This window comes from Oceanobacillus bengalensis (assembly GCF_003628445.1).
Lineage (GTDB): Bacteria > Bacillota > Bacilli > Bacillales > Amphibacillaceae > Oceanobacillus > Oceanobacillus bengalensis.
This window is the reverse complement of sequence record NZ_RBZO01000001.1, coordinates 1-115,343: the sequence shown is the minus strand read 5'-3', so window position 1 is coordinate 115,343 and position 115,343 is coordinate 1. Positions and strand designations below refer to the sequence as shown.

Annotated in this window: 104 protein-coding genes, 1 pseudogene and 5 riboswitches (1 of these 110 running past the window's edge); of the genes and pseudogenes, 32 read left to right on the top strand and 73 right to left on the bottom strand. The window is 37.4% G+C overall.

All coding sequences use genetic code 11. The features are described from left to right. Window positions 1–426: the 3' portion of a Maf family protein gene (locus D8M05_RS00520; protein WP_121127605.1), read on the top strand. 150 nt of this gene lie to the left of the window's left edge; only the last 426 of its 576 coding nucleotides appear in the window; the start codon falls outside the window, past its left edge; it ends in the stop codon at window positions 424–426. A 712-nt stretch (window positions 427–1,138) separates the two neighbouring features. Here D8M05_RS00520 and D8M05_RS00510 read toward each other — a convergent pair. The 5 genes from D8M05_RS00510 to D8M05_RS00490 all read right to left on the bottom strand — a co-directional run bounded on the left by D8M05_RS00510 (window position 1,139) and on the right by D8M05_RS00490 (window position 5,924). After that, the gene (locus tag D8M05_RS00510; protein WP_121127603.1) at window positions 1,139–1,528 is read right to left on the bottom strand and encodes an RDD family protein; all 390 of its coding nucleotides are present in this window, start codon (window positions 1,526–1,528) and stop codon (window positions 1,139–1,141) included. A 120-nt stretch (window positions 1,529–1,648) separates the two neighbouring features. Then, complete coding sequence (locus tag D8M05_RS00505; RefSeq protein ID WP_121127602.1) at window positions 1,649–2,086, bottom strand: flavodoxin domain-containing protein; 438 nt, start codon at window positions 2,084–2,086, stop codon at window positions 1,649–1,651. A gap of 9 nt (window positions 2,087–2,095) precedes the next feature. Further along, window positions 2,096–3,133 (bottom strand): ribonucleotide-diphosphate reductase subunit beta, encoded by a 1,038-nt coding sequence (locus D8M05_RS00500; RefSeq protein ID WP_121127601.1) that lies wholly within the window; start codon window positions 3,131–3,133, stop codon window positions 2,096–2,098. Between the two features lie 12 nt (window positions 3,134–3,145). Then, on the bottom strand, window positions 3,146–5,428 hold the full coding sequence (locus D8M05_RS00495; RefSeq protein ID WP_379543555.1) for a ribonucleoside-diphosphate reductase subunit alpha: 2,283 nt from the start codon (window positions 5,426–5,428) through the stop codon (window positions 3,146–3,148). 13 nt (window positions 5,429–5,441) lie between these two features. After that, window positions 5,442–5,924 carry an acyl-CoA thioesterase gene (locus tag D8M05_RS00490; protein WP_121127599.1) on the bottom strand — a complete coding sequence of 161 codons (483 nt, stop codon included), beginning with the start codon at window positions 5,922–5,924 and terminating at the stop codon, window positions 5,442–5,444. 194 nt (window positions 5,925–6,118) lie between these two features. Continuing rightward, window positions 6,119–6,306: riboswitch (cobalamin riboswitch) on the bottom strand. Window positions 6,307–6,462: 156 nt separating this feature from the next. Here D8M05_RS00490 and D8M05_RS00485 point away from each other — a divergent pair. Continuing rightward, entirely contained in the window at window positions 6,463–6,921 is a 459-nt protein-coding gene (locus D8M05_RS00485) for a DinB family protein (RefSeq protein WP_121127598.1), read from the top strand. 139 nt (window positions 6,922–7,060) lie between these two features. Here D8M05_RS00485 and D8M05_RS00480 read toward each other — a convergent pair whose 3' ends face one another. After that, window positions 7,061–7,615, bottom strand: a complete 555-nt coding sequence (locus D8M05_RS00480) for a TetR/AcrR family transcriptional regulator (RefSeq protein ID WP_121128002.1) — start codon at window positions 7,613–7,615, stop codon at window positions 7,061–7,063. 199 nt (window positions 7,616–7,814) lie between these two features. On the opposite strand from D8M05_RS00480, the gene D8M05_RS00475 reads away from it, so the two are divergent. Then, window positions 7,815–9,863, top strand: coding sequence for an efflux RND transporter permease subunit (locus tag D8M05_RS00475; protein ID WP_121127597.1), 2,049 nt, complete (start codon window positions 7,815–7,817; stop codon window positions 9,861–9,863). Window positions 9,864–9,865: 2 nt separating this feature from the next. Beyond that, window positions 9,866–11,689: a YhgE/Pip domain-containing protein gene (locus D8M05_RS00470; protein ID WP_121127596.1), complete on the top strand. Its 1,824-nt coding sequence runs from the start codon at window positions 9,866–9,868 to the stop codon at window positions 11,687–11,689. Between the two features lie 76 nt (window positions 11,690–11,765). Here D8M05_RS00470 and D8M05_RS00465 read toward each other — a convergent pair whose 3' ends face one another. Beyond that, a complete protein-coding gene (locus D8M05_RS00465; protein WP_245985092.1) occupies window positions 11,766–11,966 on the bottom strand; it encodes a twin-arginine translocase TatA/TatE family subunit in 201 nt (66 codons plus the stop codon). Between the two features lie 270 nt (window positions 11,967–12,236). Between D8M05_RS00465 and D8M05_RS00460 the strand changes: the two genes are divergently transcribed. The 4 genes from D8M05_RS00460 (at window position 12,237) to D8M05_RS00445 (ending at window position 16,894) form a co-directional block, all read left to right on the top strand. Continuing rightward, window positions 12,237–13,001, top strand: a complete 765-nt coding sequence (locus tag D8M05_RS00460; protein WP_121127594.1) for a gluconate 2-dehydrogenase subunit 3 family protein — start codon at window positions 12,237–12,239, stop codon at window positions 12,999–13,001. 36 nt (window positions 13,002–13,037) lie between these two features. After that, on the top strand, window positions 13,038–14,753 hold the full coding sequence (locus D8M05_RS00455; RefSeq protein WP_121127593.1) for a GMC family oxidoreductase: 1,716 nt from the start codon (window positions 13,038–13,040) through the stop codon (window positions 14,751–14,753). Between the two features lie 138 nt (window positions 14,754–14,891). Continuing rightward, on the top strand, window positions 14,892–15,188 hold the full coding sequence (locus D8M05_RS00450) for a hypothetical protein (protein ID WP_147405150.1): 297 nt from the start codon (window positions 14,892–14,894) through the stop codon (window positions 15,186–15,188). Between the two features lie 214 nt (window positions 15,189–15,402). Beyond that, a riboswitch (Lysine riboswitch) is annotated at window positions 15,403–15,581 on the top strand. Window positions 15,582–15,691: 110 nt separating this feature from the next. Beyond that, a complete protein-coding gene (locus tag D8M05_RS00445; RefSeq protein ID WP_121127591.1) occupies window positions 15,692–16,894 on the top strand; it encodes an aspartate kinase in 1,203 nt (400 codons plus the stop codon). Between the two features lie 43 nt (window positions 16,895–16,937). Here the strand turns inward: D8M05_RS00445 and D8M05_RS00440 are convergent, their stop codons facing one another. The 10 genes from D8M05_RS00440 to D8M05_RS00395 all read right to left on the bottom strand — a co-directional run bounded on the left by D8M05_RS00440 (window position 16,938) and on the right by D8M05_RS00395 (window position 27,419). Further along, window positions 16,938–17,435, bottom strand: coding sequence for a hypothetical protein (locus D8M05_RS00440; RefSeq protein WP_121127590.1), 498 nt, complete (start codon window positions 17,433–17,435; stop codon window positions 16,938–16,940). 184 nt (window positions 17,436–17,619) lie between these two features. Then, window positions 17,620–18,216 (bottom strand): class I SAM-dependent DNA methyltransferase, encoded by a 597-nt coding sequence (locus D8M05_RS00435; RefSeq protein WP_121127589.1) that lies wholly within the window; start codon window positions 18,214–18,216, stop codon window positions 17,620–17,622. Between the two features lie 225 nt (window positions 18,217–18,441). Then, the gene (locus tag D8M05_RS00430; protein WP_121127588.1) at window positions 18,442–19,656 is read right to left on the bottom strand and encodes a dicarboxylate/amino acid:cation symporter; all 1,215 of its coding nucleotides are present in this window, start codon (window positions 19,654–19,656) and stop codon (window positions 18,442–18,444) included. Window positions 19,657–20,134: 478 nt separating this feature from the next. Beyond that, window positions 20,135–20,563, bottom strand: a complete 429-nt coding sequence (locus tag D8M05_RS00425) for a hypothetical protein (protein WP_121127587.1) — start codon at window positions 20,561–20,563, stop codon at window positions 20,135–20,137. A gap of 26 nt (window positions 20,564–20,589) precedes the next feature. After that, the gene (locus D8M05_RS00420) at window positions 20,590–21,594 is read right to left on the bottom strand and encodes an ABC transporter ATP-binding protein (protein WP_121127586.1); all 1,005 of its coding nucleotides are present in this window, start codon (window positions 21,592–21,594) and stop codon (window positions 20,590–20,592) included. Further along, a complete protein-coding gene (locus D8M05_RS00415; RefSeq protein WP_121127585.1) occupies window positions 21,594–22,622 on the bottom strand; it encodes an ABC transporter ATP-binding protein in 1,029 nt (342 codons plus the stop codon). The genes D8M05_RS00420 and D8M05_RS00415 overlap by 1 nt, the downstream gene beginning before the upstream one ends. Before the next feature lie 29 nt (window positions 22,623–22,651). Further along, on the bottom strand, window positions 22,652–23,506 hold the full coding sequence (locus D8M05_RS00410) for an ABC transporter permease (RefSeq protein WP_121127584.1): 855 nt from the start codon (window positions 23,504–23,506) through the stop codon (window positions 22,652–22,654). 32 nt (window positions 23,507–23,538) lie between these two features. Next, window positions 23,539–24,483 carry an ABC transporter permease gene (locus D8M05_RS00405; RefSeq protein WP_121127583.1) on the bottom strand — a complete coding sequence of 315 codons (945 nt, stop codon included), beginning with the start codon at window positions 24,481–24,483 and terminating at the stop codon, window positions 23,539–23,541. 96 nt (window positions 24,484–24,579) lie between these two features. After that, on the bottom strand, window positions 24,580–26,193 hold the full coding sequence (locus D8M05_RS00400) for an ABC transporter substrate-binding protein (RefSeq protein ID WP_121127582.1): 1,614 nt from the start codon (window positions 26,191–26,193) through the stop codon (window positions 24,580–24,582). 38 nt (window positions 26,194–26,231) lie between these two features. Then, window positions 26,232–27,419, bottom strand: a complete 1,188-nt coding sequence (locus D8M05_RS00395) for a M20 metallopeptidase family protein (RefSeq protein WP_379543500.1) — start codon at window positions 27,417–27,419, stop codon at window positions 26,232–26,234. 116 nt (window positions 27,420–27,535) lie between these two features. Beyond that, a riboswitch (SAM riboswitch) is annotated at window positions 27,536–27,646 on the bottom strand. Between the two features lie 166 nt (window positions 27,647–27,812). Between D8M05_RS00395 and D8M05_RS00390 the strand changes: the two genes are divergently transcribed. The 5 genes from D8M05_RS00390 (at window position 27,813) to D8M05_RS00370 (ending at window position 30,880) form a co-directional block, all read left to right on the top strand. Then, complete coding sequence (locus D8M05_RS00390; protein WP_121127580.1) at window positions 27,813–28,568, top strand: SDR family NAD(P)-dependent oxidoreductase; 756 nt, start codon at window positions 27,813–27,815, stop codon at window positions 28,566–28,568. 26 nt (window positions 28,569–28,594) lie between these two features. Beyond that, a complete protein-coding gene (locus tag D8M05_RS00385) occupies window positions 28,595–29,038 on the top strand; it encodes a MarR family winged helix-turn-helix transcriptional regulator (protein WP_121127579.1) in 444 nt (147 codons plus the stop codon). A 35-nt stretch (window positions 29,039–29,073) separates the two neighbouring features. Beyond that, complete coding sequence (locus D8M05_RS00380; RefSeq protein WP_121127578.1) at window positions 29,074–29,808, top strand: glucose 1-dehydrogenase; 735 nt, start codon at window positions 29,074–29,076, stop codon at window positions 29,806–29,808. A 124-nt stretch (window positions 29,809–29,932) separates the two neighbouring features. Then, window positions 29,933–30,448 carry a hypothetical protein gene (locus tag D8M05_RS00375; protein ID WP_121127577.1) on the top strand — a complete coding sequence of 172 codons (516 nt, stop codon included), beginning with the start codon at window positions 29,933–29,935 and terminating at the stop codon, window positions 30,446–30,448. Window positions 30,449–30,547: 99 nt separating this feature from the next. Next, entirely contained in the window at window positions 30,548–30,880 is a 333-nt protein-coding gene (locus tag D8M05_RS00370) for a hypothetical protein (RefSeq protein WP_121127576.1), read from the top strand. A gap of 69 nt (window positions 30,881–30,949) precedes the next feature. Here D8M05_RS00370 and D8M05_RS00365 read toward each other — a convergent pair whose 3' ends face one another. The 5 genes from D8M05_RS00365 to D8M05_RS00345 form a co-directional block, all read right to left on the bottom strand. Beyond that, the gene (locus D8M05_RS00365; RefSeq protein WP_121127575.1) at window positions 30,950–32,038 is read right to left on the bottom strand and encodes a 5-methyltetrahydropteroyltriglutamate--homocysteine S-methyltransferase; all 1,089 of its coding nucleotides are present in this window, start codon (window positions 32,036–32,038) and stop codon (window positions 30,950–30,952) included. A 179-nt stretch (window positions 32,039–32,217) separates the two neighbouring features. Further along, a complete protein-coding gene (locus D8M05_RS00360; protein ID WP_121127574.1) occupies window positions 32,218–33,720 on the bottom strand; it encodes a malate:quinone oxidoreductase in 1,503 nt (500 codons plus the stop codon). Window positions 33,721–34,608: 888 nt separating this feature from the next. Further along, window positions 34,609–35,943: an FAD-dependent oxidoreductase gene (locus D8M05_RS00355; protein ID WP_121127573.1), complete on the bottom strand. Its 1,335-nt coding sequence runs from the start codon at window positions 35,941–35,943 to the stop codon at window positions 34,609–34,611. Window positions 35,944–36,102: 159 nt separating this feature from the next. Beyond that, complete coding sequence (locus tag D8M05_RS00350; protein ID WP_121127572.1) at window positions 36,103–36,600, bottom strand: hypothetical protein; 498 nt, start codon at window positions 36,598–36,600, stop codon at window positions 36,103–36,105. A gap of 267 nt (window positions 36,601–36,867) precedes the next feature. After that, the gene (locus D8M05_RS00345) at window positions 36,868–37,605 is read right to left on the bottom strand and encodes an SDR family NAD(P)-dependent oxidoreductase (RefSeq protein WP_121127571.1); all 738 of its coding nucleotides are present in this window, start codon (window positions 37,603–37,605) and stop codon (window positions 36,868–36,870) included. A gap of 183 nt (window positions 37,606–37,788) precedes the next feature. Here D8M05_RS00345 and D8M05_RS00340 point away from each other — a divergent pair, with 183 nt between their 5' ends. Beyond that, the gene (locus tag D8M05_RS00340) at window positions 37,789–38,385 is read left to right on the top strand and encodes a TetR/AcrR family transcriptional regulator (protein WP_121127570.1); all 597 of its coding nucleotides are present in this window, start codon (window positions 37,789–37,791) and stop codon (window positions 38,383–38,385) included. Window positions 38,386–38,459: 74 nt separating this feature from the next. On the opposite strand, the gene gnd is transcribed toward D8M05_RS00340, so the two are convergent. The 9 genes and pseudogenes from gnd to glcT form a co-directional block, all read right to left on the bottom strand. Next, window positions 38,460–39,860: a decarboxylating NADP(+)-dependent phosphogluconate dehydrogenase gene (gnd, locus tag D8M05_RS00335; protein WP_121127569.1), complete on the bottom strand. Its 1,401-nt coding sequence runs from the start codon at window positions 39,858–39,860 to the stop codon at window positions 38,460–38,462. Window positions 39,861–39,877: 17 nt separating this feature from the next. Further along, a complete protein-coding gene (locus D8M05_RS00330) occupies window positions 39,878–41,236 on the bottom strand; it encodes a gluconate:H+ symporter (RefSeq protein WP_121127568.1) in 1,359 nt (452 codons plus the stop codon). A 33-nt stretch (window positions 41,237–41,269) separates the two neighbouring features. Beyond that, window positions 41,270–42,799 (bottom strand): gluconokinase, encoded by a 1,530-nt coding sequence (gene gntK / locus D8M05_RS00325; RefSeq protein WP_121128000.1) that lies wholly within the window; start codon window positions 42,797–42,799, stop codon window positions 41,270–41,272. A gap of 4 nt (window positions 42,800–42,803) precedes the next feature. Then, window positions 42,804–43,535 carry a GntR family transcriptional regulator gene (locus D8M05_RS00320; protein WP_245985091.1) on the bottom strand — a complete coding sequence of 244 codons (732 nt, stop codon included), beginning with the start codon at window positions 43,533–43,535 and terminating at the stop codon, window positions 42,804–42,806. Window positions 43,536–43,995: 460 nt separating this feature from the next. Further along, window positions 43,996–44,304 (bottom strand): annotated as a pseudogene (locus tag D8M05_RS00315) (O-methyltransferase); the annotation flags it as partial. Window positions 44,305–44,531: 227 nt separating this feature from the next. Continuing rightward, window positions 44,532–46,247 carry a phosphoenolpyruvate--protein phosphotransferase gene (gene ptsP, locus D8M05_RS00310; protein WP_121127566.1) on the bottom strand — a complete coding sequence of 572 codons (1,716 nt, stop codon included), beginning with the start codon at window positions 46,245–46,247 and terminating at the stop codon, window positions 44,532–44,534. Next, a complete protein-coding gene (locus D8M05_RS00305) occupies window positions 46,244–46,510 on the bottom strand; it encodes a phosphocarrier protein HPr (RefSeq protein WP_121127565.1) in 267 nt (88 codons plus the stop codon). Before D8M05_RS00305 ends, ptsP begins: the two co-directional genes overlap by 4 nt. A 63-nt stretch (window positions 46,511–46,573) precedes the next feature. Further along, a complete protein-coding gene (gene ptsG, locus D8M05_RS00300) occupies window positions 46,574–48,592 on the bottom strand; it encodes a glucose-specific PTS transporter subunit IIBC (RefSeq protein WP_121127564.1) in 2,019 nt (672 codons plus the stop codon). Between the two features lie 157 nt (window positions 48,593–48,749). Continuing rightward, on the bottom strand, window positions 48,750–49,589 hold the full coding sequence (gene glcT / locus D8M05_RS00295; RefSeq protein WP_121127563.1) for a glucose PTS transporter transcription antiterminator GlcT: 840 nt from the start codon (window positions 49,587–49,589) through the stop codon (window positions 48,750–48,752). Window positions 49,590–50,156: 567 nt separating this feature from the next. On the opposite strand from glcT, the gene D8M05_RS00290 reads away from it, so the two are divergent. From D8M05_RS00290 to D8M05_RS00270, 5 genes are all read left to right on the top strand, one after another. Further along, window positions 50,157–51,143 carry a diaminopimelate dehydrogenase gene (locus tag D8M05_RS00290; RefSeq protein ID WP_121127562.1) on the top strand — a complete coding sequence of 329 codons (987 nt, stop codon included), beginning with the start codon at window positions 50,157–50,159 and terminating at the stop codon, window positions 51,141–51,143. A gap of 220 nt (window positions 51,144–51,363) precedes the next feature. After that, window positions 51,364–52,398 carry an ABC transporter permease gene (locus D8M05_RS00285; RefSeq protein WP_121127561.1) on the top strand — a complete coding sequence of 345 codons (1,035 nt, stop codon included), beginning with the start codon at window positions 51,364–51,366 and terminating at the stop codon, window positions 52,396–52,398. A gap of 1 nt (window position 52,399) precedes the next feature. Continuing rightward, window positions 52,400–53,086 (top strand): ABC transporter ATP-binding protein, encoded by a 687-nt coding sequence (locus tag D8M05_RS00280; RefSeq protein ID WP_121127560.1) that lies wholly within the window; start codon window positions 52,400–52,402, stop codon window positions 53,084–53,086. A 29-nt stretch (window positions 53,087–53,115) separates the two neighbouring features. Continuing rightward, the gene (locus D8M05_RS00275; RefSeq protein WP_121127559.1) at window positions 53,116–53,796 is read left to right on the top strand and encodes a response regulator transcription factor; all 681 of its coding nucleotides are present in this window, start codon (window positions 53,116–53,118) and stop codon (window positions 53,794–53,796) included. Continuing rightward, window positions 53,793–55,172, top strand: a complete 1,380-nt coding sequence (locus D8M05_RS00270; protein WP_121127558.1) for a sensor histidine kinase — start codon at window positions 53,793–53,795, stop codon at window positions 55,170–55,172. Before D8M05_RS00275 ends, D8M05_RS00270 begins: the two co-directional genes overlap by 4 nt. Window positions 55,173–55,240: 68 nt before the next feature. Here the strand turns inward: D8M05_RS00270 and D8M05_RS00265 are convergent, their stop codons facing one another. From D8M05_RS00265 to D8M05_RS00230, 8 genes are all read right to left on the bottom strand, one after another. Beyond that, entirely contained in the window at window positions 55,241–56,968 is a 1,728-nt protein-coding gene (locus tag D8M05_RS00265; protein WP_121127557.1) for a sulfate adenylyltransferase, read from the bottom strand. 71 nt (window positions 56,969–57,039) lie between these two features. After that, complete coding sequence (locus tag D8M05_RS00260) at window positions 57,040–58,575, bottom strand: solute symporter family protein (protein ID WP_121127556.1); 1,536 nt, start codon at window positions 58,573–58,575, stop codon at window positions 57,040–57,042. Next, window positions 58,575–58,922, bottom strand: coding sequence for a DUF485 domain-containing protein (locus D8M05_RS00255; protein ID WP_121127555.1), 348 nt, complete (start codon window positions 58,920–58,922; stop codon window positions 58,575–58,577). The genes D8M05_RS00260 and D8M05_RS00255 overlap by 1 nt, the downstream gene beginning before the upstream one ends. 743 nt (window positions 58,923–59,665) lie before the next feature. Continuing rightward, entirely contained in the window at window positions 59,666–60,412 is a 747-nt protein-coding gene (locus D8M05_RS00250) for a LytR/AlgR family response regulator transcription factor (protein ID WP_121127554.1), read from the bottom strand. After that, a complete protein-coding gene (locus tag D8M05_RS00245; protein WP_121127553.1) occupies window positions 60,409–62,178 on the bottom strand; it encodes a LytS/YhcK type 5TM receptor domain-containing protein in 1,770 nt (589 codons plus the stop codon). Before D8M05_RS00245 ends, D8M05_RS00250 begins: the two co-directional genes overlap by 4 nt. Beyond that, window positions 62,166–63,698: a solute symporter family protein gene (locus tag D8M05_RS00240; RefSeq protein WP_121127552.1), complete on the bottom strand. Its 1,533-nt coding sequence runs from the start codon at window positions 63,696–63,698 to the stop codon at window positions 62,166–62,168. Before D8M05_RS00240 ends, D8M05_RS00245 begins: the two co-directional genes overlap by 13 nt. Further along, entirely contained in the window at window positions 63,695–63,970 is a 276-nt protein-coding gene (locus tag D8M05_RS00235; protein WP_121127551.1) for a DUF485 domain-containing protein, read from the bottom strand. The genes D8M05_RS00240 and D8M05_RS00235 overlap by 4 nt, the downstream gene beginning before the upstream one ends. Window positions 63,971–64,342: 372 nt before the next feature. Continuing rightward, window positions 64,343–65,017: a serine/threonine protein kinase gene (locus D8M05_RS00230; protein WP_121127550.1), complete on the bottom strand. Its 675-nt coding sequence runs from the start codon at window positions 65,015–65,017 to the stop codon at window positions 64,343–64,345. Window positions 65,018–65,277: 260 nt separating this feature from the next. Between D8M05_RS00230 and D8M05_RS00225 the strand changes: the two genes are divergently transcribed. Beyond that, window positions 65,278–66,210: an aldo/keto reductase gene (locus D8M05_RS00225; RefSeq protein WP_121127549.1), complete on the top strand. Its 933-nt coding sequence runs from the start codon at window positions 65,278–65,280 to the stop codon at window positions 66,208–66,210. Between the two features lie 380 nt (window positions 66,211–66,590). Here D8M05_RS00225 and D8M05_RS00220 read toward each other — a convergent pair whose 3' ends face one another. After that, on the bottom strand, window positions 66,591–67,346 hold the full coding sequence (locus D8M05_RS00220; RefSeq protein ID WP_121127548.1) for a uracil-DNA glycosylase family protein: 756 nt from the start codon (window positions 67,344–67,346) through the stop codon (window positions 66,591–66,593). Between the two features lie 230 nt (window positions 67,347–67,576). Next, window positions 67,577–68,218 carry a TetR/AcrR family transcriptional regulator gene (locus tag D8M05_RS00215; RefSeq protein WP_121127547.1) on the bottom strand — a complete coding sequence of 214 codons (642 nt, stop codon included), beginning with the start codon at window positions 68,216–68,218 and terminating at the stop codon, window positions 67,577–67,579. A 172-nt stretch (window positions 68,219–68,390) separates the two neighbouring features. Between D8M05_RS00215 and D8M05_RS00210 the strand changes: the two genes are divergently transcribed. Beyond that, window positions 68,391–69,164 (top strand): SDR family NAD(P)-dependent oxidoreductase, encoded by a 774-nt coding sequence (locus D8M05_RS00210; RefSeq protein ID WP_121127546.1) that lies wholly within the window; start codon window positions 68,391–68,393, stop codon window positions 69,162–69,164. A gap of 239 nt (window positions 69,165–69,403) precedes the next feature. Here D8M05_RS00210 and D8M05_RS00205 read toward each other — a convergent pair whose 3' ends face one another. Together D8M05_RS00205 and D8M05_RS00200 are read right to left on the bottom strand one after the other, a co-directional pair. Beyond that, on the bottom strand, window positions 69,404–70,258 hold the full coding sequence (locus D8M05_RS00205; protein ID WP_121127545.1) for a malate synthase: 855 nt from the start codon (window positions 70,256–70,258) through the stop codon (window positions 69,404–69,406). 440 nt (window positions 70,259–70,698) lie between these two features. After that, window positions 70,699–71,106, bottom strand: a complete 408-nt coding sequence (locus tag D8M05_RS00200; RefSeq protein WP_121127544.1) for a YugN family protein — start codon at window positions 71,104–71,106, stop codon at window positions 70,699–70,701. A gap of 99 nt (window positions 71,107–71,205) precedes the next feature. On the opposite strand from D8M05_RS00200, the gene D8M05_RS00195 reads away from it, so the two are divergent. From D8M05_RS00195 to D8M05_RS00180, 4 genes are all read left to right on the top strand, one after another. Then, on the top strand, window positions 71,206–71,508 hold the full coding sequence (locus tag D8M05_RS00195) for a hypothetical protein (RefSeq protein ID WP_183072658.1): 303 nt from the start codon (window positions 71,206–71,208) through the stop codon (window positions 71,506–71,508). Window positions 71,509–71,548: 40 nt separating this feature from the next. Then, window positions 71,549–71,833, top strand: a complete 285-nt coding sequence (locus tag D8M05_RS00190; RefSeq protein ID WP_245985117.1) for a transposase — start codon at window positions 71,549–71,551, stop codon at window positions 71,831–71,833. A 20-nt stretch (window positions 71,834–71,853) separates the two neighbouring features. Beyond that, window positions 71,854–72,510 carry a hypothetical protein gene (locus D8M05_RS00185; RefSeq protein WP_121127541.1) on the top strand — a complete coding sequence of 219 codons (657 nt, stop codon included), beginning with the start codon at window positions 71,854–71,856 and terminating at the stop codon, window positions 72,508–72,510. Window positions 72,511–72,604: 94 nt separating this feature from the next. Beyond that, a riboswitch (TPP riboswitch) is annotated at window positions 72,605–72,711 on the top strand. A 108-nt stretch (window positions 72,712–72,819) separates the two neighbouring features. Next, on the top strand, window positions 72,820–73,434 hold the full coding sequence (locus D8M05_RS00180) for a YkoF family thiamine/hydroxymethylpyrimidine-binding protein (RefSeq protein ID WP_121127540.1): 615 nt from the start codon (window positions 72,820–72,822) through the stop codon (window positions 73,432–73,434). A 229-nt stretch (window positions 73,435–73,663) separates the two neighbouring features. Here D8M05_RS00180 and D8M05_RS00175 read toward each other — a convergent pair whose 3' ends face one another. The 21 genes from D8M05_RS00175 to D8M05_RS00075 form a co-directional block, all read right to left on the bottom strand. Further along, the gene (locus D8M05_RS00175; RefSeq protein ID WP_121127539.1) at window positions 73,664–74,173 is read right to left on the bottom strand and encodes a YfiT family bacillithiol transferase; all 510 of its coding nucleotides are present in this window, start codon (window positions 74,171–74,173) and stop codon (window positions 73,664–73,666) included. Between the two features lie 306 nt (window positions 74,174–74,479). Further along, entirely contained in the window at window positions 74,480–74,620 is a 141-nt protein-coding gene (locus D8M05_RS20850; protein WP_121127999.1) for a DnaB-like helicase C-terminal domain-containing protein, read from the bottom strand. 162 nt (window positions 74,621–74,782) lie between these two features. Beyond that, window positions 74,783–75,895 (bottom strand): DUF4145 domain-containing protein, encoded by a 1,113-nt coding sequence (locus D8M05_RS00165; protein WP_121127538.1) that lies wholly within the window; start codon window positions 75,893–75,895, stop codon window positions 74,783–74,785. A 413-nt stretch (window positions 75,896–76,308) separates the two neighbouring features. Next, the gene (locus D8M05_RS00160; RefSeq protein ID WP_121127537.1) at window positions 76,309–76,851 is read right to left on the bottom strand and encodes a DUF6609 family protein; all 543 of its coding nucleotides are present in this window, start codon (window positions 76,849–76,851) and stop codon (window positions 76,309–76,311) included. Between the two features lie 1,301 nt (window positions 76,852–78,152). Further along, window positions 78,153–79,559 carry an APC family permease gene (locus tag D8M05_RS00155; RefSeq protein ID WP_121127536.1) on the bottom strand — a complete coding sequence of 469 codons (1,407 nt, stop codon included), beginning with the start codon at window positions 79,557–79,559 and terminating at the stop codon, window positions 78,153–78,155. 21 nt (window positions 79,560–79,580) lie between these two features. After that, complete coding sequence (locus D8M05_RS00150) at window positions 79,581–80,930, bottom strand: aminotransferase family protein (protein WP_121127535.1); 1,350 nt, start codon at window positions 80,928–80,930, stop codon at window positions 79,581–79,583. A gap of 325 nt (window positions 80,931–81,255) precedes the next feature. Continuing rightward, a complete protein-coding gene (locus tag D8M05_RS00145; RefSeq protein WP_121127534.1) occupies window positions 81,256–82,287 on the bottom strand; it encodes a Gfo/Idh/MocA family protein in 1,032 nt (343 codons plus the stop codon). A gap of 1 nt (window position 82,288) precedes the next feature. Next, on the bottom strand, window positions 82,289–83,077 hold the full coding sequence (locus D8M05_RS00140; protein WP_121127533.1) for a sugar phosphate isomerase/epimerase family protein: 789 nt from the start codon (window positions 83,075–83,077) through the stop codon (window positions 82,289–82,291). Window positions 83,078–83,134: 57 nt separating this feature from the next. Continuing rightward, the gene (locus D8M05_RS00135) at window positions 83,135–83,728 is read right to left on the bottom strand and encodes a YesL family protein (protein WP_121127532.1); all 594 of its coding nucleotides are present in this window, start codon (window positions 83,726–83,728) and stop codon (window positions 83,135–83,137) included. Between the two features lie 5 nt (window positions 83,729–83,733). Continuing rightward, complete coding sequence (locus tag D8M05_RS00130) at window positions 83,734–84,765, bottom strand: LacI family DNA-binding transcriptional regulator (RefSeq protein WP_121127531.1); 1,032 nt, start codon at window positions 84,763–84,765, stop codon at window positions 83,734–83,736. Between the two features lie 25 nt (window positions 84,766–84,790). Then, a complete protein-coding gene (locus D8M05_RS00125; protein ID WP_121127530.1) occupies window positions 84,791–85,636 on the bottom strand; it encodes a carbohydrate ABC transporter permease in 846 nt (281 codons plus the stop codon). Window positions 85,637–85,649: 13 nt separating this feature from the next. Then, on the bottom strand, window positions 85,650–86,624 hold the full coding sequence (locus D8M05_RS00120) for a carbohydrate ABC transporter permease (RefSeq protein WP_121127529.1): 975 nt from the start codon (window positions 86,622–86,624) through the stop codon (window positions 85,650–85,652). A 92-nt stretch (window positions 86,625–86,716) separates the two neighbouring features. Next, the gene (locus D8M05_RS00115) at window positions 86,717–87,979 is read right to left on the bottom strand and encodes an ABC transporter substrate-binding protein (RefSeq protein ID WP_121127528.1); all 1,263 of its coding nucleotides are present in this window, start codon (window positions 87,977–87,979) and stop codon (window positions 86,717–86,719) included. A gap of 245 nt (window positions 87,980–88,224) precedes the next feature. Next, complete coding sequence (locus D8M05_RS00110) at window positions 88,225–89,223, bottom strand: Gfo/Idh/MocA family protein (protein ID WP_121127527.1); 999 nt, start codon at window positions 89,221–89,223, stop codon at window positions 88,225–88,227. 16 nt (window positions 89,224–89,239) lie between these two features. Then, on the bottom strand, window positions 89,240–90,583 hold the full coding sequence (locus D8M05_RS00105; RefSeq protein ID WP_121127997.1) for a GH1 family beta-glucosidase: 1,344 nt from the start codon (window positions 90,581–90,583) through the stop codon (window positions 89,240–89,242). Window positions 90,584–90,920: 337 nt separating this feature from the next. Next, window positions 90,921–91,445 (bottom strand): type 1 glutamine amidotransferase domain-containing protein, encoded by a 525-nt coding sequence (locus D8M05_RS00100; protein WP_121127526.1) that lies wholly within the window; start codon window positions 91,443–91,445, stop codon window positions 90,921–90,923. A gap of 1,175 nt (window positions 91,446–92,620) precedes the next feature. After that, window positions 92,621–93,217, bottom strand: a complete 597-nt coding sequence (locus tag D8M05_RS00095; RefSeq protein ID WP_245985085.1) for an RNA polymerase sigma factor — start codon at window positions 93,215–93,217, stop codon at window positions 92,621–92,623. After that, window positions 93,218–95,467, bottom strand: coding sequence for an MFS domain-containing histidine kinase (locus tag D8M05_RS00090; RefSeq protein WP_121127525.1), 2,250 nt, complete (start codon window positions 95,465–95,467; stop codon window positions 93,218–93,220). Beyond that, a complete protein-coding gene (locus D8M05_RS00085) occupies window positions 95,445–96,137 on the bottom strand; it encodes a response regulator transcription factor (RefSeq protein WP_121127524.1) in 693 nt (230 codons plus the stop codon). Before D8M05_RS00085 ends, D8M05_RS00090 begins: the two co-directional genes overlap by 23 nt. 581 nt (window positions 96,138–96,718) lie before the next feature. After that, window positions 96,719–97,891 (bottom strand): macrolide family glycosyltransferase, encoded by a 1,173-nt coding sequence (locus tag D8M05_RS00080; protein WP_121127523.1) that lies wholly within the window; start codon window positions 97,889–97,891, stop codon window positions 96,719–96,721. Window positions 97,892–97,893: 2 nt separating this feature from the next. Then, a complete protein-coding gene (locus tag D8M05_RS00075) occupies window positions 97,894–98,334 on the bottom strand; it encodes a helix-turn-helix domain-containing protein (RefSeq protein WP_121127522.1) in 441 nt (146 codons plus the stop codon). 218 nt (window positions 98,335–98,552) lie between these two features. Beyond that, window positions 98,553–98,678, top strand: a riboswitch (SAM riboswitch). Window positions 98,679–98,772: 94 nt separating this feature from the next. On the opposite strand from D8M05_RS00075, the gene D8M05_RS00070 reads away from it, so the two are divergent. Together D8M05_RS00070 and D8M05_RS00065 are read left to right on the top strand one after the other, a co-directional pair. Then, complete coding sequence (locus D8M05_RS00070) at window positions 98,773–99,228, top strand: OsmC family protein (RefSeq protein ID WP_121127521.1); 456 nt, start codon at window positions 98,773–98,775, stop codon at window positions 99,226–99,228. A gap of 208 nt (window positions 99,229–99,436) precedes the next feature. Then, window positions 99,437–99,664, top strand: a complete 228-nt coding sequence (locus tag D8M05_RS00065) for a heavy-metal-associated domain-containing protein (RefSeq protein ID WP_121127520.1) — start codon at window positions 99,437–99,439, stop codon at window positions 99,662–99,664. A gap of 20 nt (window positions 99,665–99,684) precedes the next feature. On the opposite strand, the gene D8M05_RS00060 is transcribed toward D8M05_RS00065, so the two are convergent. The 6 genes from D8M05_RS00060 to D8M05_RS00040 all read right to left on the bottom strand — a co-directional run bounded on the left by D8M05_RS00060 (window position 99,685) and on the right by D8M05_RS00040 (window position 105,250). Next, the gene (locus D8M05_RS00060) at window positions 99,685–101,199 is read right to left on the bottom strand and encodes a PH domain-containing protein (protein ID WP_121127519.1); all 1,515 of its coding nucleotides are present in this window, start codon (window positions 101,197–101,199) and stop codon (window positions 99,685–99,687) included. Further along, window positions 101,196–101,531, bottom strand: a complete 336-nt coding sequence (locus D8M05_RS00055; RefSeq protein ID WP_245985081.1) for a PH domain-containing protein — start codon at window positions 101,529–101,531, stop codon at window positions 101,196–101,198. The genes D8M05_RS00060 and D8M05_RS00055 overlap by 4 nt, the downstream gene beginning before the upstream one ends. Continuing rightward, the gene (locus D8M05_RS20465; protein ID WP_245985077.1) at window positions 101,528–101,686 is read right to left on the bottom strand and encodes a hypothetical protein; all 159 of its coding nucleotides are present in this window, start codon (window positions 101,684–101,686) and stop codon (window positions 101,528–101,530) included. The genes D8M05_RS00055 and D8M05_RS20465 overlap by 4 nt, the downstream gene beginning before the upstream one ends. 170 nt (window positions 101,687–101,856) lie before the next feature. Further along, complete coding sequence (locus D8M05_RS00050) at window positions 101,857–103,218, bottom strand: MATE family efflux transporter (RefSeq protein ID WP_121127518.1); 1,362 nt, start codon at window positions 103,216–103,218, stop codon at window positions 101,857–101,859. 191 nt (window positions 103,219–103,409) lie between these two features. Further along, window positions 103,410–104,180 (bottom strand): SDR family NAD(P)-dependent oxidoreductase, encoded by a 771-nt coding sequence (locus D8M05_RS00045; protein ID WP_121127517.1) that lies wholly within the window; start codon window positions 104,178–104,180, stop codon window positions 103,410–103,412. 26 nt (window positions 104,181–104,206) lie between these two features. Further along, a complete protein-coding gene (locus tag D8M05_RS00040; RefSeq protein ID WP_121127516.1) occupies window positions 104,207–105,250 on the bottom strand; it encodes a 2,3-butanediol dehydrogenase in 1,044 nt (347 codons plus the stop codon). Window positions 105,251–105,357: 107 nt separating this feature from the next. On the opposite strand from D8M05_RS00040, the gene D8M05_RS00035 reads away from it, so the two are divergent. Then, complete coding sequence (locus D8M05_RS00035) at window positions 105,358–106,257, top strand: LysR family transcriptional regulator (protein ID WP_121127515.1); 900 nt, start codon at window positions 105,358–105,360, stop codon at window positions 106,255–106,257. Window positions 106,258–106,490: 233 nt separating this feature from the next. On the opposite strand, the gene D8M05_RS00030 is transcribed toward D8M05_RS00035, so the two are convergent. Further along, window positions 106,491–108,164 carry an FAD-dependent oxidoreductase gene (locus D8M05_RS00030; RefSeq protein ID WP_183072657.1) on the bottom strand — a complete coding sequence of 558 codons (1,674 nt, stop codon included), beginning with the start codon at window positions 108,162–108,164 and terminating at the stop codon, window positions 106,491–106,493. Window positions 108,165–108,373: 209 nt separating this feature from the next. Between D8M05_RS00030 and D8M05_RS00025 the strand changes: the two genes are divergently transcribed. Continuing rightward, on the top strand, window positions 108,374–108,934 hold the full coding sequence (locus tag D8M05_RS00025) for a TetR/AcrR family transcriptional regulator (protein WP_121127513.1): 561 nt from the start codon (window positions 108,374–108,376) through the stop codon (window positions 108,932–108,934). Between the two features lie 52 nt (window positions 108,935–108,986). Here the strand turns inward: D8M05_RS00025 and D8M05_RS00020 are convergent, their stop codons facing one another. Further along, window positions 108,987–109,814 carry an SDR family oxidoreductase gene (locus D8M05_RS00020; RefSeq protein WP_121127512.1) on the bottom strand — a complete coding sequence of 276 codons (828 nt, stop codon included), beginning with the start codon at window positions 109,812–109,814 and terminating at the stop codon, window positions 108,987–108,989. Window positions 109,815–109,921: 107 nt separating this feature from the next. Here D8M05_RS00020 and D8M05_RS00015 point away from each other — a divergent pair, with 107 nt between their 5' ends. Together D8M05_RS00015 and D8M05_RS20035 are read left to right on the top strand one after the other, a co-directional pair. Continuing rightward, window positions 109,922–110,464 (top strand): TetR/AcrR family transcriptional regulator, encoded by a 543-nt coding sequence (locus D8M05_RS00015; protein WP_121127511.1) that lies wholly within the window; start codon window positions 109,922–109,924, stop codon window positions 110,462–110,464. Between the two features lie 105 nt (window positions 110,465–110,569). Further along, the gene (locus tag D8M05_RS20035) at window positions 110,570–110,737 is read left to right on the top strand and encodes a hypothetical protein (protein WP_183072656.1); all 168 of its coding nucleotides are present in this window, start codon (window positions 110,570–110,572) and stop codon (window positions 110,735–110,737) included. 186 nt (window positions 110,738–110,923) lie between these two features. On the opposite strand, the gene D8M05_RS00010 is transcribed toward D8M05_RS20035, so the two are convergent. Next, window positions 110,924–111,430 carry a DoxX family protein gene (locus D8M05_RS00010; protein WP_121127510.1) on the bottom strand — a complete coding sequence of 169 codons (507 nt, stop codon included), beginning with the start codon at window positions 111,428–111,430 and terminating at the stop codon, window positions 110,924–110,926. Window positions 111,431–111,770: 340 nt separating this feature from the next. On the opposite strand from D8M05_RS00010, the gene D8M05_RS00005 reads away from it, so the two are divergent. Continuing rightward, a complete protein-coding gene (locus D8M05_RS00005) occupies window positions 111,771–114,836 on the top strand; it encodes a sensor histidine kinase (protein WP_121127509.1) in 3,066 nt (1,021 codons plus the stop codon). The last annotated feature ends 507 nt before the right edge of the window (window positions 114,837–115,343 follow it).

Below are 115,343 nucleotides of genomic sequence, written 5' to 3'. Positions count from 1 at the left end.
ATACGAAAAGGTCATAACCTTCAACTTGAGAACAAAGATGAAGTATTGTTGTCTAGTGACACCGTTGTATCGTATAAAAAAGATATTTTTGAAAAACCAAAAAATAAAGAAGAGGCTTATCAAATGATTTCTACCCTAAGCGGCAACATCCATGAGGTATTTACCGCTGTGATGATTCGTTCCTCAGATGATGAGTTTATATTTGTAGAAAGCACGAACGTTGAATTTTGGCCTCTACGTGAAGAAGAAATAAATTGGTATATTTCCACAAATGAGCCTTACGATAAGGCAGGCGCGTACGGCATTCAACAGACTGGAGCTATGTTTGTAAAACAAGTTATTGGTGATTACTACAACGTCGTTGGGCTACCAATCTCCCGTGTGGTTAGAGAGCTTCGTAGGTTTTCAGTGTACCCAGAAGCATGATTGAACGACTATAAATAATGCATAATGAGACTGGGACAAAAGTAATTTATTATTGAAAAACCCGAAAAATGCTTCAAATTCCTGCATTATAATTCAATTTTTGTATAGACTTCGGATCTATTTAATTCAGTATTGTGCAAAACACATCGTTCCGGAAACACACTTCGCTTTCCACGGGCGGCTGGTGAGCCTTCTTCGTGCTAACGCACTACGTAGTCTCACCTAGGCCTATCCTCCCATAGGAGTCTCCGTGTGTTTCCTCCACTGAGTTTAAGTTACTAACCATTATCTCCTGCGATATGGAAAGTCAAAAGCATTGTACTACCTCACCAGTCCGGGAGAGTGGAGGGCGGTGACTCCTGCGGGAATAGCACGTGTCCGAAGACCCCGCAGCGGCGTTTTTTCCGCGAGGAGGGCTGAGGCCGTGCCCGCGGAAAGCATCCGCCCGGAGCGATCCCCGGACGGCGAGACTTGCTCCGATTTAAGATATTCTGAATTAAATTAGTCCGAAGTTTACATCAAACTCTGAATTAAAATTTGGTTATAGAAAGTAGAAAGTTAATATTCTAAGCTTCCTATCCTTTAATTGCTCTTCTTTAAGTGGAAGGTTATAGTTATTATTTCCCAGCCTCATTACGGTTAAAGATATTAAATGTAAATACGCTTCCCGATATTCGCCAATATTCCCCAGGAAATGATAATTACCATCCCGTTATACTTCCTTTACCACTGTCCCTGCATAGCGGTCGTGCGGAAATTCCGCCCCATCCTCACCTTCAAATCCTTCTCGATCTTTCATAAAATCAAACGTAGCAACTGTATCCCGATAAGCCATTCGTTTTAGGATTTGATTACATGTTAATTCGGAGCCTTCCTCGCTCTCAAGAGCTATTCCCATTGTTTTATAACCTATCGTTTGTCCACTTTTACGTAACTGCGCATATTCAAGTGACCACATCACTACTGTTGGGGTTACCAAAGCATGAAACGCCTCATTTTTTATTTTCTTTCTTAATAGACATTCAACTCCAGCAGTAACAGCTGTTGAGATTGCTAGATCAATAAAAAATGCCTTCGTACGTTTTTTCGAAATGGATTTCATTAAAACTCCTCCTTTTTATGTAACCTATCTGACAATACGATTTTCATATAGGATTGGTTTCAAATGTAAAATAATATTTTTTGCTAAATCAACGATTAGCCCATCCCTTAACTCAGTTAATTAACTGGAGCGAACCCCAACACACTTTTCAACAAACGTAACACATTTCTTTTTATCTTGCGCTTGCGGGAATAATTCTACCTTTAATGTAACAGCTAATCTAGTATTTTGATAAAGGACATCTCTAAATTTATCTACTGCAGCACAAAAGTGTGAGAAAAAGCGATCACCAGTACCAAACACCCCTGTTACGAGATGCGGCTGTTCATGTTTCTTCATCCATTCAAAGAGTAAATGCATTTCTTTAGGTATATCAGCTTTTCCCCAAGTATATGTGCCAATAACGAAAACATCATAATGATGAATCCACTGAAATGAAAATTCTTCCACTGGATAGACAAAAACCTCACAGTCCTGTCGCTTAAATTGTTCTTCTAATAGTTTTGCCACCCCTTCCGTATTCCCAGTAACGGACGTATAAACAATTCCAACTCTCATAGGAACAACCTACAATTCGTCAAAGCCATTATCTTGAGATACCTTCGTATAGGTTCGTGATTTCTGTTCAAAGAAATCAGATTTCGTTTCATTAATCATTTCATCACTGAACACTCTAATCCAAGGTAGTGGGTTTTCTCGCTCAGGGAATAAATTCTCTAACCCCAATTGACGGAAACGCTTATTTGCTAGATATTCCAGATATTCCTCAAATTCCTTAAGATCAATGCCTTCTATATCCTTTAATATAAAATGTGCCCATTCACTCTCTAATTGTACAGCTTGCTGGATGGTATCATAGACGTACTGAATATTCTCATCCGTATTCAAATGTGGGTTCTCCGTTAACATGATTCGGATAAATTGCGTAATAAAATAACAATGTTGCATTTCATCCCTTTGAATATAGCTAATCATTGTGCTCGTTTTTAACATTTTTTGCTGCCGTGCCAAATTATAAAAGAAAGCAAATCCAGCATAAAAGAAAATTCCTTCTAAATTAATCGATTGAACTCCTAACTCAAACAAGCTTTGAGATGTAGGTTCCTTCCTGAATTTCTCATACTTTTCTAAAATTAATTGATTACGTTTCCTTACAATTGGGTCATCTTTCGCTTCGTTAAAGCGTTCTATTTGTTCACTTACGGGTATTAAGGAACTCAATATATAAGAATAGGATTCATTATGGACAGCCTCTTGTTGAGAAATAACCGCAAAAATTGCTTTAAAGCTCGGATCTGTAACATAATCCATTACTTGTGTCATCGTCGGTGTTTGTAAACTATCTAACGAAGCAAGTTGTGTATTAATACGTAGGAACACATCCTTTTCTTTTGGTGATAAATGATCCCACTGCTTAATATCGTCTTGCATACTAATTTCTTGTGCCTTCCAAAAATTTGATAATAATGTTTGGTACAACTGATACATTTGCGGATAGGCAATATCATTCCAATTTAATATTCCTGATGCTTGTCCATTAATTAATCCTGTTGATTTATTTGGAAAAGACGGATTAAGCAATTTTATTTTTTTTAATGTTTCCATTTAGATCCTCCTCTAACTATGGCATGCTTCACATGCATCAATTTCTGTCTGTGACGTGCTTCTAACATAATAAGTCGTCTTTAAACCTTCCTCCCATGCTTTCAGATGAAGATTGAGTAGCTCCTTAGCCTTAATATCATGGCGAACATACAAATTAAAACTAATCCCTTGATCAATGTGACGTTGGCGAGCTGCATTTTGTTTGATACTCCAATGTTGGTCAAGCTCATGCCGTACACGACGATAATAAGCATACGTATGGTGATTTAAATCCGGTGGTGTTACTTTAAATTTAAAATTTTTCTTTTCCTCTGCATACTCCACAGCATAGATAGGATCAATTCCATCTGTTGAGCCTCCGATTTTTGCCGTGGAAGAATTTGGAGCTACCGCCATCATCCAACCATTACGAACACCATAACGGGATACTTCCTTCTGCAGCGCTTGCCACCTTACCGAGCGATATCTTTTCCTTTTAAAATAGGCACCTGTCTCCCATTCAGATCCTTGGAATGCTGAATAAGCACCTTTTTCTTTTGCTAGTTTCATCGATGCTTGAATCGTGAAATAGGCAATATCCTCATAAAGCTTATCTGCGTATTCGACTGCCTCATTCGACTCCCAGTAAATCCCTTCTAAAGCCAATAGATGATGCCAGCCAAAGGTTCCGAGTCCTACTGCACGATATTTCCGATTCGTCACTGCAGCTTGTCGAACAGCAATCGTATTCAAATCAATCACATTATCAAGCATCCGCATTTGAATAGCGATTACCCTTTCAAGTACCCCATCCCGTACAGCATTCGCCAAATGGATGGAGGATAAATTACAAACAACAAAGTCACCTGGTTTTCGAATAATAACGATTTCTCCAGCTTCGTTCTCATACTCCCTTTCTATTGTTGTTGCTGACATATTTTGTGCTATTTCTGTACAGAGATTACTGCAAAAAATAGATGTTCGCCCGTTTCCACGGACATGCTTATTTGGGTTTTGACGGTTCACTTCATCTCGGTAAAACATATACGGTGTTCCTGTTTCAAGCTGCGAGACCATGACTCGTGCCATAATATCCATGGCCCGATACGTTTTACGGGGAAGCAATGGATGATTAACTGCCTCCATATACTTTTGCGTAAAGTACTTCTCATCCTCTTCATCATAAAAATCTTCTAGACCAAGCGCTTGACCATTCTCGTCTTTCCAACCCATGTATTGTTTCACTTGATGTGGGCAAAACGTATGCCATTCTCCAATACTCCGCCCACTTTCATCGACCTCTTGTAGTTTTTGCATAAATAAATCTGGTATGGACAGTCCCGTAAAGATGTCATGTGCTTTCCGTCGTTCATCCCCATTATTTGTTTTTAAATCTAGAAATCCACTCATCACATCTCGGTGAAAAATATCAAGATAAACCGCTACAGCACCTTGCCTCTGACCGAGTTGATCAACACTAACAGCTGTGTCATTAATAAGACGAATCCATGGTATGACACCTGAAGAGTTCCCTTTAAATTTTTTAATGTCAGATCCTAGTGCTCTTACTTTCCCGTAATAAATGCCAACCCCACCACCATCTTTACTTAAGCGCGCTGTATCCCAGTTATTTAGATAAATAGAATCAAGGGAATCATCGACCGTATCGATAAAACAAGAGGAAAGCTGACCAAAGCTCTTTCCAGCATTTGATAATGTTGGTGTTGCCACTGTCATGTATAAATTACTTAGTGCCCAATATGCTTCTTTAACAAGATTAAGACGGTTGTTCTTCTGTTCATTCCTCATTAAGGTCATCGCGATAATCATAAAACGCTCCTGTGGAAGCTCAAAAATATTTCCCTCATAATCCTTTGCAATATACCGGTCAGCAAGTAAAAATAGGCCAATATAATTAAAAAGCTCATCCCTTTCAGCTGCAATTTCCTCCGATAAATGATTAATTTCCTCCTTAGAGTAATGTTCTAGTAAACTAGTGGAATAGATACCATAATTTGTAAGTGTTTCAACAAGATGATAGAAATCTCCATATTTCTGTTCGGCATTGTACCCTCTATTTGATGCTGCTTTTTCATATAATTCATTTAGAAATAGCTTTGCAGATAAAAACGTCCAATCTGGTTGATCCATTGATATTTGATTCAACGTATAGAGTAACGCATGTTGTCTAGGGGAATGACTGGAATCACTCCGTTCTAGCATTTGCTGTTTTACAGACGTCGTATCGATTCCATATTTCTTTGAAGCGTCATCTAGCATTTTTATCATATCTTCCAATTCTTTGGTTACCTGCATTTGACTAGTCATATTATTTTCCTCCTATTGATTCTATTATTTTTAATCTTCTTTGCTTTCTTTCAAGTGATTGGCGAAACAATTTTTGTTCCTCTACTGTTTGTGGGATGACACCTGGGACACTTGTTGGTTTTCCATCTGCTCCCACTGCAACCATCGTCATCAATGAATTTGTGGTCACTTGTTTTTCTCCAGTGTTTAAATTCTCACATTCTACTTTGATGTATACTTCCATAGATGTTGTACCAGTAGAAACCACTACCGCTTCAAGGATTAAAATATCCCCAATCTTTGCTGATGATAAGAAATTGACCGTATCAATTGATGCTGTTACAACGGCCGTCTTACTATGTTTCATTGCAGAAATTGCTGCTATCTCATCAATGTAAGATAAAACCTTTCCCCCAAAGATCGTCCCAAGATGGTTCGTATCTGGAGGTAAAACTAGTTTGGTTTGAATCGTTCTTGAAACATTTGAAGATATTGCTTGACTCATAGAATTCCCTCATTTTCTTTTGAAATGAGGAATTAGGGAAATAATTGAAAATGAATGTAAAAAAACCATCACTCTAAGAAGAGGATGGTTTTCATAAAACGTTGATATGTAAAGAGACAGATTAAAAATTGTAATATACTCAAGGTCTGTCCATAAAAATACCCTCGTTCTATCCCCCCAACTCCCGAAGAAGATAACACGGCATAAGTATGGCAGGTCTCCTGACTCGTGCTTTAATCTCATGAAGCCCTTCCCATCTAAAAATTAGACAGTGGGTTTTCCTTCACTCGTCAGCACTTACAGTTGCGGGAACAGTTCTGGATTTACACCAGATTCCCTATTAAGTCGTAAAAATATTGACACCATATTTATCGGTAGTACTATATGTAGTTATACTAGATATACTAATACACAAGTTATAGTTAAGTCAATGATAAAAATAAAGAAGAAGGACAACTGTAGCATAGAATCACATTTCTTTCATTAATCGATACATTCAATTATACTAAAAGATGTAATTTGATAGGAGGAAACGAACATGTCACCATTGAAACAATTTAATCTAGCAAGAACTTCTTTGATTACATTTATACAGGATTTGGATAAAGATTCGTTGGATCATGTGTCCAAGTTCTTTGATAATACAATACGCTGGCATATTGGAAATTCATTATTAATGGATGAAAAGTTATTATTTGTCAGTCAGAAGAAGTCTCAAAAAATCCCTGAAGAATATGCGGAGCTATTTAGTTCTGATGTAAATGTTTCGGATTGGTCAATTGAAGCACCTAGTCTTGAGCAGTTAATAGAGGATTTAATAAATCAACAAAACCGAATTAACAGTTTTGATGAACTCTTTTGGAAATCAAATGTTAAATTTAAAGCACCCTATGGTCATATTGAAACACATGGAGATTTGTTAATCATGTTGTCTCATCGTGAAGCAGAGTTACTTGGTAAAATTAAAGCGATGAAACAGGTATTTGATGCTAAATAAAGTAGATACAGACGCTCAGAATTAGTTTTCTGAGCGCTTTTAATTTGTCTTTTTCGGATGTAGATACTGTTCTTATGATAGCGGCGCTTCTTCTTGAGATATCAGCGTTCTCTTTAGAATTCCCACCTTACCTAACGCATCACTTTATCGCAGAGAGCCCCTTATTCGTGAAGTTATTAATAATCTCAGCCATTTCCTTTGGAGCTTTGTCCATTCCATGGTCCAACCAACTTTTTATCACGTGAATACTTCCGCTAATGAGAAATGTACTCAAATACTCCGAAATATCTTCATTAATGTTGTTGACTGCCTTCCAATTTTTCATTAGGAATCGTTGCGCGACAATCATTACCCGTTTTTGAAAGGCCGCATCCCCATTTTCATTCAGAAGTGTTTGACATATATCATGCTTCGAAATGATGTATTCCAGTATTTTCTCAATCATTTGTAAAGATTCTTCTTCTTTATCGAAATTGTACTGACTAAGGTAGGAGTTCATGTCCTCGATGATTTCTTCTTCTATTTGATTAAGAAGATCAAACTGGTCCGAGAAATGCGAATAGAAAGTGGAACGATTAATGTCGGCCAGTTCACATATTTCTTTTACCGTAATTGTGGAGATTTGCTTTTCCTTTAATAATTTCATTAAGCTATCTTTTAAAACCATTCGTGTATATTTCTTGCGTCGATCCATTTTATTATCAGTCAATGTAATCCCCTCTCTGTCACGAAAGATTCACTTCCATACTTGTTATTAACACAACACATTTTATTAATTTGTTGTTAATTGTACGTTTATCAACGAACTGTTTGTTGTAAATCCAACACCGTGTCGATATAATAATATAGTGGAAATTAAGTTAAAGCAAGAGAGAGGATGGAAATGAAAAGGCATGGCATCAAAAATAATTAAACATAAAAAGTCCATTGTGATTGCTTTTATGATTATTACAATCATCAGCGTTTTTGCTCAGTTTACGGTATCTGTAAACTACAACATGGTAGATTACTTGCCTGATGATGCCCCTTCAACAAAAGCAATGGACGTGATGGAGCAAGAGTTTGAAGGCTCTGTTCCAAATACACAAGTGATGATCAATGATGTTTCGATACAGGAAGCACTCGTAATAAAAGAACAGCTTGCTGCCATCAATGGCGTATCTGATGTTACTTGGCTGGATGATGCCATTGATATTAAAACTCCGATTGAGATGGCTGATCAAGAAACGGTTGAATCCTACTATAAAGATAGTAAAGCATTATTCTCCTTCAGTATCCGAGAAGGGGATGAAGTTGAAATCACCAATGCCGTTTATGATCTAATTGGCGAGGAAAATGCAATGACCGGTGAGGCACTCGATAATGCAACTTCCCAACAGATGGCTGGTTCAGAATCGTTGTATGCTGCAGCACTATTAGTACCGATCATCATTTTAATTTTAGTTCTATCAACGAACTCCTGGGTGGAGCCTTTGTTTTTCCTAACAGCAATTGGTGTTTCAGTACTTATTAACTTAGGAACGAATTTCTTCTTAGGAGAAGTATCATTCGTTACCCAATCGGTTGCGCCAATACTGCAATTAGCCGTATCACTCGATTATGCTATTTTCCTTCTGCATAGTTTTCAAGATTATCGGAAGCAAACAACAGATCCATCGGAGGCAATGCAACTTGCAATGAAAAAATCGTTTCCAGCGATTGCAGCAAGCGCATCAACTACCTTCTTTGGTTTTATCGCTTTAACTTTCATGAATTTCGAGATTGGTTCCGATTTAGGTGTGAATCTTGTCAAAGGAATTCTACTAAGCTTTATTAGTGTTATGGTATTTTTACCAGCATTAACACTTATGTTCTATAAGTGGATTGATAAAACAGAGCACAAACAGTGGATACCTAGTTTCAGAAATGTTGGAAGCAAGATTTTAAAAATAAGAATACCTGTCTTATTACTCGTAGCCATTCTTATTGTTCCTGCATTTCTAGGGCAAGGCCAAACAAACTTCACGTATGGAGTTGGTGAACAACCCGAAGATACAAGGTCTGGTAGTGATGCAATTAAAATTGAAGAGGAATTTGGAAGTTACACACCGATGGTCTTGCTCGTACCAAAAGGAGATATCGCTAAGGAAATCGAACTCGTACACGATTTAGATAACACCGAAAATGTTTCAAGTGTTCTTTCCTACGTCAATACAGTCAGCGAGGCGATTCCTCCAGAATATCTAGATGAATCAATTACAGAGCAGTTTTACTCCGAAAATTATAGTCGTATCATTCTTCAAACAGATACAAAAACGGAGGGTGACGAAGCATTTGCTTTAGTCGAAACGGTAAAAGATACAACTGAAACATATTACGGAGATGCATTTTACGCACTTGGGGAAAGTGTGACATTGTATGATATTAAAAACACGGTCCAAAAAGATAACACACTTGTAAATCTATTAACGGTTATTACCATTGCGGTTGTTCTACTTGTAACATTTAAATCGATTTCTATTCCGTTGGTATTACTATTAACGATTCAGTCAGCAGTGTGGATCAATTTATCCATTCCATACTTTACAGATTCTTCTTTGGTTTATGTTGGTTACCTGATTATTAGTACCGTGCAGTTGGCAGCGACGGTTGATTATGCGATTCTCCTAATGGAAGACTATAAGGAAAATCGAAAGGTAATGCCCGTACTGGCAGCCCTTAAGAAATCCATCGATGGCAAGCTTTTCTCGATTACAATCTCAGCTTCGATTCTGGCAAGTACAGGGTTCATCTTATGGATTACTTCTTCTAACCCAGTTGTATCCTCAATCGGGCTATTGTTAGGAAGAGGAGCATCACTTGCCTTTATCATGGTAATTCTTTTCTTACCTGCCATGCTATTGGTATTTGATAAGTTAATTAGTAGAACAACATGGAAAGCAAACTTTTACAAGGAGAAATGATAATGAGTAGAATTAAAAAGACACTTTTTATTTTTATGGCTATTGTTCTTGTACTTCCGTCATTTCTTGTAACTGCGGAGTCCAATGAAAAAGAATCGGAAGAAGAAACAACTGAACAAGTAGGCGTTGTTTCTTCCAAGGATGAAGTAGTGTACGCGACACTTAGTCCATCTGGTGAAGAACAAGAATTATATGTCGTAAACAATTTTGAAGTGGAAAAAGCTGGAGAAATTGTTGATTATGGAACGTATTCCAATCTGAAAAACTTAACAGACTTATCCGAAATTAAACAAGCTGAGAATACAGTGAAATTCACTGCACCAGAAGGAAAATTTTACTATCAAGGAAATATAGACAATGAGCCCCTACCATGGGATATAAATATCTCTTATACCCTTGATGGGGAAAATATTACACCGAGTGAACTTGCAGGAAAAGATGGACATCTAGAATTAAATATTAAAACATTAGCTAATGAGCAAGTAGATGGTGTATTTTATGAAAACTATATGTTACAAATTTCGCTTACCCTTGATCCAAGCCTTTATCATAATATTGAAGCACCAGACGGAATAATTGCTAATGCAGGCAAAAATAAACAGATCACCTTTACGGTTATGCCTGAAAAGGATGGCGACTTAAGCCTCGAAGCAGACGTGGAAGCATTCGAGCTTAATGGAATTGATATTACAGCAATCCCGTCTTCTATGGCTATTGATGCACCTGATATGAATGATATGACTGGTGACATGGACACCTTAAATGATGCCATCAAAGAGATAAATGATGGTGTTGGAGAATTGAAATCAGGCGTTTCTGATTTGAACGATGGTGTCGTGAGCCTACAAGATGGTTCGAAACAATACAAAGATGGGATAGCTGGTATCAGCAACACCTCCTCTGGTCTTGTTGATGCATCGAAATCTATTGACAGTGCGCTCGTAACGATGAAAGATTCGATCGGGGGAAACTCAAGTGAAATGGACTTAGGCGAATTAACAGCTTTGCCTGAAGGGCTAACGCAAATTGCAAAGGCTCTAAAGGAAACAGCAACAGGTCTAGTTACCCTTAAGGATAATTTCGCTACTGCTTATGGTACGTTTGATTCTGCAATCCAGGCAATTCCTGCTAACGATATTACGCAGGAAGAAATCGATACCTTAAGAGAAAGTAACCCCGATAATGCCGCACTCGAAAAATTAATTAATACGTATGATGCCACTTCTGCTGTCAAAGAAGCTTATACTGGTATAAAGGAAGGCTTCAATGCAGTAGGACCAACATTAGATACAATTAGTGGAACAATCTCAGAAATTGCAGGAGGATTGGAAACAACGGCAACAGAGCTTTCTAGTGCATTAGAAGACATGGATGTTACCGAATCTATTGGTAAGTTACAGGATGGATTAGCAACACTTTCTTCTAGCTACAAGGAATTTCATACTGGATTAGTTAGCTATACCGGAGGCGTTAGCGAGTTATCAACTTCTTATAATGAATTACATGCTGGAATTGTGGAGTTAACAGGGGGTACAACTGAGCTGGAGGATGGTGTTGCCGAACTTCATGATGGCACAGGAAAACTCTATGAATCTACGAATGACTTACCTGATCAAATGCAAGACGAAGTAGATCAAATGATTGCGGAATATGATAAATCAGATTTCGATTCTAAATCATTTGTTTCATCTGACAACAACGAAAAAATAAACACCGTACAATTTGTTTTGAAAACAGAAAGCATTCAAATTGAAGAACCCGAAACTACCGAAGAACCTGTGAAAGAAGAAAAAGGATTCTGGGATAAACTTTGGGATTTATTTTAATTAAGGTCTAATAAAATTGATAACAGTTCCACCACTTAAGTTTTAATGGGGGAACTGTTATTTTTTTGTTATTATTTTATCCCTTCTTCTTCCCCTCCTCCTGTTCATCAAATGTAAATTCATCTGTAACATCATCTACGATCCCTTTTGTTGAAGTTTTAAATTCTTTTAGCGTTTGGCCAACTGCCCGACCCAACTGCGGAAGCTTAGCTGGTCCGAAAATGACTAATGCAATGATTAAAATTAATACTAATCCTGGAATACCAATCGTTGCCACCTTGTTTTCCCTCCTTTTGTACATTTTTTATAAATTTCTCAGTATCAATGTTAATAGAATTACCAGACTTTCGTTTTATTACTCATAAATGCTATTATTTTGACCTGAAATTATCCCCACTAAAATCAATAATAAAACTTCAGTGTAGGACGTTTATTTAAAAAAATTTAGGCTAAACTGTTGAAAAAAATGGTAAACCAATTTTTATTTCGCTTGTATGGAATAACAAGGTACACATCCTTTTCTAATGATTAATTAGGAGGTTTTCTTATGCCAGATAATGAAAAAGGAAATGGAACAGATAAGACAAGTACAAGACGTGCCTTTTTAAAAAGTTCAGGTTTAACCATCGGCGGCCTAGTTGTTGGTGGGACAATTGGAACCTTCCTTGGTAGAGGTGAACCAGAAACGGGGGTAAAAACAGAGCAAGCAGAACCAACCCCAGTCCAAAATCCAAATGAAGCATTGATGTTCTTTTATCCTGATGAATATCAAAAAACAATGGCTGCCGCTGAACGTATCTTTCCAGCAGATGATTTAGGTCCTGGTGCGAAAGAATTGAATGTAGCAATTTATATTGACCATCAACTTGCTAGTCAATGGGGTGTAAATGCACGAGATTATCGATTAGGACCATGGTATAATCCCGAACCTACACAGGGAAGTCAAATTAAACTACTTCGAAAGGATTTATTCCGATTAGGGTTAAAAGAACTAGATAATTATAGTAACAAAAATTATCAAAAAGATTTTGTTGCGCTCGAAGCAAGTGAGCAAGACGAGATACTAGTTGCCTTCGAACAGGGTGAAGCCGGTTCATTATCAGGTGTATCTTCTTCTGAGTTTTTCAAATTGCTCAGGACGTTAACAATGGAAGGCGTATATGCAGACCCAATGTATGGTGGAAATAATCAAATGAATGGATGGGCAATGCGTAAATATCCTGGTACACGTATGAATTATGTTAAAGAAATAGAAAGTACAGAGTTTATCGAACTGGAGCCACAAAGCCTAAGGAATCATATGGGACATTGATAAAGTTGCTGTATAAAATAACAAGGAGTGGAAAACATGACAACGAAACTACCTAAAGTACCAGTTGTTGTTGTTGGAATGGGATGGGCTGGAAGTATTATTTCCGCCGAGTTAACAAAAGCTGGTATTAAAGTTGTTGGCCTTGAACGCGGAAAAGAAAGAAAAATGAGTGACTATTTAATGGTGCATGATGAGCTCCGTTTCCAGCACAGGGAAGAATTAATGCAAGACCTATCGAAGGAAACCATTACACACCGGAATAATAAAAAAATACGTGCCCTCCCAATGCGACATTATGGTACATTCATTGTTGGTGATGGACTTGGTGGAGCAGGTAGTCATTGGAACGGACAAACCTATCGTTTCCTTCCATATGATTTTGAAATTAAAACATTAACGGAAAAGAGATATGGTGCAGGAAAAATAAAACCTGAAATTCCCCTTCAAGATTGGGGCATTACTTATGATGAAATCGAACCGTATTACGATACCTTTGAAAAAATGGCAGGGATTTCTGGTGAAACAGTAGAGCTTTATGGTGAACGGTCAAATCCTTATCCTACAGGACCCATGCTAAAAACACCAGTATTAGAGGAATTTGAAAAGGCTACCAAAAAGTTAGGGTACAAGCCTTATATCATGCCTTCAGCCAACCTTTCAGAAAATTATACAAACCCAGATGGCATATCACGTGCAGCTTGTCAATACTGTGCGTATTGTGAAAACTTTGGCTGTGAATACGGTGCTAAAGCAGACCCAGTTGTGACTGTCATTCCAGTTGCAAAGGAAACGGGTAACCTTGACCTTCGCACACACGCAAATGTTACGCGTATTGTAAACGACGGTACAAAGGCAACAGGTGTTATTTATGTAAATACTTTTACTGGCGAAGAATTTGAACAGCCAGCTGAGGTCGTTGTCGTGACAAGCTATGTCTTTAATAATGCTAGACTTTTACTTAACTCAAACCTTGGAAAACCTTACAATCCAGATACAGGAGAAGGTGTTATCGGTAAAAATTACTGTTACCAAGTAAGTTCTGGTTACTCTACACTTTACTATGATGATAAAGAATGGAACCTTTATGCTGGTGCGGGCGCACTAGGGATTGAAATCCCAGAATACACTGGCGATAATTTTGACCATTCAGATTTAAATTTTCTACATGGGGCAGGAATTCGTACAACACAATATGGAAATCGCCCAATCGCAACAAATCATGCTCCAGTTGGAACACCTTCATGGGGGGCTGAATTTAAAAAACAATCCATTAAATATGCAAATAGTGTTTTACAAGTGAAGTCACAAGGGGCGAGTTTACCACATCGTAATAATTATCTTGACCTTGACCCTACCTACAAAGATGCATACGGAATGCCTTTGTTACGAATGACCTATGATTATACAGAACAAGATAAACAACTGGTAAAATACATATCCAAAGTGACACGTAAAATCGCTGAAGAAATGGGTCCAGACCATATTGATACCGTTGGTGAACAAGCAGCCTTTAATGTAAATGTCGATACAAATACACACAATACTGGTGGAGTAATTATGGGAGCTGATCCTGAAACGTCAGCAGTTAATAGCTACCTTCAAATGTGGGATGCTGATAATGTCTTTGTTATCGGTGCTTCTGCCTTTCCACATAATAGCTGCTTCAACCCAACAGCAACACTCAGCGCCCTTGCCTATCGAGCGTCAGAAGGCATTGAAAGATATCTTAAAGGAGGCGGTTCCCTCGTGTAATCAAACTGTCGAACCGCACTGTGCAATATTACCTGCTTCCTAAATGGAAACAGGTTTTTACTTTTTCCCGACTAAAATTGTATTTCTTGTAAATAGTAAGGTGTAACACCAATTATAAGAAATGAGTGATGGCTAATTATGAGAAGTAAGTGGAAAATCATTATGATAACATCTATTCTTTCTGTTGTTTTTTTGACAGGATGTAATACGGACGAATCAGAAAACATCATTAATGAAAATAATGATGAGAATGAGCCAGATAATGTTGATTATCGTCCAGTAAAATATGATGATGAAACAAACACAAATGAAATTAATGAAGATTATATGGAAGACAAGAAACCTGGCGCACATAATGAGAATCCTGGGGAAACAGACATGGAGCTTGAAAAAGGCAGCGATCGAGAATTCGATAAAAATCGTGGGGCAGAATAATTGGGTCGGTTCTCCCGCTTTCATCATTCTAGATTTAAAAAGTTATATTACAAGTTAATGGCAGCTCACCACTAATTAGTGATAAGCTGCTTTTTTGTTTTTCATCCTTCCAATTAAATTGATACTGGCTAACAGAACAAATAAAAGATTTTAGTTTACAATTCTATGAAACTTTCGTATAATCTAAGACGTCGTATTCGACAACAATTGAATAAGTAATGGATGAGGAGCAAAAATCATCAGTACCTTGTTACATAAAGCTGCAAATTGTAATAAGTGAAAGGGAGATTTGCCGAAATGGTTTTCCGTTTGCAGACGGAATGCTGTTGGATTGCATATGAATAATATGCCGTCTGTCATTATTCTTAGTAATAATGGAGTGCTTCCACTTGTATAGATAACAGTCATAAAACAAGTCGGGATTCCCTCGGCTTGTTTTTTCTTTGTACCAATCGACAAACTTCGACAAGTGACAGGCACCGGAAGGAAAGTGGGTATTTTTTATGAAGAGAACTGTATTAAAATTCGGAGGATCTAGTGTTGCAAGCATTGACAAAATCAAAGATATCGCAAACTACTTGAGTAGACGAGTAAAAGATGGTGAACAGCTCATTGTTGTTGTTAGTGCGATGGGTAAAACAACAGATGAGCTGTTGGCACACGTTCATTCGATTACTGATTCACCGAATGAGCAGGATTTGGCTATGCTTTTAACAACTGGCGAACAACAGACCATATCCTACCTATCTATTAGCATGAATGATAGGGACATCAAAGCAAAGCCACTTACAGGCTTTCAAGCTGGGATTGAGACGGTTGGCCATCACTTAAAAAGTAAAATTTCCAAGGTTAATACAAAGTTATTTGATCATCTCTTTCTTACATATGACATCATAATTGTAGCAGGCTTTCAAGGATTCAATGATGAGAATGAAATCACCACACTTGGTCGTGGTGGATCTGATACGACAGCTGTTGCACTTGCAGCAGCACTACAATGTCCCTGTGAAATCTATACCGATGTTACGGGAGTATATAGTATCGACCCTAGAATTTATCCAGAGGCAAAACGACTCAAGGTAGTTTCATATGAGGAAATGATGGAAATGAGCGCACTCGGTGCTGGAGTTCTAACATCTAGAAGCATTGAAATTGCCAAAAACTATAATATCCCAATTTATCTGGGAAAAACACTATCACAAGAGAAAGGAACTTGGATAATGCCAACAATTGAAATGCTTGAAAAAAAAGCGGTGACAGGGGTCGCAGTGGATAAGGATATGATTCACATTACACTCAATCACCCAGCATATTATCCACAATTACTAGATGATATATTTATCAATTTGGAACAGGAAGAAATCAATGTAGACATGATCTCTCAGATAGCCAACAACGAAGGACTTCAATTATCATTCACGATGAAGGATACGGAAGAACACCAAATCCAACAAATATTTAAACGTTTAAGACAGGATTATCCTGAACTATACTTTAAAATTGAAGACCAATTTACGAAGGTCTCCGTAATTGGTTCTGGTATGCGTGATATGACAGGGGTCGCCTCAAAAGTATTTCGAACGCTTATTGAAGCAAATATTCCCTTCTACCAAGTTACCACATCAGAAATAAGTATTTCCTATGTAGTTGATGCGAAATATGGAGAAAGAGCGGCAAGACTTTTGTGCGAACGCTTTGAATTATAAACATGGGAGCGGTTCTTCCGCTTCCATTTTGTAACAGCCAGAATTATACTTCTGTAGGTAAGAAAGTATTACGAGAACCGTCCTTCATCTTCCTCTCAGCCAAATACTGCACGCTGTATAATAAATATGCTTTATAATGTAAGTAGAGGAAGAATTGGATATTACTTAACTTATTCAGACCTATTATTTTTACTTTTTTAAGAAGGTTAATAAACATAAAAGCAAAAGCTCCATCAAAGAGCACATTAAGCCATATAAACTTTTTGAAGTTTCCATAGGATAGTTTAAGTAGCCACATGGAGAGGGGCATATATGGACCAATACTAAATGGGAGCTCATTTGTTACGAATGATTTTCGCTTATCGTAAAAAAACCACCAGTTACGCTTTTGTCCAATCTTATGATTAATTAATTCAAATGCTACAATTACTATCCCAGCTAGGGAAAAGCGTTTAAAACTTTGCTTTCCAATAAATAACAACGATAACCACGGGATTAATAGGATGACAACATTAAATATAAAATGTCTTTTGGATACCATAGCAAGTTCACCTTTTCTTCTTTTGTTTCTCTAATAAGGTATCCAACTACACCATACGTATTCCTTAGAAGTGGTTAGAATCATCATCTTCTATATCAAAAGCAATAAACTAGAGCAATGATATTTCACAATCTCGAAGGTCAATCCCCTATTTATCCAAAAATCAAGAAAAAAGAGCTAAAAGTTACTTTATACTACTAGATATAAACATTGAGGCATCTTGATTCATAAAAATACGATTCCCATGATAGAATGTTCTCATTTCAGTTAATTTAAATCCCACCTCGGATAATATACTCTTCAGTTCTTCATGCAAAAAACCGTTATGAACTTTCGGATGATTTATTTTGTCGTTTTTATCAAAATCAATAATAATTAGCTTGCCACCACTATTTATAATGGTGAACAATTCTTGTAAAATTTTTTTAGTATCCGGAATATGAAGAAGGACTAGTGACATTAATACGATGTCAGCCTTCATTTCAGGAGATTCTTGAGTAAAGTCTGAAAAAAGTACTTTTGTATTGGTAACTCCTATGTGAGAAATTTTAGCTTTAGCAACTTCCAACATTTGCTCTGACGAATCAACCAATAAAATAGAATCTACTAAATCTGATAGCTCTAGACCAATTAAACCAGTACCACTCCCATAGTCTATTAAAGATTTTGATTTACTATTTCGTAATTCTGGTCTTACTTCGTTTACAATAACTTTGGCTAATTCCATTCTTTCTTCTGTATCATATCTTTTTGCCAACTGTTCAAATACGTTATTTTCCATTTGCCACTCCCCTATTTTTTATAAATTAAAGTAGATAATTGTCATTATAGCAAAAATAAACCTTAAGTTACTATTACCCAACCACCCTTCTAATATTACTGATATGACAAAAAACACGCTATTTCCAAATGCAAAATAACGTGTAAATTAATATGCTATTTTTTTGTTAGTATCACTGAATTAAAACTATGCGTTTCCAAGTAAACGCGGCTTTATTTTATTGCTTCAAGCACTCCTGCGTTTTTCATTTTCAGAAATTATATAGGCACAGGCTGCATCACCAGTAATATTCATGGCTGTTCGAAGCATATCTAATAATCTGTCAATACCAATGATTAGCGCAATACCTTCTACAGGCAAGCCTACTTGTGTCAGAACCATTGCCAGCATAATCAATCCAACACCCGGTACACCAGCAGTACCGATGCTTGCCAATGTGGCTGTTACTATAATCAATATAATATCCGTGAATTCAAGAGGAATTGCATACACCTGAGATATGAATACCGCTGCCGTTGCTTGCATTATTGCGGTTCCGTCCATATTTATGGTAGCGCCTAGCGGCTGAACAAAACTACTAATATTTTTATTGACTCCAAGGTTCTCCTGTGCTGCTTTCATGGAGAGTGGAAGTGTAGCACTCGAACTAGCCGTACTAAATGCAACAGACATTGCTGGGAAAAATCCTTTGTAGAATTGCCAAGGATTTGCTTTTCCAAGCATCCAAATTGCAAGACTGTACGTAACCCCTGCATGAACAAATAACCCCAAAATTACTGTTCCCATATATGCTCCCATCGATCCGATTGCATCCAATCCTGCGCCACCAATTGCAGATGCAATCAATGCAAATGCACCATATGGGGCTGTTTTCATCACAAGATTAACAAGAAACATAAGGACATCATTTGCTTGTTCAAAGAGATTATAGATCCCTTTCGTTTTTTCACCTAAAAAGGCAAGGGCAATTCCGATAAAAATGGCAAATGCTATAATCTGAAGCATATCCCCTGCAGACATGGCGGATAATGGGTTTGTTGGAATGATATTAATAATTGTTTCCATGACGGGAGGAGCTTCACTTGCCTCATAATCAGCCATGCTTACATCAAATACGCCTTCCGTTCCAGGTTTTATCATAAATGCTAAAGCAAGACTGATACATAGCGCAACCGCTGTTGTCACAAGGAAGAAAGATATCGTCTGCACTCCAATTTTGCCAAGCTTTGCTGGCTCACCCAGACCAGCTGTTCCAAGTACAATTGACACAAATACAATCGGTACAACAAGCATCATAATCAGATGAATGAATATCTGTCCAACTGGATTTAATACAAACGTATCGATAGTAGAAAATAAACTTTCTGGTATAAATGTTAATATAATACCCACAATCACACCAAGAACAAGGGCGATTAATATCTTTTTAGTTAAGCTCATTTAACTGACCCCTCTCTTTGTGAAAAATATTGTGACACTGTAATGCTTATCAGTTCTCTTTTCTGGAAATCCTTGTTTCTCTCAGTATATAGACTGTTCACTAGTAAAATTTAAAACACCCCCTTACCGATTGATTTGTTGGACTCCATACCCTGCTTTCCACCACAATTTGAAAACGATTACATAATAATCCGAAGAAAAAACATTCTAACTTTGAAAGGCTTATAAAATATTTTTTATAATACTATTACTAAAACAAGACAAATAGAACTTAATTCTTTAATAAGGTACTTCTTATGTATTTTAAGAGCCTTTATTAAGTTTCTTTGCGTGTTGATCATCCAGTTTCTGAGAATCCCTTAACAATGAATCATGTTTTCTGTTCAATCTATAACTCCATATACCCTTGTACATATGTAGATAAAAATTTTAAGTTCCTTTTCCATAAAAAAGAAGCATGAGAACCGTTCCCATGCTTTTACACTAACTCTATATTCACTATAGTCCTGTTCGCAGTTACTGTTTCTTCAATCATCCAATTTCTAGATAACATTTGTTTAAGCGTTGCTAATTGCTGTTCATTTAAAGTTAATTGGTGAATTCCTGTTTCAGTCAACTGATAATCCTTTTCTTTCTCTTTTCCAAAACGGAACTTCAATAGATTTTTTAGTCCATTAAACGTTACAAATTTTATGTTATACCCATCCGAGATAATTGATCTGAAAGCAACTGCATCTTGTTTGGCAAGTTCTAATAGTGCCGTATAATCAAATTTCTCATTAAACTCTTGCCAAGCTTTAACATCACCTGTTTCAACTTGTGCAAGTATTTCTTGATTAGAAACACCATTCGTACGAAGGGTTTCAATTAAATATGCATCCATTAATGAGATTTTATTTACTTCCATTGATATTCTCATCCTCCATTTCATTTTTAGTGATTAACAATAGAAGACTTCTTCTCTACATTCATTGGGTAAAAACAAGAGACTAAATGTCCTGCATCCCCCTTTGCCTCAAGTGATGGAATGTCTTGTTTGCACGCCTCTGTAGCAAATGGGCATCTCGTGTGAAAAACACAGCCCGTTGGTGGGTTAGCAGGTGATGGTAGTTCCCCTTTTAAAACGATTCGTTGCCGCTCTTTTTCTTTTAAAGGATCTGTTAATGGAATGGCGGAAAGCAGGGCATTTGTATAAGGATGGCACGCATGCTTATAAAAGGACTCACTATCCGACATTTCCATCACTTTTCCTAAATACATAACAGCAACTTTGTCTGCAATATGCTTTATTACCGATAAATCATGGGCAATGAACACATACGTTAAATCAAGTTCTTTTTGTAAGTCTTCCAATAAATTAATAACTTGTGCTTGAACGGATACATCTAGCGCACTAACTGGCTCATCACAAATAATCAACTTTGGATTTAGTGCAAGTGCACGGGCTATTCCAATTCGCTGACGCTGACCACCAGAAAACTGATGTGGTAGTTTATTATAATCAGCGGCTTTTAGACCAACAAGATCCATCAATTCCTTCACACGCTGTTCCAGGTTTTCTGTCATCCGATATGCTTTTAGTGGGGCAGCAATAATATCCCCAGCCTTCATACGTGGATTCAGACTTGAAAATGGATCTTGATAAACCATTTGAATATCTCTTCTTAACCCGTGCATTTGCTTCTTGTTAAGGTCAAGGATACTTTTCCCCTCAAACAAAATATCTCCAGATGTGGGCTCGAGCAGACCTACTATCGTCCTTGCCAGTGTGCTCTTTCCACAACCCGACTCCCCAACAATTCCAAGTGTTTCTCCTTTATTCACTGTTAAGCTAACACCGTTTACAGCCTTCACATGATTTTTCGTTTTTTGAAAAACACCCTCTTTAATGGGGAAATGCATGTTGACATCGCGTATTTCCAGTAAGGCTTCAGACATTATTGTGGCACTCCTTTCTTATCAGCAAACTCCATTCTTTTTTTCTCCGAATCAAATTCCTGCCCAGATAAGATGCATGCTGCAAAATGTCCGTCCCCTCTTACTGTTAGCTCTGGATCAACTTCCAAGCATTGTTCAGTAGAAAACGGACAACGCGGATGAAAATTACAGCCTTTCGGTGGCGAGACTAAGTTCGGTGGCTGTCCCTCAATATTGATTAGTCGTTCATGTGCTTCAGCATCAAGACGTGGCAAGGAACGTAATAAGGACCATGTGTATGGCATGGATGGCCGATAAAATATATCCTCAACAGACCCTTCCTCAACAATCCGCCCAGAATACATAACGAGCACCTTGTCTGCCATCTGGGAGACTACTCCTAAATCATGGGTAATCATAATAATAGCCGTGCCATATTTCTTCTGAATATCCCGCATTAATTCTAATATTTGTGCTTGAATCGTCACATCTAGAGCGGTCGTTGGTTCATCAGCAATGAGTAATTTCGGGTTACATGCTAAGGCAATCGCAATGAGCACACGCTGCCTCATTCCACCAGAAAATTGATGCGGATAATCATTCATTCTTCTCTCTGGATCAGGAATACCAACATCTGTTAGTAATTCAACTGCACGAGCCCTCGCATCCTGACGGGACATCTTTTGATGGGTTAATACTGCTTCAACCAACTGATCGCCAATTTTAAAAACAGGATTTAAACTGGACATCGGATCTTGGAAAATCATCGCAATCTCATTTCCGCGTATTTTACGGAGTTCACGTTCTGAGAGGTTGAGTAGATTTTTCCCTTCAAATATAATTTCACCTTCTGGATAAAAGGTAGGTGGTACAGGATTTAGTTGCATAATGGAATGAGCCAAAACACTCTTCCCACTACCAGATTCTCCAACAATCCCAACTGTTTGACCAGCTTCTACTGTAAAAGATACACCGTCTACTGCCTTGACAACCCCTTCATTCGTGTCAATTTGTGTTTTTAACTGTTTTACTTCCAGCACGGCTTGCATCCTCCTTTTTATTCAGGTTAAAAAGCACTTCATGCTGCGTATTTCTGTTTTGTACCTCTTCGTCTCTTTGTTTTCTTTGTACTTTTAGCATGCGGGTCGAAGGCGTCACGTAACCCGTCACCAAGCATATTCAATGCAAGTACCGTTAACACAATGGCAATCCCAGGGAAAATAGAGAACCAAGGTGCAATCGAAATATAGATTTGTGCTTCCTGCAGCATGTTTCCCCATGTTGGTGTCGAAGGTTCTACACCAACACCTAAAAAGCTTAGTGCTGCTTCTGCCAAAATCGCCTTTGCAAAAATAAATGTTCCTTGCACGATAATAGGAGATAGCACATTTGGTAACAAATAACGGGTCAAAATCACTGGATCACTGATTCCAGATGTCTTCGCCGCTTCAATGTACTGAACCGAATTGATTTGTAACACAGCCGAACGAACAATTCGTGTCATTACTGGCCAAAATGAGAACGATAAGGCAATAATAATATTTGTAACGCTACCTCCGAGCGCAGCAACTAAGGCTAACGCCAAAAGTAAAGACGGAAATGCGAGCATCCCATCAATAATGCGCATGATGATAAAATCTGCTTTTTTATAATATCCTGCGATTAAGCCAGTAATTGTCCCGAGTATAGTAGCAATTAGAGCAACCGTCACACCGACAATTAATGAAACACGTGCAGCAACAATCGTTTGAGCGAAAATATCACGACCGAAATGGTCTGTTCCAAACCAATGCTCTCCCGATGGTGAAAATAATCTCTCGGTTGAATTAATTTCTAATGCATTCGCTGGTAGCCACCAGGAAGCAGTTATTGTCATTAGTGTAATAAGAAGCAATATACCTGCAGCTAAAAGATTTCGTTTTTTCTTTAACATTTGGAACCCCCCTTTTCATATTTTTAATCCACTCAGTCATACCGAATCCGTGGGTCCAGGAATGCATATAAAAGGTCAACCAATAAATTGATGACGACATAAATGGCAGCAATAAACAAAACAACTCCCTGTATGACGGGATAATCTCTACGATGAATCGAATCAATTAATAGTTGCCCAATTCCAGGGATTGTAAAAATCGTTTCAATAATAACCGTCCCCCCAAGCAAACCAGCAACCGTTACACCGATAACCGTTGTCGTTGGGATTAATGCGTTGGAGAATACATGTTTCATTAAAACAATGCTTTCTTTTACACCCTTCGCTCTGGCAGTCTTCGTATAATCTTGATTAACCGCCTCAAGCATCCCATCTCGTAGCATACGAGCTATTAGTCCAATTTCCACAGCTGCTAATACAAAAGCAGGTAAGATTAAGTGATAAAACCATGTAAAAAAACCTTCTGCAATTGGAACATAGCCAGCAACAGGGAAAATAGGAATTGCTACACCTAATCCAAGTACAAGTAACATGGCAAACCAAAATTCAGGTATCGATGCCCCTACAAGAGAAGCCGAAGTAAACAAAGGATCGAGCACCGTATTTCGACGCCATACAACAAAAATTGCAGTTGGAATAGCAATGAGTAATGTTAAAGCCATTGACATCATCATAAGACTGAATGTTGGCCCAACACGTTCCATAATAACCTGTGTAACTGGTTCTGAGGAATAAATCGATTGTCCAAGGTCTCCAGTAAAAATATTTTTAATCCAATCAAAGAATTGCATCACCATTGGTTTATCTAACCCTAACTGTGCTTCCAGCTGCTCAATTGCTTCGGGTGAACTATCTTCCCCAAGAATGAGATATGCAGGGTTACCAGGAGTCAGATGGACAATTAAAAATACGATTACACTAACAATTAACATAACAGGTATGATTGATACCAATCTGCGTACCGTATACTGTAGCAACGTTTTCCCTCCTTTAATTCATTCAATGTATTTAGTGATAAAGGGAAGCCACGTCAATACAAACGCCTGACACGACTTCCCGCATGTATTTATTATTTATTCGCTCTTCCACGTATTCCAAAATCGTTGACCAACCCAATTATCGTATTCTGGAATTTTGTCACTCTTAATATCTAATTTTGTTTCATTAGCAATTTTTAAGAAAGGAAGTTCGTCATTTACTGTTTGGTTCATCTCTGCTAATATTTCTTGTCGTTCTTCAGCAGATTCCGCTACACCCCATGAATCTAGCAGGCTTCCCCAACGTTCACTGTTATACCAACCACTACTTTGCGTATCCATGATGAGCATACCTAGTTCACTAGGTGAGAAACGAGTGGACCATCCGACTACGACGATATCCCAATTTGCAGGATCTGCCCATTTCTCAAGGTACGTTGCCCATTCATAAGGAACTAATTCAACCGTGAATCCAACTTCTTCCATTTGCTGTTTCATCACTTGTGAAATTCGTTTATATGTTTCCGAATCATTAGAGAACATAATCTCAATTGGCTCCCCATTATAATCGGATGCTTCAAGAAGTTCTTTAGCCTTTTCTTTATCATAAGCTAAATAGTCATCTGTTCCTTGATCACTGTAAAGTTCTGTTTGTTCTGGATCAAATAACGCACCATCTAACTGATAAAAATCAGAATTACCATATGTCGCCTCAGCAATCACTTCTTTATCTAATGCATAATTCAAAGCCTTTCGTACATTCAAATCATCAAATGGCGCTTCAGATTTATCGGGTGTTGCAACAGAGTATCCATTAATATATGTTACTGGATCAATACTTGGGTCACTTTCTACAACTTCATACAAATCTTGTGGAATTGATTGCGCATAATCATAAATTCCTGTTTTCAGACCATTAATCATCACTTGTGGATCCTTCACAATCAAGAACTTAATTTCATCAAAGTATGCGACTTTCTTGCCTGTTAATCCGCCCCAGCCTTCTTCCTCACGTGCAGAATAGTCTTCAAAGCGTGTTAGAACAATTTCATTTCCCCGCTCCCAATTTTCAAACTGGTATGGTCCTGTACCAATTAACTGTTCAGCTACAAGTGGCGTTTCCCCAGCTTCTTCGGCAATTTCTTTTGGAATGATAATTAATGCCGATTTTGGTGCAGTTAAATCGGACATAAAGGCGTTATATACTTGATTTAACGTAATTTCAATTGTACGCTCATCTATTTCTTTTACTGATTCAATATATTCATTAGCCACTGTTCCAACCGAAGAAACTGTTCTCCAGCGATCAATCGAAGCAATAACATCTTCTGCTGTAACCGTTGTTCCATCATGGAAATTCACACCTTCACGAAGCGTGATGGTATAAACTTTTTGATCATCACTTACAGTATAATCTTCTGCAATCATTGGTTTAGCTTGATAATCTTTATCTAATGCAAATAAGGTTTCAAAAATATGCCAGCCAACGTCACGTGTTGCTGTTGCACCTGTAGACATCCAATCAATCGTATCTGGGTCAGATGAAAAGGCAACATTCAGTGTTCCACCTTGTACAGGTTCCAAAGCTTGTTGTTCACTTCCATCCTCTCCATTTCCTTCACTTTCTGTAGCACTTTGATTACCACAACCAATTAAGAATAAGGTTAGTAGTAGCGCAAATAATAGTTGATGTATTTTTTTATTCTGCATGACAAATCCTCCATCATTTCTCGTAATCTAGCATTCTTTTAAAATAAATAATGTGACACAATTTTAACGAATGACTTGCTAATATTGACTAGTGCTCTTTCATCAAAATCAAATCTTGGGTGGTGATGCGGGTAGTGCGTATTTTCATTATCATTCTGTGATCCTACTTTAAAATATGTTCCTGGTTTTTCCTGTAAAAAATATGAAAAATCTTCTGCCCCCATCGTTGGCTCGAGTTCGACAACATCTTGTTTGGAAAATACATCTGAAAGGACTTCCCTCACTGTGTCCGTCTCTGCTTTATGGTTATACAGAGCAGGATACCCCCGCAGATAATCAATCTCATAATTTGCATGAAACGCACTTGTGATTCCTCTTACAATAGAATTCATTTCATTTTCCACTTGATCACGAACATCTCCATCAAACGTTCTTACAGTTCCTTCAATTTTTGCCGTATCAGGAATAATATTAAAAGCACTACCTGCCTGGAAAACACCAATTGTAACGACAGCTGATTTTAGTGGGTCAACACTACGGCTTACTATTTTTTGAAGTGAGTCAACAACACTGCTCCCAATTACTAAAGAATCTATGGATTGATGTGGTCTAGCACCATGCCCACCATGACCTTTAATTGTAATTTCAAATTTATCAACTGCGGCCATTTGATATCCTTCACCAACAGCTACTTTTCCAAGTGGAATCTCTGAAGCGAGATGTGCTCCAAATACATAATCCACTCCATCAAGAATGCCTTCTTCAATCATAAATTTTGCCCCACCTGGTGGCTTCTCCTCAGCAGGCTGGAATACAAACAGGACGGTTCCTTTTATTTTCTCACGGTATTTACTAAGTGTACGTGCTGTACCAAGCAATGCAGAGGTATGGCCATCATGTCCACAAGCGTGCATAACACCTGGTTTCGTAGATTTATAAGGAACGTCTTTTTCGTCCTCAATCGGAAGAGCGTCGAAATCAGCTCTTAAGGCGATTGTTTTCCCTTTTTCAGCTCCCTTTAAAATACCAATTAAACCATTACCACCAATTTGCGTCTTTACTTCTAGCCCAAAACTTACTAGTTTCTCTTCAATATATTTCGCTGTATGTACTTCTTCAAAAGAAAGCTCTGGATGCTTGTGCATATATCTTCTCCAGTCCTTCATATCTTCAAAACTATCATCTAATTCAGCAAACACCGCCGATAAAAGTTCATTATTACTCATATTCATCCCTCCATTTTTGATTCTCTCAAAGACTCATGTGGTTATCACATTTCTTTCATAAAAAAAGACCACCCAGATGAAAGAGGTCGCCACAAAGTTATATCCTTTAGCAAAACCCCTTATCATTCAGACATCATATTGTCTGCTGGATTTGGCACCTTTTGAATATACATTCAAGGGTTGCCGAGGCATCATTGGGCCAGTCCCTTAACCTCTCTTTATAAGAGTTTTATATTAATTGTTGTCTTCCATTTTAATACCATTATTCCTAGTTGTCAACTATGTTTAGTGAACTTATTTATCAAAAAATGCATGCCACTATATAAAAATATAGTTTAGTGTTAAACTAAATAAGTTAGTTTAACACTAAACTTTATTATGGAGATGATAGTAGTGGGTAAATTACAAGAAAAAGTAGTTATTATTACTGGTGGCGCTGGTGGAATTGGTAGTGGTATGGCAAAAGCAATGGTGAAGGAAGGCGCAATTGTTACCATTGTTGACTTTAATGAAGAAACGGGTAAAGCAATGGAAATAGAACTTCAAACTATTTCCCCTAAATCAATGTTTCTCAAAGCTAATTTAATGGACCATGAAAACCTTGGACAAATTATAACAACAGTGGTTGAAAAATACGGAAAACTTGATGTACTAGTAAATAATGCACATGCATCCAAACAAGTAACAATCGAAGAAACAACACAGCAAGATTTAGACTTATCTTTTGGCACTGGATTTTATCCAACATTCTACTTAATGAAAGCTGCACTTCCTTATTTAAAAGAATCAAAAGGAAATATTATCAATTTTGCATCTGGTGCAGGTTTAAATGGTCATGAGACTCAGGCTGCATATGCTGCTGCAAAGGAAGCCATTCGCGGAATTTCACGAGTAGCTGCAAATGAATGGGGAAGATTCGGTATTAATGTAAACTTAATTAGCCCAATCGCTAATTCACCTGGTGTGGAGGCATGGGCAAAAGCACAACCTGAGTATTATGAGGCCGTGAAGAACAAAATACCATTGGGACGTTTTGGTGATGTTGAAAAGGATATCGGCAGTGTTGCAGTATTCCTTGCTTCAGAGGATTCACAATATATTACAGGCCAAACGATTATGGTTGACGGTGGTTCCATTATGCTCCGTTAATAATCTTGCATTTTGGAGAGGATTTTTTGAAACAAACCAATATTTTTAAACTCATTCATGCGATTGAAAAAATGAATAACGAAAATATTATACGATTCACAAAGGCATTTAGATACCCACTTGGGATTTCACCGATACTTGTATTAGCTGAATTAAGGTTGCAAGGACCTAGGAAACAGGTGGAATTGGCTGAAATATTAGGCTATACAAAGGGTTCTATGACAAATATTGCCACAAAACTTGTTAATCTAGAACTAGCTGAGCGTTTATATGACGAAAGCGATCGTCGGATAGTCCGATTAAAAATTACATTTAAAGGTCTGGAAGCATTGGAAGAAGCAAAAGCCATCGGGAAAGAATTGTTTATGGAACATTTTGAAGTCCTGAGTGAGGAAGAAATCAAACAATATTTAACTATTCAAGAAAAATTAATAACGGGGATTCGAGATAAGAAATCGCATGAACCCTAATTTTATACGATATTAATCAACTAGGAGGAAATTACATGAGTAGATTAAATGGAAAAGTTGCAATTATTACAGGTGGGGCACGTGGAATGGGAGCTTCTCACGCTCGTTTATTCATTAAAGAAGGCGCTAAAGTGATGATTGCAGATATTCTTGAACAAGAGGGACAAGCATTAGCTGAGGAACTTGGGGAAAATGCGCAATTCACAAAGCTTGACGTAACAAAAGGAGCAAATTGGGAAGAAGTTGTTGCTGCAACAGAAAAGGCATTTGGACCAGTTAATGTATTAGTCAACAATGCTGGAATTAGTATGAATAAATCCATCGAAGAGACCACAGAAGAGGAATATAGAAGAATCATTGACATTAATCAGGTATCTGTATTTCTTGGCATGAAGGCAGTTATCCCATCCATGAAAAAAGGACAAGTGGGTTCAATTGTAAACATCTCATCCATTAATGGTCTTGTTGGAGGTGCGATCGGCTACACTGATTCAAAATTTGCTGTTAGAGGAATGTCAAAAGCAGCTGCCCTTGGATTAGCTCATTATGGCATCCGTGTAAATTCTGTTCACCCAGGAGTAATTGAAACCCCTATGATTGTACAAGAAGACTCAAAAGATGCAATTGAGGCATTCGCAAAACATATACCAAATAGAAGAGTTGCAAAACCTGAAGAAGTTTCAAACCTTGTTTTATACCTTGCATCAGATGATTCAAGCTATAGCACTGGTTCTGAGTTTGTCGTTGATGGTGGATTGACTGCACAGTAATCTCGAATATTTTACTATATCAGTTTACAAATCCACCTTTTCTCACCTAAAAAGACAGAAGCATGAGAACAGTCTCTCATGCTTCTACATACAATAAGCTAGCCTAATATTTGGAGGTAATTGTATGGAGGCATTTGTTCAGGAAATTTTGAGAAGTTGGAGTGGGCAACCTTTACAGACTGCAAAAGAAATGATTCAAAAGTATGGATATCCTCATGAAGCAACAATGAATTCCCTAACCTGGTACAATAATGGACCATGGAAACGCACCATCTTACACCGCGAGACCGTCCCACATAACTTTCCACACCCACATCAAGACTTTTTAGAGCAAACGATTGATTACAAGGTTCCTATCCACCTCTATGACGATCTTGCCGCTTTTGATGGCAGTGCTTACTTAGACCGCACAAAGGGTGAGGTAAGTGCGATGTGTGATAAAGAGGCAATGAATATTTTATCTCTGAATGTATTAAATGATATTGTCACAGGAAAGCGCGATGTTGAAGGCGCAAAGATGTTTTTAGCACAGACAGCTTATATGTACCTTAAACAGAATACACCCTCAGCATATACGGAAAGATTACTATTTCCAAAGCAATATCAAACAAATGACCCTGGTATGATATATTTTGAATAAGCGCCAGTAGTTGGTGCTTTTTTACATATATTCTTTTAAAATGATAAAGTATATAGGTTAGTTGTGATACTTTTATAAAAAGCATCTGGAGGGAATGTAATGGAAGAATATACTTCGTTAAGTACTTTAAAAACGTTGGTAGAAAAGAAAATAAAGAGAAAGGTCCTTGTAAAAGTCATGTGGAATGAAACAGAGAAGATAACATTATTTATCACACCAAATATGAAAATTAACTCTTTCATATTTGATCAAAAGGATGGATATTTATTTTATGATAATGAAGGGAAACTTGTGGAGAAAACGATCCCTTGTATCCTTCCTGAAGAGAATCTTGTAGATGGAAAAGTGGCACTAGAAGGTAGTAAAGGTGGAAAAATACGGATAAACGGTGAGCATTTATCGAATGAAGATATAGCATTTTTAACATCGTGATTACGAGTACGATTTTCCTCTTCCGATACAATAAAGAAGCATGAGAACCGTCCCCATGCTTCCCAATTGTCATTCCCAAATCTCTTTAGCTGTTTTCACAATAAATTCTAATTTTGCCCATTGTTCTTCTTCTGTAAGGATATTTCCGTGATGTGTAGAAGCAAAACCACATTGTGGGCTAATGCACAATTGTTCTATCGGAATATATTTTGATGCTTCCTGTACTCTTGCCTTTATTGCTTCGTTGTCTTCTAATTTTCCTGTTTTCGAAGTAACCAGTCCTAGAACGACTCTTGGGCCACCTTCTGGAATGTATTTAAGTGCTTCAAAGGAACCTGAACGTTCATCGTCATATTCTAGAAAGAAGCCATCCACCTTCTCATTAGCAAATATAATTGGTGCAATATCGTCATAGCCTCCTGCGAAGAAATAATCTGAACGATAATTACCTCTACATATATGCGTTGTTACTGTTAGATCTTCTGGCTTGTCTTCAAGAATACTATTTACAACTCTTACAGCTAACTCTGCTCTGTATTTCTTCTCTTCAGGACTAAAATCAGATGTTGCAATAACTGCTAAGTAAACATCGTCTAATTGAAGATAACGGACTCCGATTTGATAGAATGTTTTTATTGTCTGTCTATAAGCTTCAATAATATCTGGCGCAAACGCGTCAAAGTCTTTATATTGACCATTAATAATGTCTGGGTGGAAAAATTGATTAGGACTTGGGATAGTAAATTTAACCACTGCTCGATTCCCAACTATATCAACTAAATCCTTCGCTTGGCTAAAGAATGGGTGATTCGGATTGTACGCAACTTTATCTACAAGTCGAACATCATAGGGGTCTGTTTCTTGATGTGCAAAATCATACCCATGATTGGGAACGTATCCTTCTGCTCCCAATAGGTGTTCCATAAAGGTGGAATGCCACCAGTCACGACCAAATTCTCCTTCTGTTACTGCCTGAAGTCCTACTTCAACTTGTTTATCAACAATTTGTTTAATTTCTTGTAATTCAATCTCTCGAAGCTGTTCGGCTGTAATCTTTCCTTCTGTATAATCCTTTTTTGCCTTTTTTAGATTTTCTGGTCGTAATAAACTTCCTACCTGGTCTGCCCTAAATGGTGCTTTAAGTTGTGTTTTTATCATTTTCTTTCCCCTCTTCCATCCTGTTCTTTGATTTAGGATTAGTCTACCATAGAAAAATTGATATAAGGTAACACATAAAACCTATACTTTGCTATAGTTTAAAACTATGGATAAAAGATAAAGAAACGGTTCTTCCGCTTCCATTAGGTAGAATAAGAAGCATGAGAACCGTCCCCACATTAACTTACAATTGGTTTTCTTTCATTTAGTTCAAGTGCTTCTGCCGTTGATGTCTGAACTTTGTACAGAAGCTTTGGATTGTCCATTAATGACATGCCATAAGAAGGAATCATTTCTTTAATTTTCGGTTCCCATTCTTTCATCTGCTGCGGGAAACATCGATTGATTACATCAAGCATCACATGAACGGCTGTAGAAGCACCTGGTGAAGCACCTAGTAATGCTGCAACGGACCCATCACCAGAAGTAATTACTTCCGTACCAAATTGAAGTGTTCCTTTTCCACCTGCTTCCGTATCTTTAATAACTTGTACTCTTTGGCCAGCTACCACTAAATCCCAATCTTCTACTGTAGCTGTAGGGATAAACTCACGTAAATCTTCTATCCGCTGTTCTTTCGATAACAATACTTGCTGAATCAAGTATTTTGTCAGTGACATTTCTTTTACACCAGCTGAAAGCATTGTTAAAAGATTGTCCGGTTTTACGGAAGTAATTAAATCGCACACGGAACCTGTTTTCAAGAACTTTGGTGAGAAGCCAGCAAACGGTCCAAATAACAATGATTTTTTATTATCTATGAATCTTGTATCAAGATGCGGAACAGACATTGGTGGAGCGCCAACCTTTGCTTTTCCATAGACCTTCGCATGATGCTTTGCAACAACCTCAGGGTTATTACACACCAAAAATAATCCGCTTACAGGAAATCCACCAATATGTTTCCCTTCAGGAATACCAGACTTCTGTAATATGTGTAGGCTTCCACCCCCACCACCGACAAAGACAAATTTCGCCGTGTGACGTTCAATTGTACCGCTTTCAAGATTCTTCACCTTAAGTTCCCAAGCACCATCATTTGTACGTTTCATATTATCCACACGATGCTTATAATGGATATTGACATTTTCACTCTCTAAATGGTTAAATAACATACGTGTTAAAGCACCAAAATTAACATCTGTTCCAGCTTCATTTTTTGTTGCAGCTATTGCTTCATTTAATGGACGCTGTTGCATAATAAGTGGAAACCATTCCATCAATTTCTTAGGATCATCGGAAAATTCCGCTCCCCTGAACAGCGGGTTGTTTGACATTGCTTCAAAACGCTTCTTTAAAAACCTTACATTTTCTTCACCTTGCACCATGCTCATATGAGGCAATGATCGAATAAAGTCCTGTGGATTATGTATCAGGTTTCTATTTACAAGGTAAGACCAAAACTGCCTTGAAACCTGAAATTGTTCATTAATTTTTATCGCTTTTGTAATATCTACCGTTCCGTCTGGTTTTTCAACTGTGTAGTTAAGCTCACATAATGCTGCATGCCCCGTTCCTGCATTATTCCATTCGTTAGAGCTTTCTTCTCCTGCACTACCAAGTTTCTCAAATACCGTAATCTCCCATTCCGGTACTAATTCCTTCAAGATTGTTCCTAACGTTGCACTCATCGTTCCAGCGCCAATTAAAATAACGTCTGTTTTCTTTTCTCTGTTGCCCATTTTTATCAACCTTTTCCCCTTAAATTTTCAGAAAAAATGTAGGAGTCACACCAAGAGAAGGAGCTACCTAGTCATACACCTTTTCTGTTTGATCATAAAAATAAACATAGCACAATAAAATTTTATAGATTAATATATCTACTATTATAAGACAATTTCAAGTTTTTTTAAAGGTGCTAAAAAACACTACCTTCTCTTAAACTAAAAAGCCATGAAAATATCCCCCTAATGATTAATTAATTGAGGAAGCATAGGAACGTTTTCACTCCCAATCAAAAAGAGGCCGGGACATAAATAAAACCTTCCGCACTATAGACGAAAGATTATAGGATAGGAAGATTAGAATGCTAACTTTTTATAATTAAATATTAATTCGTAGTAGATGTAAACTCCGAACTAAATTAATTCAGATTATCTTAAATCGGAGCAAATCTCGCCGTCCGGGATCGCTCCGGGCGGATGCTTTCCGCGGGCACGGCCTCAGCCCCCTCAGAAGCAAAGAACGCTTCTTCCTGGTCTTCGGACGCGTGCTATTCCCGCAGGAGTCACCGCCCTCCACTCACCCGGCCTAGTAAGGTAGTACAATGCTTTTTAACTATCCGTATTGCAGGAGATAATGGTTAGTAACTTAAACTCAGTGGAGGAAACACACGAAGACTCCTACGGGAGGAAAGGCCTAGGTGAGACTACGTAGTGCGTTAGCACGAAGAAGGCTCACCAGCCGCCCGTGGAAAGCGAAGTGTGTTTCCGGAATGATGTGTTTTGCACTATACTGAATTAAATAGATCCGAAGTCTATACAAAATCCAAATCAATTTGAATTGTAATGGAAGATTTTGAGGTATAGTTCGGATGTTACCTTAGTAAAAACACTTTTGTACCATCCTCTTCATGCCTTAGCCTTTCTCGCCATTTGTTGTATTGGATCCCATACGCCGTTATATGGCGGGGCATATGCAAGGTCTAAGTCAAGCAAGTCATGAATGCTCATTTGATTGTATAGTGCGGTAGCTAGCACATCAACTCGTTTGTCTACACCCTTTTTACCGATAACTTGTCCTCCAAGTAGCAACTTGGTCTGTTTATGGTATACCAGTTTAATATTTAATATTTCTCCATCTGGATAGTAGCCCGCATGGGAATTCGCTTGGATAGTCTGTATTTCATATGGGAGCTTATATCGTTTCGCTTCTTTTTCTGTTAACCCCGTCCTTCCCAAGGTTAAATTAAAGAATTTCATAATCGATGTTCCGACAATCCCCTTAAATGTTATGGTATTTCCAGCCATGTTGGCACCCGCAATTCTCCCCTGTTTATTAGAAGTTGTACCAAGCGGAATATAGTCATCCACTTTTTTTATAATATGATATTGCGTTGCACAATTGCCTGCAGCATAAATATGATTAACATTTGTCTCCATATAGGCATTTACATGGATAGCACCTTGTTTGTTCATATGGATTCCTGTACTTTTTAGAAAACTTGTATTAGGTCGGACACCCACACCCAGCAATACAAGATCCGTCTGATATGATTGCTTGTCAGTAATGACGGCATCTATCCGTTTGTCACCTGAAAAACCCTGAGCAGACTCACCTAGTATTAGCTCTACACCATTATTTTTAGCTTCTTTATGAATATGTTCTGCCATATCTTGATCAAAGATGCTAGCAACCTGCTCACCACGTTGAATGAGAGAGACTTCCTTACCAAGCTTTGTAAAGTTTTCAGCCATTTCTAACCCAACATAACCTCCACCAATAATCGTTACATGTATCACATCTTCTTTAACATTTTTCATAATATCCATCGTGTCAGTCAATGTTTTTAACGTATGGATCCCTTCTAAATCGATTCCTTCCCAATCTGGAATAATTGGGTCTGAACCTAACGCAATGAGTAAACGATCATAAGTAACTTGAAAAGGCTGATTGGTTTCTGTCTGAATACCACTAACCACCTGCTTTTCCACATCGACATTTGTCACTTCCGTATTCACCTTCGCATCGATATGATATTTTTCCCTAAACGTCTCTACGCTCCGAGCAATAACATCTCCTATGGAAGGAATGACACCACCGATAACATATGGTAAACCACATTGCCCATACGAGTAAACTTCACCACGTTCTAGAACCGTTACCTCTGCTGATTCATCGCTACGGACAATTTCCATTGCAGCACTCATCCCAGCAGCAACACCACCAATAATTACATAACGCAAACTTCATTCCTCCTTTCGTTTAAATTACCCTCAAGAAAAGAAATTTAACCACCCCTTTTACCTTAGTATGAAGTTATGCTCGTATAAAGAACAAAATTGCACAAAAACCCCTAACAATATCGTATTGGAAGTACGATACCATTAGGGGTTTTATCTTTGTTATGCATTTACCGTCTTACGTTCCTGACTTTCATGTAGTTTCTTCATTGCAAATCTTGCAATCGGCTGCGCAATCAAAGCTTCAACCCAAAATGCAATGAAAAAGTTACGTGGCCAAGAATAAAAGAATGTTTGAATCGGTTCTACACTAATTTCTCCCATGCCAATCCATGACCCGATAACTGTCAATAACATGGACAAGATGGTTACACTAAACAATATATTGAATAGTACTCTCGCGTTAAATCCATCTGTAGGTTGCACGAACTTTGGCACCAATTTACTTACAATTGGATTCGCAACAAGCGTTACTAGTAAAATAACACAAATCCATACAAAGGGAATAACTTGTAATGTGTCAAAATAAACCTGCTTTTTGAATCCAAATTCAAATCCCATAATAATTGGGGCTATAATATTCACAGATAGTATGGAAATAATAGCTAAGAACAATATAAATTCTTTCCCGTTCCGTGGTAATCTTGTTTCCTCATGCATAATCGTCATCTCCAAATAAGGTATTTCAGATGGCAGACGTATCATGAGACATATATTTTTGGTCATTCAAAACGGACCAATATCTCTACACACTGATTTAATAATACTATCACATATTTCAAGTATTATGCAACTACCTTTTTAGAATTACGAAGACAGTTACTAACCTGTCATAGCATTTTAAATCATATTAGTTTTTTACTATTTCAGTACATAAATAGGCTGTCGAAATTTTAATTCGACAGCCTAAAGCATTTCACGTTCTAATTACTGAGCAGTATATCCACCATCTACAATTAAAGAGTTACCAGTCATAAATGATGCATCATCACTTGCCATAAATAGTACAGCTTTAGCCATTTCTTCTGGTTTTCCTAAACGCTTCATTGGAGTTGCACTTGTTAGAAACTCTCTATCCGTTTCTCCTAGGATGGGTGTTTCGATAAATCCTGGGCAAAGTGCGTTAACACGAATATTACGTTCTGCGTATTCCAATCCAAGAGAACGTGTTAGGTTAATTACTCCCGCTTTTGCTGCATTATATGCTGCACTACCAGGTGATCCAACCCAACCATACATAGAAGCGGTGTTGACAATTACTCCACTACCAGCTTTCAAGAATTCCTTGATTGCACCCTGCGCTACTAAAAATACGCCATCTAAGTCAACTTCAACCGTTTTTCTCCATTCGGCATACGTTAATTCTTCTGTTGGTTTTACAGCACCAATTCCAGCGTTATTAAATAGAATATCAACTTTACCATACGTTGATAGAGTTGTTGTATAAATGTTTTTAACATCTTCTTCATTCGTTACATCCGCTTTTACAAAAATAGCTTCTGCACCTTCCGATTTTAATTCTGCCTCAAAAGTAGCACCTTTTTCTTCATTAAAATCGACTAAAACTAATTTTGCGCCCTCAGCAGCAAATAATCGAGCGGTTGAAGCACCGATACCAGACACCCCACCAGTGATCACAGCTACTTTATCTTGTAATTTACCCATAGTTGATTCCCCCTGTATAATATATATAACGATTCGTTTATAGAAAGTGCTTACAATTTATATTTTAATACATAGATTATTATAATCAATCAGCAATATTATATGTAACGTCTATTAAATAGACACTTTTTACTTAATGTCTATTTATAGAAAATCTGCTATTAAATTTATGGAGGTATACAAATGCATGCTCATCCAACACCACGAAAAAATCGGACAAAAAGACATTTACAACAAGCACTTATTACCTTAATCAAAGAAAAGGGGTTCCACTCTGTCAGTGTTAAGGACATTGTTCAATATGCGGAATATAACCGTAGTACATTCTATATTCATTACCAGGATAAATTTGAATTAGCCGAGGACTTACTGTGTGAGATGTTAAAAGGACTAGAGCAATCCGTTGGTAAACCATATCGTTCCATACAAGCGGTTCATACGGATCAATTAAATAAAAGGTCTTTTCAGATCATTTCTTATGTTTATGATAATCGTAACTTTTTCGATTTGATTAACTACCAAGATACGATTCCAGAATTACATACAAGATTTCCGCAAACAATTTTAAAAATTTATCAGGAAAAGTTCGAATTCAAAACGCTTCATAATTTACCAGTTGATATGAATTACTTTACACGTTACACAGCATATGGCTTCTATGGTCTCATCTCGAACTGGATTAACACAGGTTACGAAACTTCTCAGGAGGAGTTTATTGACGAGGTTATTAAATTATCACAGACGCATATGGCTTCATTGAGATATTTAGGAGTTGATTAACTTGTTTTCTCATTTTACCCTTCAATTTTAATCACAAAAAAAGCATGAGAGCTTCACTCTCATGCTTTTTTGATTCACCAATTTGTATGGAATATTCCTTCTTTATCGTTGCGTTCGTACGTATGTGCCCCAAAATAATCCCTTTGTGCTTGAATCATGTTCGCACCAGATTGGGAGGAACGGTAACCATCATAATAGGTTAGTGAGGTACTGAAACATGGGAGGGATAAACCAGATTCCATTCCTTTCATAACTACCTTACGTAATGATGACTGATAACGATTCGTTTTCTCAATAAAGTACGGTGCAAGTAATAAATTTGTTAATTCCTTATTTTGTTTAAATGCATTACTTATTTTATTCAGAAAATCTGCTCGTATAATACATCCACCACGGAAAATGAGTGCAATTTCACTTAAATCAAGTGACCATCCGTAATGTTCTGATGCAGTACGATATTGATTAAAGCCCTGTGTATACGCACAAATTTTACCCATGAAGAGTGCTTCCTTCACGACGTTTATCCAGTAATCTTTGTCCATCTTATCGTCCACAGCTTTCGGACCTGATAGGATATTTTCAGCATGGACTCTCTCTTCTTTCATCGCGGATAAATATCTAGCAAACACCGCTTCCGTTAGAATCGATGAAGGTGCTCCAATATCTAGTGCCTCTTTACTTGTCCACTTACCAGTTCCTTTTTGACCAGCTTTGTCTAAGATCACATCAACCATTGGTTTACCTGTTTCGTCATCTTTTTTCCTTAGAATATCTGCAGTTATTTCAATCAGATAGCTCTTTAAGTCTGTTTCATTCCACTGGGCAAAAACATCTGCAATTTCCTCGACAGTAAGTCCAACTCTTTCACGAAGAAACTGATATGCTTCTGTAATCAACTGCATATCCGCATATTCAATCCCATTATGAACCATCTTCACATAATGTCCTGAGCCTTCTGGTCCTAAATACGTACAACATGGCTTTCCATCAACTTTTGCAGCAATTTTTTCTAAAATAGGTGCAACAAGTGAATAAGCACAAGCATCACCACTTGGCATTAATGCCGGGCCGTTCAATGCACCTTCTTCACCGCCTGAGACACCAACACTGACAAAATGAATCCCTTGCTCATTCAATTCGTGAAACCTTCTATTCGAATCATGGAAGTCAGAATTACCACCATCCATAATGATATCCCCTTTATCTAAAAAGGGGATAATAGACCTGATAACCGAATCAACTACAGGACCTGCTGTTACCATTAAAAATACTTTTCTTGGAGTTTCCAATGATTGAATAAAAGCCTCTAATTCATAGTGTGCTTCCACATTCTGACTTGAAAATTCACCGACAAATTTTTCTGTTAAATCAGGTGTATAGTTGAACACTGCAACTCTTTCACGATTGTTTGCCATATTCTTAGCAAGATTTGCTCCCATTACACCTAAACCATATAAACCAATTGTATTTTTCATTACGATACACTTCCTTATTAAACAAACATATTAAGAACTAAGACACCGACAAGACCAACGATAGAAATAATTGTTTCTAGTAACGTCCATGTCGCGAATGTTTCTTTTATCGATAAACCGAAGAATTCTTTAAACATCCAAAACCCTGCATCATTTACGTGTGATGCAATCAAACTACCTGCTCCAGTTGCAAGTACCATTAAAGCTGGGTCTACGCCGCTTCCTGACATCAATGGAATCACAAGACCAGCTGTTGTTAGTGCAGCGACAGTTGCTGAACCAAGCGCAATACGTAAAATTGCTGCGATTAGCCATGCTAATACTAATGGAGACATATTCGTATCTGCAAATAATGCTGCAACAGAATCACCAACACCACCGTCAATTAATACTTGCTTGAATACACCACCACCACCGATGATGAGTAGCATCATACCAATTGCACGAATCGATTCTTCAGCAGAAGCCATTACTTGCTTCATTGGAATATTTCGTTTCACACCCATTGTATATACGGCAAGTAGGACAGACAGTAGTAAAGCAGTTGTTGGTTCGCCAATTAAATGAATAATATCAAAAAGAACGTTATCTCCTACATTCCCAAGATCCTGAACTAAATCGACAATGGTTGCAATCGCCATTAATATAACCGGTAATAAAGATGTTAGTACACTAATTCCAAAACCTGGTGTATCCTCTGTTTTAAATGTTTTTATTTCACCGAGTGAATCAAGATTTCCAGCTTTATTGAATGAATCTGGCATAATCTTTTTAATTACTTTTGTAAATAAAGGACCTGCAATAATTACGGTTGGAATGGCAAGAATAATACCATAAATTAACACCATTCCGATGTTTGCTTCATATTGTTGTGCAATTACTGTTGGACCTGGATGTGGCGGTAAGAAACCGTGTGTAACCGACAATGCTGTTGCCATCGGTATCCCCAAATATAGTGGAGATAACTTCAAGCGTTTGGCAATTTGGAAAACAATTGGAATTAATAACACCAATCCAACTTCAAAGAATAATGCAATACCGATAATAAAGGACGCAATTACTACTGCCCATTGAATATGTTTTTCACCAAATTTATCAATTAATGTAACCGCAATGCGCTGTGCGCCACCTGCGTCTGCTACTAATCTGCCGAGAATGGCACCTAAACCAAAGATTAACGCGATACTACCGAGTGTACCACCCATTCCCCCTTCAATCGATCCGACAATTTCATCAAGTGGCATACCTAATGCTAAAGCTACAAGGAAGGCCGTAATAATAAGGGAAATAAATGTATTCAACTGTAATTTCGTAATAAGGATAAGTAAGACCCCAACACCTAGGGCAACAATAATTAGTGGAAGAATATTTTCCATTTTAAAACGCTCCAATCGTGATGTATTAATTATTTAGTTTTTTAATTCTGATTGATATTGTGCAATTTTTTCATATTCTGACTCTAACTTTCGAGAAATACTTATGAAAATCGGCATTAATTTGCGATATTCATTCACATGTGTTGGATTCGGTTCATGTTTATGCGTTTCACCGATTAAATCTTCCACGACATCAAAGGAATCAACTTTACCAATAGCATATAATCCCAGTAGACATGCACCTAAACAAGATGACTCGTAGCTTTCTGGAACAATTACTTCTGAATCGAAAATATCAGCAAGCATTTGACGCCATAATTCAGAACGGGCAAATCCACCTGTCGCTTTAATCGATGTAACAGGCTCGTCCATTACTTCCGTTAATGCAAGATATACCGAATACAAATTATAAATAACACCTTCTAGAGCTGAACGAATTAAATGTTCTTTTTTATGACTTAAGGTTAAGCCGATATAGGAACCCCTGACATCTGCATTCCATAATGGCGCTCTTTCTCCAGCTAAATAAGGGTGGAAAAGCAGACCGTCCGAACCAGGTCTTACCTGACTTGCGATACGTGTTAATACGTCATATGGATCAATGCCTAAACGTTTAGCAGTTTCTATTTCACTTGCTGCTAGTTCATCGCGAATCCAGCGGAAGACAATCCCACCATTATTCACTGGCCCACCGATAACCCAATGATCTTCCGTTAAGGCATAGCAGAAGATACGTCCTTTTGGATCTGTGTGTGGTTTCGGAATAACTGTACGAATTGCACCACTTGTACCAATCGTTACAGCAACTTCCCCTTTTTTGATAGCATTTACGCCAATGTTGGAAAGCACACCATCACTTGCACCAATAACAAAGCGTGTCTCTTGTGATATTCCCATCTGCTTCGCGTACAACGCGTTACATCCAGTGAAAACTTCTTTCGTTGATACAATCCGAGATAGTTTATCCTCCGTAATCCCAGCTACCTCCATTGCTCCTTTATCCCAGTTCAGGGACTCTAAATTCATTAATCCCGAACAAGAAGCAATCGAGTAATCAACAACAAATTCATTGAAAAACTTATAGAAGATATACTCTTTTATTCCGATATATTTCACCGTTTTTCTGGAGATTTCCGGTACATCATGCTCCATCCAGGTAATTTTACATAATGGTGACATGGGATGGATTGGTGTTCCAGTTCTCAAGTAAATACCATTTCCATCTCGTTCTTCATTTATTTTCTTTGCCCAACTTGAGCTACGATTATCGGCCCATGTAATACAGCGTGTTAAATTCTGGTTATTATCATCAAGTGCAATTACACTATGCATTGCACTACTAAATGAAATGAAAGATAAATCTTTAGGATTAATTGCGGCCTTTTTCATTACATTACCAATAGAAAGAAGAACTGCCTGAAAAACCTCTTCTGGATCAAGTTCTGCAGTAGATATATCTGGTGTATACAGTTCATATCCATTATTCTCGTCTGCTATAACCTCACCTGTTTCACGGAATAACACAGCCTTCGTACTGGTTGTACCGATATCAACACCAAGCATATATTTATTGTTTTCCACGATATTCACTCGCTTTCTTTAACGATACCGGGTCATCCCATAAACCGTCAGACCCTTTCTTTACATCTCTAAAATTGAGATAAAATGCTTCCTCAACTAATTTCTTATCTTTTTTCTGTATAGATTGTATTAAGAGCTCATGATTGTGTATAACACGATGGAAGTCTTCATAGTTTTCTTCCATTCGATGTCTCATATCTAATAAAATGAAACATTCTACGACAGGCTTTACATTAGACCATAAGATACTTATATAACGATGGTGAATCGACTTAATAATCGTTTCATGAAATTCCACATCTTTGAATGAAATTTCATCAGCATCTTTATATTTGAATGCGATTTTCATCATCTCTACAATTTTAGTTAATTCCCTAATCAACGCATCGTTACTCTCTTCTTCCAATAAATGCTTAAAGACGAAGGACTCCATCATAAGTCTTACATCATTAATTTCATCAATATCCTTTTCTGTAATCCCTACGACCTTTGCTCCCATTCTCTTTAACTGGACCAAACCTTCATTTTCCAAAACTTTCAAGGCATCTCGGATTGGAGAGCGGCTAACATTATATTCTTCTGACAGTTTATTTTCAGATAAAGTGCTTCCATTTTCCAGGTCTCTAGAAAGAATCCTCATTCGCAAATCAGCAACAACCTGCTGCCCGATGGAAGAATCCTGCAATCGCTTTTCAGGATAAAGCCCTTTCAAGTCCATCACCTCTCCACACTTGAATACATGAATACTTGTATACAAGTATACTATCATGAGATTTATTTTTTGTAAACGATTTTACGGAAGCGGAGTCATTGGGAAAATATGGTAAATTAGACTTCCTCATTCATTAAAACGCATTAAAAACGATACTTTTAATTGTGTAAAAAAGTTTTTGACTACTGATTTTATGATTCTTAAAAAATGGTGGTTCTTTATAAAAAGGTGTGTTCATAGCCTCTTCTACATTTATATTTGATTGTTTATGGTGTAGCAAAAGAGATAAATGAATTAACCTATATACATAAAAAAAGTACGCTTGGAACACTATGTGTACTTTTTTTAAGCAACAAATATAAAATAATACCTTATACCGTTTTTACCCTTGAAATTGTCAGCCCGTCGCCAATTGGAATAAGAATAGATTCTAATTGAGGATGCTCAGCAACGGTATCATTGAATTTCCTGCTTTCGTTACATTCTGATACGCTAAATCTGCGTAATTCTCCACTAATTCTAGTGAGGTTAATTTTCCTTCTTTGCCGAGTCCTCTTGCAAGGCAGATACCGCTATAGCCACCAAGTGCACCGACTTCTAAAACATTTTTTGCTCCGGAGATAGATACAAGTAGCGTAAGAAGCTTGCCAGTAGAAGCAGATACAGATACGGATATGGATCGTATGCCATGCTCTTTTATAGAAATCAGAACTTCTTCTAAAATCTCATCATGCTTATAAAAAATGGAATCAATATAACGGTTTATCTGCTTCATCACACGCACTCCTTCATTAGAATGATTTATTTCCCTTCTCCTAATTCGAATCCAATTCAGGAACTTCCTTCACTATTGGTTTGCTATTTTCTATTTCCTATGTATACATTTGTATACGATAAGTAATAGGGAATCTATACAAACAAAAAAAGAGATAGGAATTCCTACCTCTTGAAGTTTTATTATTGACATTTTTTATTAGCTTTTTGATATAGCCTCTAACGTTACTATTCTACTTTTTCTTTTATAAACGCTACAACCTCATCAGCCGTACCCATTGCTAGTATCTCATCCTTATAGGAATGAAGATCTTCCTTAGATAACTTTCGAATTTGTGTTCTTGCCGGTAAAATAGAGGTTGCACTCATACTAAATTCATCTAAACCAAGTCCAAGTAAAATAGGAACAGCAATCGGATCCCCAGCCATTTCTCCGCACATACCTACCCATTTCCCTTGTTCATGAGCAGCTTCAATTACATGATTAACTAATGTAAGAATAGCTGGATGGTATGGTTGATAGAGGTAAGAAACTTTCTCATTCATACGATCTGCAGCCATTGTATATTGGATTAAGTCATTGGTTCCAATACTAAAGAAATCCACTTCTTTTGCAAATTGTTTCGCTGCTACTGCAGTTGAAGGAATCTCAACCATCATCCCAATCTCAATATCATCCGAAACAGGAATACCTTCTACTTTTAGTGATTCCTTTTCGTCTAGTAAAATTGCTTTTGCTTGACGGAATTCTTCCAAGGTCGCAATCATTGGAAACATAATCTTTAAGTTTCCATACACACTTGCACGTAATAATGCTCGGAGTTGCGGGCGAAAGACTTCTTCATTTTCCAAGCAAAATCGAATGGCACGAAAACCTAAAAATGGATTCATTTCTTCTGGTAAGTCCAGATAGCTTAACTCTTTATCTCCACCAATATCTAACGTACGCACAACAACCGGCTTCCCTTTCATCCGCTCTAGTACCTTTTTATATGCTTCAAATTGCTCTTCTTCTGAAGGTAGTTCCATTTTACCCATATACAAGAATTCTGTTCGGTAAAGTCCTACACCTTCTCCACCATTCTCTAGTACAGCATCTATATCTTCTGGAGTACCAATATTTGCAGCAAGTTCTACATGGCATCCGTCCGCTGAAACGGTTTGTTCATTAACAAGCTTTGCCCATTCTACTTTTTGGGCTTCAAAAGCTACTTTTTTCACTTCATATTCGTTGATTACTTCTTCAGATGGATCGATAATGACTTTTCCTTCGATTCCATCAATAATAATTGAAGTACCATGCTTGATCGTAGAAGTTGCTGATTTCGTTCCTACAACCGCTGGAATTTCCATTGATCTAGCCATAATTGCCGAATGCGATGTACGTCCACCAATATCTGTTACAAAGCCTTTTACATATTTCTTATTTAATTGTGCTGTATCTGATGGTGTCAAATCTTCTGAGATAATAATTACTTCTTCGGAAATCATACCTGGTGAAACAATCGTTACACCTAATAGATGGGAGAGCACACGTTTTGTGACATCCCGAATATCTGCTGCACGTTCTCTCATATAAGTATTATCCATTGCTTCAAACATATCAATGAACATATTTGCCACTTCTTTTAAAGCAAATTCTGCATTTACTTTTTCATTTGTCACTTTGTCTTTCATCGCATTAATAAATTCTGGATCACTTAAAATGAGAAGATGGGCAGCAAAAATTGCCGCCTTATCTTCACCAAGTTCGCTTTGTGCGTGATCTTTTATTATTTCAAGCTCTGATATGGATTGCTTTAATGCCTCGTCCAGACGGAGCAATTCTTCATCAGTTGCTTCAATTATTCTTTTTTCTACATTTAATTCAGGCTCTTCTAGACGATAAGCTTTGGAAACAACAATCCCACTAGATGCGCCAATACCTGCTAGAATTTGTGTCATTCTGCCAACCCCTGATTTTTCATCGCTTGTGATAGGTTTTCCATCGTCTCATTCTCATCTGATCCAGAAATAGTAACCTTCACTTTTGCTCCGTGTGTAATTCCAAGAGACATAATGCCCATAATGGATTTTAAATTAACTGTTTTTTCGTTGTACGTCATGTATACCTCAGAAGCAACATTAGCTACTGCCTGCACTAATACCGTTGCTGGACGTGCATGGATACCAGCTTTATCTATAATTGTAAATTCCTTTTCTACCATTAGAAAAACCTCTCTCTCATCTATTTCATCGATTATGCTTTTTAAACAGCACCAATTATCACGTTACATGATAATATCGCCCATATCTACTTGTCCTTCTTTTATCAGTGATACGGCTTGTCCATCCGTTAAATTGGTGAACACTACTGGAGTCACCGTTGATTTCGCATGTTTTTCAATATAATCTAAGTCCGCTTTTAATAAAGGCTGTCCAGCTTCCACTGTATCTCCTTCATTTATTAACGTTTCGAATCCTTCACCTTTTAGATTCACTGTATCTAGTCCCACATGAATTAATATTTCTTTCCCACCTTCAGATTGGATGCCAATCGCATGTTTCGTAGGGAAAATATTAATTATCTTTCCATTTACAGGAGATACTACTGTTCCATCAGATGGTTTAATAGCAAAACCATCGCCCATCATTTTACCTGCAAATACTTCATCTGGTACTTCCGTGATGGAGATGATTTCTCCTTTCATTGGTGCGAAGATACTTTCATTGCTGTCAGTTGAAACGTGACTTGATTCTGCTTGTTCTTCAGTATGTTGAGCCTTTGCTGGACGTGGTTTTTTACCTGAAATAATATCCTGCATTTGGCTCTTAATGGTGTCTGAACGAGGTCCAAATATCGCTTGAATATTATCCCCTACTTCAAGTACACCGGCAGCTCCGAGTTCCTTCAATTCATCTTTATTTACATTTCCGATATCATTTACTGAAACACGAAGACGAGTAATACATGCATCTAAATGGGCAATGTTTTCTTGACCACCCATTGCTTGTAGGACGTTATATGCAAGGTCACCACTGTCTTTTGCTTTATCTGTTCCTTCTTCTTTACTTTCTTCACGACCAGGCGTCATTAAGTTAAATTTCTTGATAAAGAAACGGAATAAAACATAATAAATCACTGCAAAGACTAATCCAGCAATAATTACTAACCACCATGGTTCTTGTCCTGGTAGGATACCAAATAACGCAAAGTCAATACCTCCACCAGAGAACGTATAGCCAATGTTCACATTTAAGAAGGTCATCAGCATAAACGATAATCCATCAAGTACCGCATGCAAGAAGAATAACAATGGTGATACGAACATAAATGAAAACTCAAGTGGTTCTGTAATACCTGTTAAGAAAGAAGTCAAAGCACCTGATGCAAGTAACCCTGCAACTAATTTCTTCCTCTCAGGTCTTGCGGCGTGATACATCGCTAATGCAGCTGCAGGTAGACCAAACATCATAATTGGATATTCTCCTGCCATAAAATTACCAGCCGTAATTTCGACACCATCTCGTAATTGCGCAAAGAAGATTGTCATATCTCCACGTACGACCTCACCTGCCGCTGTTACATAAGACCCGAATTCATACCAAAACGGCGCATGGAATATATGATGCAATCCAAATGGTATGAGTAGACGTTTAATAAAACCAAATAAGAATACTGCTAAATAAGTTCCTTCTTCAATAAGCCAATAAGATGCTGTATTCATTGCATCCTGAATCGTCGGCCATACGAATAACAACACAAGACCGGCAACAAAAGATGTTGCAGCTGTCATAATTGGTACAAATCGTTTTCCAGCGAAAAATCCTAAAAAGGATGGCATTTCAATATCATGATAGCGGTTATAACAGAATGCAGCGATTAAACCGACAATAATACCGCCGAAAACACCCGTTTGTAACGTCGGAATACCTAAAACGTTAGCAAAACCTGGATCCGTTTCTACCATTTCCGCAGTAACACCCATCCATGATCCCATTACCTGATTTAATACAAGATATCCAACTAGTGCAGCAAGCCCTGCGGCACCATCACCAGCCAGACCAATGGCAACACCAATAGCGAATATTAGTGCCAAATTACTAAATATAATATTACCTGCATCTTCCATTACCATCGCAACTAGCTGTATCCAATCAGCGCTTAAAAATGGAAGATAGTCAAGCATTGCATCCTGCTGAGCAGCATTACCAAATCCTAGCAATAGACCTGCTGCAGGTAACAATGCTACTGGTAGCATTAATGCTTTTCCGACTTTTTGTAATACACCAAAAGCCTTTTTAAACATATAAATCCTCCTCTCAAATGTACAAGCAACAACCATCAAACAAATAAAAAAGGCATGAGTAGAAAACACGAAGTAGAATAGCAAGGGATTGCCTTAAACTATTCTCTTCATGTTTTTCTCTACTCATGCCTGATCGAATCAGTTACACGTAAGAAATCTATGATTCAAATTTATTATTTAGACGCTGCAGGTGCATGGTTAAATAAACCGCTTCCGCATCATATACATCTTTTTTTAATGTTTGCTGCATAATTTTAATTAACTTCCAGGAAAGATTATAGCATGTGGGATATTCTTCTTTCAAGAGATTTTTTATTTTTATCGGTTCTTCTACATATTCATCATTTAATACCCGTTCAATGGTGTAACGTAAATGCCGGATTAGTCGAATGTAATTAACGCTTTCCTTCTTAATCTCAATTTGCAGTTGATTTTCAATTACTTTGATTAATTTCGTTATTAAACCCGAATACTTATTAATATCCGAAATCGTTCGATCTGAAATGGCACTGTGAATATGCAGCGCAATAAAGCCAACTTCTCCTTTTGGCAAATGTATATCTAATGAATGATTAATAAAATCAACCACTTCTTCGGCAATTTCATATTCAGCTGTATAAAGCGCTTTCGTTTCAACTAAAAAAGGATTTTTAATTTCCAATCCTTTCATTAACCTTGTTACCGCAAAAAGGATATGGTCCGTTAAAGCGACATGCACCTTTTCATTTAAAATAGACTTTGAATTATTACGAATAATTGCGATTGAATCAATAATTGTTTGTAATAAATCATCATCGAGTTGAGGAAGTAATTTTATATAACTCTGCCGTTCATTTTCACTGCGAAGGACAAATAACTTTTCAACCATATCATTAGGAATAGATTCCCCTTTTTTTCGGTTAAATCCAATTCCTTTACCAATCAAGATAACCTCTGCTTCCTTGTCATCCTCCGCTATTAGTACATTATTGTTTAGAGCCTTTCTTACATAAAACATAAAGTCTGTCCCCTTTAAAAATATCCGACCATCTCCTACAAGACGAGAAAATCTAGCAGTATTATACCACTATCCACTTAGAATTGGAACCTGAGGCCATTCGCTAACGTAATATAGCGAATTCTTCCTCTATAGTAAAAAGGAACGGGCACATTTACATTTTTTCTAAAGTTTAGCTTAAACTATACGAAAAGGAGGAGTTCCATGAGTACAAATAAAGGGAAAAAGAAAAAAAACAAGAATAAAGAAGAATTAAACGCCATGAAAGGTGATAAAGAAAGACATCGTCGAAATCGTTCCTAAAAACAGGAGAGCAGGTTCCCGTCCACCAAGGACGCGGAATCTGTCTCCAACTTTATACGTACATTTGGCTTCAAGTTAATTCGATCGGCATCTCTTTCGTTACGTTATGATGTGCTGATAGTAAGTTCCATTTTATGTAATAAAATATCTACTATTATATACAAAATTTCTCTCTATACTCATGTTTTAATTGATTTCTCTTTTAAAATTCTTTAAGGTAATAGAAGTAGATAGTAAATTTTCAAAATATAAGGGGAAATGTATATGACAAGTAAGATTAGACTAGGAATCGTTGGGTACGGTAATCTTGGAAAAGGTGCAGTTGAAGCGATTAAACAATCTCCTGACATGGAATTAGTAGCGGTTTTTACTAGAAGAGATCCTGAATCATTAGTTCTTGATATTCCAGGTGTGAAAGCTGTACATATATCAGATGCAAGTGATTACCAAGCGGAAATTGATGTAATGCTTCTTTGTGGAGGATCAGCAACCGATTTACCTGAACAAACCCCACATTTTGCAAGTATGTTCAATACGGTGGATAGTTTCGATACACACGCAAAAATCCCTGAGTTTTATCAAGCTGTAAATGAAGTCGCAACAAAACATAATAAAACAGCAATTATTTCCGTAGGCTGGGATCCAGGTCTATTCTCCATTAATCGTGTAATGGCTGAAGCAATTTTACCTAGTGGAGAAACCTATACTTTTTGGGGCAAAGGCCTAAGCCAAGGACACTCTGATGCTGTCAGAAGAGTAGAAGGTGTAAAAAATGGCGTACAATACACGATTCCAGCTGAACAAGCGATTGAAAAAGTACGTAGTGGTGCAAACCCAGAATTAACAACTTCTGAAAAACACCGTCGCGTTTGCTATATTGTAGCGGAAGACGGAGCAGATAAAGCTGCAATTGAAAATGAAATCAAAACAATGCCAAATTATTTCGCTGATTATGACACAGAAGTAAACTTCATTTCAGCAGAAGAGCTAGCACGTGACCACTCCAAAGCACCACATGGTGGATTCGTTATTCGAGGTGGAAATACGGGAGAAAACAATAATCAAATTTACGAATTCTCCCTTAAATTAGACAGTAACCCTGAATTTACTGCAAGTGTATTAGTCGCATATGCGAGAGCGGCATATCGGTTAAGTAATGAAAATCAATTTGGTGCAAAAACAGTTTATGATGTTGCACCTAGTTATATTTCACCACGTTCTGCAGAGGAATTAAGAAGAGATTATTTATAGGAATTACCTAGTTATAAAAAGCGACTCCCTTTGTCCGTGATGGTCTTTATCACGGACTTTTCTTTTGACTTCATTCGTCCGTGAGTACCTCTATCCCGTACTTTCCAATGGTCTTCAACTCCTTTTCACCCAAAGCATCCATTTCAAATGTAACTTCCTGTTCATCTTCTGTTCACATATGAATTATAGACTCTAAATAAAGAAACAAGGAGGAATTCATATGAACATTGCATGGAAGGAAATAAGGAAAAATAAAGGAAGGTTTTTGATCTTAGGTTCCATCGTTTTTCTCGTTAGTTTATTAACGTTTATTATATCTGGGCTTGCAAATGGATTATCACAAGACAATGCTGCATTAATTAAAGATTTACCAAATGGACAATTCTATATGAGCAAGGATGCAGAAGAAACCTATAATCTTTCAAAATTAGATAAGGATACCCAAGATAAAGTATTAACCAAACAGAAAGATGCCATCGCATTTTCCATCCAAATGGGGTTCCTGAATGATCGTACTGACAAGCAGCATAGTGTTGCTTTTGTAACATCTACCGATACAAAATTATTTCCAATTGTAAACAAAGGAGAAGTTGTGCTTGATCGCTCCATGGAAGATGATGGTATAGAAATTGGTGATACATTCACAAATAACCAATATAGTGGCGAGTTGATTGTGAAAGATTTTATTGATCAAAGTAAATTCAGCCATGCACCTGTAGCTTATATCAATACAGAAGATTATCAAGAAATGTACCGAACAAGTAAAATGCAGTTAATCTTCGCTCCAGGTGAGGATTCAGCAGAAGTACCAGCAGAATTAAAAGCTTTTTCAAAAGAAGCATTTCTAAATACCATCCCAAGCTATAAGGCAGAACAGATGTCATTAAATATGATTGTTTGGTTTTTAGTTGTTATCAGTGGTATGTTGTTTGCAATCTTCTTTTACATGATGAACGTTCAAAAAATGGCTCTATATGGCATTCTAAAAGCAATTGGTTTGAAAACGAGCGCCTTGTTTAAAATGATGTGGACACAGATGGCTTTTATTACCATCCTCTCTCTCCTTCTATCCGCTGGACTTAGTCAAATTTTCAATCGGCTAGCCCCGAGTGGAATGCCTTTTCATTTAACTTTTGAGACGACAATCCAATTATCATTGGTGTTCTTCATTATAGGATTTATTGGTGCTACATTATCAGGAATGCAAATTAAAAAAGTTGAACCATTACAAGCCATACAACAAGGAGAGATTTAAGATGAACGCGTTTATAATAGATGGTGTTAGAAAAACGTTTATGAACGGTGATGTAAAGGAAGAAATATTAAAAGGAATTAACCTTTCGCTAAAAGAAGGAGAAGTAACTGCATTAGTGGGGGCTTCTGGATCTGGTAAAAGTACACTTCTTACAATTGCTGCTGGACTTCAACCTGCATCAAACGGGAAAATTATATTTAATGGCAATAATATGTCTACAATGAATGCTGAACAAGTACGAAAAATACGCTCAAGTCAATTTGGTTTTGTTTTCCAATTCGCGCATCTTGTTCCTTTTCTTACAGTGGAAGAACAACTCATGCTAATGTTGGATGTATCACAATCAAAAAGAAACAAACGTGAACAAAAAGGGGAAATAAATAAGATACTTAAATTAGTTGAAATGAATCATCGAAAAAATGCCTATCCGGGCTCTTTATCTGGTGGGGAAAAGCAGCGTGTTGCTATTGCACGTGCAATCATCCATCAACCGAAAGTCCTTTTTGCTGATGAACCAACAGCAAGTTTAGATTCAAATAAATCTAAAGAAGTAATGTCTCTAATCCAAAATTTAACAAAAGCCTTAAACGTAACTACCCTTATGGTTACCCATGATGAAGAAATGCTTATCTATGCTGATAAAATCATCAAAATGAGTGATGGAATGATTTTGGAGCATGAAGATTAATTCTATTTAATGTAACAGGAGATTAAAAAATGAAAAACATTCTAATTGTAGATGATGACATCCATATTTTACATCTTTTGAATATCCACTTATCTGAAGCTGGTTTCAACGTATCCCAAGCAAAAGACGGTACCGAAGCTATAGGTATTCTCAATAGACAAGCATGTGATTTGGCAGTAGTGGATGTGATGATGCCTTTTATGGATGGGTATGCATTAACGAAAGAAATTCGAGAAAAGTATGATATTCCTGTCATCCTGTTAACAGCCAAAAGTCAGATTGAGGATAAAGAACTTGGATTCAAATCTGGGACAGATGATTATTTGGTCAAACCATTCGAACCGAAAGAATTAATTTTTCGGATCCAGGCTTTACTTAGAAGATATGACAAACAAGTAGAGGGATCCTTAGTTCACTTCAGAAATACGACGATCAATAAAAATAACTATGAAGTCCACATTGGGGAACGGACGATTCTTTTACCCTTAAAGGAATTTGAATTACTCTATTTTTTAGCGTCGCATCCGATGCAAGTATTCTCACGGGACCATCTGATTGAGCAAATCTGGGGTATCGATTTCGAGGGGGATGAGCGAACAGTGGATGTTCACATCAAGCGTTTAAGACAACGCTTTTCGAAATTGACCGATGATTTTCAAATAAAAACAGTCCGTGGGGTCGGCTATTTATTGGAGGCAAAACAAGGATGAGGTCTTTCTATGTGAAATTTATAGTCATTACGATTGGAATTATGATTTTAAGTAGTATTCTTGCCTTTTTAATATCCAATACGTATTATCAGCAGAAATTAAAACCTCTAAACGATGAGAAAAATACAAAAATTGCATTAGATATTGCTACGTTTGCTAATGATAATCCAACTCTAAATTTGGAAGCGTACTTAGAAAATATTGCTGCAATTGGGTACCAACTCTACTTAGTTGAGAACGCTGGCAAGGAATCTTATTTTGGTGCAGATTATCGAGAGAAGACACTTTCTGAATCCACGATAGAGGATGTGTTAAATGGCAATATATACCATGGTATTCTTCATTTCCCACAGGAAACATTTGTAACAGGCTTTTTTGCAAATGAATTAAAGAATACAATTGGTGTACCGTTAACACATAATGGGAAAAACTATGCTCTTTTTCTTCGGCCAGATATAAAACTGCTTTTTAATGAAATGCATATTTTATTTGGATGGCTACTAGCTTTAACAATTGCTTTGAGCATCTTTATTGTGATTTTTAGTACAAAATATTTTTTAAAACCAATTTCAAAGCTTACAACAGCCACAAAGTCACTTTCTAATGGTGATTTCAATGTCGAACTCGATATTAAGCGTCATGATGAGTTAGGTGAGCTTTCAATGAATTTCCTACGAATGGCAAGAAGGTTGGAAAAAACAGATGAAATGAGGAAAGAGTTTATCTCGAACATTTCCCATGATATAAGGTCTCCTCTATCCAATATAAAGGGATATACAAACTTACTAGAAAACGAGAACTTAAGTGCTGAAGAAAGGGCTGACCACATTTCCATTATCAATGGCGAAATTAATCGGCTTTCGTCCTTAACGAAACAATTATTACTACTTGCCTCATTGGACCGAAATGAGGATATTATGAAAAAAAGCCCGTTTAATCTTGGAAAACAAATGAAGGAATTGGTACGAAACTATCAATGGCTCATAAGTGAAGAAGGCATTATGCTTAGCTATTCATTACCAGATATTGAGATTACCGGGGACCCATCATTGCTTCATACCATTTGGGATAACCTGCTAACAAATGCCATTAAATACAGTAAACCCGGTGGCACTATTGAAATATCTATAGAAGAAAGAGGCAAATCGGTATTTATAACTTTTGAAGATACAGGAATAGGATTGAAGCAAACAGATATAGAAAGAATATTCGACCGTTTTTATCGTGTAGACACTGCACGCTCGCAAGTTGTTGAAGGAACAGGGCTTGGGCTTTCCATCGTTGCTTCCATCGTTAGGCTACATGCCGGGAAGATTCATGTGAATAGCAAAGAAAATGAAGGAACCACCTTTGTTGTTGAATTGCCTATAAATTAGACTTTGGAATCATGGGGACGGTTCTTCCGCTTCCTTCAGACAAAAAAAAGAAGCATGAGAACCGTCCCTCATGCTTCCTCATCATTTCCACGATAACGCTTATACGGTAGCGGATTCCAGGTCCGATATTCCAATTCTTCAGAACGCAATGGAGATGGGATATCGTTAAAGATGCGTTTTGCTACCTCTAGCTCACGCTCTGCTTCCCCTTTATCTTGATACATGAACTCGTCAGATGCTTTATCCAGAGCTTTATCTACTTTTTCCTCTAGATACTCAACAACCATTTCTTGTTGGTGGTGGATAGACTCACGAGCACCAGCAACCCAGTCAGCTTGAACAGTTCTTCGTGTATCTGATACATAGCTAAATTCCCCGAAAATATCTTTATAGATTCGATCGGCGTTGGCACGAACATCCATGATTGCCTCTTCTAAGTCTTCAATTGTCAGTTCTTCCACTTCTAAGGCCTTCTTCCGCTTTGGACCACCAATTCGGGTCGAATGTAAATAATAAGGAAAAATACTTTTAATCGTCTTTCCGACAGGCGCAATTGCTAGACCATTGTCATCAACCCCCTTAGGTTGAACACCTTGCATCGCAATACGAGCTGATTCTGGTCTTACGATTTCTTTCGGTGGCAAAATACCATAGCGTAGCAATTCACGAATCCCTGTACCAGAGATATTGATTCGGTAGCGTTCATCATGTGGACAGGTTTGCTCTGTTGCTGGATTATCACATCGGGTACAATAGAATACCTCATGGAACAAACGAATATCAATCCCTAATTCATCCTGCGTAAACGTATCAAAAATCGTATGACTTGCATATTTGTCATAAAAATCACCGATTCCCGCATGATCTCGACCGATTAGTGCATGGGTACAACCATAATTTTTCATAATGAGTGCGTGTAAAACCGCTTCACGAGGACCTGCAAAAATATACGTCACTCTTAGGGGTGCAAGTAATGTTCTTTCTTTTGGATAATACGTATCTAGTACACTACGATAAGACAGCATCCTGAACTCATGTCTTGTATATTCTCGTTTTGCCATTTCTACTAAAGGCTGGACAAATAGACCGTCCATCTCTTCTAATGCATTGCGATGAATATACTCGTGACCTCTGTGTAACGGATTCGCTCCCGTGATAAAGCCACCAACTGACTGAAACTTCTTATCCTCGTAAAATAGCTTCCACGTATCTTTCGGTTCCATTCGTAGACTTTCAAATGGGCCCCAATGTACTCTGCGAAGCAACTGTATCGGTCCACCTAAGGCAGTATCCCCCATCCTTCGGTATATAGAATCTACACCCGGATGGTTACGATCGGTTGTCTCGAAAAGATGCTTTGCACGAAATTCCCTATCATAATGGAAAATATCATCCAATTTCAAAATGGCAACAGGCTCTTTTGTTTCATCTGCTAACGCTACCTCATCCCCAACAGATAGGGATTTTATGATTTGTTTATTCCGATCACCAGTTGGTGCAAAGCTCAGCGGCACAGGCCAGACGACTCCATTTGTTAAGCGACCTTTTGTAAGTACAGATTTATAATCCGCTTCAATCATGAACCCTTCATTCGGGGATAATACTCCAGTAGCAATCATTTCAAGTGTAATGACAGCCTCCAAATCTACCATAATCATTGGAAGTTGTTTAGCACGCTCCAGCGCTTCTGTGCGTTCTTTCCCAGTAAGTACACGATTAATTAATTCCCCCCCATGCGGCTGCTGTGGGTAGCTTGCTAACTTTTCTTCATTCAAAATAACAGTATTTTGATCCATCATCTCTCCTCCTTATAATGGGGACAGTTCTTGTGCTTCTTTCTATATAAATGGAAGCAGGAGAACCGTCCCTATGCTTCTTCCCTATACCCTGTGTTTGCTCTTACTTTTACTTCGGCGTACCGCTCGAGGTCATTTTCTTTCGAGAACATGGTGCCTAGGTATCCACCAATAAAGCCTAATGGAACACTAACAAGTGCTGGATTTTCTAATGGGAAGATTGGATTTCCTACAAATAAAGCAGCACCTTCCACTGGTGAGAATACACTTGGACTGAGTGAAACGAGTATTAATGCAGACAACAAACCGGATAACATTGCTGAAACGGCACCTGTCGTATTAAAACGTTTCCAATAAACGGTATATAGAATAACTGGTAAGTTAGCGCTTGCTGCGATACAGAATGCTAGTGAAACGAGAAAAGCTACGTTTAGGTATTGAGCACCCAATGCGAGTAAAATTGATAACACCGATACCGCTAGTGACGCATACCTTGCTGCTAGCATCTGTTCCCTATCTGTTACCTTTCCTTTTTTAATAATTTGCCCATAAATGTCATGTGCGAAAGCGGAAGCCCCTGACAGTACTAGCCCTGCAACAACTGCAAGGATTGTCGCAAATGCAACAGCAGAAATGAACGCAAATAAAATATTTCCACCAATCGCTTCTGCGAGTAACGGTGCAGCCATATTCCCACCAGGATTTGCTGCTAAAATATCACTTTGACCGACGAATGCTGCTGCACCAAAACCTAGGAATAGCGTTAAAATATAGAAGATCCCGATTGTCCATGTTGCTGTTATCACCGAACTTCTTGCTGTTTTTGCATCCTTCACCGTGAAGAAACGCATCAAGATATGTGGCAGACCTGCTGTACCAAGTACTAAAGCAAGCATTAAGGAAATAGTGCCTAGCGGATTATCATATTGAATTCCAGGATTTAAATATGCTGCACCATGGTCTGTTGCTGTCTTCACTTCCGTAAACATTGCAGAAATGTTAAAGTTAAACTTCATTAAAACTAGGAAAGAAATAATAACCATTCCGGCCATTAAGAGTACTGCTTTCGTAATCTGAACCCAACTTGTTGCCATCATCCCACCAAATAATACGTAAATGGTCATCATAACCCCAACAATTAACACAGCAATCCAATAATCAATTTCAAATAATAGCTGAATAAGTGCCCCTGCACCGACAAGCTGTGCAATCATGTAAAACAATACAATCGTGATCGTACTAAGTGCTGCAACACCCCTTACCTTTTTTGCATCAAAGCGTGAATTAATCATATCAGCGAGCGTATACTTACCAAGATTACGTAATGGCTCCGCTACTAAGAACAACACAACTAAGTATGCGATAAGAAACCCGATACTATAAAAGAAACCATCAAAACCATTTAATGCAATTGCACCCGCAATACCAAGGAAGGAGGCGGCGGATAAATAGTCACCTGCAATCGCAAGTCCGTTTTGCCATCCTGTTAACCCCCCACCCGCCGTGTAAAAATCACCAGTGGATTTTGTGTTTTTCGCTGCAAAGTAAGTAATAACGAGCGTCAATAATACAATGGCTAGAAAAAGAACAACTACAGTTAAATCCATCAGCTCTTACCTCCTTTTTTAATCTGTTCTTCAATAATTTGATCTGCTTCTTTATCAAAGGAATTCGCCTTTTTAACATAAATCGTACACAAAACCCAAACCATCAAAAATTGTGAAAATGCGAAGATCCAGACCCATGAAATATCACCAAAAGCTGGTGTGTTCAAAAATGTCGTATAAGATGTTAAGATTGGCAATAAAAAGTAAAAAACCAAGAAAAAGATTGTCAGCGGTACAATAAATTTTCGTTTATTTGCCATAAATCGTTTAAACTGCGGGCTACTTTCCACATTCACATAATCTACCCTTCGCTTCTCCTGGCTATCTATCCGTTCCTTCTGGCCCATAATAAACCATCCCCTCAATTTTTTTAACAAGCTTCGACTCGAAGCAATTACATGTATCCATGCAAAAATCAATTTGTCCTTCATTACTTCATGTATTTTCCCGGCGTGATTCCCTTTCATTTGTAAGCGCTTACCGATTATTATAATAATTTTGAACAATCTTAAGTTAAAATTAGGTTGAATGGTTAAAAATTATGTTTGAATGGCATTTATTTGCTGGTGAATGGTTCCCGCTATTGGAATTTAATTAGTAGTTGATGTAAACTTCGGACTAATTTAATTCAGAATATCTTAAATCGGAGCAAGTCTCGCCGTCCGGGATCGCTCCGGGCGGATGCGGACCTTAGGGCACGGCCCGAGCCTCCTCGCGGAAAAAACGCCGCTGCGGGGTCTTCGGACTCGTGCTATTCCCGCAGGACAAGGAAAGCTTCGTCAGCGTTACATCGCACGAAGAAAATGGCTCTTTATTTTCGAGGAGTCACCGCCCTCCACTCACCCGGCCTAGTAAGGTAGTACAATGCTTTTTGACTTTCCGTATTGCAGGAGATAATGGTTAGTAACTTAAACTCAGTGGAGGAAACACACGTAGACTCCTGCAGGAGGAGAGGCCTAGATGAGACACCGTAGTGCGTCAGCACGAAGGGGCTCATCAGCCGCCTTAAGGTGCGCGAAGTGTGTTTCCGGAACGACGTACTTCTCACTATACTGAATTAAAGAAATCAACACTCTATACACATTTCAGCTTATACTTTAAATGTTTTTAGTAGGCTTTTACTTGCCGAACGACTAACTGGGATTTTCGTTCGATTCTTATCTTTTAGTGTTAGATTACTTGTTCCATTAAACCATGGCGTTATTTCCAAAACATGATTGAGATTAACTAAATAGCTACGATGTGTACGGAAAAACAAATGACCAGACAACTCATCCTCTAGTTCCTGTAAAGTCATACGGCTCATTATTACCTTATCTTCCGTATGTATTTCTAATAAACGCTTATTCGGTACGGCATAATAAATTGAATCAGGCGCTAGTACAACCACCCTTTCTCCATCATCAACCAATAATTTAGAGGCAGTTGGTTTCACGTTCACTGTCTTTTCAAGCTTTTCCCTACTCATAATAGCTTTCCTTATTCGCATCATCGACTTTTTAAACCGTGTTTCATCATATGGTTTCAACAAGTAATCAACCGCTTCAATTTCAAAAGCATCCATTGCATACTCATCATATGCGGTTGTGAACACAAACAATGGCGTATCCCCGACAGTTTGATCCGTAATGTACCTAGCTGCTTCCATCCCGGTAAAACCAGGCATTTCAACATCAAGGAAAATCACATCTGGCTGGTGTTCTGTATATAATTCAATTAATTGTTCACCAGTTTCCGCATGTGGAGTGAGGATAATTCCCTTTTCATCTTTCAATAAATAAAGCAATTCCTTTCTGGCCATCATTTCATCCTCAGCAATCATCGTGCGTATATTCATTCCATCACCTTCTTCTCTACAAATTGATTTGGAATCGGAATCTGAAACTTTACTTCACTACCCCCACCATTTAAATTACGTATATGCAGTCTAGCTGTTTCACCAATTAAGTGAACTAACCGCTGATTGACATTATAGATACCAGTCCCACTGCTTTTAGTTCCTACTAACGGTTTATGACTAACAATGGGTAAAATATGCTTCGGAAAACCACAGCCATTATCCCGTATCGATACCACAATCACCCCATCCTCTTTTTCCATTTTAATTTTCACCCTGGCTTGATCTGTTACATTCTTTAAGCCATGCTGGACAGCGTTTTCAATCAAGGGCTGGATTGTTGAAGGTGGGATATAAATATTGGATAGAGCATCTAGCTTTATAAATTCGATTTGTAGACGACCTTTAAAACGCTCCTGAATAATGGAAGTATATGCTTCAACATGTTCACATTCTTTCTCAAGTTCCACTAGTGATTTCGAAACCAAGCGTAAATTAAACCGCATATAACTTGCTAACTGTAATGTCAGATGACGTGCATCATTTGGACTCTCTCGAAATAACCCTGCAATCAACTGAAGGGTATTGAATAAAAAATGCGGATTAATTTGTGCCTGTAGGTTTCTTAGTTCTGCATCCCGAATATGGGCTTTTAGCTTTTCTGTTGTAAGTACGGTTAGCTGATTTGAGATGAATTGTCCTAAACCCTGTGCCATCATCATTTCAACGACTGAAATATGCTGTGCTTTACGAAAATAAAAAGTGATGAGAATCGTTACATCGTCCGCTTCTGTGATCGGGATTATAATTGCAGCCTCAAGAGGACAATTTTCATGATGACATTTTAAATCTGACTTTACGTATGTTACCTGAATTTCCCCAGACTTGATTGCTTTTCGGATAAGTGGTGCTTTAATCGAATCACCTACTTGATGATGTTTATCTCCTAAGCCTTTATGCGCCAACACTTCATGCTTGTTTGTAACAGATACTGCAGCAAGCTTAAGTCGGTCATAGAGCAAATCTGCCAAGCCATTTGCGACTTCTAGGTGGGAATCCTTTTTCAAATATGGGAGGGCTTCTTCGGCAATCATCAATGCTTGCTTTGATGCCAATGCAGCCTCATTTTCTTGCTCACGCATAACAATTCCAATCATCGCCGTGAAAATAGCAATCGCAATACTATTGGATAGCACAAGCGGTAAGCCGATTTGGTCTACAATTTTAATGATTGCTACGCCGTCTGTATATATGATAAGTAATAATTGCATTTGCAATATGGGTGGAAAAACACCAATAAATAAAGCTTTAAATGGAGATATAACCCTCTCATTGGAAAAAAAACGTGCTGTCATACCAGCTAAAAGTCCCGTTAATGGATTAACAAGGCCATTTGCTAACGAGCCCACTCCCCCAAGAAGCATCAAATGAACCCCTGCAATGATACCAGCACCAAGGCCAACTGTAGGCCCACCTAGTAAACCTGCAATCACAATTGCAACAAGGCTTAAACTAACAATTAACTGGTTATCAGCTACTGGAAGAATAACAAAACGATGGATCATTTCTGCTTCTTCCGTAATCACAATTCCTGTTACCGTACTGGCCATCCCGAAGATCCCAAACACCACCGCATGAACAAGTGACATTTTCACGCTATATTCATGGTACAATAACGCCTTAAAACCTGGTGTCCGTGTCATAACAAAAGCGATAACAAGCAATAATCCTAAACGTTCAAACAAAATAATTGTTAAGTTTTCCACGTCTTTTCTCCCCTTGGCCCAATGCCAGTCTGCGATTGGATATAGAACTGTTTAAATTCCGCTCTTGTTTGTGAATGCTTTAATGAAAACATCGTTCCAAGATATGCCCCAAGAAAACCAATTGGGATGGCAATTATTCCAGGATTATAAAGTGAAATCACTGCTTCTTCCCTCATAATATGAGGTCCCAAAATAACTACCAATAAGGAAGCAATAAGTCCACTAACCATTCCTGTAATCGCACCACTCCTGGTAAAGCGCTTCCAATAAATTGTTAATAATAAGATTGGAAAATTACTCGATGCAGCAACAATGAATGTCAATGAAACGAGAAATGTCACGTTAATCGTCTCCAGCCGTAATGCGAATAACGTTGAAATAATACCAATTGCTAAAGCAGTCCAACGTGCAGCCCTTAACTGCTCCGCTTCGGTTGATTTTCCTTTCTTCAAAATATGGTGGAAAATATCATGGGAAAACGCCGTTGTTGCTGATATAACAAGCCCTGCCACAACAGCAATAATGGTTGTAAAAGCAATGGCTGAAACAAATGCCAACAAGAAATCTCCCCCAACTACTCTTGCAAGTAATGGTGCAGCTAAATTACCAGTTGGGTCTGCTGCCGTTAATTCATAAACCCCGAGCAATGCCACTGTTCCAAGACCTAATACAAGCGTTATCAAGTAAAAAAGTCCAATTATCCATGTCGAACTAATTAGGGAACGACGAACCTCTAACGTATTACGAACTGTAAATAGTCGTATTAAGATATGCGGTAGCCCAGCAGTACCGAGCACTAATGCTAGTTGAAGGGAAAAGAATTCCAGCGGATTACCAAATAGATGCCCTGGTAGGAAAAATTGCTCCCCTAATGGTGTCCCTGCTTTCACACGCTCAACTAACGTAGACATATCCCAATCTAAATTAGAAAACACGATCAACGAAAGTAAAAACGTTCCAGACATGAGTAGAACCGTTTTCACAATTTGTACCCATGATGTTGCAACCATCCCACCAAAAACAACATAAATGGTCATTAATCCCCCAATTACTACAACTGAAATAGAATAATCAATATCTAAGAGTAATCGAAGTAAAAATCCTGAGGCCACAAGTTGAGGAATCATATATAAAATTGAGATAATAAACGTACCAAATGCCATGATTAGACGCATACGATTACTTGGAAAACGCGAACAAATAACATCACCAAGTGAATATTTCCCAAGACGATGAACAGGTTCAGCTACTAAGAATAAAACAACAAGATAGGAAACTAAAAAACCGATGGAATACAAAAATCCATCATATCCACGAATAGCAATCATCCCAACTATTCCAAGAAAGGACGCTGCACTAATGAAATCACCTGCGATTGCCATGCCATTCTGAAAACCTGTTAAACTACCAGCAGCGATATAGAAACGATTTGTAGTTTTACTACGCTTTGCTGCCCAATAGGTAATAATCAGTGTACAAACAATAATATAGATAAAAAACACAAAATAAGTAGGGTTCACAACAACTCCTCCTGTATAATTTCCTCCATTTGCCTTTCAAACCGTTTAGATATGACGTGATAAAACCAGCCCATGAACCATGTCATCGGAATTTGTAAAAATGCATACAACCAAGCCCATGTAAGCCCCATTACAAAGCTTGGCCGATTCATCACTTCAGGGAAGAAAATCAGTGACAACGGCAGCATAAAATAAAACAATAATGCCAAAACAAAAGCAGGTACCATCAATCGCTTTTTCCCGCGAATCAAGTATAAAAGACGATCATCCACGACCATTCCCCCAATTCTTAATTGGAAAAATCAGTAAATTATTATAATTGAAATAATACAAGAAGGAGGTGTGGTTGTAAAGGTATTTGTTTTGGTTGTTACACTTGTAAAGTATTATCAGCCTTTGTCACGGACTTTCTTCGACTCTTGCTCTTCCTTTTGTACGTGATAGCATTTGTTCTTCTTATGTTTTCCTCTTCATTGACGTGATGATGCGTTTGTCTTCTGCTCTCTACTTAAATTTGTTTTTCATAAAAACGGAACCAAGGAGGCTGACCCTTGGTTCCGTTTATTTTTTGAATAAAATCTACCCTTTTGTTGAATATCAATTCATGTATTATAAATACTTCGTGTGAAGGAGGCTGATCTTATCTATTTTTTATATAAAAAATTCATAATAGATTTTACAAACTCTTCATATGAAGAAAAATATTTATTACGCTGATTGTACCACTTACGAATCGTTTCTACTAACCAAAATGGTACTGAATTCCCATCAATTAAATGATAGTATTGTTCATATCCTTTTTTCAGATGTTCCCACCTGAAATCATTACCTGGTAGGATGTATTCAGAGACATCAAGTATCTTTGCTCTTCCGTTTTGAAGTAAAATATTTTTTAAATGGATATCACGTGGGTTAAGCCCCTTCGTACGAACATATTCCCTTGCATCCTCCACGTCTCTTATAACTTGTTCTGGAATATGAATCCCTTGCAGAACGCAGTCAAAAAGAGTTTTTCCTTCCTCGTAGCTTAAAACAAGGTAATCCTCATAGGAGGCAAAACATGTTGAGAAGAATGGCGAATCTCCTAATACCCCATAAACATTCGCTTCAACATTTACTTTAGCTATTTTATCCTTAGCATATTTTTTAAACGCATATGCTGGATCATTTAAAGATTGAAAAACGGCCGCATCTGTTCCCACACCTATACAGATCAAATCATCAGAACCACCACTTATGGTTACTGGCTCGTTATTTGGATTTGAATAAACAGTAATTTTGGATAAAGAAACCATCTCCTTATCCCACTCGTTTTCCATACAATCTCTCCTTTCATCAACACGGAAGAAACTACATTATACAATTACTTTATTACAAACTCTATTGTCTTAACAATAATAAAATTATTTTATATAACTTTACTACCTACCTTTTGAACCAAGGGATCAGACCCCTTGGTTCGTCAGTGACTTCGATTGATACTTCAACAAGTGAGTGAATTATTTGATTTATTTAACAAGCTATTCTAACATTACTATTGAGTTCAGAATTAAATTCAAAAGAAGGAGAAATGACAAACATGGCAAAACAAGTACAGCTTGGTAAGTCAGATTTATATGTTAATCCGATCGGACTGGGAACGAATGCTGTTGGTGGGCATAATCTTTATCCGAACTTAGATGAAGAAGCTGGAAAAGAGCTTGTTCGCACATCAATTAATCACGGAATCAACTTTATTGATACAGCTCTTTTATATGGACCAGGGCGTTCCGAAGAATTAATTGGTGAAGTAGTGAAAGAAACAGGAAAGCGTTCTGATTTAGTTATCGCTACAAAAGTCGCTCCAAAATTTGTAGGTAATGAAATGTTTAATGATAACTCTCCTTCTTTTTTAAAGGCAGAAGTGGAGAAAAGCTTAAAACGACTTCAAACCGATTATATTGATTTAATGTATATTCATTATCCTGATGAAGGAACGCCAAAGGATGAAGCTGTTGGCGCATTAAAAGAATTAAAAGACGAAGGAAAAATTCGTTCGATTGGAGTATCCAACTTCACACTTGATCAATTGAAGGAAGGAAATAAAGACGCCTATATCGATGTATACCAAGGAGAGTATAACCTACTAAATCGTAGTGCCGAAGAAACTCTTTTCCCTTATTTAACGGAACAGAATATTTCTTTCGTACCATTTTTCCCTCTAGCTTCTGGTCTTTTAACAGGTAAATATACCAAAGACACTGTATTTAATGATTTACGTAAAGGTTTGCCTTACTTCCAGGGTGAAGCATTTGTACAAAACCTTGAGAAGGTTGAAAAAGTACGAAAAATCGCCAATGCAAAAGGTGTAGAGGTTGCTCACGTCGTACTTGCTTGGTATTTAACAAGAGACGCAATTGACACAATTATCCCAGGAGCAAAAAATGCAGAGCAAGTACTTAGTAACTTAAAAACCTTAGAGGTACAGTTAACGAATGAAGAAGTGCAGGAAATTGATGGCATTTTTGGGTAAATGTGGTACAACTTTCAGGGTTGTATCGCTTGAATTTTAGAGCGGTAGCGCGAATTTTTGTGCGTGGTGCGCGGTTTCCAGGCTTGGCGCGCGAATTCAGAAACCGTGGAAAATAAACACCAAAAACTCAGAGTTCATTGGAGCTCTGAGTTTTTCTTTTTATATTTGGTATTCCCATTTGTTTTATTAATTGGCTGTTTGTGTTAGGTGCTCTATTTGCTCCAGCAGAATACTTCACTTTCCATGGGCACTGCACAAACCTCCACCGCTGCTCACGGGACACGTGCTGTTACCGTAGGACAAGGAATAATTCAACAGTATCACATCTTCGTGAAAAAATGCTGACATTAACAACAATCTATTAGAAAATAAACTATTAATTAGTAGGAAATGACTCTATGAAAATGAGTACGTAAAATTTCTATCATTTTTTCTTTGTTTGCTTCGAATTGTTTTTTACGACTTCCATTTGCTCCTGAAGGATGAGGAAAACCAGAAAGAATATACTTAGAATCTAGGAGTTCATTTTCTACTAGATAATCAAAGACATTAGAAACCTTCTTTCCTAATGGAATAATAAGTGGATTATTCATTTCATTTAATTCCGTTACAAATTGATTCAAAATATAATTTTTTAATATTTTTGTTTTTAGCATATTAGGAGTTGATCCTGAATAATTAGCCCCTTTATGAAACACTGGATAAGTAATAACGGAAGTAGTATGTACTAGTTCGCTTGCTTCATCAAAAAAATTAGCAGTAGAGGAAATATTTAAATGTTCGTGTAGCCCAATTTCATCTAACATTTGAATAAGGTTTTTTCTCATTGCACCTTCAAAACTAGATTTATTTTTCACCTGGCTCAGGAGCTTTTCATCGTTATAATCTGCATTTTTTGCATGAAATACTGTTGAATATGATTGTTTCATTTGGTTTAATCCAGGAGTAATTCCTACAATTACAACTTTTGCAAGATCATTAATATATTCAAAAGGAGCATAATAAATTTCCAACTGTTTTTTCTCATCTTTTTCCAATAAGAATTGTTCACTTTTTATTATTTCTTCAGATATAGAAGATAATGATTGAATTGACTGCTTGAATTGGTTAAATTTTGAGTAAGAAGCTATTGACATTTGAGTTTCTCCTTTTACCGAATCTGGATCAACTAGTTCATTCTCAAAAAAGTTGCCACCAGTTCCAACATTTTTCCCATATTTGTTTACTAATGAGGAAGAAATCTGCCATCATTACCTCTGCCATTGATGAAGATTTTGGTATAACCCTCCTACGAATAAACCCTCCGGATAGGCATCTTTTCTAACTGTGATAGATATGTCTACCCTTCACTATTATCAGGCTTTTCCTAAGATATCGTATCAGAATAATAATAACTATTCCATTGTGATTTTCTCTTGATTCGGATATTTCCTAATGGTGTTTGCATGGTTTTGACTAGTTCTTCTGATAACTTTTGAGGGCTAGTTGGAAAATCCTCGTTAATCCATTCTAAAATGACACCAATTACGCCATACCCACAATACCTGTTTAAAAGACTTTGCTCTAACGGATTCTGTTCTGATTTACCGATGTATTCGAAATCATCTACAAAGAGATTAAGTAACACTTCCGTTATTTTTTGCCGGAAGTCAATCTGCACGTTTTTACCCAATAATATTTGATAATACCTTCCGTATTGTTTCATATGACTCAGAAAAGTAAGCGGTTCGTTATGAAATTCTTTAATATTTAATAAATCCTTATCGATGTACCAATTGCGATATGACTTTACCATTTTATCAAAAAGGGATTCGATACATTCATAAAGCAAGTCATCTTTGTTACGGTAATGCGAATAAAAAGTCCCCCTACTATAGCCTGCTTTAACAATAATATCTTTTATAGAAATGTGATCATATTTATTTTGTTCAAGTAAGTCAAATAAGGCGTTACAGAGAGCATGCTTTGATCTATGTACTCTTCTATCTAATAATTGGAATTCAACCATTTTTTCACCCACCAACTTTTTATATACAAAAGGTTAAAAAGTGTTCAGTTCTATACGTTTTGGTTAACAATGTACATCGTTAACCCCTAATATCTATTTTATACTAAGATCATAAGATTCCAAAACATTTTTGGAATCGATTACAACATTAACCTAAGGAGGATCTACTAATATGGGAAGATTGGATAACAAAGTTGCAATTATTACAGGTGCAGCGAGTGGAATAGGACTAGCAGGTGCGCAAGTTTTTGCAAAAGAGGGTGCGAAGGTTGTGGCAACGGATGTTGTAGCTGACGTGCTAGAAGAAAAAGTGAAAGAAATTGTTTCAGATGGTGGCGATGCGGTTGCAATCAGTTTAGATGTTTCAAAAGCCGAATCATGGGATGTAGTAATTAATCAAACACTTGAAAAGTATGGAAAAATTGATGTTCTCGTTAACAATGCTGGTATCCACATCGCAAAAGGTATATTAGAAGCTGAATTAGATGACTGGAATAAAGTGATGGCGATCAATACTACTGGTGTATGGTTAGGGATGAAAGCTGTAATTCCTCATATGAAGAAAAATGGTGGAGGCTCTATTGTAAACACCTCTTCAATTGCTGCTATCACTGGCGGATTTGGCGATGGCCACGGTGCTGCTTATAGTGCATCCAAAGGGGCCGTTCGTTCATTAACAAAACATGCTGCTCAATGGTTTGGAGATGACAATATTAGAGCAAATTCCGTTCATCCTGGTGCTATTTATACAGGAATGGTTGAAAAGACTGGTATTAAATCACAAGAAGAAATGGGTTCCAATTATGAAGGAAGATCAGCATTAAAGCCTTATGCAGGTGAAGCATTGGATATAGCAAATGCTTACTTATATCTAGCATCTGATGATTCCAAATATGTAACAGGTCAGGAATTAGTTGTAGATGGTGGTTGGACAACAAGATCTTAATATAAGCTATATTTTATAGTTGTTGTTCCTTTCAAATGTTGGTTCAAACAAAAATCTCTAATCCGCACTTCCAGGTTAGAGATTTTTTCTTGTGCCAAGGGGAAATCACTTCTATCTAATTTGAACCACGGATATAGGTACTTTGTCCGACTAGTGATAGATAAGATCGGAGCAAAGGTACCTAGTCCCTCTTGTCCCTCTAGAGTTTGTATACAATCTGTCCATGCTTATACAAACACCTAAATACGCATTAATGCACCATTAGGCTTTGGTAACTCTCGTTCTCTTATCTGATTCATTTTACAAAAATGCTCAAGAAATCGTTGCGCCTGCTCACGTTCCTTTGGATCACTTTTCAAAGTGACAATATCATACAAAATTTGAGCCATCCATAAATTATCAAAATAACGATATTTACCTGTATTCCATGTCATTTTGTTGGGGAAATTTTCATTTACATAGTATTTCCAAAAAAGCATCCTGTCCGATTCTTGTTCTGTTAGTTGTATTCTATATTCTGGATGAGCAGGAATGTATCCATCTTCACAAAGACTACCGATAAAATCTTCATTCACCATGTAAATACCTAAGATACGCCTATCTTTTTCAGGTATGCTGGAATCTCTTCCTGTTAAAAGACAAGCGCTGTTTTGATGTAGGCGGGTAGGTTTATTTGGCTTTCCTTTGTTATTACCGCTTTTTATTATACCTGTAAAAACCTTCCACTCTGAAAAGGAATTATTCCGTTCCGCTTCGTCACACCAGAAAACCATTTGTGATTTTGGATGAAGTTTATGATTCTTCATAAGTTTTTCCTGTTCCAAGCGAAGTTTCTGTTCTTTACGTTGTAGCTCTTTTTCTTCTTCTATCTCCTGTTCTTCTTTTTTCCGTTCCATTTCCTTTTCCTGTATTACCTTTTCAAGTGAATTTGCAGCACTTTTATCATGCAATTTTAGGTACTTTCCAAATGCATCAGGGAAGACAAACTTTTTACTTTCTGATGCAAAATGTATTTCTATGAAAGAATCATTATGTTTAACGACACTACCCTTGCCAAAGTGCTTGTGTGTAACTTCTTTATTAATCAGGTTCATTATTTATATCCTCCTCGTAATATGAAAACACGGTTCACTGTAATAGAGTCCATTATTGATCATTCCATTTGACTAACAAGCCTTCTCTGCGGTGGATACCTTTCATCGTTCAATATTTGAAATGAAATTCCAATACATATATCCTTTTTCTTCTATGTTAAAAAAGGATATAAAAAAAACGCATCCATCATTCATTCTGCAATAAGATTACATCAGAATCTGAAATACGATCGAAAAAATAATTGTAAGATTATTGTAACATGTCTTTAAAATAATTACAAATTTATTATTGACAACACATTTATCTGTGATGTAAAATAAAAGTTTATTTCATTTTACATACTTATAAAATTTGAGATATGTTACGAAGATACTTAGTAGAAGTACAGTTTTGTTCATACAAAAAAGCCAAATTTATGTAAACTTGGCTTTTCTTTTCCTCACAACCTATTTAATAAATCCCCAATTGCTTCTTCACCAAATTCCTGCCATTTGCTTTTATCACGAATTAGGCCGTCCTTATCAAGGGGTTCCTGAAATTGGTTGAAACCAGATGCAGTGAGTAACGAGTTCGTGTCTTTGTCCAGTCCAATATTAACAACATGTTTGATTACAAAGGGCTTTTGAAATTCAATCCATGCATCTTTTCTATCCAGTTCACCCTCAAGAACGGTAAACGGCATTCTCAGATAAATTGACTCTCCACCTTCTCGATGCATCACACCATCAAAACTTCCTCTATCATAATCCCAACCACCACCCATATCAAAACCGTGCTTCCTAAGTGTTTTTTGGGCATGGCCAAAGGTCATTTGCTTGCCTTCCATATCTGTTTCTAAATGTAACATCCTGAATTCTCCTTACATGCTTTTTCCTATTATTAACAATCATGGAGAATACATACATAAAAAAAGAATGCAAGCACTGCAGCTGAATGTACGGTATTTATGGAATTATGTAAAATATTCCACTTGGATATTCCAATGCCCGTGGTTCTACATAAACCAATTGCGGTACAAAAGGTTAATGCGCTATCAACAGTAGTCTATACACTTGTAGGCATAGGCGGAATCGTTTGTATAGGAATGTTATTCGCCCCAATGGAAGAAAATAGAGACAATCACGTACGTACTGGAAGTGTAAATTACAGTACAGAATTTGGAGAAGAAACGATTCGTTCCAACGAAGAGAAACGAAAAGATTATTCTCATTTTCTACTGTATAAGAAACTCATACAGCGTACATTCTAGGTAAGAAAACAAATCTTTTGTAGGTGATAATGTGAGGATCATGCTAATTGCTGGAAGTGTCATCCTTCCTTTAATGATGTTCTATACGCAGAAACAATGGGTAGGCTTAAGAGTTATTTATAACGTTATTGCAATAATAGCCGTACTCGTATTTGGAAATATTGCTTCCTTATCGATCTATAAAATTATTAATGATAATACAGTTTTCATGACAGCTATTCATGGGGTATTTTTAAACCCTTATTTCTTAATTGCAGGATCTTACATAGGAATCTACATTCTTTACAGGCTCCTACTGTTAAATATGGAGGAACAACAAGAGTAACTAAAAAAGGATGGGTACAAATGGATACGTTTCTTTACTTCTTTCTTGGGTTTGGCTATGTTTGTCTATTCATATGGGGGCTAACACTTTCCAGAAATCATAAATTGTTCAATCTTACCAATGTACTGCTGCTCGTTATTATTGGACTGATATATGATAACCTCATCATAGCTTTCGGTAGATTTATTGGTGAAGGGAACGTACTTGAAAGTTTAAGCTATGCCCGATTTTGGTTACATGCTCTATTTACCCCAACTCTAATCCTTTTCGCTTGGAATATTTGTTTCAGGGCTGATTTACAATGGGCAAAAAAAGCGTTCTGGAAAGTCTTCGCATATCTCATGACTATCGGGTTAATTCTCTATGAACTGCTCACTTCTGTAAAGGGACTGAAGCTAGGACCAAACTGGAAAAACGGCGTGCTAACCTATGATAGTGTTGGTCAGTCAGCTAGTCCTCTCATGGTCATACTTATCGCCATCGTTCTTGCAATCGTTGGTATTCTTTTCATCGTGAAGTTTCGCTTTTATTGGCTTTTTATCGGTACAGTCATCATGATATTAGGCAGTGTATTAGTCATCTGGATTAAAAACTTTCCAATTATGAATGTGTTGGAATTTATTTTCATTGTATCTTTACTCTTGACAAAGCAATTTCTCGTACGAAGTGAAAAATAAGGTTTGTAAGTACGTTGGTTAATTTGATAAATGAAAATTCACTATTTACATATCCACTACCCTATGCTAAGTTATAGTTAGAAAATTTAATATGCATTAGCACTAGGGGGGCCTTATAAATGGCTGAGAAGAACAGATTCGTTCTGACCCTTTTCACCCGATCTGGATAATACCAGCGTGGGGAAGTGCGGTCGACGTGTTTTTCTGTTTGTTACTTTTTCAGAACAGAACATTCTTATTCATACAGACTGCATTCCCTCTTGGGATGCAGTTTTTTATTTTCTAAAAGAACTTTGGGAGGAATTTAGTATGACAAATCAAAACCAAGCTTGCACGAAAAGTGATATTGCCGGGGTAAGTTTTTCGATACATCCAATGAGCAATGCATTTATTACGATTATCAAAAATGCTTTAAAGGAGGCGGACACATCCAAGGTACATATGAAAACGGATGATGTAACGACAACCGTTAGAGGAAAACTTGTCCATGTGTTTGATGTAACGAAGGCCATCTTTCTACATGCTGCAAAAACGGGAGAACATGTTGCATTCCAAGCAACGTACTCACTAGGCTGTCCTGGGGATTCGCAGGGAGATGCTTTTATGGAAGTCGATGATGTGCCGTTGAATGCCGATAGTGTTAAAGACATCAAACAACAGGTGGCAGCGAAATTTTCCCTTTACCCACTTGGTGGCGGGGATTACATGGATGTTATCTATGCCCAAATTGAAGCAATGAAGGAATATGTGTCTGTATCACCTGCCCATTATTCTACACGACTAGACGGAGAGGCATTTGAAATATTCCAAGGGCTGGAGAAAGTGTTTAAAGCAACGGCAGATAGTGGTTCAAGCCATACAGTCATGACGGTATCCATTTCTGCTAACAGTCCTTCCCACAAAGTTGAAGGTTCAGACGCTTAGCTGGTATTTCAAATAAATGGACAGGCACCTTGTCCGACTAGAAGGATAAAGTTGGGACGAGGGACCTGTCCAGTGCACCTATAAAATTGTTTTCCAAGAAAAAAAGACAATTATTTCAAGTTGAATAAAGATTAACCCATTATATATACCTTAGTGATTTAGCAATCTATTTCTATTGTTTTAAAATTGGTCTACCGAGATTTGATAAACCAATTCCCTAAATATTATGCTATTTTGATAATGCGATTTTAATGTGGGCTAAGTGATGCTCTTGGTGCCATGCTAATTTTGCAACCTTTGTTGCAACTGTTATTTTACCGTTTTCCTGGTGAATAAAAGCTCGATTTAATTGCTCCTCAGTTAAACTATGGCCCAAAGATACGATGCGCTCATTTATACCTTCTAGCATTTTAACAGAACTTTCTATAGGAAGTTCTGTATCTGGTTGAATAGCCCACTTATCTTGGTCAAAGGCTGGTACTGTTGGACTCTCATCTGTTAAAGCTAACTTCAACCGTTGATACATGTTCAACTGAGAGTCAGCAATATGATGAACAAGCCCGCGAACTGTCCAGCTACCTTCACGATAAGTTTTGCTTAATTCCTCATCACTTAATGAGTCAACAGTTTCTCTTAATCGAATCGTATAAGTTTCGATTTGCTTTAAGCCTTCTTGAACGTTTTCAAGTGTTATCTTTTCAGGAACTTGTAATTTGCCAATTGGGTATCTTACGTCCATTTTCAAACCTCTTTTCCTATTATTTCTTTTACAACATATAGATATTAATGTTTAGTATACCTAACCAGCTTAGTTCTTGTAAATCTTCAGCATTAAAAACTGCAAATCTTAAAAAGCTTAAACATTAGGTAAAGGGATACACTAGAAATAACCCATGCAAACATTTAACTTTTGTTGTTCTTCAAAAAAATAGCCCAACTTGATCTTTAATTGATATTGAGTTATGGAAAAATTGACAACCTTCACAGACAACCATTGCTACTTAATTGGTTTACTATTGCGATTTGAGCCAATATATTCAGACACCTATGCCACAAAAATGGACGGAATTTTCAATTCAACGGCAAGGAGTTTTAGTTTTCTCGTAATCTTACTAATCTCCAAATCTCGCCGTTTTTTTCGGTTTGTCGTCGAGGTGATTAGCTGTAAGCAATCGATAATAACCAGGTGGTTTTCCTTTGGGGTGTCATGGTACCTTTACCGAATGGATGTGCGAATGGCTCCAATCGACCGCTTTGTATCCATTAAAAAAGGACAGGTCAAAAGCCCATCTTCACAAACCTCTCCCCTATTTCTATCGCTTGTTCAAAAGTAACAAACCTACCAAACTCAACCGCCTTTCCTCCCCTTTAACTGCTCAAACAACTTCTCAACCGTTCCTACACCAACACGATCATATTTAGCTAATATTACAAGTTCCTTTGGTAATTGCCCAACTTTATTAATTTGGTCATCATGTAATTGCCTTAAAAGATTCGGTATGCTTGTGAAATGCTCCTCTGTCAAAGGAATGGAAGATAGCTCTTTTGTCACGATAATATAATCAGTCTTATAAAATAAAAACAATTCCCCGGGATGCTCCGCTTCAATCTCTTTACGTACCTTCTCCTCATCGATGAATGTACTTAATTCATCAAACAACGTCTCTTCGTTTTTTTCATTAAATCGCTTCACATAATCTGAAATACCTTCCATATTACTCGGCAATTCACTCATAATTCTTGCTTGTTGTTCTGCTCCAAGTCGGATGAGAAATGTTTCTGATTTATCAAATCGCTGTGGTAAAAGAAAGGTATCCCTAAGAAAATATGGTACTTCTAATGATCGATCTTTATAAGTAATTTTCCGAATGGCTGTATATCCAGGTAGTGCTTCATGAGTTGGGACTTCTTCTATGGTAGTTGCAATTTCTGAAATGCCTTCTTCATCCCATGGCTGCTCAATAGCAGTTAATAGTTTCCCTTCCAGTGATTCCAATTTCGTTATCAATTCTTGGATGTCATAGTTTTGTTTATCAGCGGGTATTGGGTCTTGATAGGCAGGTACGATTACATCTAAGTCACCATAAACTTCTACATACCATTTCACAATTTCATAGACAGCCTCCCAAGAAAGCAATGCTTCCGAATAACGGAATTTACGTGGGTCATGTGCAGCTTGGTTCCCTGTCTTACGGACTTCATGTAAAGCATCACGAATTTCCGGAGTGATATAGCCATGAGCATCAAGTGTATTAATTTGTTCAATAAGTGTTGCTTGAGTAGATTCTAATACCTTTTCCTTTTCCATAACTTGTCGTAACAAATGCTCAATAAAAATCCTTGAATGTGTCAACATCACACGTGGACTTGTAAATATACTATTTTCTAGTTCCTTGGCTATAAGTGCTAGTTCATACGACACAGGTTCTAAAAATTTATAGAAATATGCTTGTTTCTTCATGGAAATCCTCCTGATGAATTGAAAGTTAGTTGATTTTTTCTGATTTTCTATGATAATAGTGTAGGTTTTTCACAACACAAGAGAAGGTATTAAAATAATTCTCCTATTACAATTTTATCACATGTGAGAAAAGGAAGAACCTAAGTTACTAATCCCGAAAACTATTAAATAACAAAAAAGATAGTTAAAATCTAGTCTCCCTCTTTCCTTATACGGAATTCCTTTAACTACTACCTACACGATCACCAACCTTAAAAAGAATATAATAGAGAATAAAAAAAAAGACCACAACATCTTTGTAGCTAATTACATTTATGGTATTCGCTTTCTATTAACATTCACCGCTTAAACGCAACAACTCCACATCTTTTATTCAACTATAAGCAGCAGTTTATTTGAAATTTCTCTATGTTTTAATTCAGATCGGAACTACGCAACTGATGTTTCGCAAATATCATTTTGAATCCAAAAATAATTTTTATAATAGCATCAATCCCTGCGAATAATAGAAAAGGAACACTGACTAATAGTATTCCTGCCAAGGAGTTCAAGGCTGTTAATGTACCTAACAAGAGCATAATTTTCCCTTGAGAAAAATAAAAACCAAAGAAATGTATGCCAATTACGATAAATATGCTTAGCCAAAGTAATCTTAAATCATCGAAGCCTATCACTAACCCACAAAGTGTGCAGAGAATGATAGTTACAGCAATCGAAATATTGTCCATTCTATCTTGAAACTTAGAATTCATACCATATGATAGTTTGTTATTTACAAATGGCAAACCAAATATTAGAAAAAAACCAATGAAGAAGCCGATTCCCATGATAAATGGTTGTATGAATAAGTTACCACCAGTAATCGCAGAAATAAAAATAATAACACCAATATAAACTAACCACACGCCAACCGTTCTTTGAGTATTATATTCTTTTTTTACTTTCTTCTTCCCCAATCTTCTTCCTCCTTATTTTTTTCTTATGTATATTCCCTAACTTTCCCTTCGTTTAAGTATATCTTTTTGCAATTCCATTTACCACTTAATTCTAAATTATCTTACTATTATCTTAGAAATTCACATATAAAAAGATAACCATTTGCACAGAAAAAGAGACAGCTTTTCATCCTATTTCCCGACAAACCAAAGACACTCACAGACATTAAAATTCTTTTGTGAGTGTATATTATTACTTCCTAATTAACATGCTTTCACCTAAGATAGAGCGGATAAAGTTCTACTTCATACAAGACATTGAAAACGTCGTCACTATCAGTATCTCTTTTAGCTATTTAATTAACCAACCACCATCTACAGGTAAAACAACTCCATGAACAAAATCTGAATCTCTACTTTCTAAATACAATAAAGCACTTGCAATCTCTTTAGCGCACACGGGTAAAACGTAACATGGATCAACCCTATGCTTCCGTCGTTGACAACCTCTTTCTTCTACCTTTGCGATCGGGTTCTTGCTCCTTACGTCGTTGACAACCTCTTTCTTCTACCTTTGCGATCGGGTCCTCACTCCTTCCGTCGTTGATAGCCCCTCTCTTCTACCTTTGCCATCGGGGTCTTGCTCCTTACGTCGTTGACAACCTCTTTCTTCTACCTTTGTGATCGGGTTCTTGTTCCTTCCGTCGTTGATAGCCTCTCTCTTCTACCTTTGCCATCGGGTTCTTGTTCCTTCCGTCGTTGACAGCCTCTCTCTTCTACCTTTGCCATCGGGTTCTTGCTCCTTACGTCGTTGATAGCCTCTCTCTTCTACCTTTGCCATCGGGTTCTTGCTCCTTACGTCGTTGATAGCCTCTCTCTTCTACCTTTGCCATCGGGTTCTTGCTCCTTACGTCGTTGACAACCTCTTTCTTCTACCTTTGTGATCGGGTTCTTCCTTCCGTCGTTGATAGCCTCTCTTTTCTACCTTTGCGATCGGGTTCTTGCTCCTTACGTCGTTGATAGCCTCTTTCTTCTACCTTTGCGATCGGGTTCTTGCTCCTTACGTCGTTGACAATCGGTATCAGCAACAGAATTGCTTGGAAAAGCGCAAACACCCGTTTAGTGACGTACTTCCAGGTAAGCCTTTAACTGGAGGGGTTCTATAATGACGAATTTCCCTGAAGCCCATGTCCCCTTCTATCCCCCTGACTGACTCCATGAAATTTTTCCAATCTATCACCTTAAAACTACAAAAAGCCTTACACAATCATTAGCTGCAAGGCTTTTGTTTTACCTAAATACTGTCATGCAAGTATCCCATCTTAAGCAATCCGATCAATTTCATCCTTCATATGTTTATCTGCATACGCTTTACCATACTTAGCCATCGATACATTATATAGAACAATACCAAGAATTATCCAAGAACCAATAATAATCCACTCTGGTCCGCCTAGTGAAGATGGCATGCCTGGTAAATAAAGCGTTGTTACACCAAGAGCCATAACAGCAGCAATCCAACCGAGTATTGTACCGCCTGGAAGCTTAAATGGCCGTTTCATATCTGGAGCCTTTTTCCTCAGAATAATAAATGATATAGCAACCATCGTCCATGCAACGACTAAGCCTAGACCTCCTGCATCAACAAACCAGACAAGAGCGGGTCGTCCTAATAATGGGGCAGCAGTTGATAGGACAGCAATTAATAAAATAGCTTTGTGTGGCGTTTTGTATTTAGGATGAAGCTGTCCAAGCGATTTTGGTAACATTCCAGCTCTAGCAAGTGCATAAATCGCACGGCTTCCCCCTACATAGAATCCAAGCCAACTCGTTAGAATTCCACCAATTCCACCGAGGACAAGGATATTCCCCATTAAGTCACTTCCACCAAAAGCTTTCGCCATTGCATCTGCTGTTACTAATTCTGACGCACCAAGCTCAGCTGGATTTAATATACGTGACACACCAAATATAATGGCAATATACCAAACCACAGCCAAAGCAACAGCAAAAAGTAATAATTGCCCAATTCGCTTATGTGGTAAATTGATTTCTTCCGCTGCTTGTGGAATGACATCAAACCCGACAAACATAAACGGGGTCATCATAATAACGGTTAAAAGACCAGTCATCCCATGTTCAAATAATGGCTGCATATTCTCTGTATTTCCTGAGAAGGTACTACCAGTAATAAGTAATATCCCCGATAATAAAATCATCAATGTAAAGATGAACGTAATTGCTGAAGTGAACTTTATACCACGATAGTTAATCCAGGCAATAATAATCGATCCTAAAATTCCGGTACCAGCCCAAGTAATCGTTACATCCCAACCCGCAATGGTGTATAGATAGCCTTGGCTAAAATTAGGTACCAAATATTCAAAAACAGTTGGTAAAGCAACGGCCTCGAAAGCAATAACAGATACATATCCAAATATAATTGCCCATGTTGCGATAAAAGAAGCAACCCTTCCCATTGCTTTAAATGTATAAACATGCTCTCCACCTGCAAGAGGAAGTGCTGAAGCTAATTCTGCATACGTAAGACCAACAAATAATACCAAAATACCACCAATTACAAATGCCAAAATTGCACCAAGAGATCCAGCTTCTGTAATCCATAATCCTGTTGTTACAACCCACCCCCAACCAATCATAGCACCAAAAGCAAGTGCAATGACATCTCTATTACCAAGGATTTTTAGTAATTTTTGGTCATCCTTCATCTAGTTCCCTCCATTTTCAAATTATTTGTTTAAAACAATTGTAAGTTCTTCACGTATTTCCTTAATTGCCCCATAAACTCTCTCTATCAATGAATCTACTTGTGACAGATTCATAATTAACGGGGGAGCAAAACAAATAATGTCTGTACCTTCATACGTTACGGCTCTACAAATAACACCTCGGTTGTGTAATGCTTCTATAACTTTTGCAGAAACTTGTAAATCAGGTGAAAACCGTTTATTTGTTTTAGGGTCCTCGACAAGCTCTATCGCACCTAGAAGGCCAATCGCCCGAACATCACCAATAATATCTAACTCTTCTTTAATCCTCCCGAATCCCTTTAATAATTCATCTCCCATTTTCCTTGCGTTATCGACTAAGCCTTCACGTTCGATAATTTCTATGTTTTTCAGTGCTACTGCCGCTGCGGTTGGATGTCCGCTATAAGTGTAACCGTGGAATAATGTACCTTTTGATTTCTCCTTCAAGATATTGTAGATTTCATCCGATACGATGACTCCTCCAAGTGGTACATAGCCGCTTGATACACCTTTCGCAAATGAAAGTAAGTCTGGTCTGACTCCCCAATTTTCGACTCCAAACATTGTCCCTGTTCGGCCAAATCCCGTAATTACTTCATCTGCAATAAGTAAAATGCCATATTCATCGCAAACTTTCCGAACTTCTTTAAAATAATTTACTGGAGGAATTAAAACGCCTCCTGCACCTTGAACAGGTTCAGCTATAAAAGCAGCAATTGTTTCGGCTCCTTCTGCCTCAATTACCTGACGAAGAGATGCAATTGCTTTATCTGTACCATTTTCATATGGAGTATTAGCATGATGAAAATCGGTCATCATATTTCCAGCCATATTCCAAAACTCAGGAATACCTGTAGCACTTGTTGATGCAGCAGCTACACCATGATATCCGCGCCTCAATGCAATAATTTTTCTACGTTCGGGTTTATCTTGTATTCTCCAGTAATGTCGAACAAGTTTAATTGCCGTATCGTTTGACTCAGAACCACCAGATGTAAAAAAGACTGCATTTAAGCCCTCTGGAGCAATGGATGCAATTTTTTCTGCTAGCTTAATTGCTGGCTTATGACTAAACGTAGAAAAGGTCGAGCTAAATGCAAGCTTCTTCATCTGTTCAGCAGCTGCTTCAGCAAGCTCCTCTCTTCCATGACCAACATTCACGTTCCATAAAGAAGACATGGCATCAATGTAAACGTTACCATTAACATCCGTTATATAAATCCCTTCCCCTTTATCTACAATGATTTTCGCTCCATTCTCCTGCTGTTGCTGAATCGATGATGTTGGGTGAATAAAATGTTTCTTGTCTAATTCAATTAATTTTTCCAAAATAACTTCCTCCTTCGTTTTTTAAAGAAAAAAACCAGCAATATAAACAGGAAAGCATGTATGCATTACTCCTGAACATATAACTGGTTTTATCTAAGGGTTTGCCCTATTTCTACAATAGAGTCTAATAGATTAAGCAGCTTGTATTTTATTTATTTAAATTTACCAAAAATTTAAAATATAGTCAATCAATAATTTATATTTTTCACAACAAGAATCGAGAGCTCAGATTGGGATTCTCAACTTCTTGATATGGACCATAGGGATTACTACTGTTCCAGGTTTTATAAAAAATAAGCGTATCGTAAAACATGTGCTTATATTTTCAGATTGGAACTCGGACAATCCCTTTTTGCTGGGATGACTCCAATGCTGATAAAATAACTTGAAGTGATTTCAACCCTTCAGACCCTGTTATCGGCACATCTGTATCCTTTATAATTGCATTGATAAAACTGTCTATAATATGGGAGGTGTGCTGTCCATCAGCATCGTTCGTCTGTATCTTATCTAATTTATATTTTATTACTTCCCCATTTTTGTACTGAACGATTAGAGAATGTTCTGGGTCATCTTCTAATCGAATAATCCCATTTTCACCATAAATAATGGTTGAATTATCCGATTCAGAGACGTAGGACCAACTCGCAGCCAATGTACCAATAATCCCGCTTTCCATCTTTAAAATACATACCGCGTTATCATCAATATTCGTGTTTTCCTTAGCATTTGTTTCTACAAATGCAGCAATTTCGGTAACTTCTTCACCGAGCAGATAGCGGATCAGATCGGTTTTATGAACACCCAGGTCACCCATCGCTCCGATAAAGGCTTTTTCCTTCTCGAAGAACCAGCTATTTCTTCCATCAATGCTCCACCCTTCAGGTCCACCATGGCCGAATACGGTACGAAAACTGTAGATTTTCCCTAATTCTCCATTTCCGATTAGCTCCCTTGCTTTTCTATGGGAAGACACAAATCGCTGATTATGAGCAATCATTAATTTCTTATCATTCTTTGTTGCTGCATCAATCATCTGCGTTGCCTCTTCATGAGATGTTGCCATTGGTTTCTCGCAAAGTACATGTTTCCCTGCATTCAATGCTGCTATGGAAACAGGTGCATGAAAGGAATTCGGCAGACAAACACTCACAGCATCAAGGTCTGGATCGAGAAGTAATTCATGATAATCCGTATAGGCCTTTGCACCATAAATTTCCGCTATTTCCTTTGCACGAACATCATAGCTGTCACAAACAGCAATGATTTCCACCTTGTCATTGTTTGCATATTCTGGCAAATGGCGTCGCCTTGCAATGCTCCCACATCCGATAACTCCAATTCTTAAACAATCCATCTTAATTTTCTCCTTTTACGTTTCGTATTTTTTCCACGCGATTCATGATATTCTTTATTTTCTCGGCATTAAGTCGGGCAGAGTCAATTGGTTTCTGCGTAAAGTGCTCTTGTTCCACAATAAACCATTCCACCTGATGTTCCTGCCCCTTTTTTACGAAAGAATCTAAATCAAGAGATCCTAATCCCAGCTCAGTCGAAACCGTTTCGTCCCCATTCTTCTTCATATCCTTCATGTGGATTGAGACACAACGATCCCCATACCTATCAATTATTTCAAGAGTATCGTAACCAGCATATTCCGCCCAATAACAGTCCAATTCCATTTTCATATAATCAGGATCCGTATTTTCATAGAGAATATCAAATCCTGTTTCCCCTTGAAAGGACGCAAATTCAAATGCATGATTATGATAACCGAACTCAAATCCTGCCTGCTTTACTTTTTTGCCGATTTCATTTAGCAATTCAGCTGTCTTTTCGAAATCATCCCTTGTCGTTCGCATATCCTCTGGCAGGAATGGACAAATAAGAAGTTGATTGCCAATTGTTTCATGGTATGCCAGCGTTTCTTCCAAATGATGCCGTAAATCAGTAAGCTGAACATGTGCACCTGCTGGACTGATTCCCGTTTCAATCAATGTTCGTTTAACATCTTCGGCAGAAACCTTAAAAAACCCAGCAAACTCAATACCACGATATCCCATCTCTGCTACCTTTTTAATGGTACCTAATAAGTCTTTTGCTGCTGATTCCCTTAACGTATAAAGCTGAAACCCTGCTTTTCCCATCCTATTTCCTCCTATATTTACTCATATATTTACTCATATAACCCTGAATATTCAATCTTATTTACTTATTTTCAATGTTAGGCGTTGAAAGATGCTTGATACAATAAACGCCAGTGTACTTCCAAAAACCATGAAAAGGATTGGAAATTTAAGTGTTAGCAGCAACGACACCGCAATGATTATGAGAAAAGTTATTGTGTAATATACATATCCGATAGACAAAAATAACGTATTCCTGATGGTATGTAAGATAGAAAGCTGGTTCTCTACCAAAATCAATAATACATAAACGCTCATGAACAAGTAGATTAGACTGGCAAAAACCAATAAACTAAATACCACTGTCCTCATTGGAAATTCTGTATGCAATAAAATTGAAAAATCGAGATATAAAATCAATCCCGCTAACATCCAGATGATTCCAATGACCAAGCTCTTCTTAAAATTTTCCTTGAAAGAGCGCAGAAATATACGTACTGTTCCTACTTCTATCCCCTCAGTTACCCATTTCTTGGAAACACCAACCAATGCAGCTGTTGCCGGAAAAAACGTTATAATAGGAATACAAAAAAGAACCCATAGTAAATTAAGCAATACGAAATGAGCAAATATATCCAGCACACGAAACAGAATATTTTCCGACTTTTGCATTACAATCACCTTTTCATATGGTTGTTTTGGATAAGACCTGACTCCCGGATCAGTAACTCTGGATCTACCAGTACTTGATCTGACGTTTCTTTACCATTAATAAGTTCAAATAGCATATGTGCTGCCACTGTTCCCATTTTTTCTTTATTTTGCATAACTGTCGCCAGTGGTGGATCCGTAAATTTGCAGACTTCAATATCATCAGTACCTATCAGTACGATATCATCAGGTATGGACAGTCCTTCATCCTTTATTGCTTTCATGGCACCAATTGCCATCATGTCAGATACGGCATAAACAGCATCTGGAATTGGATGTTCCGCAAGTATTCGTTTCATTGCTTCATATCCACTCTTTTCAAAATAATCACCATGCTGTATCCACTCTTTTCGCACAGGCATTCCAAAGCGATTCATGGATTCGATAAAAGCATCCTTTCGTATATTAGATATAATCGAATCCTCTGGACCGGCGATAAAGGCAACATTATTAATGGCATTTTCATGAAAGTACTCGACAACCAAGGTGGCAGCTTTTATGTTGTCTGACATGATATAAACTGAGTTCGGTCCCGTTAGTTTAATATCGATACCTACACATGGCATACTGCTTTGATCCAGTTCTGGAACTGCCTGTTCTACCTTTTCCCCCGCAATAATTAAACAACCATCCAAATGAAAGTGTTTGCTTCTTGCCAAATAATCCTGTTCATTCTTGCTGAAATTATTATTCGAGAAAATCAGCAGGTCATAACCAAGTTTTCCAATTGTCGTCTTAAATGCATTAATTACCTCTGTGAAAAAAGGATGATTAATTCTTGCATTGATGTTCCCAGCAAAAATCAATCCAATGAGATTCGACTTTTGCGTAGCAAGTGTCTTCGCAGAAAAACTTGGCTGATATCCTGTTTCTTCAATCACTCTTTTTACTTTTTTTATTGTTTTTGGACTGATGCTCCCCGTATTATTGATGACCTTCGATACAGTCCCTCTTGATACTCCAGCCATTTTTGCTATCTGCTCGATTGTAAGCTTCATGTTGATCCCTCTATCTCAATATTTACTAACTCTTTATCGCACCTTCAGTAAGGCTTTGAATAAACAGTCGATTTAAGAATATGAATATAATAATCAATGGTACTGTTGCCCAGAATGTTCCTGATAATATCATACCATTATCCCGCACATAGTTATCAATTAACAAACGAAGGGCAACCTGAATGGTTTGCGATGCTTGCTCACGCAAAACGACCAACGGCCAGAGAAAATCATTCCAGACATACATAAACTTAATAATTGCCAGTGTTGCAAATGCTGGAATAATTACTGGTACCGTTATATTCCAATACACTCGGAAATTAGAGCATCCGTCAATTCTTGCAGCATCCATCAACTCATCTGGCACATTGCTACTGATATATTGCCTCATCCAAAATATCCCAAATGCATCAATTAGGCCCGGTATAATTATTGCTTTATAATCATTCAGCCATCCTAGCTCCGTAATGATAAAATATTGTGGGATTAATCCAAGCTGTGGAGGAATCATCATGGTAATCAGAATAAGTAGGAACAAAACATTCTTTCCTTTGAATTGAAACTTGGCAAACGCAAAGCCAGCTAGAGAGCATAAAAATAAAACACCAATTGTAGTTATCGTCGAAACGACAAATGAATTCCACATCGCTCCAAAGAAATCAATCGTATTCAATACATTACTAAAATTTGTAACAAGCTCCTTTCCCGGAATGAATGCAGGTGGAACACTGTTTATTGCACTATTGTGATTTGTTGCCATGACAAACATCCAGTATAACGGAAAAATGGATAAGAAGGCAGCAATGGCAAGAAGCACATAAATAAAGCCTTTTGAAATTTGTAATTTTTTTCGTTGGATTTTTTCACTCATTAGCTATACCTCCTTATTTCCCAATCCTATTTGCAACAAATACATTAATTGAGGTCAAAATCATAATGATGATAAATAAAATAATGGCTGCTGCTGAAGCAGGTCCAAAGGCAAGATTAGAAAATGCCTCCCGATATAAATAGAGAACGACGGTAATTCCTTCTTCTCTAGCACCGCGACCAAGGAAAATCATTGGTTCGGTAAATAATTGGAGAGCACCAATTGTTGATGTAAAGACCGTCAAAATGATGATTGGTCGGATCATTGGAATGGTTATGAATTGAATCTTCTGTTTAACCGTTGCACCATCAATTTCAGCTGCTTCGTATAACTCTTTCGGTATTCCTTGAAGACCAGCCAAGTAAATGATCGTATTGTAACCAATCCAACGCCAGAATACCATCGTGGAGATTGCAATCTTCACACCCCATTCAGACGTTTCCCAACTCACTGGATCAAAGCCAAATATACCAAAGATTACATTAATTAGACCAAATTCCTGTGAGTTAAAAATGATACCAAAAACGATAGCAACAGCAACCGTTGAAGTAACATATGGCAAGAAAATTGAAACCCGAAAAAAGGTTTTCATCTTAATCAATACCGAATTTAATGCGTAAGCCAAAATGATCCCGATAATCAATTGTGGAATTGTTCCAAGTACCCAAATAATTAAAGTATTCAATAACGATTTCCAAAAAATGGGATCGGTTAAAATCCATTTAAAGTTCTGTAAACCGATAAATTCCATCGAACCAAATCCACCAATGCCATTCCATTGCTGAAATCCTAGATAAAAACTGAAAAGAATAGGAAATAAGCCGAAAACCATAAACAGGATGAAAAATGGTGAAACATAAAGATAACCTGATAAGGCCTCTTTTCTCTTTTCAGTAAAGAAAGATTTCCTTGTTTTATTTGGCCGATTCGGTTTCCCAGGTGGTGTCCAATCAGGCTCCGTATGAATTGCCTTATTCGCTTGCTCCATCTTTTCGCTCCTTTCATTAGGTTGAGCGGTCTATTTGCCGTTAATTCCAGTATATAAGTTTCTTATGACAATATAGACCGCTTTCATTTTCTTTATTGCCTTTCAAGTTGGGTATTGATTCGTTCTACTGCTGCATCCCACTCTTCTTGGGGATCCGCACCTTCAATTGCGACATTCATCAGTGCTGTTGCAAGCTCGTTGTTAACAATTGCATAATTCACACCCATATAGACTGTTTTTACAGATTGTGCTGCTTCAGCAAATATTTTTGCCGTTTCTGCACCGTTAAAGTATTCATCTGAAGTTGCTAGGAATTCTTCATCCTCATACACATCTGGTGTCGACGGAAATAGGCCATTGTTATGAAAAGATCGTAATTGTATTTCCGGTGACGTTAACCAAGATATGAATTCAAATGCTTCTTCTGGATGTTCCGACTCTTTCGGAATGGTCAAGAATGATCCTCCCCAGTTTCCAGCACCTTCAGGAATAGTGGTCAATGACCATTTCCCTCCGGCATCTGGTGCATTTCCTTTTACATTAGCAATCATCCATGCTGGTGAACCAGGCATCGTAGCATAACTACCCTCTGCCATTCCATTTCCCCATTCAGGACTCCAAAGTTCGTTTTTACCAACTAAGCCCTCCTGAATCATCTTCGTTGCAAAATCATAAGAGGCTTTTACCGTATCTTCAATAATCAACTCATCATCTTCATTAAAATATTGCTGTTCCTGCTGGTCACGGATTGCATTGAACAACATCTCAGGGCTGTCCGTAATAGGCTTGCCCGTTTTCTCCATAATCGTCAAAGCAGCCTCATAATAAGCATCCCAAGTGTCAATTTCCGCAGCTAGTTCCTCTGGGTCGGTAGGAAATCCTGCCTCTTCCATTACATCGGTACGGTAGAACAATGTAGTTGGTCCAATATCAGTTGGTAATCCGATTTGGAAAGAGTCATCAACACTTCTAGCCTGTGCCCACTTCCAGTCTAAAAAGTTTGCCTCTACATCTTCAGCACCGTAATCATTTAAGTTATAAAACTGATCCTGTGCCTGCATAAACTTAGTAATTTCACTAATTTCAATCTGTGCAATGTCAGGCGCACCACTTCCAGCTGATAGGGAGGTAAATAGGTTGTTATGCATATCCTCCATTTCACCTTCATTAAAATTAATCTTCACATCTGGATGCTCCTCCATATATTCTTCAACCAAGACATCATACCCAGTACTTCCAAAAACCCAAAAGTCTAATTCCACTTTACCATCACTATCTCCTGCTTCATCATTACTGCAAGCCACCAAAGTTACGATGAGTGCTGAGAAAACAACGAACATTAACCACTTTTTCATGTTTTACCCCCTGTAATCTTCATATTTTTATACATAAAAAACGATTGAACAACCATTCCTCCTCCCTTTTTGTATTCAATAAAGGATGGATAACCTTACAAGGAAACCGGTTTCCTAAATGGATTAAAAAAAAGAACTTTATCCCGTTTTCGCTTGTAAACGTTTTCTTAAATCATAGTATATTACAAAAAGTTTGCATAATCAATTATTTTCTGTAAATTAAAATAACTAAAAAGGTGGTTTGTTTAATTTACATTTACTTGCTTTCCAGATTGGATTGACTCGAAACAAGCATCTATCGTACGCATATTATTTATGGTGTTATTCCAATCATGATCGATAGGATGATGGTCCTCCAGAATCACATTTGAAAGATGCTCAACTTGGTTACGATACTGGTCACTGTTAACCGTTTCGGTACGACAGACATTTTCCACATCAACAATAATAATTCCATCTCCACCCTGATTGTCCGGTCGATATGCTCGAGGAACTGTAATTTTCCCTTTTGTTCCAATTACTTCATATTCACTGCGGTTGGTTAGCCCAAAGCTGATGTCAAACATTGCTCTAATTCCATTCGGAAATTGCAAATACGCAACAACATCCGTATCAACTGCAAATTTCTGATGGATTACTGCATGGGCTTGTACAGTTAGTGGTTCGGCTTCTAGAATATTTCGTAATGTATGGATCGTATAACAGCCGATATCATACATACTTCCGCCGCCTTCTTTAAATTGATAGCGGATATTTCCTTCTTCATGTAGCGGAAACGAAAATCCTGCCCGAATTAGCTTCACATCGCCGATTTCGCCGGAATTGATTATTTCTCTCACACGTTCATGTTGTGCGTGGAAAAAATACATAAATGCTTCCATAAAGATAACCTGATGTTTGGCACATGCCTGTTCCATTTCCAATAATTCTTCCATATTCAGTGCAGCAGGTTTTTCGCACAAAATATGTTTTCCTTTCTCTGCCGCTTTCATTACCCATTCTTTGTGCAAATGGTTTGGCAGTGGGATATAAACGGCATCTATATCCGAATCGTCCAACAATTGTTCATAGCTGCCATACGATTTTTCAATTGATAATTTCTTGGCAACTGTAGCAGCCTTTTCTATTCCGCTTCCACTAGAAATAGCTGTCACTTCAGCATTGTTCGCTCGCTGAAACGCTGGAATGAGTTGAGCCTGTGCAATACCCGCTGTACTTAAAACTCCCCACCGTACTTTTTTCAAAACTATTCCTCCTCTTCTACATTTCAAACCAATTATTTTCGAAGGTTTGCTTTAACCAGTAGAAGCTATCCTTCTTTGTTCGCTCCTGTGTTCGATAATTTACATGAACAATCCCAAATCGCATACTGTAGCCAAAAGCCCATTCAAAATTGTCCAGTAGTGACCAAGTTAGATATCCTTTAATATTTACACCTGACTGAATACTTCTATCCAAAGCGACTAAATGTCTTTGTAAATAATCAATTCGCTTCGTATCTTTCACCTGACCATTTTCTGGCTCGTCATTATAGCAGGACCCATTTTCCGTAATGTAGATAGGAATATCTCCATATTTTTCTTTTATCGTTGTTAAAACCTTGTACAAGCCCTCCGGATAAATCTCCCAGCCAATATCCGTTTTATCCGTACCACTATCAACGATTTCGAAATCAAATAACCCTTCATTTTCTTTATACCTAGCAATATGCCCTGTATAGTAATTAATGCCGAGAAAATCAATGGCTTGATGAATCGTCTCCATATCCCCGTCTTCTATGACCAGCTTTACACCTTTCCCACCTAACCAATCCAACATAAATTGAGGATATTCACCTTTAAAAACTGGATCCATAAACCAATCAATATAATGGCCAACTTCTCTCCTGCAAGCCTCAATATCTTCCTGTTTATTGCTGTATGGTTCGAGCCATGTTGTATTTGGAGCATAACCAATTTGACCTTTCACATTTAACGATCTGAATTTCTTTACTGCCTTTCCATGAGCAAGCATTATATGATGGGAAATTTGTGTTGCTAGATTCAAATCTCTATTCCCTGGGGCATGAGCACCAATGTAATTCGATAGGAATGCTACACACCAAGGTTCATTCAATGTAATCCAGTAGTTAATTTTACCGTTGAATTCACGAAACATAACTTCAGCGTAGGTTACAAATGCTTCCATGTTCTCACGATTATTCCACCCGCCGTTGTCTTGAAGCTTCTGAGGTAAATCCCAATGATAAAGTGTACACATTGGTTCAATTCCCTCATCAAGCAATGCATCTACTAATTTATGATAGTAATCCAGCCCTTCCTGATTAACCTCACCTGTTCCATCAGGGAAAATCCTAGACCACGATACCGAAAACCGATAAACATCTGCACCCAAATCCTTTAGCAATTTCACATCTTCTTCATATCGATGATAGCTATCGCAAGCCACATCACCATTGTCCCCATTAATTACATTCCCCGGTGTATGAGAGAATGTATCCCATATCGACGGGCCACGTCCCCCTTCCTTAACTGCTCCTTCAATTTGATAGGATGCCGTAGCACTACCCCATTTCATTTCTTTTGGAAATTTAATAATAGCTATTTCCAGCACCTCCTGATTTATCTTGTTTAAAATTTTTAACTGTAAGCGCATTTGAATATAAATCAATAAGGAAACCGGTTTCCTTTTTATCCCTCCTAAAGATGCCTAAAGAAATTATGGAATGAAATACCATAATATACAAAGAAGGCAAGCGAATTTAAAAAAATTATATCACAAATATAATAAGAATGTAACAACAATTTAATAAATTCAGATAAATTTTTCACAGGAACAGTGAGATCAATTTAAATCGCAAAAAAGGTCTAGGCAAATTGCTACCCTAGACCTTTGTATCAATAGATTATTTTATTTACACACCGTTGCTTTCATACTCCCTCTATAGCACGCGAAGTTTATCCGCAAACACCTTCACATATTCAGGTAAATCTGGAGGTCTTCTGCTAGACACAATATGACCATCCACAACGACTGGCGCATCACTCCAGGTAGCTCCTGCATTTGTCATATCATCTTTGATTCCTGGCGTACTCGTTACTTTTCTTCCTTCTAGAATATTTGCTGAAATTAGTACCCAGCCTGCATGACAAATTTGTCCAATTAGCTTTTTCTCCGCATCCATGTCTTGAATCATTTCCAATACTTCTGGATAGCGTCTTAATTTATCTGGCGCCCAACCACCTGGAACAAGAATCCCATCATAGTCTGCTGCATTAATATCAGAGAAAGCATATGCAGATTCAGCAGGCACACCGTATTTTCCAATATACTTTTTATTCGCTTCTTTTCCAACTAAATCCACTTGTGTCCCCTCTTCTTGAAGACGTAGAACTGGATACCATAGCTCCAAATCTTCAAAATCATCTTCAATGAGAGCAATCACCTTTTTATCCTCTAGTTGCATGTTATCCCTCCTTGTTTTGATATGTTAAGTATAACAGTTATAGCGGTTTTCTTTAAAGAAAAGGAATATAGAAAAAGGGGCTGGGACAAAACGAAAACCTTCCAATCAAAAGACGAATATTATAGCATAGGAATCTCGGAATGTTAACTTTCTACAATTGAATGTTAATTCATAGTTGATGAAAATAATGGACTTATTTAATTCAGTATTGTGTGAAGCACGTCGTTCCGGAAACACACTTCGCTTTCCACGGGCGGCTGGTGAGCCTACTACGTGCTATCGCACTCCATAGTCTCACCTAGGCCTGTCCTCCCGTAGGAGTCTTCGTGTGTTTCCTCCACTAAGCTCCTTCTCTACTTGATTTCCACTAAAAAAAGGCTGCTTTTGCGAGGAAAGACTGCCCAGAACGTAATTTTATGTTCGATAGCTTTAATAACATCTAGACACTTTACATAGCGAAGGCAGAATGCGTAGACTCCTGCGGGAATAGCACGTGTCTGAAGACCCCACAGGAAGTGGTCTTCTTCCGAGGAGGGCTGAGGCCGTGCCCGCGGAAAGCGAAGCATTCTGCCGCAGCGAATTGCAGCACATAACATTAATAAGTGTAAGCGAGCGCTAAACTATACTTAATTAAAGAGATCAACACTCTATACAAAGTCCTCCATTAATTTGAATTTAATGGAGGACTTAAACTTATCGTTCGGATTTTTCTTTACTAAATTTCTTTTGTCCCATCCTCTTTTCTTTTAAACCATCTAACAATGATTAGTTTCTTCCACCTCGTGCATTGGATTTACCTTTAGACCTTCTTTGTTCGTCTGGTCGTTTCGCCTTATTGCTTTTTTCCTTTGGTGCATGTGAGTCTTTAACCATGTTATTTCCCTCCGTTATAATCTTTTTCATTATCAATTTTCATTTGTATCAAAAACATTAACAGCAAAAAGCAGTATTAGGTTAACCTCAGCCGGGGCTTTTATGCAGAAGGAAATCTATCGCTCATTTCTTCTAGTATAATAATTCGATGTTTAGCCATATTAATGAAAAAAGTGGTGATAACATGACTCAATCAAGCAAAAATCGTTTTTCCATTGATAGTACAACGTTGACAAATGTCCTCAATTTCGTAATTATTATTTTGACCATTTACCATCATTTTACCATCCAAAAGGAGATTGCTACTCTGAAAGAGAATTAAGAATCAAGGGAACGGTTCTTCTACTCTCACTAAAATAAGAAGTATGAGAACCGTCCCAGTACTTCTCCTCCTCAAACAACACCTTCAATTGTTTCCTCGCCCTGCGAATTCTTGTTTTTATTGAGGATGGGTTTATATTTAATTGACTAGCAATTTCTTGTATTTTCAAATCATATTTTACCTTAAGCACCATCACATCCTGATAAACATAACTTAATCTCCCAATCGCCTCGCTTACCTGCTCCATAAGAAAGGCAATCTCCACTTCTTGTTCCACATTCTGATTGATTTCTTTTCCAATGCTAACAAGTTCATCTTCCTCTATTGGTACACCTTTCTTATTACGCTCTATACGAATGACGTCAATTGCTGTTCGTTTGGCAATTACAGTTAACCAAGAGGTAAGCTTTTCCTCCACTTGGATAGTGTGCAATTTGTTCAGCGCCTTTATAAACGTTTCTTGAACGACATCCTCAGCCAAATAGATATCTTTTGTGATTGAATAGCTAACTTGAAATAACCGTTTATAATGTGCACGGTATATTTCGGAAAAATCAAGGGTGCACACGAGTTCCACCTACCTCTCCTTTTTTAACAACCTTAAACGAATAGTTACTTTAAACAGATCGCCATCTGTTTCGATATCAAGACTGCCATCATGAAGGTCAACAATGGACTGGGCAATCGCAAGGCCCAACCCGCTTCCTTCTGTGTTACGTGACACATCACCACGCTTAAATCGTTCAAATAATTCTTCACTATTATCATTTAGTTCATATTTCGAGACATTTTTAAAGGTAATGATTGCCTCGTTATCTTTACTTGCTAGATTAATATATACACGCGAATTCGCTAATGAATATTTCAAAATATTTCCAATTAGGTTATCAAATACACGCCAAAACTTTTGTCCATCTATCACAGCATGTACTGGTGGTGCGTCATTTATTACACGAAATTGTAAACTTGATTCCTGAATCAAATCATCATATTCGGCTAAAGCTTGTTGTAACAACTGGACGAGATCAACTTGTTCCTTCTTCAATTCGATATTCCCACTTGCCATTTTCGATACTTCAAACAAATCATCAATTAATACTTTTAATCGCTTCGATTTTCGGTCGATAATTTCCAAATATGCAGCATGCTCCTCGCTCGTGTCCTGTTGTTTTTTTAAGAGCTCTGTATACGTAATAATCGATGTCAGCGGTGTTCGTAAGTCATGACTAACATTCGTAATCAATTCGGTTTTTAGGCGCTCACTTTTTGCTTGTTCATTTTGCGATACTTTCACACCTTGACGCAATAAATTAATATTGCTAGCAAGCGTAGCGAACACAGATTTCCCAGTTACTTTCAGATCTTGACTTAAGTTACCAGCAGCTAATTCATTTGTATTTTCAACAATTCGATTAAAATATCCAACCTTTCGAATGATGGTCATACAAAGTGGAATCCCAACAACACCAAGTAACAGGATATAGAAAATAATAAAAATCGGATGGATCACCGTGAGAAATACAGCTAAACCTAAAACGAAAATCGCTCCAAATACAAGCATGACTTGTATACCTGTTGCCTGGTCTAAGAATGCCTCTTTTAGGCTATCCATCATTTTCTTCCATACACGCTTCAAAATCTTAAGTATTCGATACAAAAGACTTTCCTGCCACTCTTTCACCAGGTTTCCCCAATCCTTAAAAGCATCGAATAAGAAAACAGCTTGGATTACTGTTAGCGTTACTCCAACCACTAGAGCCACCATCAGGATCACGAGCGGGAGGATATTTGCAACGCTATATACAAAGATGAGGTGAAAATTACCCGATAGAATTAGCATGGCAATAAAAGTAAATAGCCATGCCAGTCCGAATAGCAGCACTCTTACGTCAATTGGAAGTTTATTGTAATGACTCCTCCACCTACTCACCTCAGCACGTGATTTCTTCGCCTTTTTCAAAATTAAAATGGATACAAGCAGCGCAATGACACTAATCGCTACAACACTCCAAAATAGGATTTGCTCCCATTTATAATCTTCATATTCCTGCATTAATGGATTTGAAGCTGGCAATGATTTAGATATACCAATTTTGCCATCTAGCGTCTTGTCAGATTGATATAAAACGTCCATCATTGCATCAGATCCTGTAGCTTCATAGTTAACCATGTAATCTGGAGTAATGGTGAAGTCTGTTACAAAAATCATATTCTTATCGCTGATCATTTCTAGTGATGCGTTCTCCTCAGGAAGGTTTGTATATGCTTCTCCACTGTCAGAATCGGTAAAATAATATTGGAAGGTGTCACTTTCATTTTCAAAAGTATTTCGTCCATTTTCTTTCTGAACATAATATTTTTCTACATTTGCTTCTTTCTCTTTGATAATCTTTGCTTCTACATATGCATCACTTTCAAAATTAAGTGTAATATCTTCTATTTTTGCATCTCTTTCCGCATAATAAGCATCCGCTGCTTCTTCATCGTCTCTGTCCAATGCTTGCCTAATTCGTTCTTCATACTGCTGAGTAATGCTATCCGTTTGTTCAGGTAAATCACCGTACCGATAGCGATGCTCATATATCTCTTCCTCTGTTATGGTAATCGCTTCCTTCGCCTCCGTTAGCGATATGTTGTTCAGCTCATATGTACCTAGATTTCTAGCAAATTCATCTAAATCACCATGGAGAAATTCCGAAGTATGGAAGTAATCTTTATGTGCGTAAAAAGTACCATGGCTAGTTAATAAGATAAGTCCGGTTAAGCCAAATGTGAACAAGATTGTACATGTGATAATTAATAAACTACTTTTCCATTTTGTAGCCAATACCCCACACCACCTTCAGAAATCTTGGATTCTTAGAATCTATCTCAATCTTTTCACGGATTTTCCGAATATGAACGGCAACAGTATTTTCCGCATTATAATTCGGTTCCTTCCACACCAGTTCATAGATTTCATTAATGGAGAAAACTCGTCCTGCATTCGTCATCAATAGCTCTACAATCTTATATTCAATTGGTGTAAGCCGCACCACTTCTCCGTGGACTGTCACTTCTTTTGCAGATTGGTCGAGAGTAAGTCCATTGAGGTCAATCACCTTTTTCGCGCCTTCAAACGTCCCGAATGTAACATACCTTCTTAATTGGGATTTTACGCGAGCAACGAGCTCCATCGGATTAAACGGCTTCGTTATGTAATCATCTGCGCCCACCTGTAACCCTAGGATTTTATCTGTATCTTCACTTTTTGCGCTTAGGATAATAATTGGGATGTTCTTCTCTTCACGAATTTTATAGGTAGCCGAAATCCCGTCCAGCCTCGGCATCATAATATCTAATATAATGAGATGTACTTCTTGTTCATGAAGAATCTCTAACGCATCAACCCCATCCTTTGCCTTTAATACCGTCACCCCTTCATTTTTCAAATAAATCTCAATCGCATCCCGAATCTCCTTCTCATCATCTACAACCAACACATTATACTTCTCCATCTCTACCCTTCTTTCAGCCTTTCTTGCTTGCTTCTATCGTAAACGTTAATTCTTAACATTCAGCTCATAACATTCTTAAGAATTTCTTAAGGTTTTATAATTCTATTATAACAAGTGAACTACCTGGGCAGGCACTTTGATCCACTTCAATGACTTAGAAGTAGGAGATGACTCTACCTATTGTCCCATATGAAAATATCAATTTAGTATAAGCATATGATATAGAGATTTTAAAATAAATGGGGAAAATATAATGAATTAACATCACAGCGGTGGAACTCATGCATCATGGGGACATGGCGGAAAATGGAATCATGGTGGATACAATTCAGGAGGATACGCTTTAGGTGCACTTACAGGTTTGGCACTTGGAGCAGCAGTTACAGCCCCTAATCCATATCCTGTACCTGCACCTTACCCGTACTATTATCCATAAATTGAACATTCGACAATTGACAGACTACATTATTATATTTGTGCAACGAAAAAGTTTTTTCTCGAAACGGTGGAGGCAGGCACCATTTTACATTTTTATAATAAAAACTTGTGCACTGAAACTATCCCAGTAGTCCCAACACTATTTATTCCAAGTTGCTCAAAATAAAATCAGCCGCTTTTCTTGCGCCGCCAGCTATTTGGAATGTATCAGATATTTTCTCTGCATTTTTTAGGTATTTTGAATCTGCTAGCACCGTTTCTACCGCTTCTGCCAAATTTTTCGTTCGCATTCTTTTTAATTTCATTCCTGCACCAAGCTCGGAAACCCGATTAGCTACTACTCTTTGTTCACTATGAAGTGGATATAAAACCATTGGAACACCATAATACAAGCTTTCATTCACACTATTCATTCCGCAATGCGTAATAAATATATCTGCCTTTTGTAATATCGCAATTTGATCTACCTCGTTCTTTATCACAAAGTTATCTGGTATATGGCCAAGGGACGAAATTTCTATTCTTTTCCCAACTGACACAACTACTTCATACTCTTTATCTTCAAAGGCTTTCATACAATTTTGATAGAACTTTATATTTTGATTAAGAACCGTTCCTAGAGAAATGTATATAAGTTTCTTGTCATTTTTCGCTTCGATTACTTCTGAACTCATTCTTATTGAAGGACCGACGAACGCATATTTGTCAGAAAAGGTTTCTACCATTGGCTGAAATTCCTTTGATGTATACACAACGGTATTTGTATCATTATCATTTTGTATAATCGATACAAAATTATCAACTTCATACCCATGGTCCCTGAGCAACTTCAGCTTTTTGTTAATTCGAGGCATGCCAACAATCATTCTAGTCATTTCTATGAAGCCAGGTTTCATCAGTTTTGCTGTATACTGATTAAATGCAAAGGATGTAGTAGAACAAAAATAAGGTATTCCAAGTTTCATCGCGAATAATTTTCCCCAAAAGCATAACGAATCAGATACAATGCAATCAGGCTTAGACTTCTTTAAGTCGGCACATACCTTTTCATCCAATGAAATCGTCGTATCAACAACCATTTCGATTAATGCCGCAAAGTCTTTCCCAGCCTTCCGATCGATTTCCTCCTGTGATACCTTAGGTAAATATTCATCACAAGGTATAAACGTTGCTCCAGCACCTTCTATTTTTTCTTGAAATTCTAAAAATGAGTAGTACCAGACTTCGTGGCCTTTCTGTACTAATTCGTAGACCACTGGAATTGTCGGATTTGTATGACCATGTGCTGGGATTGAAAAGAATACTATTTTACTCATAATTATTCTAACTCCTCTTCTGCTTGTTCTTTATCACGTACTATATCTGCAAATGCTAGGAATCGATCTGTCTTTAAAATCGCCAAACCTTTTGAATCATCTTCACCTAAAACCATCAGCTTGTCGCCAGCCTGAATCTGAAACAATTTCCTCGCCTCCTTTGGGATAACAATTTGACCGCGCTCACCTACTTTTACAACGCCAAAAAAATGTTTCCCCTTTGGTGCCAGATGATCTAATTCTTCCTTACTCATATCTTTAGACAGTTGGTCCAATGTTATTTGAAAAATATCCGCAAGTAATTGGCATTTATAAATATCAGGTAAAGCCTCTCCACTTTCCCACTTCGCAACCGTTTGCCGTGAAACATTAACCCGCTCCGCCAGCACCTCTTGACTCAACTTATATTTCTTACGCAAAACACGAATATTCATACCAATCATATCCTCAACTCCTCATTGTTTTAAGTATATATAAGAAAATTGAAGGAGTCTATCAACGTTCAGCAACATATTTTGTTAATAATTGTGGCAAAAATGGATTGTTTCTTAAGCATGAAGTAACTGTCACATTAAAAAACAATAATTCAGAAAGTTATATTGACTTCATTATATTTTATGATATTATATAATATAAATCCGATTAAAATAATACGAATTACTTCTTATCCAGAGAGAGGGAGGGACTGACCCTGTGAACTCTCGGCAACCAGCCCAAGGCGAAATGAGTTTTTCCCATAGCATGGTGCTAATTTCAGAGGAATGAACGAAGATTCCAAAGATGAGAAGGTGCGAACAAAACTTATTTTTTATGCCCATGTTTTGTGAACCCTTCTCTATTTTGAGAAGGGTTTTTAATTTAAATAAAAGGAGAGATGCTAGATGGCTGTAACAACTATTCATGCAAAAACAGTTTTACAAGAAAACGTGTTGGTAGAAACAGAGGCAAGAGGACACAAGGTGATTGTAGATGAGCCACAGAATCTTGGAGGAACCGATAAAGGAATGAATCCAGTTGAACTGCTTCTTTCTGCCTTAGGTGCATGCCAGTCTATCGTAGCGAGAACATACGCTAATAAGTTTGAAGTTAACCTGCAAAAGTTCTGGGTGGAATTAGAAGGAGATATTGATCTTGATGGATTTTTAGGAAAATCGGATGTACGACCAGGTTTTTCTAATATTCGTTATACATTTCACATTGAAACAGATGCTTCTGAAGAAAAGGTTGAAGCATATAAAGCATTCATCGAAAACCATTGTCCAGTTGGCGACACTATCGCAAATACAGTCGAACTCGTTTCTTCCAAAGTAGTAGTAGAAAATACTGTAAAGGGATAGTAAACAAGGCTGAACCATTTATCATTTTCATTACAGTCTCACGAATAGACAGTACACAAAAAGGCCACTTCCCATAAATTTGGTGAGTGGCCTTTTCTTGATTTCTTTCCCTTTTGAACACAATTTATATCCAAATAAATACTGGAGTTATCATAAATTTCTTTTGATGCTAGTAAGATAAAATAGCTGAGTGGAGGTGAATGATTAAATGAAAGAAATGGTCTACTTAGATATAAAAGGAATGCATTGTCCAAATTGCCCAAAAAAAGTAGAAAAGTCCGTTTCAAAATTGGGTGGAGTATGTCACGTAAACGTTGACTATGAAACAGAAAAGGCATCTGTTACGTTTGTCAAGGAATTAACAAGTATTACCGATATCATTAAGCGTATTAATAAGATGGGATTTGAAGCAGAAACATCCAAGGTAGTACAGTAGGGACAGGATCACACTGTCCCTCATGCTTCTTCAAATTCCACATCCTCCTTACGCTTAAGATACCAATCTTCAATATCAATTGCATATGGTAACGGAATATCATTGATTTTTTCCTTATGTGCTGGAACAGAACGATTCGTCGTTGTAACAGAAGCAACTTGAAAATATTTTTGTAGTAACGTTTGGGAATTCGTGATTTCAACCACGTTTTTCCTTTTGGTAATGAACATGCGACTTGTCAAACCTCCGTGCCACCATTGTACCTGGTCCTCGGAAACTGCATATCTTGTATGAATATAATCAAGGATCCGGTGCAATAGAATACAACATAATAAAAGTAGACTAACGATCCACCATGCTTGATCAATTTGAAATATAGCAGGCTTAAAATAGGCCAAACCAATTGTTGCCACTATCCATATCCAACTAGGTCTTAACAATTTAACCCACAATGATTTGCGTGGTAACCTTTCTAACTGTCCATTCAATTGATAGATGGGCAGTAATTCCTTTATTAAGTGGTACGCTTTATTCACAGGCAAAAATGGATATAGTGAGTTCACATTTACGGAGCCGTCCACATTTTTTGGATTGGCTGTGCTAATTAATTTTACTTCCGCTAAGCCAAATATTCGTTTTATCCATGTTTGCTCAATTTCAAGCCCCTGAATTTTTCGCTTTTCAATGGCAAAATAACTCTCATCCAGTACTCCTCTATCAATATAGATATAGCTAGCATCAGAGGAGATTTTATATTTACCATAACGGATAAACGTTCTACCAACACCAAAAGAAACGGCAACAATAACGGCCAATATTATAATTACAAAAAGCAGCCACTTGCTATTAAGGAACACCTGAAACAAGCCCTCAACCTGATCTGTTTCTGGTAACAATGGTCCGATATAATCGAATGCACCAACTGCAATTGGAATAATTGCCAAAAAACTTAAAGATGTAAAACTTGCCTTCCATAAGTCTTTTCGCTTTGGTGTAAAATGAACCATCCGATTCTTTTGCTGCACCGCTTCCTGTTCTAAATCTTCATTTTCTTGCTCATCCATTTGCGCTATATCAGCTTGTTCCTTTTGCAGAATTGTTTGTTTCCCCGGTTGTACTAAATCTATCAAATCATTCGCTTGCTTCTCAGTCAACACCTCAAAATGGATTGCATCATCTTCCCCGTCCATCGCAGTTTCAAATGTTAAGGAAGTAAGTCCAACAAGCTTATGAAAGACGGTTGTCTTCCTCGTCACATTTTGAATTTTGGAAAACGGAATGGTACTTGTACGTTTCACAAAAATTCCTTTATGTATATGGAACATAAGGTCTTTCCATTCATATTTCTCCACGAACCAAGCTGTTACAATATAAATTAAGCGCAATATAATAAATAATAAAAATGCATATTTTCCATATTTCCAAAGCCAGAATTCCGAATCCTTCTGAAAAACAAATAAAATAAGCGCAAATAATAGATTACTTTTCACCAATTGATAGATTCGAAAAGCAATCGTTAACGGATGATACCTCATTTGTCATCCACTTCCTTAAGCTTTGCATATTCGGCTAGCTTTTTTCTTAACCGAAGTGCAATCTCTTCTTCTAAAGCTGGAATAGCATGGGAAGAACCCATTGTTTCTACTTTGACCTGGCGCACGTGATACTGTTTCATAATGGGGCCCTGACTCGTTGAAACGGATTGTATCTTCGTCATCGGAATAGTTACCCATTCTCTTTTTAAAATTCCATAACTTAATTGAAGGTAATCATCATCAAACTGGTAACTCCAACTTTTGTAAAGATAGGTTGGTTCAATTAATGACCAAATTGTTCCTAAGATGTTAAGTACGACTAAGCCAATCAAAAGCCAAAAAACCCATGTTGGCCATTCAAATTAAAATCCAACCCAAACAATACCCCTAGTACCAAAAATCCAATCATATTGCCAATAGAATCAGATATCATACGAATTTTTGGGTAAGAAGATGATAACGTATGTTCTAAGTTTCTAGCACTCATAAATAGCAATCTCCTCATTTATTAATTGTTATATTAGGTACGTATGATCTCTAGCCATTACCTAAAATATTCCTGTTATTAGAAATACGATTACATCTGTTAGAAAGTTTCAAGATTATGAAGACAGTTCTTGCTTCCATCAGACAAAAAAGAAGCATGAGAACCGTCCCTCATGCTTCTGCAGCTTGCCTTACCATTTTTTTCTTTAACCAAGGTTGTGATTTCCAACGTTTTAACGCAAATAATCCTCTAAACCATTCGTCTACACCTTGTGCTATCCACACACCAAGTAAACCTAGCCCAAGTGTAATTCCGAAGAAGTAACTAAGTAACACCGCTACTCCCCACATCGATATCACACCGATAACAACGGGAAAGCGAACGTCCCCTACAGATTTTAAGGAACCCATTAATACGATATTCATCGCTCGACCTGGCTCAATAAACACAATTGCCCATAACACCGGAATGGCGATAACAAGAATTTCCGGGTTGGTAGTAAAGATCGATAATATTGGGTCGCCAATGAACGCAACAGCAAGTGATGCAACGGTTGAAACGATCATGGCAATTTTTAAAGTCTTCAATCCACGCTTTAGTGCGCGCTCATACTGCTTGGCACCAATGTAACGTGCTACAAGTAGCTGTGTCCCCTGTGCAATAGCCATCGAAAACAGGAAGCAGACCATGGATATATTTAAAATGTATACCCTAGCAGCTAAGGCTGCATCCCCAATCATCACGACAAAGCTTGTGATAACTACTTGAGACAGTTGGTAAGAAAGATTCTCACCGGCAGATGGTACTCCAATCTGAAGAAGTCCCTTCACATCTGTTTTATCAATCTTAAGTACGTCTTTTATATGGAATTTTATTGCGAGCTTTTTATACACAAAATATAACAATGCTGTAACTAAGAAGATTCGAGCTACTATAATCGATACGGAAACCCCGGCAACACCAGTGACTGGAATCCCGAACCACCCTTTAATGGCAATAAAATAACCAAAGATACTAATTACATTCATAATAACCGTTACATACATCGTTTCTCTTGTATGCCCATAACTACGTAATACGGCACTCAATGCTAACGAAACCGATTCAAGGATAAGCGATAGCCCTGTGATAGTAAGGAATATATGCGCGTACTCATAAACTTCTCCACTCAGCCCATAAAAGTTTAATAGTAAACCTCCAAAGGTTACGACAACAATGGTCATCACAATCCCAACCCAGAAGTTCATACCAAAAGCAGAGCGGGCTAGTTGTCTAGCACGTGCGATATTATTTGCTCCTAAGTTTTGACCGATAAGAATGGTAGCACCAATTGCAGTGACGTTAAATACTAATATAAATATGTTGATAATCTGATTGGCTACACCAACCCCAGCAACCGCATTATCTGCATATCCACTTAAGACTAGGGTAGCAATAATCCCCATACTCATATGAAGTGATATTTCTATAAAAAGCGGCCATGTGATACTAAACAATGACTGATCCTGGTATTTATTTTTCTCTATGTTCAAAATTTCTCCCTTTCTCCCTCTTCATTTAGTAAGTACCAACTCATTTTACTACATTTAACGTAATATGGAACATAAATCTTTCGACAACTTAAGGGATTTTTATTTAAGGTGCCTGTCACTCCTCGAATTTTGTTGAAATTTGTCGAGAAGAACCTCAAATAAAATAGTCGCTAAATATCTACTACTGCTTCTCACATAAATTTACTTAAGTCTGGATATCCAGTTACAGCCCAAGCTCCATCCACTACTAAACTTGCACCATTCACGTAAGTAGCATCATCACTGACCAAGAACATTGCTGGACCTGCCATTTCATCTGGATCCCCCGCACGCCGCATAGGTATACGTTCCATATAGGCATCATTAATTGCTTCTACTTGGGTCAATCCACTTGTTAAAGGAGTCGATACTAATCCAGGAAGAATAGCATTTACACGTATATTATGTTGTGATAATTCTAAAGCAGCATTCTTCGTCAACATTTCAACGCCAGCTTTCGCAGAAGAATAAGCAGCTCCATAAAACATTGGAACGTGTGCATTTAAGGATGCCACATTGACTATGGCACCACCACCATGTTCCTTCATGTATTTCGCTTCATGTTTTACAGATAAAAATACACCTTTCAAACATAAATCTACCGTAAAGTCCCAATCTTCTTCACTCTGGTCAACAATTGCACCTGATTTAGAAGCACCTGCAACATTGAATGCATAATCCAGTCCACCAAATGTTTCAACCGTTTTTTGAACTAAGTTTTGAATATCTGCTTCTTTTGTTACGTTAGTTACGCAGCCAATCAAATTTCCTTTGTGCTTTTCTTCCATATCTTTTAATTTATCCAGATTTAGATCAGCAACAGCTACTTTTACATCCGCTTTTAATAAGCGTTGAACAATAGCATAACCAATTCCTGAAGCTCCACCAGTGACAATTGCAACTTTACCTGATTCATTAGACATAACAATTCCTCCTTGATTTAAATGAATTAATTATTTGAAGGCTTTACTAAAATTTTTGCTTGTTTCTTATCGTTAATTAGTTGATTAAATCCTTCTTCAACGATATCTTCAAGTTCAATTTTCTTCGTAATAACAGGTTTTACATCTAATCTGCCAGTTGATATCATATCAATCACTTCAGGGAATACATGTCTATAAGCAAGTGTTGATGTAATATCTGCCGCCTTAAACAAAAGCTGTCCCATATCAACTGCAATAGGCTTTGCAAAAACAGCAATTGCCATAACTTGTCCACCTTGTTTTACAGATGCAACGGCATGCGTCATTGTCGGTTGTGCACCTGCACACTCATAAGCAACACTAACTCCACCGTTTGTTAGCCCAAGAATAGTTTCCACAATATCATCACGCATTCCATTAATAACAGTTGTAGCACCTAATTCTTTTGCCTTTTCTAAACGCTCTTCTGATAGATCAACAACAATGATTTTTGCTGCTCCAGCTGCTCTAACAGATAACAAAGTCAATAATCCAATTGGACCTGCACCAAAAATCACAACAGAGTCCCCTGCTTTTAATTTACTTTCTCTAACTGCATAAAAAGAAACTGCTGTAGGCTCGACTAACGCTCCTTCTTCAAAGGATACATTTTCAGGTAGTACATGTGCCATATTCTCATCAATAATTACATATTCAGCAAAACCGCCATCACGTTGTAGTCCGACAAATCCAACTTTGCCACATTGATTATAATATCCTCTTTTACACGCATCACATTCCCCACAGTAAATTAAAGGCTCAATAGCAACTCTTTCACCTACTTGACGGCTAGTAACATCATCTGCAACTTCCACGATTGTTCCTGAAAATTCATGTCCTAGTGTAAGTGGTGGTTTTTGACCGCTAATTGGATGCGGTTCCAAAGATAATCCATCTGAATACGCATGAAGGTCACTTCCACAAATACCTGCCCATTCTACTTTCACCTTTACTTGACCAGATGAAACGTTGGGTTCTTGTATTTCCTCAACACGTAAATCTTTTATATCATGCCATACTGCTGCTTTCATCATTACTCCCCCTCTTTATGTTTACCATTCTATTATATCAATTTGAAATATTTAGTAAAAGTTAATATAATTTAATATATGTTAACTTTTACTTAAGGAATGATGGAATGAGTATCGAACAATTAACCTATATTGTTGAAGTAGCAAAATCTAAATCATTAGCTGCTGCTGCAAAAAACTTAAACATTAGTCAGTCTGCTTTAAGTCAGGCTATTACAAAGTTAGAGTCCGAACTAAATGTGAAAATTTTTATTCGTTCTAGGGCCGGAGTCATCACTACAAGAGAAGGAGATCGTTTAATAGAAAAGGCACAAAACGTACTATATTCAATTTTTCAATTAAAGAAAGAAGCGAATCAAATAAACAACTTCAATGATTCACTTCGAATATCCTTAATTCCCGGCCTAATAAGTCCGATAGTAGATACATATTTATCATTCAAGGAAAAGGGCTCAAACTTAAAGATTGAGGTAAATGAGAAAGCAAGTTTGAAAATCGTTGAAGATATAAAAAATGATGAAATTGACACAGGGTTTATCGCTGTAAATAAAGGGAATTTCGACCTTGTTACTGGACTACAATTTACTCCGATTACAGAGGGGAAACTCTTAGTCTATGCTTCTGAACGATCTGGATTAACACATTCAAACAAAAGTATTCTTCCAGATGTACTGAAAGAACAACAATTTGTTTTATATAAAGATGAATATGTTCTGGACTTTGTTTCTAATTTCCAAAGATTATTTGGACCAATTGATATTTTCTTCCAAACAACGAATTTAGAAATAATTAATAAAGCTGTCGTAGAACATGGTGCAGTAACAATTGGACATGATATTTCTACAAAATTTCAACATCCCACTCTATCTTCTAAAAGAGTTAAGGCTTTAGATACTGGTGATTTATTTGATACATCTTTTAAATTTGGTTGGATTAAAAAGTTTGATTATAAGCTTTCCGAAGAAGCCAAACTTTATATTGAAGAGGTTAATAGTATCTTGATGTAAGATGATTCCATCAGTTAGTCAGAGTAGAAATGTAATTTTTTTTTGGGTTAAGTCATTACAGTTGTCCTGCAAAAGACTTTACTTAAATAGAAATGTATTTTATCTCAAGTTTCAACAGGCAAATAGTGTCAGTCCCTACAACACTAGAGTAATAGAGGAATTGGACTGACACCAAACAGACACTACCGATCCATAAAGCAGAGTATCTAAAACTAGCATCTAACCATTTTAATCTAACTAATTTCTGATTCTGGCTTTTCCGACGTAGCTATATTCTCCTTAATATGATTTGCTGATATATATCCAAATACAGTCGTTGGTCCAATGGTAGAGCCTGGACCAGGATATACTCGGCCCATTACAGATGCTGAACAATTTCCAGTTGCATATAATCCTTCAATCGGCTTGTTATTGGTTAGTGCTTGGCCATGCTCATTCGCGACAATACCACCCTTTGTACCTAAATCTCCAGGAAAAATCTTACACGCATAGAATGGTGCTTTTTCAATTGCACCTAAATTTGGGTTTTCATATCTAGGGTCTCCATAATAATTATCATAGGCTGAATTCCCACGACCAAAGTCTTCATCTACCCCATTCTCTGCAAATTGGTTAAACCTTTTAATAGTAGCTTTTAATCCTTCATAATCAATCTGACACTTCTCTGCAAGCTCCTCTATGGAGTTAGCTTTAACTAAGAAACCGCTTTCAATCGCTTGCTTAGGTGTTCGTCTTGGCAACATATTACCAAATAAGTATCTATTTCGATGTCTACTTTCCATGATCATCCAAGAGTGAATTGCCTTCCCATTCTTTTCTTCTGTTTCAAGAATTGCGTGTCCAGCATCCGTGTAAGATTGGGATTCATTGCAAAAACGATTACCTGTTTGATCGACAATGATAGAATGTGGCATGGAACGTTCATAAACTAAAAACTTTCTTGCACCAGTTTCATCTAATGTAGTTGGGCCCCACCATGCATCATCTAATAATGCTGTATCAATGTTATGTTTTTGTGCAATTAATAGCATATCTCCTGTATTATCTGTACTTGCTGATGTCCATTCCGTACCTACGTTATGATATTTTTTACGAAGCTCTGGATTGCTTTCAAACCCACCACCCGCTAAGATGACTGCTCTACTTCTAATCCATAACGGTTGACCGCCATTTTCAGCTTGAACACCTACCACCCGTTCATCATCAAAAACCAAATCTTTCAAGGGTGTGGATAGTTTGAGGGTTACACCTTTTTCAAGAGCGATTTTCAATAAGCGACTTACTAACCCTGCTCCAATCGATAAAGCTTTGGCTCCTTTGAGCTTATGTTTAAATCCATTTAAAAACATGCCAACCACTGAATTAAAATCTTTCGCGTTTGTAAATGCCTTTGGTAAGGATGCAACCTTTCCAGAATATAAAGGTATAGGTGCTTCTATTTCCCCTTTTCTTAATGTATCTTTATATTCGCCTAATTTTTTTACATCAAAAATTTCTCCTTCAATAGATCGACCAATCTTTCCTCCTGCTTTTTCTGGATAATAATCAGGATATAATGGGCCCGCAACCCATTTCATACCTAAATCCTCTAGAAATCTAACCATTTTACGTCCGTTTTTTACATAGGCTACTTTTCGTTCGTACGTGGAAGCTGGACCAGTATCCTCAATGACTCCCTTCATATACGTGAGTGCTTCTTCTTCACTATCTTCTAGACCAGCATTTATCGATACGTGGTTATTGGGAATCCACAATCCCCCACCCGAAAGAGCTGAGGAACCTCCCCATACCTCTCCTTTTTCAATAATGACAGTATTTAGTCCATGATGTGCAGCAGTAATAGCTGCCACGAGACCACCTGCTCCACTACCTACAACTACAACGTCGTATTCTTCCTGCCAATTCATCATATCCCTCCTATTTTAAAATTAATACTTATTTATCCGTAGATTCATAATAGGATTGATAGTAGGATATTTTTAGCAGCTATTGGTAGATTGACATACCTGAGATTCGGATAAATAGTTTGGTTATATTATACATATGTATAATAACTTGCCAAGAAATATGTAATATTTACTAAAATAATTTATTATAAGTCGGAGGTTGATGATAAATGAATCAGGATTTACGAGTAGTAAAAACAAAAAGGACCTTACAAACAGCTTTCATTCAGTTACTCCAGGAAAAAACATTGGACAAAATCACCGTTTCTGAGCTTTGTAGGTCATCAGGTATTACTAGGAGAACATTCTATCTCCATTATCAAAACGTCACAAAATACGTTGAAGAAATTATCGAAAGCCTCCTAAATGAATTAGAACAATCGATGAGAAGAACGACAGATTATCGACTGACGACAAACGGAAGATTAGATCCTAGAATGATTTATCTCTTTGAACATGTTTATAATAACAAGGAATTTTATCACATTATATTTAGTAGAAATTCAAGCTTTGCTTATTATGAAATGTTTTATAAACGTATTAAAGTACTTGTAAGAAATTCGATGGAAACAATGGATTTTATAGACGAAATAAACGATTTTGAAGTATCCTATCAAGCAAATGCAATATTAGGCATTATTATGGAGTGGTACTATGGAGGTTTTGAAAAGTCAATTGATGAAATGAATCATATTTTAATGAGTGTATTGAAAAGGTATAGAGTTTTTTAGGTTACAGTTTAACATCTCGCCTAAGTTACAAAGGCGAGATGTCTATTTCAATTTATTGTTGTTTACCTTGAGCAGCCCGGAGTTTTGCCATGTTTGCGGTCGTACCACCATCCACTCGAAGGTCTGTACCAGTAATATATGATGCTGCATCGCTAATTAAAAAGTCCACTGCTGTTGCAATTTCCTTTGCTTCCCCTTCCCGCTTAAGTGGGGTATTATCTAACATAACTTTCATCTGAGCTTGTTCGGAGGATTCCTTTCGTCCCATTGGTGTATTAATTGTTCCTGGGGATAAAGAAACGATTCGAGCACCTTTTTGGCCCCAAGCCCAAGCTTGATCTTCTGCAATTAAAATAACTCCTAATTTCGATAAACTATAAGCAGCACCAGAATCACCTTTTGTCATTTGTTCCATTGTTTCCACAACGTTTTCAGCTAACGGGGTCTTTAACACTTCTGTATACGGCCCTTCTTTCGGTACAAAATGCCCACTCATCGAAGAAATGCATACTGCTACTGTACCTGGTTCTGCCAATTTAATAAATTCGTCTAGCACGATGCCTGTTCCTACTAAATTCACTTCCGTAATTCGCTTAGAAGTTGCCATCGTAGGAGATAATCCTGCAGTATGAATAACCGATTTTAACGATCCTAATGAAGCAGCTTTTTCAGCTAAAGCCCTTACATTTACTCTATCTGTAATATCTACCGTTTGATAGTGTACATCAGTAATTCCTTTTCCTTCTAGTTCTTCTTTTGTTTGCGCTAAACGCTCTTCATTAACATCCGCTAAAAGAAGTGTTCCTTTATTACCAACCGCTTCTGCAATCGCCTTCCCCATTCCGCCAGAACCACCAGTAATTACATAAACATTTGTCATCGTTATACCCCCTATATTTATTAAGTTACACTTTAATCGTATGGTATAATTCTATTAACTACAAACGACAATCTACCTTAAAATGTCCATTTCCAGGAGGGGCTACTATGTATATTCTAGATGAAATTAGTTCAGCGAGAGAGTATATCATTCAAGCATTCCTAGAACTTCTAGCATCGAAAACGTTCGAAATGATCACCGTGAAAGAAATTGTGAAAAAAGCAGGTATAAGCCGTTCTACCTTTTACATACACTACAAAGATAAATATGAACTCATGGTGCATATTCGCGAACATATAACAACCGAATTTTTATCATTTTATACAATAGATCGAGGTGAAAAGATAGATCCTTCATTATCGATAAACACAATTACATATAAAATATGTCAGCATATTTTTAAATACCGTAATTTCTACCAGCATGAATTTGATAAACCTGAATATACGCAAAAACTTTCAAATGCATTAGCTGAAGAATTAACCCAAGTATATGAAGATCAAAGCTATGCCATTTTTGCTAGTTTTGGTACGATTGGATATTTAACATTTTGGGTAAGGAATAATTTTCAAATGAGTCCACTCGAAGCTGCTGAAGATTTGGGAAAAATCGGAATGACAGACTGGTCGGTGCAGAGAAAGAAAATGTAGTTCACTAAAAAACAGAACTGTGACACTAAACCTCTATCCCGACAATTCATTATTCGCGAATAGCTTACATATTCTTGGAAAAAGTAAGCTAAGGAGGGATATAACATGAAGAAAAAACAAAGTAAAACAGAAGAAGCAAATATTAAGTTAAATAAAGCTTTTTACAGGGAGAATCATGATGAACCAGATGTAGACCCATTGATAAACAATAATAATATTGCTCTGGTTCTAAGTAATAATAAGAATGATGATAAAGATAATGAAGATATGTAAAGATAAGTAATCAACTTGAGAAGGACATTTTTACGTTGCAAAACATAAGTGCCTATTTCATAATACGAATTACTATGTAAACATTGATAGATTAACTAATAAGAGGCACTAATCACATTGTGACTAGTACCTCTTATTAGCATGCAAGTTTACATTCCCCCAAGAACTGAATTGCACTGTTAACCGTTAAACTGCAACCATACCATCTTTTTCATGCTTTTTGTACATTTTACTTAGCACTGTATTTCTTAAGAAAGGAAGAACCCATCTATCTAACCCATATCTTCCTGCATTACTACCAGCTATAACAACAAATACAGTCATCACTGCCATTTGTGCATCTAACATTCCTGCTCCACTAAATAGGAATGACAAATTCATTGTAACGCCCATTAGTGCTGCAAAATTAGTAAATATACCTACTATTAATGCGATACCAACCAAGAACTCTCCCCACATCACCATGAAAGAAAATAATCCTTGATTCGGAACAGCCACCGTCTCTAGAAATGCAGACCACCAACCTGGAACTGCGGGATTCTCAGCAGCCATTTGGATGAAACCACCCGCATCAAAACCACCACTCGTTATCTTTCCAAATCCTGCAGTTACCCACTTGTAACCAATATATATTCTTAATATCCCTAACAACCAAGCTACTATTCTATTGCTTCGAATACAATTCATGATCATGCTATCTCACTCCTGTTTGCGAGTATTTTGTTCACAATTTCACAATAGGTAACAAAAACATTACTAATACAATAGTAATCATAGCATGTACAAAAAAATAGAATGTGATGCCCGTCACTAATTCACATATTTAATCATTATTTTTTGACATAATTATGAATATTAGTCAAGGTGTGGAGACGGTTTTTCTGCTTCTTCTAAAAACCATGGGACGAGCAACTTCCTCCACTTTAAAAGAACGGAACCTTCTCCACTATCCTTAGATAATTTCCAGATGACAATTCTCCCCCCTTCGCCTATTATTAGATTAATAGACATAGGATGGAGAAAATATAAATCAATGATAAATAGAATAAAAACATCTAAATGGACACTCATTATCGTTATTTTCCTTGTAGTCATAACCGGTATACGTTTAATATGGTTTTCTTTTTTAACCACATTAGACTACGCTGACAGTCCAACGATAAATGACGGTGTACTTGATTTACGAGGCCATGAATTTAATAATAAACAAACATTTCAATTATCTGGTGATTGGGAATTTTATCCTTCAAAATTCATATCACCAAACGAACCAAATGACAGCGTGTCCCCTATTCAATTGGATACTCCTCATAAATGGAACACAGCATTTGAGGATGATCAATCCTTTACATTCGGAACCTATCGATTACGGATATTCCTTGATGCTGAAGACTTACACACGTTTGGATTGAGGTTAAATAAATTGAATAATGCATCCACTGTATATGTAAATGGAGAACGCGTCGGGGGTTCTGGGCAAGCTGCAACAACTGAAGAACAACATAAAGGAAGCAGTGTCCCTTACACTGTTGCATTTAATCCAGACCAGAATGAAGTTGAAATCCTTATTCATGCCTCCAGCAGTAGGAACAATGGTGGTATCGTTAAACCTATTCGATTCGGAACGGTGGAAGCCGTTCACTATCAAAACCTTTTATCAATTGGATTACAGCTTATACTTTGTATCGTTCTATTACTACATAGCATATACGTCTTTATTTTATATTTTATGCGTTCAGCAGTAAGTAAGAGCCTACTTTATCTTACTTTATTATTTATAAGTGGCATTATTACAGTCCTCAGTTCTGACGATAAGATATTATTTAACTTTGTTTCCGTCGGATATGATTGGGAAATAAAAGTAGCTTACTTATCATATATCTGTGTAGGTGCACTTATTCCGCTGGTCATAAATCAATTATTTCCAAACCTTGTAAACCAAAAGGCTTTACGGTACTTTATCATCTATTGTTTGTTATACATGTTTTTCATGTTAGTTGCACCACTGACGTACGTTTTAAAAACGGTCAAAATATTACTCGTCATTGTACTTATAGGTTCCATTTTAACTTCGACTATAAATTTCCGGAAAGCCAAAATAGATAGAGACGAAAGCATCTTCCTGCTTCTTGGCTGTTTAAGCATCGGAATAAACATTATTTGGGCTACTGTCAACAGTAATACATTGATAGACATGATGCACTATCCGTTTGACCTTATTATTACACTACTTTGCTTTACAGCCTTTTGGTTTAAACGATTCTTTCGCATCACATTAGAATCCAAACAACTTGCTGAAAAGTTGCAATTAGAAAACCAGCGTAAGGATGAGTTTTTAGTAAACACATCACATGAGTTAAGAAATCCGTTGCATGGTATTTCAAATATCACGCAAACACTTTTAGATGATAAGACAAACCCATTAAAGGACGAACAAAAACAACGTCTGTCAACTTTGGTTAATATAAGTAAACGTATGTCCTTTATGTTAAATGATTTACTTGATGTCACGAGATTAAAGGAAAAGACACTTCAACTGCATCTAAAGAGAACGCATATACAGTCTGTAGTTGCAGGTGTAATCGATATGACCAAATTAATGACAGAGGGTAAACCAGTCCAATTACAAATACATATTCCAGATACATTTCCTGCAGTCTTGGCAGATGAAAATCGATTGATTCAAATACTCTTTAATCTAATTCATAATGCTATAAAATTTACTGATAAAGGAACCATTACGGTTCGTGCAACAATAGCTAAAGAAATGGCACATATTCACATTGAAGATACTGGAATCGGGATTCAAGAAAGTGAATTAAATAAAATATTTGATCCTTATGAACAAGCAGCAATTAATGCAGAACGAGCGAGTGGTGGATTTGGATTAGGCTTAAATATTTGTAAGCAGTTAGTTGAATTGCAAAATGGAACATTACGTGTTCAGTCTACGAAAGGAGAAGGTTCTGTTTTTACTTTTACCCTGCCAATATATAAAGGTGCGGATGACATAGAAGAAACAAATATGCCTTTCGTGATGGAAGAAATCAACGAAAATTTAGCAGCAACAGTTGATTTCATCACTCCTAACGAGGAGCACTCTGTAAAAACAAAACTAAAAATATTAATAGTAGATGACGACCCTATTAATCTAGATATACTTCGCACAATCTTAGAAAGGGAAGACTATCAAATAATCAGTGTGACAAGTGCGGCCCAAGCAATCGAGAGAATTGAACGAGAACCTTATGATCTTGTTATTTCAGATGTCATGATGCCACAAGTTTCTGGCTATGACTTAACACGTATGATACGAAAACGTTTTTCCGCTTCAGAGCTACCTGTGTTGCTATTGACTGCAAGAACAAGAACGGAGGATGTGTTAGCTGGCTTTAAGTCGGGGGCGAATGACTATGTTACAAAACCAATTGATTCATGGGAATTAAAAGCAAGAGTACATGCCTTAACGAATCTTAAAGTAACCATAGAAGAACGTATCCGTATGGAAGGTGCATGGCTACAATCACAAATTCAACCACATTTTATTTTTAATACATTAAATTCAATTGCTGCACTTGGTCAAATCAATATCACTAAAATGCACGAACTTCTTGAGGAGTTCAGTCATTATTTACGACTAAGTTTTGATTTTCATAATGCTGATCCAGTTGTTCCCCTAGCGTACGAACTTTCTTTGGTTCGTTCCTATCTATATATAGAGAAAACGAGGTTTGGAGATCGATTATCAATTGAATGGGATACAGATGATAATATGGAAATATTAATTCCGCCTTTATCCATTCAACCACTCGTCGAAAATGCAGTAAAACATGGCGTTTTGCAATATGCAAATGGTGGAAAAATTATTATTCGATTGAAAGAACAAGCAGATCAAATCAAGTTTTCCATTATCGATAATGGGAAAGGAATGACCGAAGAAGAAATGAAGCAGTTATTTACGGAAGAGCATTCCTCAAAACGTACGAGTGTGGGACTGAGAAACGTTGAACGTCGTCTAAAACAATTTTATGGAAAAGGATTAATCATTGAAAGTTCACCAAACAAGGGTACGACCATTAGCTTTTATATCCCGAAGTAAGCTTGGACAATGCATAACGTTTAGAAAATGTAAAATAGCAGAGAAAAATTAAACTGCCCCCATTGTTAGACACAATCTAATAATGGGGTAAAAATTGGAATAGACCTTTTCATTTTGCATATTGTTTGAACGGTATGTAAAGCCGTAGCCTAAAACATACCTCACTCTCATCATACGAAGAGTACCAGCCTTACGTTTCGTTTCATCTGTCTATTTTTTCTAAAGTCTACCTACATCAATTCATCACAAGTATTGGGAGTCATCGTACTGATTTTCAGTAAACCCGTATTCAAACAACGCATATAAAAATACCAACACCTCCTGTTAAGATAGACATATCAATTCAAGGAGGTGCTTTTTTTATGCCAAGCCAAGAACTTACTATCGTCCCCGTTACACTCCATCCAAAAAATGAAAACACTACTGGATCTAATCCAGCAGTAACTTCGTTACATCCTACTTGTACGATCAAATTGGGCAACATTGAGTTTTCCTTCTCAAATGGCG

Excerpts from the sequence above, each read along its gene's own strand:
- D8M05_RS00510 (WP_121127603.1), bottom strand. The coding sequence starts at position 1,528 with ATGAAATCCATTTCGAAAAAACGTACGAAGGCATTTTTTATTGATCTA.
- D8M05_RS00505 (WP_121127602.1), bottom strand. The coding sequence starts at position 2,086 with ATGAGAGTTGGAATTGTTTATACGTCCGTTACTGGGAATACGGAAGGG.
- D8M05_RS00500 (WP_121127601.1), bottom strand. The coding sequence starts at position 3,133 with ATGGAAACATTAAAAAAAATAAAATTGCTTAATCCGTCTTTTCCAAAT.
- D8M05_RS00495 (WP_379543555.1), bottom strand. The coding sequence starts at position 5,428 with ATGCAGGTAACCAAAGAATTGGAAGATATGATAAAAATGCTAGATGAC.
- D8M05_RS00490 (WP_121127599.1), bottom strand. The coding sequence starts at position 5,924 with ATGAGTCAAGCAATATCTTCAAATGTTTCAAGAACGATTCAAACCAAA.
- D8M05_RS00485 (WP_121127598.1), top strand. The coding sequence starts at position 6,463 with ATGTCACCATTGAAACAATTTAATCTAGCAAGAACTTCTTTGATTACA.
- D8M05_RS00480 (WP_121128002.1), bottom strand. The coding sequence starts at position 7,615 with ATGGATCGACGCAAGAAATATACACGAATGGTTTTAAAAGATAGCTTA.
- D8M05_RS00475 (WP_121127597.1), top strand. The coding sequence starts at position 7,815 with ATGGCATCAAAAATAATTAAACATAAAAAGTCCATTGTGATTGCTTTT.
- D8M05_RS00470 (WP_121127596.1), top strand. The coding sequence starts at position 9,866 with ATGAGTAGAATTAAAAAGACACTTTTTATTTTTATGGCTATTGTTCTT.
- D8M05_RS00460 (WP_121127594.1), top strand. The coding sequence starts at position 12,237 with ATGCCAGATAATGAAAAAGGAAATGGAACAGATAAGACAAGTACAAGA.
- D8M05_RS00455 (WP_121127593.1), top strand. The coding sequence starts at position 13,038 with ATGACAACGAAACTACCTAAAGTACCAGTTGTTGTTGTTGGAATGGGA.
- D8M05_RS00450 (WP_147405150.1), top strand. The coding sequence starts at position 14,892 with ATGAGAAGTAAGTGGAAAATCATTATGATAACATCTATTCTTTCTGTT.
- D8M05_RS00445 (WP_121127591.1), top strand. The coding sequence starts at position 15,692 with ATGAAGAGAACTGTATTAAAATTCGGAGGATCTAGTGTTGCAAGCATT.
- D8M05_RS00440 (WP_121127590.1), bottom strand. The coding sequence starts at position 17,435 with ATGGTATCCAAAAGACATTTTATATTTAATGTTGTCATCCTATTAATC.
- D8M05_RS00435 (WP_121127589.1), bottom strand. The coding sequence starts at position 18,216 with ATGGAAAATAACGTATTTGAACAGTTGGCAAAAAGATATGATACAGAA.
- D8M05_RS00430 (WP_121127588.1), bottom strand. The coding sequence starts at position 19,656 with ATGAGCTTAACTAAAAAGATATTAATCGCCCTTGTTCTTGGTGTGATT.
- D8M05_RS00425 (WP_121127587.1), bottom strand. The coding sequence starts at position 20,563 with ATGGAAGTAAATAAAATCTCATTAATGGATGCATATTTAATTGAAACC.
- D8M05_RS00420 (WP_121127586.1), bottom strand. The coding sequence starts at position 21,594 with ATGTCTGAAGCCTTACTGGAAATACGCGATGTCAACATGCATTTCCCC.
- D8M05_RS00415 (WP_121127585.1), bottom strand. The coding sequence starts at position 22,622 with ATGCAAGCCGTGCTGGAAGTAAAACAGTTAAAAACACAAATTGACACG.
- D8M05_RS00410 (WP_121127584.1), bottom strand. The coding sequence starts at position 23,506 with ATGTTAAAGAAAAAACGAAATCTTTTAGCTGCAGGTATATTGCTTCTT.
- D8M05_RS00400 (WP_121127582.1), bottom strand. The coding sequence starts at position 26,193 with ATGCAGAATAAAAAAATACATCAACTATTATTTGCGCTACTACTAACC.
- D8M05_RS00395 (WP_379543500.1), bottom strand. The coding sequence starts at position 27,419 with ATGAGTAATAATGAACTTTTATCGGCGGTGTTTGCTGAATTAGATGAT.
- D8M05_RS00380 (WP_121127578.1), top strand. The coding sequence starts at position 29,074 with ATGAGTAGATTAAATGGAAAAGTTGCAATTATTACAGGTGGGGCACGT.
- D8M05_RS00375 (WP_121127577.1), top strand. The coding sequence starts at position 29,933 with ATGGAGGCATTTGTTCAGGAAATTTTGAGAAGTTGGAGTGGGCAACCT.
- D8M05_RS00370 (WP_121127576.1), top strand. The coding sequence starts at position 30,548 with ATGGAAGAATATACTTCGTTAAGTACTTTAAAAACGTTGGTAGAAAAG.
- D8M05_RS00365 (WP_121127575.1), bottom strand. The coding sequence starts at position 32,038 with ATGATAAAAACACAACTTAAAGCACCATTTAGGGCAGACCAGGTAGGA.
- D8M05_RS00360 (WP_121127574.1), bottom strand. The coding sequence starts at position 33,720 with ATGGGCAACAGAGAAAAGAAAACAGACGTTATTTTAATTGGCGCTGGA.
- D8M05_RS00350 (WP_121127572.1), bottom strand. The coding sequence starts at position 36,600 with ATGCATGAGGAAACAAGATTACCACGGAACGGGAAAGAATTTATATTG.
- D8M05_RS00345 (WP_121127571.1), bottom strand. The coding sequence starts at position 37,605 with ATGGGTAAATTACAAGATAAAGTAGCTGTGATCACTGGTGGGGTGTCT.
- D8M05_RS00340 (WP_121127570.1), top strand. The coding sequence starts at position 37,789 with ATGCATGCTCATCCAACACCACGAAAAAATCGGACAAAAAGACATTTA.
- gnd (WP_121127569.1), bottom strand. The coding sequence starts at position 39,860 with ATGAAAAATACAATTGGTTTATATGGTTTAGGTGTAATGGGAGCAAAT.
- D8M05_RS00330 (WP_121127568.1), bottom strand. The coding sequence starts at position 41,236 with ATGGAAAATATTCTTCCACTAATTATTGTTGCCCTAGGTGTTGGGGTC.
- gntK (WP_121128000.1), bottom strand. The coding sequence starts at position 42,799 with ATGCTTGGTGTTGATATCGGTACAACCAGTACGAAGGCTGTGTTATTC.
- D8M05_RS00320 (WP_245985091.1), bottom strand. The coding sequence starts at position 43,535 with ATGGACTTGAAAGGGCTTTATCCTGAAAAGCGATTGCAGGATTCTTCC.
- ptsP (WP_121127566.1), bottom strand. The coding sequence starts at position 46,247 with ATGACACAAATTCTAGCAGGTATTGGCGCATCTAGTGGGATTGTTGTT.
- D8M05_RS00305 (WP_121127565.1), bottom strand. The coding sequence starts at position 46,510 with ATGGTAGAAAAGGAATTTACAATTATAGATAAAGCTGGTATCCATGCA.
- ptsG (WP_121127564.1), bottom strand. The coding sequence starts at position 48,592 with ATGTTTAAAAAGGCTTTTGGTGTATTACAAAAAGTCGGAAAAGCATTA.
- glcT (WP_121127563.1), bottom strand. The coding sequence starts at position 49,589 with ATGTTTTATGTAAGAAAGGCTCTAAACAATAATGTACTAATAGCGGAG.
- D8M05_RS00290 (WP_121127562.1), top strand. The coding sequence starts at position 50,157 with ATGACAAGTAAGATTAGACTAGGAATCGTTGGGTACGGTAATCTTGGA.
- D8M05_RS00285 (WP_121127561.1), top strand. The coding sequence starts at position 51,364 with ATGAACATTGCATGGAAGGAAATAAGGAAAAATAAAGGAAGGTTTTTG.
- D8M05_RS00280 (WP_121127560.1), top strand. The coding sequence starts at position 52,400 with ATGAACGCGTTTATAATAGATGGTGTTAGAAAAACGTTTATGAACGGT.
- D8M05_RS00275 (WP_121127559.1), top strand. The coding sequence starts at position 53,116 with ATGAAAAACATTCTAATTGTAGATGATGACATCCATATTTTACATCTT.
- D8M05_RS00270 (WP_121127558.1), top strand. The coding sequence starts at position 53,793 with ATGAGGTCTTTCTATGTGAAATTTATAGTCATTACGATTGGAATTATG.
- D8M05_RS00265 (WP_121127557.1), bottom strand. The coding sequence starts at position 56,968 with ATGGATCAAAATACTGTTATTTTGAATGAAGAAAAGTTAGCAAGCTAC.
- D8M05_RS00260 (WP_121127556.1), bottom strand. The coding sequence starts at position 58,575 with ATGGATTTAACTGTAGTTGTTCTTTTTCTAGCCATTGTATTATTGACG.
- D8M05_RS00255 (WP_121127555.1), bottom strand. The coding sequence starts at position 58,922 with ATGGGCCAGAAGGAACGGATAGATAGCCAGGAGAAGCGAAGGGTAGAT.
- D8M05_RS00250 (WP_121127554.1), bottom strand. The coding sequence starts at position 60,412 with ATGAATATACGCACGATGATTGCTGAGGATGAAATGATGGCCAGAAAG.
- D8M05_RS00230 (WP_121127550.1), bottom strand. The coding sequence starts at position 65,017 with ATGGAAAACGAGTGGGATAAGGAGATGGTTTCTTTATCCAAAATTACT.
- D8M05_RS00225 (WP_121127549.1), top strand. The coding sequence starts at position 65,278 with ATGGCAAAACAAGTACAGCTTGGTAAGTCAGATTTATATGTTAATCCG.
- D8M05_RS00220 (WP_121127548.1), bottom strand. The coding sequence starts at position 67,346 with ATGTCAATAGCTTCTTACTCAAAATTTAACCAATTCAAGCAGTCAATT.
- D8M05_RS00215 (WP_121127547.1), bottom strand. The coding sequence starts at position 68,218 with ATGGTTGAATTCCAATTATTAGATAGAAGAGTACATAGATCAAAGCAT.
- D8M05_RS00210 (WP_121127546.1), top strand. The coding sequence starts at position 68,391 with ATGGGAAGATTGGATAACAAAGTTGCAATTATTACAGGTGCAGCGAGT.
- D8M05_RS00205 (WP_121127545.1), bottom strand. The coding sequence starts at position 70,258 with ATGAACCTGATTAATAAAGAAGTTACACACAAGCACTTTGGCAAGGGT.
- D8M05_RS00200 (WP_121127544.1), bottom strand. The coding sequence starts at position 71,106 with ATGTTACATTTAGAAACAGATATGGAAGGCAAGCAAATGACCTTTGGC.
- D8M05_RS00195 (WP_183072658.1), top strand. The coding sequence starts at position 71,206 with ATGGAATTATGTAAAATATTCCACTTGGATATTCCAATGCCCGTGGTT.
- D8M05_RS00190 (WP_245985117.1), top strand. The coding sequence starts at position 71,549 with ATGCTAATTGCTGGAAGTGTCATCCTTCCTTTAATGATGTTCTATACG.
- D8M05_RS00185 (WP_121127541.1), top strand. The coding sequence starts at position 71,854 with ATGGATACGTTTCTTTACTTCTTTCTTGGGTTTGGCTATGTTTGTCTA.
- D8M05_RS00180 (WP_121127540.1), top strand. The coding sequence starts at position 72,820 with ATGACAAATCAAAACCAAGCTTGCACGAAAAGTGATATTGCCGGGGTA.
- D8M05_RS00175 (WP_121127539.1), bottom strand. The coding sequence starts at position 74,173 with ATGGACGTAAGATACCCAATTGGCAAATTACAAGTTCCTGAAAAGATA.
- D8M05_RS00165 (WP_121127538.1), bottom strand. The coding sequence starts at position 75,895 with ATGAAGAAACAAGCATATTTCTATAAATTTTTAGAACCTGTGTCGTAT.
- D8M05_RS00155 (WP_121127536.1), bottom strand. The coding sequence starts at position 79,559 with ATGAAGGATGACCAAAAATTACTAAAAATCCTTGGTAATAGAGATGTC.
- D8M05_RS00145 (WP_121127534.1), bottom strand. The coding sequence starts at position 82,287 with ATGGATTGTTTAAGAATTGGAGTTATCGGATGTGGGAGCATTGCAAGG.
- D8M05_RS00140 (WP_121127533.1), bottom strand. The coding sequence starts at position 83,077 with ATGGGAAAAGCAGGGTTTCAGCTTTATACGTTAAGGGAATCAGCAGCA.
- D8M05_RS00135 (WP_121127532.1), bottom strand. The coding sequence starts at position 83,728 with ATGCAAAAGTCGGAAAATATTCTGTTTCGTGTGCTGGATATATTTGCT.
- D8M05_RS00130 (WP_121127531.1), bottom strand. The coding sequence starts at position 84,765 with ATGAAGCTTACAATCGAGCAGATAGCAAAAATGGCTGGAGTATCAAGA.
- D8M05_RS00125 (WP_121127530.1), bottom strand. The coding sequence starts at position 85,636 with ATGAGTGAAAAAATCCAACGAAAAAAATTACAAATTTCAAAAGGCTTT.
- D8M05_RS00120 (WP_121127529.1), bottom strand. The coding sequence starts at position 86,624 with ATGGAGCAAGCGAATAAGGCAATTCATACGGAGCCTGATTGGACACCA.
- D8M05_RS00115 (WP_121127528.1), bottom strand. The coding sequence starts at position 87,979 with ATGAAAAAGTGGTTAATGTTCGTTGTTTTCTCAGCACTCATCGTAACT.
- D8M05_RS00100 (WP_121127526.1), bottom strand. The coding sequence starts at position 91,445 with ATGCAACTAGAGGATAAAAAGGTGATTGCTCTCATTGAAGATGATTTT.
- D8M05_RS00085 (WP_121127524.1), bottom strand. The coding sequence starts at position 96,137 with ATGGAGAAGTATAATGTGTTGGTTGTAGATGATGAGAAGGAGATTCGG.
- D8M05_RS00080 (WP_121127523.1), bottom strand. The coding sequence starts at position 97,891 with ATGAGTAAAATAGTATTCTTTTCAATCCCAGCACATGGTCATACAAAT.
- D8M05_RS00075 (WP_121127522.1), bottom strand. The coding sequence starts at position 98,334 with ATGATTGGTATGAATATTCGTGTTTTGCGTAAGAAATATAAGTTGAGT.
- D8M05_RS00070 (WP_121127521.1), top strand. The coding sequence starts at position 98,773 with ATGGCTGTAACAACTATTCATGCAAAAACAGTTTTACAAGAAAACGTG.
- D8M05_RS00065 (WP_121127520.1), top strand. The coding sequence starts at position 99,437 with ATGAAAGAAATGGTCTACTTAGATATAAAAGGAATGCATTGTCCAAAT.
- D8M05_RS00060 (WP_121127519.1), bottom strand. The coding sequence starts at position 101,199 with ATGAGGTATCATCCGTTAACGATTGCTTTTCGAATCTATCAATTGGTG.
- D8M05_RS20465 (WP_245985077.1), bottom strand. The coding sequence starts at position 101,686 with ATGAGTGCTAGAAACTTAGAACATACGTTATCATCTTCTTACCCAAAA.
- D8M05_RS00045 (WP_121127517.1), bottom strand. The coding sequence starts at position 104,180 with ATGTCTAATGAATCAGGTAAAGTTGCAATTGTCACTGGTGGAGCTTCA.
- D8M05_RS00040 (WP_121127516.1), bottom strand. The coding sequence starts at position 105,250 with ATGAAAGCAGCAGTATGGCATGATATAAAAGATTTACGTGTTGAGGAA.
- D8M05_RS00035 (WP_121127515.1), top strand. The coding sequence starts at position 105,358 with ATGAGTATCGAACAATTAACCTATATTGTTGAAGTAGCAAAATCTAAA.
- D8M05_RS00030 (WP_183072657.1), bottom strand. The coding sequence starts at position 108,164 with ATGAATTGGCAGGAAGAATACGACGTTGTAGTTGTAGGTAGTGGAGCA.
- D8M05_RS00025 (WP_121127513.1), top strand. The coding sequence starts at position 108,374 with ATGAATCAGGATTTACGAGTAGTAAAAACAAAAAGGACCTTACAAACA.
- D8M05_RS00020 (WP_121127512.1), bottom strand. The coding sequence starts at position 109,814 with ATGACAAATGTTTATGTAATTACTGGTGGTTCTGGCGGAATGGGGAAG.
- D8M05_RS00015 (WP_121127511.1), top strand. The coding sequence starts at position 109,922 with ATGTATATTCTAGATGAAATTAGTTCAGCGAGAGAGTATATCATTCAA.
- D8M05_RS20035 (WP_183072656.1), top strand. The coding sequence starts at position 110,570 with ATGAAGAAAAAACAAAGTAAAACAGAAGAAGCAAATATTAAGTTAAAT.
- D8M05_RS00010 (WP_121127510.1), bottom strand. The coding sequence starts at position 111,430 with ATGATCATGAATTGTATTCGAAGCAATAGAATAGTAGCTTGGTTGTTA.
- D8M05_RS00005 (WP_121127509.1), top strand. The coding sequence starts at position 111,771 with ATGATAAATAGAATAAAAACATCTAAATGGACACTCATTATCGTTATT.